100 protein-coding genes, 2 tRNA genes and 1 pseudogene (2 of these 103 running past the window's edge) are annotated in these 115,343 nt (G+C 67.8%); 39 read left to right on the plus strand and 64 right to left on the minus strand.

Annotation, left to right across the window (positions count from 1 at the left end; all coding sequences use genetic code 11):
* From ASE43_RS03205 to ASE43_RS03250, 10 genes are all read right to left on the minus strand, one after another.
* Positions 1-517: the start of a M23 family metallopeptidase gene (locus ASE43_RS03205; protein ID WP_057159450.1), read on the minus strand. The gene continues 626 nt to the left of window position 1, outside the view; only the first 517 of its 1,143 coding nucleotides appear in the window; it begins with the start codon at positions 515-517; its stop codon lies beyond the left edge, outside the window.
* Positions 518-580: 63 nt separating this feature from the next.
* A complete protein-coding gene (locus ASE43_RS03210) occupies positions 581-916 on the minus strand; it encodes an antibiotic biosynthesis monooxygenase (protein ID WP_057159451.1) in 336 nt (111 codons plus the stop codon).
* Positions 917-1,058: 142 nt separating this feature from the next.
* Positions 1,059-1,349, minus strand: a complete 291-nt coding sequence (locus tag ASE43_RS03215) for a glycine zipper 2TM domain-containing protein (protein ID WP_235567180.1) — start codon at positions 1,347-1,349, stop codon at positions 1,059-1,061.
* A 373-nt stretch (positions 1,350-1,722) separates the two neighbouring features.
* Positions 1,723-4,623 (minus strand): replicative DNA helicase, encoded by a 2,901-nt coding sequence (dnaB, locus tag ASE43_RS03220; protein WP_082607069.1) that lies wholly within the window; start codon positions 4,621-4,623, stop codon positions 1,723-1,725.
* Between the two features lie 331 nt (positions 4,624-4,954).
* Positions 4,955-5,407 carry a 50S ribosomal protein L9 gene (gene rplI, locus ASE43_RS03225; protein ID WP_056175089.1) on the minus strand — a complete coding sequence of 151 codons (453 nt, stop codon included), beginning with the start codon at positions 5,405-5,407 and terminating at the stop codon, positions 4,955-4,957.
* 166 nt (positions 5,408-5,573) lie between these two features.
* Positions 5,574-5,804 (minus strand): 30S ribosomal protein S18, encoded by a 231-nt coding sequence (gene rpsR, locus ASE43_RS03230; RefSeq protein ID WP_055899483.1) that lies wholly within the window; start codon positions 5,802-5,804, stop codon positions 5,574-5,576.
* A 12-nt stretch (positions 5,805-5,816) separates the two neighbouring features.
* A complete protein-coding gene (gene rpsF, locus ASE43_RS03235; protein ID WP_056175092.1) occupies positions 5,817-6,245 on the minus strand; it encodes a 30S ribosomal protein S6 in 429 nt (142 codons plus the stop codon).
* Positions 6,246-6,592: 347 nt separating this feature from the next.
* Positions 6,593-9,703, minus strand: coding sequence for an efflux RND transporter permease subunit (locus ASE43_RS03240; RefSeq protein ID WP_056175095.1), 3,111 nt, complete (start codon positions 9,701-9,703; stop codon positions 6,593-6,595).
* A gap of 10 nt (positions 9,704-9,713) precedes the next feature.
* On the minus strand, positions 9,714-13,217 hold the full coding sequence (locus tag ASE43_RS03245) for an efflux RND transporter permease subunit (RefSeq protein WP_057159452.1): 3,504 nt from the start codon (positions 13,215-13,217) through the stop codon (positions 9,714-9,716).
* Positions 13,218-13,232: 15 nt separating this feature from the next.
* Positions 13,233-14,360, minus strand: coding sequence for an efflux RND transporter periplasmic adaptor subunit (locus ASE43_RS03250; RefSeq protein ID WP_057159453.1), 1,128 nt, complete (start codon positions 14,358-14,360; stop codon positions 13,233-13,235).
* A 320-nt stretch (positions 14,361-14,680) separates the two neighbouring features.
* On the opposite strand from ASE43_RS03250, the gene ASE43_RS03255 reads away from it, so the two are divergent.
* Positions 14,681-15,085 carry a cytochrome c gene (locus ASE43_RS03255; RefSeq protein WP_056176647.1) on the plus strand — a complete coding sequence of 135 codons (405 nt, stop codon included), beginning with the start codon at positions 14,681-14,683 and terminating at the stop codon, positions 15,083-15,085.
* Positions 15,086-15,096: 11 nt separating this feature from the next.
* A complete protein-coding gene (locus ASE43_RS03260) occupies positions 15,097-15,531 on the plus strand; it encodes a c-type cytochrome (protein WP_056175104.1) in 435 nt (144 codons plus the stop codon).
* Between the two features lie 142 nt (positions 15,532-15,673).
* On the opposite strand, the gene ASE43_RS03265 is transcribed toward ASE43_RS03260, so the two are convergent.
* Together ASE43_RS03265 and ASE43_RS03270 are read right to left on the minus strand one after the other, a co-directional pair.
* Complete coding sequence (locus tag ASE43_RS03265; RefSeq protein WP_057159454.1) at positions 15,674-17,368, minus strand: hypothetical protein; 1,695 nt, start codon at positions 17,366-17,368, stop codon at positions 15,674-15,676.
* Between the two features lie 19 nt (positions 17,369-17,387).
* Positions 17,388-17,984: an NfuA family Fe-S biogenesis protein gene (locus tag ASE43_RS03270; RefSeq protein WP_056175108.1), complete on the minus strand. Its 597-nt coding sequence runs from the start codon at positions 17,982-17,984 to the stop codon at positions 17,388-17,390.
* A gap of 129 nt (positions 17,985-18,113) precedes the next feature.
* On the opposite strand from ASE43_RS03270, the gene ASE43_RS03275 reads away from it, so the two are divergent.
* The 4 genes from ASE43_RS03275 to ASE43_RS03290 all read left to right on the plus strand — a co-directional run bounded on the left by ASE43_RS03275 (position 18,114) and on the right by ASE43_RS03290 (position 20,688).
* Positions 18,114-18,455 (plus strand): 4a-hydroxytetrahydrobiopterin dehydratase, encoded by a 342-nt coding sequence (locus tag ASE43_RS03275; RefSeq protein WP_056175111.1) that lies wholly within the window; start codon positions 18,114-18,116, stop codon positions 18,453-18,455.
* An 8-nt stretch (positions 18,456-18,463) separates the two neighbouring features.
* Positions 18,464-18,895 (plus strand): energy transducer TonB, encoded by a 432-nt coding sequence (locus ASE43_RS03280; protein WP_057159856.1) that lies wholly within the window; start codon positions 18,464-18,466, stop codon positions 18,893-18,895.
* A gap of 106 nt (positions 18,896-19,001) precedes the next feature.
* Positions 19,002-19,742 carry an energy transducer TonB gene (locus tag ASE43_RS03285; RefSeq protein WP_057159455.1) on the plus strand — a complete coding sequence of 247 codons (741 nt, stop codon included), beginning with the start codon at positions 19,002-19,004 and terminating at the stop codon, positions 19,740-19,742.
* Between the two features lie 166 nt (positions 19,743-19,908).
* Positions 19,909-20,688 (plus strand): energy transducer TonB, encoded by a 780-nt coding sequence (locus tag ASE43_RS03290; protein WP_057159456.1) that lies wholly within the window; start codon positions 19,909-19,911, stop codon positions 20,686-20,688.
* Between the two features lie 620 nt (positions 20,689-21,308).
* On the opposite strand, the gene ASE43_RS03295 is transcribed toward ASE43_RS03290, so the two are convergent.
* Positions 21,309-22,268 (minus strand): RluA family pseudouridine synthase, encoded by a 960-nt coding sequence (locus ASE43_RS03295; RefSeq protein ID WP_056175124.1) that lies wholly within the window; start codon positions 22,266-22,268, stop codon positions 21,309-21,311.
* 518 nt (positions 22,269-22,786) lie between these two features.
* On the opposite strand from ASE43_RS03295, the gene ASE43_RS03300 reads away from it, so the two are divergent.
* The gene (locus tag ASE43_RS03300) at positions 22,787-26,104 is read left to right on the plus strand and encodes an Rne/Rng family ribonuclease (RefSeq protein ID WP_057159457.1); all 3,318 of its coding nucleotides are present in this window, start codon (positions 22,787-22,789) and stop codon (positions 26,102-26,104) included.
* A 272-nt stretch (positions 26,105-26,376) separates the two neighbouring features.
* On the opposite strand, the gene ASE43_RS03305 is transcribed toward ASE43_RS03300, so the two are convergent.
* Positions 26,377-27,024 carry a response regulator gene (locus ASE43_RS03305; protein ID WP_056175131.1) on the minus strand — a complete coding sequence of 216 codons (648 nt, stop codon included), beginning with the start codon at positions 27,022-27,024 and terminating at the stop codon, positions 26,377-26,379.
* Positions 27,025-27,166: 142 nt separating this feature from the next.
* Here ASE43_RS03305 and ASE43_RS03310 point away from each other — a divergent pair, with 142 nt between their 5' ends.
* From ASE43_RS03310 to ASE43_RS03330, 5 genes are all read left to right on the plus strand, one after another.
* Entirely contained in the window at positions 27,167-28,075 is a 909-nt protein-coding gene (locus ASE43_RS03310; RefSeq protein ID WP_057159458.1) for a M20/M25/M40 family metallo-hydrolase, read from the plus strand.
* A 223-nt stretch (positions 28,076-28,298) separates the two neighbouring features.
* Entirely contained in the window at positions 28,299-29,102 is an 804-nt protein-coding gene (locus ASE43_RS03315) for an isocitrate lyase/phosphoenolpyruvate mutase family protein (RefSeq protein ID WP_057159459.1), read from the plus strand.
* A gap of 86 nt (positions 29,103-29,188) precedes the next feature.
* Positions 29,189-30,556, plus strand: coding sequence for a phospholipase D-like domain-containing protein (locus ASE43_RS03320; RefSeq protein WP_057159460.1), 1,368 nt, complete (start codon positions 29,189-29,191; stop codon positions 30,554-30,556).
* A 191-nt stretch (positions 30,557-30,747) separates the two neighbouring features.
* Complete coding sequence (locus ASE43_RS03325) at positions 30,748-30,990, plus strand: hypothetical protein (RefSeq protein WP_056175144.1); 243 nt, start codon at positions 30,748-30,750, stop codon at positions 30,988-30,990.
* A 210-nt stretch (positions 30,991-31,200) separates the two neighbouring features.
* Positions 31,201-32,031: an aminotransferase class IV family protein gene (locus tag ASE43_RS03330; protein WP_235568637.1), complete on the plus strand. Its 831-nt coding sequence runs from the start codon at positions 31,201-31,203 to the stop codon at positions 32,029-32,031.
* Between the two features lie 48 nt (positions 32,032-32,079).
* Here the strand turns inward: ASE43_RS03330 and ASE43_RS03335 are convergent.
* Both ASE43_RS03335 and ASE43_RS03340 read right to left on the minus strand, forming a co-directional pair.
* Positions 32,080-32,169, minus strand: a tRNA-Ser gene (locus ASE43_RS03335).
* 49 nt (positions 32,170-32,218) lie between these two features.
* Positions 32,219-33,214 carry a LysR family transcriptional regulator gene (locus ASE43_RS03340; protein ID WP_057159462.1) on the minus strand — a complete coding sequence of 332 codons (996 nt, stop codon included), beginning with the start codon at positions 33,212-33,214 and terminating at the stop codon, positions 32,219-32,221.
* A gap of 117 nt (positions 33,215-33,331) precedes the next feature.
* Between ASE43_RS03340 and ASE43_RS03345 the strand changes: the two genes are divergently transcribed.
* Positions 33,332-33,910 carry an NAD(P)H-dependent oxidoreductase gene (locus ASE43_RS03345; protein ID WP_057159463.1) on the plus strand — a complete coding sequence of 193 codons (579 nt, stop codon included), beginning with the start codon at positions 33,332-33,334 and terminating at the stop codon, positions 33,908-33,910.
* Between the two features lie 280 nt (positions 33,911-34,190).
* Here the strand turns inward: ASE43_RS03345 and ASE43_RS03350 are convergent, their stop codons facing one another.
* From ASE43_RS03350 to ASE43_RS03395, 10 genes are all read right to left on the minus strand, one after another.
* Complete coding sequence (locus ASE43_RS03350; protein ID WP_157499680.1) at positions 34,191-37,376, minus strand: discoidin domain-containing protein; 3,186 nt, start codon at positions 37,374-37,376, stop codon at positions 34,191-34,193.
* Between the two features lie 153 nt (positions 37,377-37,529).
* On the minus strand, positions 37,530-38,351 hold the full coding sequence (locus ASE43_RS03355; protein WP_057159464.1) for a carbohydrate ABC transporter permease: 822 nt from the start codon (positions 38,349-38,351) through the stop codon (positions 37,530-37,532).
* Entirely contained in the window at positions 38,351-39,229 is an 879-nt protein-coding gene (locus tag ASE43_RS03360; RefSeq protein ID WP_056175162.1) for a sugar ABC transporter permease, read from the minus strand. Before ASE43_RS03360 ends, ASE43_RS03355 begins: the two co-directional genes overlap by 1 nt.
* Positions 39,226-40,572, minus strand: coding sequence for a sugar ABC transporter substrate-binding protein (locus ASE43_RS03365; protein ID WP_082607072.1), 1,347 nt, complete (start codon positions 40,570-40,572; stop codon positions 39,226-39,228). Before ASE43_RS03365 ends, ASE43_RS03360 begins: the two co-directional genes overlap by 4 nt.
* Before the next feature lie 10 nt (positions 40,573-40,582).
* Positions 40,583-42,229, minus strand: a complete 1,647-nt coding sequence (locus tag ASE43_RS03370; protein WP_057159466.1) for a glucoamylase family protein — start codon at positions 42,227-42,229, stop codon at positions 40,583-40,585.
* A 112-nt stretch (positions 42,230-42,341) separates the two neighbouring features.
* Positions 42,342-45,335, minus strand: a complete 2,994-nt coding sequence (locus ASE43_RS03375) for a TonB-dependent receptor (protein ID WP_235568638.1) — start codon at positions 45,333-45,335, stop codon at positions 42,342-42,344.
* 302 nt (positions 45,336-45,637) lie between these two features.
* Positions 45,638-48,664, minus strand: a complete 3,027-nt coding sequence (locus ASE43_RS03380; protein WP_057159467.1) for a TonB-dependent receptor — start codon at positions 48,662-48,664, stop codon at positions 45,638-45,640.
* An 81-nt stretch (positions 48,665-48,745) separates the two neighbouring features.
* Positions 48,746-49,765 carry a LacI family DNA-binding transcriptional regulator gene (locus tag ASE43_RS03385; RefSeq protein ID WP_056175181.1) on the minus strand — a complete coding sequence of 340 codons (1,020 nt, stop codon included), beginning with the start codon at positions 49,763-49,765 and terminating at the stop codon, positions 48,746-48,748.
* Between the two features lie 163 nt (positions 49,766-49,928).
* Positions 49,929-50,204 (minus strand): BolA family protein, encoded by a 276-nt coding sequence (locus ASE43_RS03390; RefSeq protein ID WP_057159858.1) that lies wholly within the window; start codon positions 50,202-50,204, stop codon positions 49,929-49,931.
* Positions 50,205-50,215: 11 nt separating this feature from the next.
* Positions 50,216-50,515: a YciI family protein gene (locus ASE43_RS03395; RefSeq protein WP_057159468.1), complete on the minus strand. Its 300-nt coding sequence runs from the start codon at positions 50,513-50,515 to the stop codon at positions 50,216-50,218.
* Between the two features lie 180 nt (positions 50,516-50,695).
* Between ASE43_RS03395 and ASE43_RS03400 the strand changes: the two genes are divergently transcribed.
* From ASE43_RS03400 to ASE43_RS03425, 6 genes are all read left to right on the plus strand, one after another.
* Complete coding sequence (locus ASE43_RS03400) at positions 50,696-51,946, plus strand: zinc-dependent metalloprotease (protein WP_057159469.1); 1,251 nt, start codon at positions 50,696-50,698, stop codon at positions 51,944-51,946.
* 569 nt (positions 51,947-52,515) lie between these two features.
* A complete protein-coding gene (locus ASE43_RS03405) occupies positions 52,516-53,529 on the plus strand; it encodes a ScpA family protein (RefSeq protein ID WP_082607074.1) in 1,014 nt (337 codons plus the stop codon).
* Positions 53,530-53,621: 92 nt separating this feature from the next.
* Positions 53,622-54,593: an SMC-Scp complex subunit ScpB gene (gene scpB / locus ASE43_RS03410; protein WP_057159470.1), complete on the plus strand. Its 972-nt coding sequence runs from the start codon at positions 53,622-53,624 to the stop codon at positions 54,591-54,593.
* Positions 54,590-56,296 (plus strand): pseudouridine synthase, encoded by a 1,707-nt coding sequence (locus ASE43_RS03415; RefSeq protein ID WP_057159471.1) that lies wholly within the window; start codon positions 54,590-54,592, stop codon positions 56,294-56,296. The genes scpB and ASE43_RS03415 overlap by 4 nt, the downstream gene beginning before the upstream one ends.
* A 130-nt stretch (positions 56,297-56,426) precedes the next feature.
* Entirely contained in the window at positions 56,427-57,098 is a 672-nt protein-coding gene (locus tag ASE43_RS03420; protein ID WP_057159472.1) for an SMI1/KNR4 family protein, read from the plus strand.
* A 101-nt stretch (positions 57,099-57,199) separates the two neighbouring features.
* A complete protein-coding gene (locus ASE43_RS03425) occupies positions 57,200-58,351 on the plus strand; it encodes an NAD(P)/FAD-dependent oxidoreductase (protein ID WP_057159473.1) in 1,152 nt (383 codons plus the stop codon).
* A 355-nt stretch (positions 58,352-58,706) separates the two neighbouring features.
* On the opposite strand, the gene ASE43_RS03430 is transcribed toward ASE43_RS03425, so the two are convergent.
* The 24 genes from ASE43_RS03430 to ASE43_RS03545 form a co-directional block, all read right to left on the minus strand.
* Positions 58,707-59,927, minus strand: a complete 1,221-nt coding sequence (locus tag ASE43_RS03430) for a lipase family protein (RefSeq protein WP_057159474.1) — start codon at positions 59,925-59,927, stop codon at positions 58,707-58,709.
* A gap of 446 nt (positions 59,928-60,373) precedes the next feature.
* Positions 60,374-61,171: an amidohydrolase gene (locus ASE43_RS03435; RefSeq protein ID WP_056175204.1), complete on the minus strand. Its 798-nt coding sequence runs from the start codon at positions 61,169-61,171 to the stop codon at positions 60,374-60,376.
* A gap of 117 nt (positions 61,172-61,288) precedes the next feature.
* On the minus strand, positions 61,289-62,953 hold the full coding sequence (locus ASE43_RS03440) for a type IV secretory system conjugative DNA transfer family protein (protein WP_157499105.1): 1,665 nt from the start codon (positions 62,951-62,953) through the stop codon (positions 61,289-61,291).
* A 53-nt stretch (positions 62,954-63,006) separates the two neighbouring features.
* On the minus strand, positions 63,007-63,303 hold the full coding sequence (locus tag ASE43_RS03445; RefSeq protein ID WP_056175208.1) for a hypothetical protein: 297 nt from the start codon (positions 63,301-63,303) through the stop codon (positions 63,007-63,009).
* A 55-nt stretch (positions 63,304-63,358) separates the two neighbouring features.
* On the minus strand, positions 63,359-63,856 hold the full coding sequence (locus ASE43_RS03450) for an XVIPCD domain-containing protein (RefSeq protein WP_056175211.1): 498 nt from the start codon (positions 63,854-63,856) through the stop codon (positions 63,359-63,361).
* A gap of 224 nt (positions 63,857-64,080) precedes the next feature.
* Positions 64,081-65,409 (minus strand): XVIPCD domain-containing protein, encoded by a 1,329-nt coding sequence (locus tag ASE43_RS03455; RefSeq protein ID WP_057159475.1) that lies wholly within the window; start codon positions 65,407-65,409, stop codon positions 64,081-64,083.
* 55 nt (positions 65,410-65,464) lie between these two features.
* Positions 65,465-66,133, minus strand: a complete 669-nt coding sequence (locus tag ASE43_RS03460; protein WP_157489295.1) for a hypothetical protein — start codon at positions 66,131-66,133, stop codon at positions 65,465-65,467.
* Between the two features lie 154 nt (positions 66,134-66,287).
* Entirely contained in the window at positions 66,288-67,571 is a 1,284-nt protein-coding gene (locus ASE43_RS03465; protein WP_082607075.1) for an XVIPCD domain-containing protein, read from the minus strand.
* Between the two features lie 88 nt (positions 67,572-67,659).
* A complete protein-coding gene (locus ASE43_RS22455) occupies positions 67,660-68,439 on the minus strand; it encodes a hypothetical protein (protein ID WP_235568639.1) in 780 nt (259 codons plus the stop codon).
* A 2-nt stretch (positions 68,440-68,441) separates the two neighbouring features.
* The gene (locus tag ASE43_RS03475) at positions 68,442-69,668 is read right to left on the minus strand and encodes a peptidoglycan-binding protein (protein ID WP_056175223.1); all 1,227 of its coding nucleotides are present in this window, start codon (positions 69,666-69,668) and stop codon (positions 68,442-68,444) included.
* Positions 69,669-69,767: 99 nt separating this feature from the next.
* Positions 69,768-70,382, minus strand: coding sequence for a hypothetical protein (locus tag ASE43_RS03480; protein WP_157499648.1), 615 nt, complete (start codon positions 70,380-70,382; stop codon positions 69,768-69,770).
* 307 nt (positions 70,383-70,689) lie between these two features.
* Positions 70,690-71,181: a DUF4189 domain-containing protein gene (locus ASE43_RS03485; protein WP_162250617.1), complete on the minus strand. Its 492-nt coding sequence runs from the start codon at positions 71,179-71,181 to the stop codon at positions 70,690-70,692.
* A gap of 39 nt (positions 71,182-71,220) precedes the next feature.
* Complete coding sequence (locus tag ASE43_RS03490) at positions 71,221-72,444, minus strand: type IV secretion system protein (protein ID WP_082576300.1); 1,224 nt, start codon at positions 72,442-72,444, stop codon at positions 71,221-71,223.
* A 143-nt stretch (positions 72,445-72,587) separates the two neighbouring features.
* Positions 72,588-73,385, minus strand: coding sequence for a hypothetical protein (locus ASE43_RS03495; protein WP_056175236.1), 798 nt, complete (start codon positions 73,383-73,385; stop codon positions 72,588-72,590).
* Between the two features lie 75 nt (positions 73,386-73,460).
* Entirely contained in the window at positions 73,461-75,920 is a 2,460-nt protein-coding gene (locus ASE43_RS03500; RefSeq protein WP_056175239.1) for a VirB4 family type IV secretion/conjugal transfer ATPase, read from the minus strand.
* Positions 75,921-76,061: 141 nt separating this feature from the next.
* Positions 76,062-76,370 carry a VirB3 family type IV secretion system protein gene (locus ASE43_RS03505; RefSeq protein WP_082576301.1) on the minus strand — a complete coding sequence of 103 codons (309 nt, stop codon included), beginning with the start codon at positions 76,368-76,370 and terminating at the stop codon, positions 76,062-76,064.
* Complete coding sequence (locus ASE43_RS03510) at positions 76,363-76,734, minus strand: TrbC/VirB2 family protein (RefSeq protein ID WP_056175246.1); 372 nt, start codon at positions 76,732-76,734, stop codon at positions 76,363-76,365. Before ASE43_RS03510 ends, ASE43_RS03505 begins: the two co-directional genes overlap by 8 nt.
* 73 nt (positions 76,735-76,807) lie before the next feature.
* Positions 76,808-77,644, minus strand: coding sequence for a lytic transglycosylase domain-containing protein (locus tag ASE43_RS22890; protein ID WP_082576302.1), 837 nt, complete (start codon positions 77,642-77,644; stop codon positions 76,808-76,810).
* A 176-nt stretch (positions 77,645-77,820) separates the two neighbouring features.
* Entirely contained in the window at positions 77,821-78,858 is a 1,038-nt protein-coding gene (gene virB11, locus ASE43_RS03520; protein WP_056175255.1) for a P-type DNA transfer ATPase VirB11, read from the minus strand.
* A 23-nt stretch (positions 78,859-78,881) separates the two neighbouring features.
* Positions 78,882-80,144 carry a TrbI/VirB10 family protein gene (locus ASE43_RS03525; RefSeq protein WP_056175260.1) on the minus strand — a complete coding sequence of 421 codons (1,263 nt, stop codon included), beginning with the start codon at positions 80,142-80,144 and terminating at the stop codon, positions 78,882-78,884.
* Positions 80,141-80,920, minus strand: coding sequence for a TrbG/VirB9 family P-type conjugative transfer protein (locus ASE43_RS03530; protein WP_056175263.1), 780 nt, complete (start codon positions 80,918-80,920; stop codon positions 80,141-80,143). The genes ASE43_RS03525 and ASE43_RS03530 overlap by 4 nt, the downstream gene beginning before the upstream one ends.
* On the minus strand, positions 80,917-81,891 hold the full coding sequence (locus ASE43_RS03535; protein ID WP_056175266.1) for a type IV secretion system protein: 975 nt from the start codon (positions 81,889-81,891) through the stop codon (positions 80,917-80,919). Before ASE43_RS03535 ends, ASE43_RS03530 begins: the two co-directional genes overlap by 4 nt.
* A 95-nt stretch (positions 81,892-81,986) precedes the next feature.
* Positions 81,987-82,478: a hypothetical protein gene (locus ASE43_RS03540; RefSeq protein WP_056176666.1), complete on the minus strand. Its 492-nt coding sequence runs from the start codon at positions 82,476-82,478 to the stop codon at positions 81,987-81,989.
* Between the two features lie 387 nt (positions 82,479-82,865).
* Complete coding sequence (locus ASE43_RS03545) at positions 82,866-84,014, minus strand: pyridoxal phosphate-dependent aminotransferase (protein WP_057159478.1); 1,149 nt, start codon at positions 84,012-84,014, stop codon at positions 82,866-82,868.
* A gap of 206 nt (positions 84,015-84,220) precedes the next feature.
* On the opposite strand from ASE43_RS03545, the gene ASE43_RS03550 reads away from it, so the two are divergent.
* The 14 genes and pseudogenes from ASE43_RS03550 to ASE43_RS03615 all read left to right on the plus strand — a co-directional run bounded on the left by ASE43_RS03550 (position 84,221) and on the right by ASE43_RS03615 (position 94,906).
* Entirely contained in the window at positions 84,221-84,694 is a 474-nt protein-coding gene (locus tag ASE43_RS03550) for a DUF3293 domain-containing protein (protein ID WP_057159479.1), read from the plus strand.
* An 82-nt stretch (positions 84,695-84,776) separates the two neighbouring features.
* On the plus strand, positions 84,777-85,421 hold the full coding sequence (ccmA, locus tag ASE43_RS03555; RefSeq protein ID WP_056175277.1) for a heme ABC exporter ATP-binding protein CcmA: 645 nt from the start codon (positions 84,777-84,779) through the stop codon (positions 85,419-85,421).
* The gene (gene ccmB, locus ASE43_RS03560; protein WP_057159480.1) at positions 85,418-86,143 is read left to right on the plus strand and encodes a heme exporter protein CcmB; all 726 of its coding nucleotides are present in this window, start codon (positions 85,418-85,420) and stop codon (positions 86,141-86,143) included. Before ccmA ends, ccmB begins: the two co-directional genes overlap by 4 nt.
* 118 nt (positions 86,144-86,261) lie before the next feature.
* A complete protein-coding gene (gene ccmC, locus ASE43_RS03565; protein ID WP_057159481.1) occupies positions 86,262-87,029 on the plus strand; it encodes a heme ABC transporter permease CcmC in 768 nt (255 codons plus the stop codon).
* Positions 87,026-87,199, plus strand: a complete 174-nt coding sequence (gene ccmD / locus ASE43_RS03570) for a heme exporter protein CcmD (RefSeq protein WP_056175286.1) — start codon at positions 87,026-87,028, stop codon at positions 87,197-87,199. The genes ccmC and ccmD overlap by 4 nt, the downstream gene beginning before the upstream one ends.
* The gene (gene ccmE, locus ASE43_RS03575; protein WP_056175289.1) at positions 87,196-87,663 is read left to right on the plus strand and encodes a cytochrome c maturation protein CcmE; all 468 of its coding nucleotides are present in this window, start codon (positions 87,196-87,198) and stop codon (positions 87,661-87,663) included. The genes ccmD and ccmE overlap by 4 nt, the downstream gene beginning before the upstream one ends.
* Positions 87,664-87,798: 135 nt before the next feature.
* A pseudogene (locus tag ASE43_RS03580) lies at positions 87,799-89,712 on the plus strand (heme lyase CcmF/NrfE family subunit); the annotation flags it as partial.
* 128 nt (positions 89,713-89,840) lie between these two features.
* A complete protein-coding gene (locus tag ASE43_RS03585; protein ID WP_056175291.1) occupies positions 89,841-90,386 on the plus strand; it encodes a DsbE family thiol:disulfide interchange protein in 546 nt (181 codons plus the stop codon).
* 134 nt (positions 90,387-90,520) lie between these two features.
* The gene (locus tag ASE43_RS03590) at positions 90,521-90,970 is read left to right on the plus strand and encodes a cytochrome c-type biogenesis protein (protein WP_235568657.1); all 450 of its coding nucleotides are present in this window, start codon (positions 90,521-90,523) and stop codon (positions 90,968-90,970) included.
* On the plus strand, positions 90,970-91,971 hold the full coding sequence (locus ASE43_RS03595) for a tetratricopeptide repeat protein (protein ID WP_235568640.1): 1,002 nt from the start codon (positions 90,970-90,972) through the stop codon (positions 91,969-91,971). The genes ASE43_RS03590 and ASE43_RS03595 overlap by 1 nt, the downstream gene beginning before the upstream one ends.
* 291 nt (positions 91,972-92,262) lie before the next feature.
* On the plus strand, positions 92,263-93,396 hold the full coding sequence (locus ASE43_RS03600) for a homoserine O-acetyltransferase (RefSeq protein WP_057159484.1): 1,134 nt from the start codon (positions 92,263-92,265) through the stop codon (positions 93,394-93,396).
* Positions 93,397-93,460: 64 nt separating this feature from the next.
* A complete protein-coding gene (locus tag ASE43_RS03605) occupies positions 93,461-94,072 on the plus strand; it encodes a cysteine dioxygenase family protein (RefSeq protein WP_057159485.1) in 612 nt (203 codons plus the stop codon).
* 232 nt (positions 94,073-94,304) lie between these two features.
* Positions 94,305-94,757: a DUF2214 family protein gene (locus tag ASE43_RS03610; protein ID WP_056175310.1), complete on the plus strand. Its 453-nt coding sequence runs from the start codon at positions 94,305-94,307 to the stop codon at positions 94,755-94,757.
* 62 nt (positions 94,758-94,819) lie between these two features.
* Positions 94,820-94,906 (plus strand) — tRNA-Leu (locus ASE43_RS03615).
* A gap of 65 nt (positions 94,907-94,971) precedes the next feature.
* Here ASE43_RS03615 and ASE43_RS21570 read toward each other — a convergent pair.
* The 3 genes from ASE43_RS21570 to ASE43_RS03625 all read right to left on the minus strand — a co-directional run bounded on the left by ASE43_RS21570 (position 94,972) and on the right by ASE43_RS03625 (position 96,077).
* Positions 94,972-95,130, minus strand: a complete 159-nt coding sequence (locus ASE43_RS21570; RefSeq protein ID WP_157499649.1) for a hypothetical protein — start codon at positions 95,128-95,130, stop codon at positions 94,972-94,974.
* Positions 95,131-95,173: 43 nt separating this feature from the next.
* Positions 95,174-95,518, minus strand: coding sequence for a 5-carboxymethyl-2-hydroxymuconate Delta-isomerase (locus tag ASE43_RS03620; RefSeq protein WP_057159486.1), 345 nt, complete (start codon positions 95,516-95,518; stop codon positions 95,174-95,176).
* 64 nt (positions 95,519-95,582) lie between these two features.
* Positions 95,583-96,077: a lipocalin-like domain-containing protein gene (locus ASE43_RS03625; RefSeq protein WP_057159487.1), complete on the minus strand. Its 495-nt coding sequence runs from the start codon at positions 96,075-96,077 to the stop codon at positions 95,583-95,585.
* A gap of 106 nt (positions 96,078-96,183) precedes the next feature.
* Between ASE43_RS03625 and ASE43_RS03630 the strand changes: the two genes are divergently transcribed.
* From ASE43_RS03630 to ASE43_RS03650, 5 genes are all read left to right on the plus strand, one after another.
* The gene (locus ASE43_RS03630; protein WP_057159488.1) at positions 96,184-97,023 is read left to right on the plus strand and encodes a LysR family transcriptional regulator; all 840 of its coding nucleotides are present in this window, start codon (positions 96,184-96,186) and stop codon (positions 97,021-97,023) included.
* Positions 97,024-97,275: 252 nt separating this feature from the next.
* A complete protein-coding gene (locus ASE43_RS03635; protein WP_057159489.1) occupies positions 97,276-98,040 on the plus strand; it encodes a class I SAM-dependent methyltransferase in 765 nt (254 codons plus the stop codon).
* A gap of 105 nt (positions 98,041-98,145) precedes the next feature.
* Positions 98,146-99,963 carry a DUF1800 domain-containing protein gene (locus ASE43_RS03640; protein ID WP_057159490.1) on the plus strand — a complete coding sequence of 606 codons (1,818 nt, stop codon included), beginning with the start codon at positions 98,146-98,148 and terminating at the stop codon, positions 99,961-99,963.
* 10 nt (positions 99,964-99,973) lie between these two features.
* Complete coding sequence (locus ASE43_RS03645) at positions 99,974-101,437, plus strand: DUF1501 domain-containing protein (RefSeq protein ID WP_057159491.1); 1,464 nt, start codon at positions 99,974-99,976, stop codon at positions 101,435-101,437.
* 45 nt (positions 101,438-101,482) lie between these two features.
* A complete protein-coding gene (locus tag ASE43_RS03650) occupies positions 101,483-102,274 on the plus strand; it encodes an NRDE family protein (protein ID WP_057159492.1) in 792 nt (263 codons plus the stop codon).
* Between the two features lie 309 nt (positions 102,275-102,583).
* On the opposite strand, the gene ASE43_RS03655 is transcribed toward ASE43_RS03650, so the two are convergent.
* The 8 genes from ASE43_RS03655 to ASE43_RS03690 all read right to left on the minus strand — a co-directional run bounded on the left by ASE43_RS03655 (position 102,584) and on the right by ASE43_RS03690 (position 109,780).
* On the minus strand, positions 102,584-103,057 hold the full coding sequence (locus ASE43_RS03655) for a hypothetical protein (protein ID WP_056175342.1): 474 nt from the start codon (positions 103,055-103,057) through the stop codon (positions 102,584-102,586).
* On the minus strand, positions 103,024-103,230 hold the full coding sequence (locus tag ASE43_RS03660) for a PspC domain-containing protein (protein ID WP_056175347.1): 207 nt from the start codon (positions 103,228-103,230) through the stop codon (positions 103,024-103,026). The genes ASE43_RS03655 and ASE43_RS03660 overlap by 34 nt, the downstream gene beginning before the upstream one ends.
* 38 nt (positions 103,231-103,268) lie before the next feature.
* Entirely contained in the window at positions 103,269-103,658 is a 390-nt protein-coding gene (locus tag ASE43_RS03665) for a DUF5329 domain-containing protein (protein ID WP_057159493.1), read from the minus strand.
* A 7-nt stretch (positions 103,659-103,665) separates the two neighbouring features.
* Positions 103,666-104,385 carry an SGNH/GDSL hydrolase family protein gene (locus ASE43_RS03670; protein WP_057159494.1) on the minus strand — a complete coding sequence of 240 codons (720 nt, stop codon included), beginning with the start codon at positions 104,383-104,385 and terminating at the stop codon, positions 103,666-103,668.
* A gap of 288 nt (positions 104,386-104,673) precedes the next feature.
* Complete coding sequence (locus ASE43_RS03675) at positions 104,674-105,744, minus strand: class III poly(R)-hydroxyalkanoic acid synthase subunit PhaC (protein ID WP_057159495.1); 1,071 nt, start codon at positions 105,742-105,744, stop codon at positions 104,674-104,676.
* A 1-nt stretch (position 105,745) separates the two neighbouring features.
* Positions 105,746-106,915 (minus strand): class III poly(R)-hydroxyalkanoic acid synthase subunit PhaE, encoded by a 1,170-nt coding sequence (phaE, locus tag ASE43_RS03680; RefSeq protein WP_082607078.1) that lies wholly within the window; start codon positions 106,913-106,915, stop codon positions 105,746-105,748.
* 127 nt (positions 106,916-107,042) lie between these two features.
* Entirely contained in the window at positions 107,043-107,657 is a 615-nt protein-coding gene (locus ASE43_RS03685; protein WP_056175358.1) for a CDP-alcohol phosphatidyltransferase family protein, read from the minus strand.
* 284 nt (positions 107,658-107,941) lie between these two features.
* A complete protein-coding gene (locus tag ASE43_RS03690; protein WP_082607079.1) occupies positions 107,942-109,780 on the minus strand; it encodes a 3-hydroxybutyrate oligomer hydrolase family protein in 1,839 nt (612 codons plus the stop codon).
* 91 nt (positions 109,781-109,871) lie between these two features.
* Between ASE43_RS03690 and ASE43_RS03695 the strand changes: the two genes are divergently transcribed.
* A complete protein-coding gene (locus tag ASE43_RS03695) occupies positions 109,872-110,537 on the plus strand; it encodes a response regulator transcription factor (protein ID WP_056175361.1) in 666 nt (221 codons plus the stop codon).
* Between the two features lie 261 nt (positions 110,538-110,798).
* Here the strand turns inward: ASE43_RS03695 and ASE43_RS03700 are convergent, their stop codons facing one another.
* The 3 genes from ASE43_RS03700 to ASE43_RS03710 all read right to left on the minus strand — a co-directional run.
* Complete coding sequence (locus ASE43_RS03700) at positions 110,799-111,098, minus strand: hypothetical protein (RefSeq protein WP_056175364.1); 300 nt, start codon at positions 111,096-111,098, stop codon at positions 110,799-110,801.
* 167 nt (positions 111,099-111,265) lie between these two features.
* A complete protein-coding gene (locus tag ASE43_RS03705) occupies positions 111,266-114,625 on the minus strand; it encodes a PAS-domain containing protein (RefSeq protein WP_057159496.1) in 3,360 nt (1,119 codons plus the stop codon).
* A 366-nt stretch (positions 114,626-114,991) separates the two neighbouring features.
* Positions 114,992-115,343, minus strand: the 3' end of a protein-coding gene (locus ASE43_RS03710; RefSeq protein ID WP_056175369.1) for a TonB-dependent receptor. 1,850 nt of this gene lie beyond the right edge of the window; only the last 352 of its 2,202 coding nucleotides appear in the window; the start codon falls outside the window, past its right edge; it ends in the stop codon at positions 114,992-114,994.

A 115,343-nucleotide genomic window follows, 5' to 3' on the forward strand; every position in this document is an offset into this window, starting at 1 on the left:
GGATCGCGATCCAGGGGCCGCCGCGCACCGGCGCGCCCAGGATCAGGCGCGGTGCCGCGGCTACCGCGACTTCGCCGCCGTCGACCGACTGCGGCGTGTCGTTGCCGGCCACCGAGTAGCGCAGGCGGTGGTCGAGCCGCTGCGGCGCCGGCACGTTCGCTGGCAGCGTCAGTTCCAGGTACAGCACGCCGCGCTGACCGGGTGCCAGGGTCAGCGCGTCGCTGTCCTTGACCGCCGCGATGCGATCGAAGCGGCGCGTCAGCGCTTCGCCTTCGTAGCTCGCCAACGCCTGCCCGCGCCCGGCGTCGCGCGCTTCCACGCCCAGCAGGCGCAACGGCTCGTTGCTGAAGTTGGTCGCATGCAGCTCGTAGACCAGCACCGACGCGCCGTCCATATGCACCGGCGCGGGCGCAGCCGGCACCTGCAGATCGAAGGACTGGCGCAGGGGCGCGGCGCGATCGGCCGCGTGGAGGAAACCGGCGAAGGAAAGCAAGGCGGCGAACGCGATGGCGCGCATGCGGAGGGGTCGTCCTGGCAACGAGGGGAAGTCGCCCGGCGCGAGGCGCCGGGACCGATGAATTCAAATCGCCGTGCGCAGCTCGTCGATGGCCGCGTCCGACAACCACAGCAAGGTATTGAGGTAGTCCTCGATGCAGCCGACGACGTCGGCGCGCGGGCCTTCGCGCCAGATCGCGGAGGAGTAGAAGGCGTCTTGCTGCGCGACCAGGTCGGCCTGGTCGCGGTAGGCGCGGATCAGGTACCAGCTTTCGTGCTCGTGCCGGCTGCGCCCGAACGCGACCACGTCCATGCCGCGTTCGCGCAACAGCGGCAGCGCGTGCCGGGTCATGACCTGTTCGAACCGGGTGCCCGATTCGGGCTTGAGCCGGTAGGTACGCACTTCGATCAGTCGCTGCATGTACGCGCTCGAGGGGACCGCTAGCGGATGCTGTTCGAGCGAGTCGGCCGGCGCAAGTTACGTTTGTCATGCCTGGCGCGCGGCGACGCAAAAAAAACGGGCCGGCTAAGCCGGCCCGTCCTTCGAGACAGCGATCGCGCGATCAGTCGCAGCGACGCTCGATCACGGTCTCGGTCTTGTTCTGCTGATTTTCCTGGATCTTGCGCCCGACCAGGGCACCGCCGACGGCGCCGGCCGCGGTCGCGACCTTCTTGCCGTTGCCGCCGCCGACCTGATTGCCGAGCAGGCCGCCCGCGACCGCGCCCAGGGCGGTGCCGGTGATCTTGTGCTTGTCCTTCACTTCCTTCGGACGCTGCACCTCGACGTCGTAGCAATGCGGCTGCTTGGCCTTGGTCTTGGACTTGGTCTGGGCGCCGGCGGCGCCAGTGACCATGACGCAGGACATCAGGGCGACGGCGATCGTGGATTTGAGTTTGGCGTTCATGCGAATTCACCGGTAGGAGTGGGGGCCACGGCCAACATGCGCCGCGCGTCGTCACGGCCGCGTCAAGCGCGGCATCGTGTCTGCGCGACAGTCTGGTCCTTTCAGTCTGAACCGTCGCCGGCGCGCGCGCTGCCACGTCGATCACATCCGCCGCTAGCACGACGAACGGCGGCGCGCATGGCCGCCCACGTCGAGCGCCTCGCTCCGGGCCGGGCTAGGCGCGACGACCTTGCCGCCCCCTGCCCTGCCCTCATGGACCGCGACCGACGCGGCCGCGCTGGGGCGCGAGGCCGGGCTGCCTTGCGCGCCCCGGCCAGGTCGCTTACTCGAACGACCCCACCGAGTCGTGCGCGAGGTTGTCGAAACGGGTGTACTCGCCGAAGAACTTGAGCTTGAGCGAGCCGGTCGGGCCGGAACGCTGCTTGCCGATGATGACCTCGGCCAGGCCCTTGTCCGGCGAGGTTTCCTTGTTGTAGTAATCGTCGCGGTAGATGAAGACGATCACGTCGGCGTCCTGCTCGATGGCGCCGGACTCGCGCAGGTCGGCCATCACTGGGCGCTTGTCGGCGCGCTGTTCCAGCGAGCGGTTGAGCTGCGACAGCGCGATCACCGGCAGGTTGAGTTCCTTGGCCAGGTGCTTGAGCGAGCGCGAGATCTCGGAGATTTCGGTGGCGCGGTTCTCGCTGTTGCCGGGCACCGACATCAGCTGCAGGTAGTCGATCACGATCAGGCCCAGGTCGTGCTCGCGCTTGAGGCGGCGCGACTTGGCGCGCAGCACGTCCGGCGACAGGCCCGGGGTGTCGTCGATGAAGATCTTGGCCTCGCGCAGCTGACGGATCGCGCTGGTCACGCGGCTCCAGTCCTCGTCCTCGAGCTGGCCCGAGCGCAGGCGCTGGGCGTTGACGCGACCCACCGAGGAGATCAGGCGCAAAGCGAGCTGGCTGGCCGACATTTCCATCGAGAACACCGCCACCGCCTTCTTGCTGCGGAAGGCGGCGTACTCGGCCATGTTCAGGGCCAGGGTGGTGTTGTGCACGCACACATCGTTGGCGATGAAGTTATGCGTATCGGGAATGGTGAGGTCGTAGACCTGCTTCTCGCCCAGAGGGACGATCGACACGATCCGGTCCCAGTAGACGTCGCTCGACGCCAGCGCGCGCAATGTCGGGTCGCCCAGCGCGAGGGCGAACTTCGCCAGGTGGGCGCGGCTCATCGCGCGCTTGCCTGGATGCGGGTTCGAATCCGCCACGCCGGCACGCCGCGCCAGTTCGGCCCAACTCAGCTCGCCCTTGCAGTCTTCGATCCGCTGCCACACGGCCGCCGGCACCAGATCGCGATTGACCTTGGGCGGATGCGCGTCCAGCGCCGCTAGCACGCGCGCTATGGCCGGTTCCTTGCCGAACATGCCGATACGCTCGCAGAACAGGCGCAACGATGCGTTATGCGTGATATCCAGTTGCCAGCTCGAGCGCCGGGTGTCGCGGTAGCGCACCCAGCGATGACGAATCGCCGCGATCACGCCGAAGCGCAGCAACACATGCTGCAACTGCCGAACCAGGCGTTCGCTGACGCTCGCATAGCCGATCTGGGCCTGCCCCGCGCGGGTAACCGTGGCCCAGCCGTCGGTAGCGAACAGGCGATTCACGAAAGTCGCCAAGGATTCGGCGTCCAGTCTGAACACCGCCTCGGGAATGAACTTTCCGGCGGAGCCCTGGCCGAGCAGCCCCAACCCGGACAGCCACTGCGCGAGCGGATTACGCTGGTTGTGCCTGGCCGAGGCGATCCCTTCGGGCGCGAGCGTCTCGGGACGCAGCTCGAGCACTTGGCACAGCCGCTCGAAAACCGCTGCGGCAGGCACGGTACGCCCATGCCGCCAATGGCTCAGCGACGCGGGCGAGACGCCGAGCTGTCTGGCGACCGCGTTCTGGCTCAAACCGCGACCGGCGAGCGCGTGCTGCAGTGCGGCCGAGAAACCGCGGCGCTGCGCCGCGACCTCGCCCGCGTCGGCGATCACCGCCATGCTCGGGGCGAAGCCGGCGCGTTTTTCGGTCTGCCTGACCACGACCCCGCCGAACTCCCGCGAGGCCGCGGTGAAGTCCTCGACGATGCGGGGGTTCGAGTTGGTGAAACGCGGCGTGGCGCCGGTGAGCCCACCGTCGCCGATCAGATACCCCAATAGCCTGAGTTCGCAATCGCGCCAGCGCTCGCTGCCGAACACCGGCAGGCTGCGAGGCACCGCGATGCTGTCGCCCTCGGCCAGCTCGTGCAGCGGCTTCCAGCCTTCCACCGTCAGATAGGGGTGGCTCAAGGTGGTTTCGATGCGTCGACCCAGCGCAGTCGTGACCTCGAACACCGGTTTGAGGCCATCGTCGACGTAGTCGCTGGGCACCTGCCGCGACAAGCGAAAATCGTCGCCCAAGGTAGCGACCGCTGCGCCGCGGTGGCCGTCGAACAAGCGCTCGATGCTGACCACGCTGCCGTCGTCGAGCACGATTTCGGAATCGTGGGCGACGCACTTACCCATGGCCGGACGCGCGGCGATGATCAGCAGGTCGGTGTTCTGCAGGCCCGCGGTCATCTCGTCGAATTCGGTGTAGCCGGTCGGCAGGCCGGTCACGCTGCCGCCGTTGGCGTAGCGCGTCTGCAGCACGTCGAAGGCTTCCGACAGCGCCTTGTTGACCGGGGTGAAATCGGTGCGGCCGCGCGCGCCGGCTTCGGCGATCGCGAACACCTCTTGCTCGGCCTTGGCCAGGATCTCGCCGCTGTCGCGGCCGTCGGGCTGGAAGCCGTCGTTGACGATGCCGGTACCGACCTCGATCAGCTGGCGCAGCACCGCCTTATCGCGCACGATCTCGGCGTAGGCGGCGATGTTGGCCGCCGAGGGCGTGGTGCTGGCCAGTTCGATCAGATAGGCGCCGCCGGCGACCTGCTCGGACAGGCCCATCGAGTCGAACCATTCGCCCAGGGTCACGGCGTCGAAGGGACGGTTCTTCTCGGCCAGCTCGCGGATCGCGCGGTAGATCAGCTGGTGGTCGCGGCGGTAGAAGTCTTCCTCGACCAGTTGGTCGGCGACGCGGTCGTAGGCGTCGGGCGCCAGCATCAGGCCGCCCAGCACGGCCTGTTCGGCCTCGACCGACTGCGGCGGCACGCGCAACTGATCGATGCGCTGCTCGGCGCGCGTTTCGTAACGTTTCTCGCCGCGGGACCCCGGACGTAGGCTCATGGATGTGCTGGTCCCCTGGGACGTGCGGTCTTGCTGAGGGAGGTGGCCGCGACCTGGGTCTCGCCGTCACGCCCGACTGGCGCGAGGCGTGGGTCGGTACGGTCGGACGAAAGCTGGCCGGGCTGCTGAGGCATCGTAGTCGCCGCCGTAGGTCGGGGCCACGGATAAGTCTGTGGATATCACGTGGATAGCGCACAGGCTTCAGCATCCGGGGCGCGGTCTCACGGGCTGAGACTGCGGCCTACCTTCCATCGGCGGGCGGCGACGGCGGCGCAAAAACGAAAGGCGCCTCGCGGCGCCTTTCGTCGTCATCGCCTACGCGACGATCGGATCAGGCGGCTTCGCCTTCGATCACGACCTTGACGGTGACTTCGACGTCCGCGTGCAGGTGCAGCAGGATGTCGTATTCGCCGGTGCGACGCAGCGGGCCTTCGCCCATGATCACTTCCGACTTCTCGACCGGGTGGCCGTGCTTGGTCAGGGCCTCGGCGATATCGCGCGGGGTGACCGAACCGTACAGCTTGCCTTCGGTGGAGGCGTTGGCGTGGATCGTCACCGAGACGTCCTCGAGCTTGGCCTTGCGGCCTTCGGCGCCGTCGAGCAGCGACTTGGCCTTGGCCTCGTAGTCGGCGCGCTTGGCTTCGAACTCGGCCAGGTTGGCGGCGGTGGCCGGCACGGCCTTGCCCTGCGGGACCAGGAAGTTGCGGCCGTAGCCCGGCTTCACGTTGACCTTGTCGCCGAGGTTGCCCAGGTTGGTGACTTTCTGCAGAAGGATCAGTTGCATGGTGGTGCTCCGTATTCGTTAGCGGGCCTGTAGGTCCGCAGCAGAGGACGCTGTCCGAAAAGGCTTTGTGTGGGTTCGGGCGCTGTCGCGGCCCTCACCCCTGCCCTCTCCCGCCAGCGGGAGAGGGGGACAAAGGGTTCGCCCGCAAGCGGGCGAACGTCTTTACTTACGCGTTGTGATTGTCGGTGTACGGGATCAGCGCGAGGAAACGGGCGCGCTTGACGGCCGTCGACAGCTGGCGCTGGTACTTCGACTTGGTACCGGTCACGCGGCTCGGCACGATCTTGCCGGTCTCGGTGAGGTACTGACGCAGGGTGTTGAGATCCTTGTAGTCGATCTCTTTTACGCCTTCGGCGGTGAACTTGCAGAACTTGCGGCGGCGGAAGAACTTGGACATGAGTGCGATCCCTTAGGCGGCTTCGGCGTTGTCTTCGGCGCTGTCGGCGGTGCCGACTGCGTTGTCGCTGTCGTCGTCACGACGACGGCGCTCGCCGCGCTCGGGCTTGTCGCCCTTCTCGTCCTTGAACTTCATGATCAGGGACTGTTCGGTGTCGGCCTCGTCGCGCTTCATGACCAGGTGACGCAGCACCGCGTCGTTGAAACGGAAGCCGTCGACCAGCTCGTTGAGCACGGTCTGGGTGACTTCGATGTTGAGCAGGACGTAGTGGGCCTTGACCAGGTTCTCGATCGGGTAGGCCAGCTGACGGCGGCCCCAATCCTCGAGACGGTGGATCTTGCCTTCGCCGGCTTCGATCAGCGACTTGTAGCGCTCGATCATGGCCGGGACCTGCTCGCTCTGGTCCGGGTGGACCAGGAACACGACTTCGTAATGACGCATCGTTGTTTCCTTGTGGGTGTCGGCCCGAAAACCGGGCCGGTGTAGCCCCCCGCCACCGGGCGAGGAATCGCCGGGCGCGGTAGGGCAAGGGTCCTGCGACGGCACGGGGCCTCGCGGGAGCCGGAAATTATGGCAGGGTCAAGGGCTTAGGTGCAAATCGGGGGTTGGGGAGGCGCCGGTTGGGGCCGAATTCGGGCGGGGGCGTCGGTTTGGGTCCGGATCCGGCTGGGGGCAGCCTGCGCGGGCCCTCGCGGGGGCGCGGTCGCGGCTTGCGCCGCTCCTACCCCGGGGGCGGCAGGCGCCACCCTGCCCCGGGTCCGCCGTTGGGGCGGACCCGGGATCGGGGCTCACTCGGCGTGCAGGGCCGCGACTGACGCGGCCGGCAGCGCCGGGTCGCCCGATTTGCCGCGCGCGCGGCGGACCGCGCGGGCGCTGCCGTTACGCAGGTCGTCGAGGATGGCGTAGATGGTCGGCAGGAACAGCAGGCTGACCAGGGTCGAGAACGCCAGGCCGCCGGCGATCGCGCGCGCCATCGGGTAGTAGGCCGGCATGTCGTTGCTGCCGCTGGTCGACAGCGCGATCGGCACCATCGCCAGGATCGCCGTGCCCATGGTCATCAGGATCGGCCGCAGGCGTTCGCGGCTGCCCTCGACCAGGGCCTCGGTGCGCGACAGGCCGCGCCGGCGCAGGTTGTTGATGTGCTCGATCATGACGATGCCGTTGTTCACCACCACGCCCATCAGCACCAGGATGCCGATGAAGGACATGATGCCGAAGGTGGTGCCGGTGAGCCAGAACAGCCAGAACACGCCGAACACCGAGAACAGCACGCCGCTCATGATCGCCGCCGGGAACAGCAGGGATTCGAACACCGCCGCCATCACCACGTAGATCATGATCAGGGCCAGGACCAGGTTGAACACCATCTGCCCCATCGCGTCGTCCTCGTCCTCGAACGCGCCGCCCTCGAAGGAGTAGCTGTAGCCGGCCGGGAACGACACCGACTTGAGGGTGTCCTCCATCGCCTTGCGCGCATCCGGCATGGTGGCCTTGTCGGCCAGGTTGGCCTGGATGGTCAGGGTGGTCTGGCGGTTGGCGCGGCGGATCTCGGTCGCGGCCGGACGCACGCTGACGTCGACCATGCTCAGCAGCGGCACGGTGCGGCCGTCAGGCGCGCGCACGGTGAACGAGGCGATGTCCTCGACGCCGTAGTTCTCGGCGCCGGCGAAACGCACCCACACCGGCACTTCGGTCTCGCCGCGACGGAACTCGCGCAGCGGCGCGCCGCGCAGGGCCAGGCCGACGAAGCGCGAGACTTCCTGGGCGCTGAAGCCGAACGAGGCAGCGCGCTCGCGGTCCACCCGCACCGCCAGCTCGCTGTTCTGATCGCCGGCATCGACACGCACGTCGCGCAGTTCCTTGCGCTTGGCCAGGATCGGCACGATGTCCTTGGCCACCTCGGCCAGGGTCTGGGTCGAATCGCCGACCAGTTGCACCTGCACGTTCTTACCGGGCTGGCCGCCACCGCCACCGGGACCGCCCTGGTCGCCGATGCCGATGTCGGCGCGCGCCGACTTCGGCAGCGCCTTGCTGATCGCGTCCACCAGCGGCTTGGTCGCGCTGGCCTCCTTGGTGTCGAAGGTGATGCGGGTGCCCGCGCCGCCGACTTCGCTGTAGTAGGAGTAGACCTGGGTGATGTGGTAACGCTTGCGGTTGGCGTCGAGGAATTTCTCGACCCGCAGCACTTCCTCCGACATCTGTTCCTTGGTGTAGCTGCCCTTCCATTGGTAGAAGACGTTGACTTCGCCGCCTTCGTCGCCGCCGAACATGTCGAACTTGGTCATCTTCATCGGGATCACGCTGACCGCGACGATCAGCACGATGCCCAGCACGCTCCAGCCGCGATGGGCCAGGGTCCAGCGCAGGAAACGCGCGTAGCGGGTCTGCAGACGCGGGATCAGGCCGGTGGTGTTGTTGACCGTGGGCGGGGTCTTCAGACGCGCCGAGATCATCGGGATCAGGCTGACCGCGACCAGCCACGACGCCAGCAGCGACACCGAGATCGTGATCGCGATCTGGGCCATGTAGATGCTGAGGAAGTTGCGCTCGCCGAACAGGTTGGGCAGGAACACGATGCAATGGCACAGGGTGCCCGCCGTCAGCGCGATGGCGACGTGGCGGGTGCCCAGGATCGAGGCCAGCCGCGGCTGCCCGGGCATCTTCTCGCGTTCCTGGTAGATGCTCTCCACCACCACCACGGCGTTGTCGACCAGCATGCCGACCGCCAGCAGCAGGCCCATCATCGACAAAATGTTGAGGGTGACTCCGGCGAAGTACATGAAGCCCAAGGTCATCACGAAACAGATCGGGATGGCCAGGGTCACCATCAGCGTCGACGGCCAGTGGCGCAGGAAGAAGAACAGCACCGCGATCGACAGCACCAGGCCGATGCCGCCGGCCTCGGCCAGGTCCAGCAGCGAGGTGGTGACGTTTTCGCCCTGGTTCTCGATGATCTTGATCTGCACGCCGCGCAGCGAGGGCTCCTTGCGGATGTCCTCGACCTCCTGCAGCGCCAGCCGCGATACCTCGACCAGGTTGGCGTTGCGCTCTTTGAAGACGTCCAGGCCGACCGCCGGGCGGCCGTCGAGGCGACGGCCATAGTCCATGCGCGCCGGCTTCATGCGCACGTCGGCGATATCGCCCAGGCGAGTGCCGTTGCCGCCGATCACCAGGTCGCGCAGCTGTTGCAGGTCGGTGACCTCGCCCACCGGCTGCACGCGCAGGCGCTGGCCGCCGTCGTCGATCTGCCCGGCCGAGACCGAGAAGTTCACCGCCTGCAGGCGCGTGGTCAGGTCGTTGAGGCTGAGGTTGTGCGCGTTCAGGCGGTCGGGCTGGATCGCGATCTCGACTTCGTTCGGCGGCGCGCCGGAGACCTCGACCCGGGCAACGCCGGGCAGACGCTCGATGCGGCGTTTGAACTCGCGATCGATCAGGTCGTAGGCGCCGGTCAGGTCGATGTCGCCGGCCAGACGCACGCGCAGCACCGGCTGGTCGGTGGTCGAGAACTTGAGCACGAAGTAGCGCTGCAAGTCGTCCGGCAGATCGGAGCGGATCGCGTCGATGCGCTCGCGCGCCTCCGACGCGGCGATCGCGACATCGCGGTCCCAGTTGGAGAACTGGATGAAGATGTTGGCGCCGTCCGAACGCGCGCTGGCATCCATGCGCTTGATGCCCGTCATGGTCGACAGCGATTCCTCGACCGGACGCAACACCGTGCGCTCGACCTCTTCCGGGGTCGAGCCGGTGTACGGCATCTGCACGAAGATGAAGGGCGGCGAGACCTCCGGGAACGCTTCCAGGGGCAGCCTGATCGCGGCGATCAGGCCGATCACGAACAGCGACACGAACAGCATGACCGTGGTGACGGGACGCTTGATGCTGAGCTCGGCGATGCTCATCGTGCGCTCCTCAAGCCTGGCCCGGACCGGTCGGATCGACCAGCGGCGTTTGATCGTCCTCGATCAGCTCGGCCGCGGCGCGCTCCTCGCGACGGGCGCGGCGCGCGCGTTCGCGGTAGTGCTCGTCGGAGCGGCGGTCGAGCAGGTCGTACACCACCGGGATCACTATCAGGGTCAGAAGGGTCGACACCAGCAGGCCGCCGATCACCGTGATCGCCATCGGCGAACGCACTTCGGCGCCCTGCCCCGTGGCGAGCGCCAGCGGCAGAAAGCCGAACAAGGTGCACAGCGTGGTCATGATGATCGGGCGCAGACGCGAACGCGCGCCTTCGACCAGGGCATCGCGCTTGGCCACGCCCTGCTCGCGCAGCTGGTTGACCTTGTCGATCAGGATGATGGCGTTCTTCACCACCAGGCCGACCAGCAGGATCAGGCCGATGAACACCACCACCGACACCGCCGAGTTGCTGATCAGCAGCGCCAGCACCGCGCCGACCAGGGCCAGCGGGATGGTGAACAGGATCACGAACGGATGCAGCAGCGACTCGAACTGCGAGGCCATCACCAGGTAGACCAGGAAGATCGCCAGGCCGAACGCGAACAGCAGCGAGTTGATCGATTGCTGCAGTTCCTCGCCCTGACCGCCGATGTGCATGCGCACGTCCGGCAGCGGATTGTCGGCGACCATCTTCTGCACCTCGGCCACGGCGCCGCCGAGGTCGATATCGCGCAGGTTGGCCGAAACGATCGCCACGCGCACCTGATCGGCGCGGTGGATTTCGCTGGGACCGGTGGTGGAGATCACGTCGGCGACCGAGTCCAGGGTCACGGGGCGGTTGCTGCCCGGATTGACGATCAGACGGCGGATGCTTTCGACCGAGGCGCGGTCGGCTTCGCGCGCCCGCACCAGCACGTCGATCTTGCGATCGCGGAAGCTGTAGCGGGTGGCGACGTCGCCGCGCACCTTCTTGACCACCACGTCGGCGATCTGGCGCGTGGTCAGGCCGAGCGCACCGGCGCGTTCCTGATCGAAGCGGATCTGGATCTCGGGGAAGCCCTGCTCCACCGTCGATTTGACGTCGGCGTAGTGCGGGTTCTCGCGCAGCATCGCGGCCACGCGCTGACCGGCGCGCTGGATGGTCGCCATGTCCTGCCCGCGCAACTCGATTTCCAAGGGCGTGGAGAACGAGAACAGCGCCGGACGGCTGAAATTGACCTGGGCGCTGGGATGGGCACGCATGGTCTGGCGCAGACGTTCGGTCTCGGCGGCTTCGATCTGCTTGCTGCCGCCGTCGGTCATGACGATGCTGAGCTTGCCGATGTTCTCGCCGCTCTCGGTCGGGTTGGCGTCCAGACGCGTACCGGCGCCGCTGACGCCGAACACGGTGGCGATGCCCGGGTCCTTGGCATGCTTGCCCTGCAGCTCGCGCACCAAGGCGTCGGTGTCGCGCAGCGGCGTGCCTGGCGGCAGCTTGACCGTCATTTCGAAACGGTCCTGGGCCAGCTGCGGGATCAGGTCGGCGCCCAGCATCGGCACCGCCAGCAGGGTCAGCGCGAACGCGGCGGCGGCCGCGCCCAGCACCAGCCAGGGCCGGCGCATCGCGCTGGGCAGCAGACGCATATAGCCAGCCTCGGCGCGACTGTACGGCCACATCGCGAGGTCGCTGGCCTTGCGCATGATCGGGCCGACCACGGCGACGATGCCGCGCCAGAGCCGCACGAAGAACCAGGCGATGCCGAAGAACACGCCGCGGCCGGCCACGCCCAGGCCGTGGCTGGTGGCGGCCAGCGGCTTCTGGAACTTGGAATCGGGCGTCCAGCGCGGATGCGGCGCCTCCTCCGGGAACGCCATCGGCGAGCGGCCCTTGAGCGCGCTCAGCATCGGGATCAGGGTCATCGACACGATCAGCGAGATGCCGATCGCCAGGGCCACGGTCAGGGCCTGGTCGCGGAACAGCTGGCCGGCGATGCCTTCGACGAACACCAGCGGCAGGAACACCGCGATGGTGGTCAGGGTCGAGGCGACCACGGCCATGCTGACTTCGCGGGTGCCGGTAACGGCGGCGTCGAGGATGCCCAGCCCGCGTTCTCGCGCCTTGGCGATGCTTTCCAGCACCACGATCGAGTCGTCCACCACCAGGCCGGTGGCCAGCGCCAGGCCGCCCAGCGACATCACGTTGAGGCTCAGCCCCAGGCGGTCCATGAAGAAGAAAGTGGTGACGATCGAGACCGGCAGCGACAGGCCGACCACGAAGGTGCTCCAGCCGTCGCGCAGGAACAGGAAGATGATCAGGATCGCCAGCGCCGCGCCGATGATGCCGTCCTTCTTCACCTCGTAGATCGACTCGCGAATGAACTTCGACTGGTCGTCGATGGTGGTCAGTTCGACGTCGGGCGGGATCTGCGCCTTGAGCTGCTCCAGGCGGGCCTGGATCGCGTCGGCGGTGGCGACGGTGTTGGCGTCGCCTTCCTTATAGATGGCCAGCTCGACCGCTTCCTTGCCGCCCATGCGGATGATCGCTTCGCGCTCCTTGTAGCCCTGACGGACCTCGGCGATGTCCTTCAGGCGCACCGGCATGCCGCCGGCCACGGAGGAGCCGGAACCGGAGTTGGCGCTCTGCACCGAAGCCGCCGCGGCCATCGCCGCCGCATCGCCGCTGGAGGCCGCGATCGCCGCCATCTGCGCGGCCGCGTCGGCGGCCGCGTTGCCGCCGCCGCTCTGGGTGGTGACCAGCATCTCGCGCATTTCCGGCACGCTGGCGAACTGGTTGACGGTACGCACCAGATAACGCTGCGAACCCTCTTCCAGACGGCCGCCGGAGATATTGATGTTCTCCTGCTGCAGGCGCTGGATCACGGTGTCGATCGGCAGGTTCAGCTGGGCCAGCTTCTGCTGGTCGATATCGACCTGGATCTCGTCCTCCAGACCACCGCCGACCTTGACCGCGGCGACGCCGTCGACCGGTTCCAACTTCTTCTTGAGGTCGTCGTCGGCGTAGCGGCGCAGCGCGGTGAGCTGGCGGGTCGAATCGCCGTCGGTCTTGGCCGACAGGGCGAGGCGCAATATCGGCTCGGTCGAGGGATTGAAGCGCAGCAGCACCGGGGCCTTGGCCTCCAGCGGCAGCTGCAGCACTTCCATCTTGTCGCGCACCTCCAGGCTGGCCTGGTCCATGTCGGTGCCCCAGGCGAACTCGAGCACGACGTCGCTCTGGCCGGTACGCGAGACCGACTTGAGCTTGCGCAGGCCCTTAACCACGCCCACGGCCTCTTCGACCGGCTCGGAGATCAGGGTTTCGATTTCCGATGGCGCCGCACCGGTGTACTCGGTGCGCACGGTCAGGGTCGGATAGCTCAGGTCGGGCAGCAGGTTGACCTTGAGGGCGCGCAGCGCGATCACGCCGAACAGCAGGAAGGTGATGGTCACCATCGCCACGGTGACCCGGCGGCGTGTGGAGAATTCGACCAAATTGAAGGAGCCGCCCTCGTGGGCGTGGTTCTTGGAAGCCGGGGTCACGGTGCGTCTCCGCCCTTACTGCTTCGGCTTATCGGATTTCTCGGCGGACGCGACCTGCTTGGGCGCGTTCTTGCCGATCAACTGCACCAGGGTGCCGTCGCGCAGCGCGGTCTTGCCCGCCACCACGACCTGATCGCCCTGCTTGATGCCGGCGCGCACCTCGGCCCATTCGCCGTCCAGGTAGCCCAGCTTGATCGGTACGCGCGCGGCCCTGGCGTTGCGGATCACGAACACCGCCGGATCGCCCTCGTCTTCGAGCAATGCGATGCGCGGCACCACCAGGGCGTCGGCGCGGTTGTCGTAGTCGATGCGGACGCGGCCGAACATGCCCGGCTGCAGGGTGTCGCCGCCGGCGAAGGTGCAGACCACGCGGAAGGTGCCGCTGCCCGAGTCCACCACCGGGGCGACGCGATCGACCGTGCCCTGGAAGATCTTGCCCGGCAGCGCGTCGACCGCCAGCTGTACCGGCAGGCCGGCCTTGAGGGTGGCCAGCTCGCGCTCGGGGACATTGAGCGTGGCTTCCAGGCGCGAGGTGTCGACGATGCGGAAGATCGGAGTGTTGATCTGGACGAAGTTGCCGGTCTTGATCGAACGCGAGGCGATCACGCCCGAGATAGGCGCCTGCACGTTGGCGTAGGACAGTTCGAGATTGGCCAGACGGTTGGCGGCGCGCGCGTTTTCCAGGTCGTAGCGCAGTTGGTCGTTGTCGTTGGCGCTGAGCAGGCGCTGCTCGGCCAATTGCTTGGAACGGGCGAAGTTGGCCTCCAGCTTGCGCATCTGCGCCGAGGTCTGGGCGGCCTGCAGTTCCGAACGCGCCGAGTCCAGGCGCACCAGGGTCTGGCCGGCGTGCACGATCTGGCCTTCCTCGGCCATCACGTTCAAGGCCACGCCCGAGGTCTTGGCGACCACCTGGGATTCGGCGCGCGCCTCCAGGGGGGCGGTGCCGGTGTAGCTGGCCGCGATCGCCCGGCGCGAGGCCAGGGCGACTTCGACCGGGACGGCGTCGGGCGCCTTCTGTTCCTTGGCCTGGGCCTCGCCGGCCCCGCCGCCGCCCTTGCAGGCCGTCAGGGCCAGGGCGCAGGACAGCGCCAGGAGAGCGACACGGGCGGCCCCGGCCTTACGGAATGTGGTGTTTTGACGCATTTCAGACGACCCCGATGGCTGAACTTGCTAGCTGGAACCGGCGCTTGTGCCGGTGTTGTATATAGGTATATCACCCACCTCCGAAACCGCATCCGCCGAAGGTCATGGTGACTGCCGCCATGCCCAGGGCGCGGCGACCGGCAAACAGGACAACGGGCGACGCGCGCCTCATCGGCACACCCTGTCTATGCGATGCATCGAGGGACGACTTCGTTGCATCCGCATCGCGGGCTATACTTGCGGACTTATGCGCGGTCGTGACCGTGCACAGCCAGCTACAACTCTTTCGCTAGCCATTCGAGATTGCGGATTACGACATGATGCGACCGCTGACGATCGCCGCCTGCTTTGCCCTGACCATCGCCGCCGCATTGGCCGCGAACGCCGAGGACAAGGCTCCGGCCGCCACTCCCGCCGCTCCGGCCGCGGCCACCGCCGCTCCGGCTCCCGCCGCCAAGGCGCCGGCCATCAAGGGCAACGCCGACACGGGTCGCCAGCTCACCTACACCTGCCAGGGCTGCCACGGCGTCACCGGCTACAAGAACGCCTATCCGAACTATCACGTGCCGAAGATCGTCGGCCAGTCGGAGGTGTACCTGACCACCGCGTTGACCGAATACAAGAAGGGCACCCGCAAGCATCCGACGATGCAGGCGCAGGCGCAGAGCTTCTCGGATCAGGACATCGCCGATATCGCCGCCTTCCTTTCGACCGCGAAGCAGTGAGCAGCCGCCCCATGACGACCAAGCACCTCGCCATCGCCCTGTTCGCCGCCCTCGCCGTGTCCGCCTGCTCGCAGGGCGACACCCCGGCCGAGCATTCCTCCGCCGACCGCGCCGAAGGCCACACCTCCTCCTCGTCCGGCCTGCCGGCCGGCCACATCGCCGCCGGCGAGAAGTTGGCCAGCACCAAGAGCGCGGCCACCGGCCAGTCCTGCGTGGACTGCCACGGCGCCGAAGGCAATGCCCCGATCGACGCCACCTACCCCATGCTCGGCGGCCAGTACCACGACTACATCGCGCACTCGCTGCAGATGTACCGCGATGGCGACCGCGAGAATTCGACGATGGCGAGCCAGGCCAAGCCCTTGACCGACCAGCAGATCGCCGACCTCGCCGCCTACTTCGGTTCGCGCGAAAGCAAGCTGCACGATCTGCATAACGTGCATTGATTCAGGCGCACGCGATAGCAAAAAGGCCCGCTTCGGCGGGCCTTTTTTTTGGAAATGAGAAGTGCGCAGTGAGCGACCAGCGCTCCTCGTTACTCACTTCTCACTTCTCACTCCTCACTACTCACTTCTCGCTCCTAAGCCCCTAGCCCCCAGGCTTCACGCTGCCATTGTCCTCCTGCAGGCCGGGCTTGAACGGAATGTCCGGCGGTGGGCGCGCGATCGCGGGCTGCTCGTTGAGGTTGGGGTCGTTGATGCTGCAGGCGCCGCCCAGGGCCAGCAGCGAGACGCCGCAGACGATGCTCTTGGTGGTGCCCGGGATCGGGATCGCGACTTCCTTGAAGCCCTTGCGCACCCACTCCTGCAACAGGGTCTCGTTGGGCCGCCAGTACTTGTCGAACGCGGTCGGCTCGTAATCGTTGGGCTTGCGCCGCAGCCAGGTGCCGGCGCGGTCGATGTTCTTGATTTCCTGAGTGATCGTGCCCGGCGGGAAGCCCGGCGAGGCCGAGCCCGGCTGCTCGCCCAGGCGCACGCTGCCGTCGCTGTTGAACAAGCCCGGCTTCTCGCCGCGCTGGCCGCCGGGGACGTTGCGCGTGGACTGGCCCCAGTCGTCGCCGCGCCGCGGCGTGGCGATGCCGCCCGGCGCCGGCGTCGGCTTGGGACCGGCGCCGCCGGCACTCGCGGCCGGACGCGTGCCGCTGGGGCTCGGCGTGCCGGCGGTGCTGGGCGCGGCGGTCGGCGCCGAACGCGTCGCCGCCGTCGAAGCGGGCGCGCTGGACGACGCCGACGACGACGCAGGCGCCGTCGCGGCCGCGCTCGCGGCGGCAGCGGCCGGCGCCGGAACATCGCGGGTGCGCACGTTCGGAGTGGCCGCGCGCAGCTGCGGCGCGGTCGCGGTCGGAGTCGGCAGTTCGCGTACCGGCGCGCGCTGCAGCGGCGCCGGCACTTCGCGCGCGGCGACCTCGGGCAGGCGCGCGCTCAGAGACGGCGCGGCGAGTTCGCGCTGCGGCAGGTCGCGCCGGATCGGCTGCACCGGCTCGGAGACGTCGGCCTGGCGTACTTGCTGGGTCGGCGACGACAGCTCCGGCACGACGATCGCGGTCTCGGTGCGGCGCTTGGTCGGCGGCAGGGTGAAGACGGTGGTTTCCGGCGGGCTGGGCACCGGCTCGCTCACCGCCACCGGCTGCTCCACCGTCGGCGGCGGCAACTGCGGCTCGGGCACGTCGCGCTGCGGGATATCGGGCGCGGCCGCTTCCAGGGTCGGCGTGGGCAGCGCCGGCGAGGCGATGCTGGCGGTCGCCGACGCGGCCGCATCGGCCGGCGCCGGCGCGGCCTGGGCCGCGGATTCCTGCGGTTGCTGGCTGGGCTGGTCGGGGCCGCCTCCGGGTTCCTCCGGCGTGCCCACGCCGATGTACTCGACCTGGACCACGGTCTCGCCCTCGGGCGGCGGCGCCGGCGTGCCCAGGAACTGCAGGTACATCAGCCACAGCAGCAGGCCGCCGAAGAACAAATGCCACAACAGCGTGACCACGACCGCGAACCAGTGCACGCCGCGGGTCTCGCGCTCCGGCGGCTGCCATTGCTGGCGCCACAGCGTCGCGAAGGCCTGCCAACGGTTGAGATCGCCGACCCGGCGCGGCGGCTGGGTCAGCGGCCGTTCCAGCAGTTGATCGACGATGGCGGCGGCGGGCGCGCCGGTCACCCGGCCGACGCGTTCGCCCATGGCGGCGAACCAGGTCGCCCAGCCGGGCGGAAACTCGCCGGGCTTGAGCGAATCGCGACGCACATTCAGACGCAGCCTGCGCTGCAGGGCTTCGATGAGTGCGGCGGCGGAATACATCTACGGCGCCGCGCCGGGCTCAGGCCGCGGATTCACGGCGGATATACGGAGCCTCGCCGGTCTCGTGGTCGGTGGCGTCGCGCACCGCGGTCACGCCGGGCACCTTGCTCATCAGGGTCTTCTCGATGCCCTGCTTGAGGGTGACGTCGGCCATACCGCAGCCGTGGCAACCGCCGCCGAAGCGCAGCAGCACCACGCCCTCGGCGGTCACTTCCTGCACCGACACGTGGCCGCGATGTTCGGCCAGCTGCGGATTGATCTCGTGCTCGACCAGCCAATGCACGCGCTCGACCAGCGAGGCCGAGTCGGTCGGCGCCTCGCCCTTGATCTTGGGCGCGCGGATCTGCAGCTGGCCGCCGGTGGCCATGGTTTCGTAGTCGATCTCGGCGCCGTCCAGGTACTTCACGCTGACCGCTTCCAGCCACAGGGTGAAGCCGTCGCAGTCGATCGCCCATTCGTCGCCGGCCAGGTCGCCGGGCTCGGCGAACTCCAGGCGCACGTCCGCGCGCGGCGTACCGGCATGCACCGCCGACAGCTTCACGCCCAGGCCAGGCAGCGCCTCGCGCTCGATCAGCTTGCGGAAATGGGTCTGCGCGGATTCGGAAATGTTGATCATGGGGCTATTCTAGCGGGGTCCGTGTCACGTGAAGACACACCCCGACGGCCGCGGCGGCCGCTGTTGCGAGTTCCATTCAGGCAAGCCCGAACGGACCCGCAGCCCAGCCCCGCAAGGAGCGCAAGTCCGATGAACGATCTGATCCCCCTCGCCCAGGCGCATTGCCTGGCCCGCCGCGGCAGCGAACACCGCCTCAGCGAGGCGCGCGTGCGCGAACTGCTGCCGGAAGTGCCGGGCTGGGAACTGGCCGAAGACGGTCACGCGCTGGTGCGCACCTTCCGCTTCGACGACTACTACCGCACCATGGCCTTCGTGAACGCGCTGGCCTTCATGGCCCATCGCGAGGACCACCACCCCGACCTGGGCGTGCATTACGACCGTTGCGTGGTGCGTTATTCCACTCACGACGTCGGCGGGCTCAGCGAGAACGATTTCATCTGCGCCGCCAAAGCCGACGCCCTCACCGGTTGACCGCCGCCATGACCAGCCCCGTTTCGTTCCCTTCCCTGCGCATCGTGGCCGCGACCTTGGCCCTGTGCGCGTCGCTCGCGGCCTGCAAGAAGCCGGCCGAGGAACCCATCATCCGCTCCACCGAGCCTCTCGCGGTGAGCACGCCGCCCCCCACCTACCCGATGGAACTAGGCTGCGAGGACATCGGCGGCACGGCCGTGCTCAAGGTCGTCATCGGGGTCGAGGGCAAGCCCACCGATATCCGCATCGTCCAGACCAGCAAGACCAAGCAGCTCGACGACGCCGCGGTCGCGGCGGTGCGCGGCTGGACCTTCCGCGCCGCCACCCGCGCCGGCAAGCCCACGCCGGTCTCGATCCAGGTGCCGGTGACCTTCGCCCCGCCGGCGGTGCGTCCGGAGTCGTGCTTCGTGTACGACGAGGAAAAGAAAAACAAGCTCTGAGCGAGGATTGCGCTGGGGTCTGAGGCCGTGCGGTTCGCGCGCGGCCTTTGTCTTGGCTCGTCTATTCGCATTCGCAGCATCACGAGCTCCGGGGAGCCGCGCCACCATGTCCGTTCGTCCGAATCGCCGCAGGCTGTGGCCACTCGCGCTGATCCTGTTGGCCGGCAGTGCGACCGCGCAAACCCCGGCCACATCCGCGTCACCTGCCCCGCCGGCATCGGTCGCGATCGATCCGAGCAAGCCGCAGCGCCCGCTCGCCGCGCGCTCGGCAGTGCAACCGCGCTATCCGCGCGATCAGGCCTGTTTGCGCATAGAGGGCACCGTCGGCTTGATCGTCACCGTCGGCGCCGACGACAGTGTGTCGGCGGTCGAGATCGAACGCAGCTCGGGCAGCGCCGAACTAGACCGCGCGGCGGTCGAGGGCGCGCGTCGCACGCGCTGGCAGGCCGAAATCGTGAACGGCGAAGCGGTCGCCTCCAGCCTGCCCCTGGCGGTGAAGTTCGTGTCGGACGATGAGCCGCGCGAGTACTGTCGGCGCGTCGAGATCACCCTGTTCGGCGACGACGGCGAGGACGTTATTCCCGCATCCGCGGAGCCGATCGAGATGCGGGTGGAATTGTTCGTGCCGGCCGCACTGGAAGCGCGGTTGCAATTGCGCCGCATCGGCGCGCCGTCGCAGAGCGAATCCCCGATCCACGAACAGCGCCGCAAGCTGGAGCGACCGGACAACGAGCGTCGCAGCTCGTTCGACGCAAGCGTGCCGCGGCCGCCCAGCCCGGGGCGCTACGCGCTGGACGTGTTGGTCGACGGCGAGCCGCGCGCGCACCACGAATTCGAAGTGCGCTGAGGCGTTCCGTGCGCGCGCCGGTGGCGCTGCCGCAAGCCGCGCACGGCCTGCCGCAAGACATCGGACGAGCGCGCGGCGAGCGCACGCGAATCGGCGATGATGGCGTCCGCGTCCGTCATGGCGGCGGCAGCGCATCCCACCGAGACCTGGGGAGGCCTCGTTTTACATGATCCGTACCCTTGCAAGCCGCGCCGCACCCCTATTCGCGCTGATCCTGTTGTCGTCGTATGCCGCGGTTCACGCGCAAACGCCGCCTCCGCCGCCTCCCTCGCCGCCGCCGGGCGGCTGGGACACACCGCCACGCGTGGTCGATCCGCGCCTGCGCCAGCGCGACGCCAAGATGAAGACCCCGATGCGGGTGCGCTACCCCGACGCCGAAGCCTGCATGCGCATCTCCGGCACTACCACTTTGGTCGTGACGATCGGGGCCGAAGGCGACGTGCTCGACGTCGGGATCGAACACAGCTCGCGCAACCGCAACCTCGACCGCGCCGCGTTTGCGGCCGCCCGCGAGACGCGCTGGACCCCGGAGATCTTCAACGGCCAGGCCACGCCGTCGCGGGCGCGCATTCCGGTCGATTTCGTGCTGCCCGAGGTCTCGTCCGAAAGCTGCCGGCGCGTGAGCGTGGCCCTGGTCGACGCGCAAGGCGCCGCGCAGCTCACCCCACCCCCGGTCGGCCAACCGCTGCGCGCGAAGATCGGCCTGTACGTACCCGCCAAGCTCGAGCTCAGGCTGGCGCTGCGCCGCGCCGACCCCAAGGCCAGCGACAACCCCGACCTGTATCCGGTGGTGCACGAAGAAAGCCGCAGCCTGGACCCCCCGGCGCGCGCCGAACTCAGCAACCTCGACTACGCCACGCCGCAGCCGCTGAGCGCGGGCCCCTACCTGTTCGAAGTCCGCGTCGACGGCGAACTGCGCAGCAGCACGGCGATCGAGGTGCGTTGAGGCGCGCGGCTATAGCCGACGCGAGCTTCGGCTCAGTCGCTTGGCTCTCGTAGGGTGCGGTGACAACCGCACCAGCTCGAACGGTCCAATCGCGACCCAGCCGCTAGATCGCGCAACCCTGCTTCGCTTGCAGCCCCTATTGCCGCCCTCGACGCCCCCAGCCTTCGCATCGGCTTACTTCCGACAGTGCGCCGGACCACAGATCCAAGTGCCCCCTGTCCTGGCTGGAGAACGTCGCCTCGACAAGAACATTGGTGTCGTTCAATGGTCCCGCTGAGCGTGGCCCACAACTCTCAAGATCGATCCAAACACCGTTCTTGTATAGCGCTAGCTCGAAGTCTTCACGGTGTGGGTAAAGCGCGTTGCCTTCGAACTCAAGGTGCAAGTAACCCTTGACGCGGACGCGCTTGCCATCGAATCGCTCCGGCGTGGCCACGAGTTGGTAGAGCGACACACCCATCGGCTCTCGCTGCATCGACAACGGTTCCGCCGGCGCCACCGGAGCGGCCACAGCGGACGAACCGGGCTTAGCGACTACGGCAGGCGCCGGCGCCTCGCAAGCCGACACAAGCAAACAAAACGTCGCTATGAAAATACGTGTGCGCATCCCCAGCCCCCGATCAAGCCAACCGATCCAGCACCTCGATCAACTCCGGCGCCAGCGGCGCGTTCAATAGATAAGGTTCGCGGCCGCCGTCCAGCGCGAACTCCAGGGTCGAGGCATGCAGGAACAGCCGGCGCAGGCCGGCCTGGTCGCGCAGGCGCTTGTTGGCCTCCGGGTCGCCGTACTTGTCGTCGCCGGCCACCGCGTGGCCGATGTGCTGGGCGTGCACGCGGATCTGGTGGGTGCGGCCGGTCTCGATCCGGACCTCGCAATAGGACTGCCCGCCGCGCCGCTCCAGCACCTTGAAATGGCTGAGCGAGGCCTTGCCGTCGCGGTGGACCTGAACGTGGCGCTCGCCGCCCTGGCGCAGGCCGATGTGCAACGGCGCATCCACGCTCATCACCCCGTCGGGCACGCGCCCGGTCAGCAGGGCCAGGTAGCGTTTTGCGATACCGCCATCCTCGCGCATCAGGGCCTGCATCTCGGTCAGGGCCGAACGCTTCTTGGCCACGATCAGCAGCCCCGAGGTGTCGCGGTCCAGGCGATGGACCAGCTCCAGGGTCTGGCCGGGGCGCAGCGCGCGCAGGGTCTCGATGGCGCCGAAACTGATGCCGCTACCGCCGTGGCTGGCCACCCCGGAGGGCTTGTTCAGGGCCAGCAGGCGCGCGTCCTCGAACACGATCGCGGCGTCCAGGGCGTCCATGAAGCCCTTGGGCGGGGCCGCTTTTTCTCCGACCTCGCTGAGACGGACCGGCGGAATGCGCACCTCGTCGCCGGCCTCTAGCTTGCGCTCGGCCTTGGCGCGGCCGCCGTTGACCCGGACCTGGCCCGAACGGACCAGCTTATAAATCAATGAACGCGGCGCGCCTTTGAGCTGGCCGAGCAGGAAGTTGTCGAGCCGCTGACCTTCACGGTCGTCCGGCACACGAATAGTGCGGGCCCCGGGGCCCGTGGCGGTGTTGGCTGGAGAGGTCATCCGGAAAGCGTTATCTGTTACACTCGCGACGCGAGATAAGGTTTTGATTTCGCTGGGAGTTGTCCTGCAGGTCGCGCCAGATGGGCATGACCGCAGGATGTGGGCCGAAAGCCCCTCCTCGCGATTCCGGTCCGCGTCTAACCACTGCCCACGGGGTAGCCATGTTAGCAGCGACGGTCCGGCGGAACCCGCCCTCGCCCGGTGGTTCTCCCGCAGGGGCGACACCATCGCGATGAACACGACCCGCGCGGCGCCCCGGTTCGAACCGAAGGCTGCCGCCGGGCCCCCGCCCCGAGCGACGTTCGCGTCGCCGGTCCGAAAGTCAGGCAATAAAGAAACAAGCGCTCCCGCGGCGTGCCGTGGTGTAGAAGCGCTGGTAGTGGAAGTTTCGCCGGCGCGCGCCGGGCGCAGAGCGGTTTACCGCCCTGCAGCGTACAGGCCGCGACGGCGGGGCTTCGGTTCCCAGATAGCGAAACGCCATGGCGTTCCGCGCGGTAGAGCGCGCGAGGAACGCAACAATGAAGCGCATGCTGATCAATGCGACGCAGGCGGAAGAACTGCGCGTCGCGATCGTCGACGGCCAGAACCTGTACGACATCGACATCGAACAACCGGCCAAGGAACAGAAGAAGTCCAACATCTACAAGGGTCGCATCACCCGCCTCGAGCCCTCGCTCGAAGCGGCGTTCGTGGAATACGGCGCCGAGCGCCACGGCTTTCTGCCGCTGAAGGAAATCTCCCGCGACTATTTCCAGGCCGGCGTCGACCACAACAAGGCCGGCCTGCGCGAGCTCCTGCGCGAAGGCCAGGAAGTGGTGGTTCAGGTCGATAAGGAAGAGCGCGGCAACAAGGGCGCCGCCCTGACCACGTTCATCTCCCTGGCCGGCCGCTACATGGTGCTGATGCCGAACTCGCCCACCGCCGGCGGCGTCTCGCGCCGCATCGAGGGCGACGACCGCGCCGCCCTCAAGGAGGCGATGGACAAGCTGGCCATCCCCGACGACATGGGCGTGATCATCCGCACCGCCGGCGTCGGCCGCGATGCCGAAGAGCTGCAATGGGACCTGGACTACCTGCTCCAGGTCTGGAAGTCGATCGCCGAGGGCGCCCTGAGCAAGCCCTCGCCGTTCCTGATCTACCAGGAATCGCGCCTGATCATCCGCGCCCTGCGCGACTACATGCGCCCGGACATCGGCGAGATCCTGGTCGACACCGACGAGATGTACGCCGAGGCGCGCGACTTCGTCGAACAAGTCATGCCGCACAACCTGCGCAAGCTGAAGAAGTACAGCGACGATACCCCGCTGTTCAACCGCTTCCAGATCGAGTCGCAGATCGAGAACGCCTACGAGCGCACCGTACGCCTGCCCTCCGGCGGCGCCCTGGTGATCGACCAGACCGAGGCCCTGACCGCGGTCGACGTGAACTCGGCGCGCGCCACCAAGGGCGGCGACATCGAGGAAACCGCGTTCAACACCAACCTGGAAGCAGCCGAGGAAGTCGCCCGCCAGATGCGCCTGCGCGACCTCGGCGGCCTGGTGGTGATCGACTTCATCGACATGTCGTCCAACCGCCACCAGCGCGAGGTCGAGAACAAGCTGCAAAATGCCCTCAAGCAGGACCGCGCGCGCGTCCAGATCGGCCGCATCTCGCGCTTCGGCCTGCTCGAGCTGAGCCGCCAGCGCCTGCGCCCGTCGCTGGGCGAGTCCAGCCAGCTGGTCTGCCCGCGTTGCGACGGCCACGGCCGCATGCGCAGCGTCGAATCGCTGTCGCTGTCGATCCTGCGCGTGGCCGAAGAGCACGCGATGAAGGAGAACACCGGCCAGGTGCTGGTGCAGGCCCCGACCGAGATCGCCAACTACCTGCTCAACGAAAAGCGCCGCGCGCTCAGCGAGATCGAACAGCGCCACGACTCGCCGATCGTGATCGTCGCCGACGAGCAGTTGGAGACCCCGCACTACGAGGTCACCCGCATCCGCGAGAACGAGCTGGGCGAAGAATCCAGCAAGCCCAGCTACCAGCGCGGCACCCCGCGCAAGCTGCCGACCCACGCCCTGACCAAGGCCCATCTGAACATTCCGGATGCGCCGATGGTGACCAACGTCAAGCCCGCACAGCCCGCGCCGATGCGCGAGCCGCGCGAAGAGCCGGCCGCCGTGGCCGCTTTCGCGGTGCCGGCGCCGGTGGTGGTCGCGGCGCCGCAGGTCGGTTTGTTCGGACGCCTCATCAACCTGTTCCGCGGCGGCGCCGCCGCTGCCCCCGCCGCGCCGGCTCCGGCCGCGCGCGCGCAGGACGGCCGCGGCCGTAACGAACGCGGCGACCGCAACGGCGGTCAGCGCCGCGACGGCCGCAACGAAGGCCGCAACGGCAAGGGCGGCCGCGATGGCGGTCGCCGCGACGAGCAGCGCCGCGACAAGCCGCAGGCCCAGCAGCAGGCCCCGGGCGGCCAGCAGCAGCCGCGCGTCAAGCAGGAGCAGCCGGCCAAGCAAGCGCAGCCGCAGAACCCGCCCAAGCAGCAGCAGGCGCAGCAGCCCAAGCAACCCAAGCCCCAGCAGCAACCGCAGGGCGAAGAGCAGCGCACGGGCAACGCTCCGCAGCAGGCGCAGGCCAACAACGCCCCGCGTCCGCCGCGCGAGCCCAAGCCGGCCGCAGCGCAGCCCAAGCCCGACACCGAAGCGCTGAACGCACCCGCGATCGCCGCCGCCGCTGCCCTGCCCGCCGTCGCCGCCGCGACCGGCGAAGCCGTGGCCGCTGAGGAAGCGATCAAGCGCGAAGACGCCGTCAATGCCAGCAACGAGAACGGCGCCGCAGCCGATGACGCCGCCGGCGAAAGCGGCGGCCGTCGCCGCCGTGGCCGTCGCGGCGGTCGCCGCCGTCGTCGCGGTGCGGGCGAAGCCGGCGCCGCCGGCGAATCGCAGCTGCACGACGATGTCTTGAACGACGACGACGACGAAGCCGGCGACGAGCCGGGCGCGACGCCGGTCGCGGCCGCGAACCGCTCGCAGCCCGAGTTCGATTTCGACGACGACGCCTCGGCACCGGCCAAGCCGGCTCCGGCTTCGGCGCCCGCTCCGGCCGCGCCCAGCGCGGTCGCGACCGCGGCACCGGTCGCCGCCGCCGTGGCCGCCACGCCGTCCTTCGACACCCAGCCGGTGTTCGAACCGCACGAGCCCACGCGCAGCTACAACGCCGCCGAACAGGTCGTGCCTGCGGCCGCGACCGCCGTCCAGGCGGTCGAGACCGCGCCGGCCGTGGAGCCGACGCCCGCCGCCGCCGCGGCGGCCGCGATCGCGCCGGTCGCGACCGCTCCGGTGGAAGCAGCGCCAGTCGCCGCCGCAGCCAAGACGGAAGCGCCCACTAGCGCCTACGTGGCGCCGAAGGCGTACGAAGCCCCGAAGGCCTATGAGGCTCCGAAGGCCGAAGCGCCCAAGGCCTACGAAGCACCGCAGGCTTACGAGGCACCGAAGCCCGTCGAAGCGCCGGTCGTGATCGCGCCGCAGTACGCCCAGCCCGCCGCGCCCAAGGCCGACGAACCGGCCGTCGTGACGCCCACCGCGGTCGTGGTCGAGCCTGAAGTCGTCGCCCCGCTGGTGGTCGAAGCCGAAGTCGTGCCGGCACCGGTCGCGATCGAAGAGACCGTGGTCGAAACGCCGGCCGTGGTGCCGGCGGTCGAAGCGAAGGCGGAAGCCGTCGCGCCGTCGATGCCGCACACCGCCAGCCTGTTCGATCCGGTCCCGCAGCCGCCGCGTCCCGCGACGCCGGCACCTGCCGATGCCGCGGTCGAAGGCCAGGCCGATGCGGACGACGAGCCCAAGGAAGGCGACCGTCACGCCTGATCGGGTGAGGTCGTAGTGCGACAGGAAACGGGCCGCTAGCTGCGGCCCGTTTCTATTTGGGGGCTAGGAACGGAGGCGTTCGTGACGAGCCGCTCGTGGTGAGCTTGTCGAACCATGAGCGGTGGGCCCGCGCCAAAGCAAAAGCAAATCCCCCTCAATCCCCCTTTTGCAAAGGGGGAAGACAAGCAAAGGCGAAGAAACCCCACGAGCCGTTCGTGGTGAGCGTGTCGAACCATGAGCGGCGAAGCGTGCCGCGTAACCTGTGGCGCCGCTTACAACGCGTGCGCCGGATCCGCCAAACCGTACTGCCCGGCCAAGCGCGCCAGCGCGATGGTGTCGACCACGCCCAGCTTCGCGAACAAGCGCGTCTTGTGGGTGTTGACGGTCTTGGCGCTAAGGCTCAGACGCTTGGCGATCTCTTCCTGGCGCAGCCCCTGCACCAGCAACAGCGCGATTTCGATTTCGCGCGGCGACAATTCGTCGAACGGCGACGCGCCGCCGTCGACCTTGGCCAAAGCCATGTTCTGGGCGATCGCGACGGCCAGGTAACGCTTGCCGCGCGCGACGTCGCGCACCGCGCGCAACAGCTCGGCGGCGTCGCCACCCTTGTTGACGTAGCCCGAGGCGCCGGCCGCGAGCAGGCGCTGCGGCATCGGCCCGTCCTCCAGCACCGACACGATGATCACCCGCGTGCCGTGGTCGCCCTTGATCACGCGCTCGGTCACTTCCAGCCCGCTGTAGCCGGGCAGATGCAGATCGCACAGCACCACGTCGGGACGCAGCTTGCGGATTTCCGGCAAGGCGAGCTCGCCGCTTTCGGCGTCGCCCACCACTTCGATGTCGGTTTCCGCCGACAAGATCATGCGCATGCCGGTTCGCACCAGCGCGTGATCGTCGACAAGGTAAACGCGTATCGTCATGCTGTCCCCGGCCGCTGCGGCCTGCCGCAAACGAGGCTACGCGGCGCCCGCGGGGCACGCAAGCAGTCGCGAACCTTTGGCACATTCGATCCATTGCCGCGCTGTGCAAACTCCAGCTAATTCGTTAGGCGAAGGAACCCAAATGCCGCACAAAAGCCGTCTTGTCGTCCTCGCGCTCAGCCTCGCGATCGCCGCCTGCGCGCAAACCGCGCCGGTTGCGCCGGCCGCACCGCCGGCGAGCGTCGACGCCACCAGCCAACCCGCCGCCGCCGGCTGGCTGGCCGACGTGGTCGCGATGTCCGACAGCCAGGCCGCCGGCGACCGTCGCGCGGTGATCCAGCGCCGCCTGCAGGGCCTGGGCATCCAGTGGAGCGCCGTACCGTTCAGCGTCGGCGAACACAGCGGCGAAAACCTGCTGGCCGACGTCTCCGGCTCGGCCGATGCGCCGCTGCTGCTGCTGGGCGCGCATTCGGACAAGGTAGACGTCGGCCGCGGCGCCACCGACAACGCCTCCGGCAGCGCGGCCGTGCTGGCCCTGGCCGAACGCTTCAAGCGCGAACCGCTGCGGCACCATCGCGTCGCGGTCGCGTTCTGGGACCTGGAGGAACGCGGCCTGCTCGGCGCCAAGGCCTACGTCGCCGACGGCAAGGTCAAGCCCGCGCTGTACGTCAATTTCGACGTGTTCGGCTGGGGCGACACGCTGTGGATGATGACGCCCGATGCCAATCAGCCGCTGGTCGCCGCATCGCGCGCCGCCACCGACGAAACCGGTATCAGCCTGTCCGCCGGCGACAAGTATCCGCCGTCCGATCACCTGGCCTTCCTTAAAGCCGGCTGGCCGGCGGTGTCGTACTCGCTGCTCGGCGCGGCGGAGATTCCGCTGACGTTGGAAGCGTTCGCCGGCAAGAAGCCCAAGCCGGTGCCGAAGGTGATGCAGGTGATCCATAGCGATGCCGACACCGTCAGCCAGGTCGACGCGGTCGCGGCCGCGCGCGGCGTGGATGCGGTGGAACGCGCACTGCGTCGTTGGGACGCGCAGTCCGCGCCGTAACGCGATCGGCGCTCGCGGCGCCTGCCGCCGCGAGCGCGTAGCACCCGTTTTGCGGCGAATTCGCAAGCGCCGCACAGGTTGCCAACGGCACGCAGGCTATCGTGATCGATGCCCGCCGACGCGACCCCGAGCACAGCGCCACGGCGCTGTCCGAATCCGGCGAGTCGGCATCGCGCCCAGCGGTCATCATGACCGCACCCAGCCCTCTCCCCCGGAGCACCGCATGACCGACCACGCCACCACGTTCCGCCGTCTGCATCAGGACGGCCTGCTCCTGCTCGCCAACGCCTGGGACGCGGGCAGCGCGCGCTTGATCGAAAGCCTGGGCGCGAAAGCCGTCGCCACCACCAGCGCCGGCCTGGCCTGGTCGAACGGTTACGCCGACGGCGACGCGCTGCCGGTCGAACGCCTGTACGCCGCGGTGGAAAGCATCGCGCGCGCGATCCGCGTGCCGCTGACGGTCGACGCCGAAGGCGGCTATTCCGACGATCCGGCCACGGTCGGCGCGACGATCGCGCGGCTGGGCGCGCTGGGCGCGGTCGGCATCAATCTCGAAGACGGCGACGGCACGCCCGAGGCGCTGTGCGCCAAGCTCGACGCGATCAAGCGCGCCTGCGCCCAGGCCGGCGTCGACCTCTTCGTCAACGTGCGCACCGACATCTACCTGCGCGGCCTCGCCCCCGAAGGCGAGCGCGTCGGCGCCACCCTGGCGCGCGCGCGGCTGTACCGCGACGCCGGCGCCGACGGCCTGTTCGTGCCCGGCATCGTCGAGCGCAGCGATATCGCCGACGTCGTCGCCGGCACGCCCCTGCCGGTGAACGTGCTCGCACGCCCGGGCCTGCCCGCCGCGGCGGAGCTGGCGCAGTTGGGCGTGCGCCGCCTCAGCGCGGGCTCCGGCCTGTCGCAGACCCTGTTCGCGCGCGCCGCCGAGCTCGCCAGCGGCTTCTTCCGCGACGGCGACTCCGCGCCGCTGTCCGCCGGCGCCATGCCCTACGCCGACATCAACGCGCTGTTCGCCGCACGCTGACGCGGCGGCGCGCGGCGCCGGTGTACATTGCCTGCAACGCGCACGCGCCGGCTCCACCGGCGCGGCGCTAGCGCCGAGGCAGACGCATGTTCCATTGGCTGACGGGCACCTTCGCGCACCTGGCCGCCGCCGCGCTGGCGGTGCTGATCTATGTCCTGACCACGCGCGTCGCCCAGGAACGCCGCGCGCCCGCGGCCGCGATCGCCTGGGTGATCGCGCTGGCCCTGCTGCCCTACCTCGCGCTGCCGCTGTATCTCGCCTTCGGCCGGCGCAAGCTCACGCGCGAGCGCGTGCACCTGCGCGCGCACACGCAAGCGCAGACGCATTGGGCCGCCGAACTGCTGGTCTCGCTGGGCCTGCCCACGCCGGCCAGCGCGAACACGCAGTTCGACGCCGACGGCACGGCCGCGCTCGCATCGATGCTGGCGCTGATCGACGGCGCTCGCCAGCGCTTGGACGTGTGCAGCTTCATCCTCGGCAGCGACCAGGTCGGCGCACGCGTACTGCAGGCGCTGGCCGCGGCCCAGCAACGCGGCGTGCGCGTGCGGCTGTTGCTGGACGGCGTCGGCTCGCTGCGCACCGATCGCGCCGCCCTGCGCGCCTTGCGCCGCAGCGGCGCCGAGGTCGCGTTCTTCCGTGGTCTGCTCGGCCGCCCCGATGGAGCGCCGCGCAATCTGCGCAATCATCGCAAGCTCGCGATCGCCGACGGCCAGCGCCTGTGGAGCGGCGGCCGCAATCTCGCCATCGAATACTTCCTCGACCGGCCCGAGCGCCCGGCCTGGCTGGACCTGTCGTTCACCATCGACGGCGCCGTCGCCGCCGACGCCGCCGACCGCTTCGAACGCGACTGGTGCAAGGCCGTGCACCGGCCGCTGCCCGCATTGGCCGCGTCCGTGCCCCAGCCCGCGCAACCGTTGGTCGCGGCCGCCCAATTCCTGCCCAGCGGCCCCGAGTTGCCCGAGGACAGCGCCCAGGCCCTGCTGGTCGCCGGCGGCTACCGCGTGCGCCGCCGCCTGCTCGCGGTCACGCCTTATTTCGTGCCCGACGACAGCCTGCAACAGACATTAAAACTGGCAGCGCTGCGCGGCATCCAAGTCGACCTGGTCCTGCCCGCGCAATCCAACCACCGCCTCGCCGACCTCGCCCGCCGCCGCTCCATGCGCGACCTGGCCGCGGCCGGCGCGCGCTTCTGGCTGCACCCGCGCATGCTGCACGCCAAGGCGGTGGTGTTCGACGACGACCTGGCGATGTGCGGCTCGATCAACCTCGACCTGCGCAGTCTGTTCCTTAACCACGAGGCCTCAGTGCTGTTCTACGGCCGCCACGAAATCGACTGGCTTGCCCAATGGATCGACGCCCGACGCGGCGAATCCCAGGCCTACCAGCCCCGCCCGGCCGGCATGGGCGCCGACCTGCTGGAAGGCGCGGTGCGCGCGATCGCCTTCCAGCTCTAAGCACGTCCGCTGGCACCATCGGCCACGCCGATTGGGGATTCAGATCACAACTTTTACGCGCGCTCAAAGTCTGCCGGCCGATTCCGTGCTTCCATGCCGCGAAAGACCGCGCCACCGGCACGCTCACGCCTTATTCTCTGCCGGGACACCAGACTGTCAGCCACGCCAGGCATTACACGGGGCCGCACCACATGCCGGACAAGGAACGCCGACGCACCGCCGAACCGACCGATGCGCAACTGCGCGCCGGCCTGACGCCCGAACAGCTGTCCGCCCTGGAGACGCTGGAACACTTTCGCTGGACCCTGCGCTTCGTGCGTCGCCCGCTGTTCAAAGAACCGATACCGGTGGTCTTCCACGCCGACGGCCGCTACGCCGTGCTGGAACCGGACGGCTCGATCAACGACAACCCCGGCTTCGATATCCGCAAATAGCCGCACCCGCGTCCCAACGCCAACCCCGCTTTGGGGTAGGAGCGGCGTAAGCCGCGACCACGTAACCCCATCTACGACGCGTCCCAGACTTCAAACCAAACTTGAAGCCCCAACAAGAAACATTCGTTTCTCCGCATCGAAACCGCGGCGGATAGTCGCACCCATCGAACCGCTGCACTGCGCTTCTACGGGCAATGCAGCGCCTAATCCTTGGAGTGCCCCGCCATGCTCACTGCCTCGCCCACCTACGTCACCCAACGCAACGGCCAAGACGCCAACGCCGAAACCCTCGCCCCACTCGCCTTCGCCGGCCACGCCCACTTCACCGCCATGCAAGTCCGCGACCGCAAAATCCGCGGCCTCGACCTACACCTGGACCGCCTGCGTTCCGCCTCGATGCAGATGTACGGCCGCGCCCTGCCCGACGAACGCATCCGCGCCTACCTGCACAGCGCCATCGCAGCCGGCCCCGCCGACCTCTCGCTGACCGCCACGGTCTACTCGCCCGCCGGCGAATTCGTCGTCGCCGGCCCCGGCATCGAACCCGAAATCCTGATCCGCACCAGCCCCGCCGCTACCGGCCCCACAGGCCCGCTATCCCTGGCCACGTTCGACTACGAACGCCCGCTCGCCAGCGTGAAGCACGTAGGCGAAGTCGCCAAAACCCACTACCTGCGCGCAGCCGTCGCGCAAGGTTTCGACGACGCCGCCTTCGTGGACCGCCACGGCCGCCTTAGCGAAGCCTCGATCTGGAACCTGGTGTTCTGGGATGGCGAAGCCGTGGTGTGGCCAATCGCCGACATGCTGATCGGCACGACGATGGGAATCGTGCAGCGGCAGTTGGATCGACTGAGTGTGACGCAGCGTTCTCAGGAAGTGCAGCTCGCCGATCTATCCGGCATGACGGGCGCTGCGGTCATGAACTCGTGGACACCCGGAGTCGCGGTGAGCGATATCGGACCGATCGCGTTGCCGCAGGCGCCGATTTTTATGCAGGCGCTACATAGCGCTCACAAGGCCGAGCTGCAGCACACGCCATAACGACGAACAGCGAACAAAACGATGCTGTTCGCGATGTTCCCCAAATGTTGGCGGAGAGAGTGGGATTCGAACCCACGGAAGGTTTAACCCTTCGGCGGTTTTCAAGACCGCTGCCTTAAACCACTCGGCCATCTCTCCGTAGCGGGGTCGCGGCGCCGGGCGTGGCCGGCGGCGCCGCGGGATTCTCTCATGCCGGGGTCTTGCTGCGCGCCTTGGCGTCGTTCTTGGCGACGCCGTCGGGGCACGGGGCGCCCTTGATGTCGCTGCATTGCAGGCGCGCGGACTCGACCAGGGACGGGGCCTTTTCGGCCAGGAAGTCGATGAACACGCGCACCGCCGGCAGCAGGCCGCGGCGGGAGGCGAACACGGCGTGGAAGATGCCTTGCGGCAGGCGCCAGTTCGGCAGCACTACTTCCAGTTCGCCGCGGCGCACGGCTTCGGCGCAGACGGTTTCCGGCAGCAGGGTGATGCCCACGCCCTGTTCGGCCAGCGCCATCAGCATCGGGAAATCGAAGCCCATCACGCGCGGCTTGAGTTCGACCCGGCGCACTTCGCCGTCGGGGCCGTGCAGCTCCCAGCGCTGGCGGGCGTCGTCCTCGCTGATGCTGAGGGTGACATGGTCGGACAGTTCGTCGGGGTTCTTGGGACGGCCCATGCGGGTGAGGTACTTCGGGCTGGCGACCAGCAGTTCCTGGATCTGGCCGAAGCTGCGCATCACCAGGCTGCCGTCGTCGTCGAGCTTGGAACGCACGCGCAAGGCGACGTCGATGCCTTCGTTGATGATGTCGACGCGGCGGTTGCTGACGTGCAGTTGGACGCGCACCTGCGGGTACTTGGCCAGGAATTCGGGCAACAGCTTGGGCAACTGCTGCTGGGCCAGGCCGACCGGCACGCTGACGCGGATCACGCCGCGCGGCTCGGCGCTGAGGCGATCCACCACTTCGCGCGCGGCCTGGGCTTCGGCCAGCATCGACTGGGCATGGCGATAGACGCTGTTGCCGACGTCGGTGACGGCGAAGCGACGCGTGGAACGCTGCAGCAGGCGCACGCCCAGATCGGTCTCGAGCTGGCTGATGCGCCGGCTCAGACGCGACTTCGGTATGCCCAGCGCGCGCTCGGCGGCGGCGAAACCGGCGTGGTCTACGACCATCGCGAAGTAGTAGAGGTCGTTGAGATCGTGCATGGCTATAGTTCCGAATTCAGAACAGTAAGTGATATTAAACCAGCTTTATCCTATTTTTGCAACGAACTACAGTTTGCCTCAACGCGGCGCCGCCGCAACCGCCCACCGAGGCCAGCCATGAAACTCCTGCACATCGATTCCAGCGCCCTGGGCGCCAATTCCGTGACCCGCGAGCTTAGCGCGGCCGTGGTGGCACGCTGGCAGGACGCTCTGCCGGCGCTCAAGGTCGAGTACCGCGACCTGGACGCCGAGCCGATCCCGCATCTTACCGGTCGCACCCTGGCCAAGGCCGATCCGGCCGAGGCCGACGAGGGCGAGCGCGTGATCCAGCAGTTCCTGGACGCCGACGTGATCGTGATCGGCTCGCCCATGTACAACTTCGGCGTGAGCTCGACCCTGAAGGCCTGGATCGACCGTGTCGCCGTCGCCGGCCGCACCTTCCGCTATACCGAGAACGGGCCGGAAGGCCTGGCCAAGGGCAAGCGCGTGATCGTCGCCACGGGTCGCGGCGGCTTCCACGCCGGCGCGCCCACCGACTTCCAGGAGCCCTACCTCCGCCAGGTGTTCGCCTTCCTGGGTATCGACCAGGTCGAGTTCGTACGCGCCGAGGGCGTGGCCTATTCGCCGCAGCACCGCAGCGACGCCCTCGCCCAGGCGCATGCGTCGATTCCGACCCCGCTGCGTCTGGCCGCCTGATTCCCTCCCCGAGCCGGCGCCCTCCCCTCGCCGGCACCGCGCCGGGCCTGCACGCAGGCCCGGCGTTCTTGTTTGGTGGCGGCGCTACACCAGGAGCGGCCGCGGCTTTGGGGTAGGAGCGACGCGAGTCGCGACCACGAAACTTCGGTCACCTGCGCGACCCGCCTTCTGTGGGAGCGACGTGAGTCGCGATTGCGCAGCTTCGGCGACCTGCGCGGGTCGCGACTTGCGTCGCTCCTACAGGACGGTGGCGCAAGTTCGCCGGCAACCTCGCCTACGACTACTGCGCCAACTCGACCGTCACCTTCGCCGGCACCCGCTCGATCCGCAGCTCGCCGTTGCGCCATTGCGCGGGCTGGCCGTCGATGCGGGTGGCGCCCGGCGCCTGCGGGTAAGGCCAGCTCAGCACCACGCCGCCGGCGGGCGGCGTCAGGCCTGCCTCCAGGCTCAGCTGCAGTTGCTTGCGCTGGCTGCGCAAACGATAGGACAGCGGGCCATAAGGCGTGCGCAGCTCGGTCACCGACACGCCCTCGCCGTCCAGCCAGTCCGCCGGAAGACCGGCGCCGATCACCAGCGCCTCGTCCAGGTCGCGGGTATAGGCGAACAAGTCCAGCGCCGAGCGCACGTAGTCGGACTCGACCCAGGCATGCGGCAAGTCGCCGACGAAGAACGGCTTGCGCGGCGTACGCGAGACCACCTCGGCCCATTGGTTCCAGCCGCGCGGCTGCTGGTCCTTGAAGAAGAAATCCAGAGCCTGGTGCGCGCGCTCGCGCCAGCCCAGGCGCACGAAGCTGCCGATGGTGCGCAGCTCGTAGGGCGTGTAGTCCTTCCACTCGCGGCGGCCGTCGCGGCGGTCCACGAATTCCTTCCAGTAGCGCTCGAAGGTATTGCGCAGCAGCGTCTCGGGCAGGCGCCCCTGCTCGCCGCCGGGCGCCAGCGCGATCGTGGTCGAGGTGGCGTCGAAATCGCCGAGCTCGGCGGCGCCCGGAATGAAATCGATGCCGCGGTCGCGGGTGGCGGCGGCGATGGAGGCGTAGAGATCGTCGCGGAATTGGTCGCGCGAGGCTTTGATGCGCCGGGCCTCGTCGTCCTTGCCCAGCCATTGCGCGATCTCGACCGCGTCCTTGTAGCCGCGCAGCGCCCAGAAATTATCCCAGTACGAGTGCATCGGCTTGGCCGAATAGCCCTCGTGGCTGATCGACGCCGGCATCATGCCGTAGAAGGCCGGGTTCTTCGCGCGGTTGGCCTCGGTGCGCTCGCTCAGGCGCAGCTCGTCCATGTACTTCACCGCGCCCACCACGTGCGGCCACATCGCGTCTAGCAACGCGCGGTCGCGGCGGTAACGGTAGACCTCGGCGACGGTGAAGATCAGCTCGCCGTGGCTGTCGTTCTCCGGCACCGGGTCGCTGCCGCGGTCGTCCACGCAGCACGGCACCTTGCCGTTGTCGAACTGATACGGCGCGTACCAGCGCAGGAACTCCTCTGCCACGTCCTCGCGCCCCATGCGCAGCAGGCCCTCGCCTATCATCGCGCCGTCACGGATCCAGGCGCGCGAATACGAGCGCGTGCCCGGCTGCAAACGCGGGCCGACGCGGCTGATCAGCATGTGGGCCAGGCCCGTGCGCAAGGTGTCGACGATAGGCTGGCCTTGCTTCGGCACCGCAATGCGCACGCGGTCGAGTTTGTCGCGCCATTGCCGGGCCACATCATCCTGCACCTGCTGCGGCGACCGCGGCGGTGGCGGCGGCCCGGCGGGATTGGCACCGCTCAAACGCGAGTCCCAACTGAAGTCCTGGCTGGCGCCCGGAGCCAGCTCGACGGCGTAGAGCAAAGCACCGGAAGCCAGGCCGCTGGCGTCGCTGACTTCAGCGGCGCTGCTGCCGACCAGGGTGAACGGCCGCTCGTTGTCGGCGCAAGCTTGCTTGCAGAAACCCGACCAGTCCGCGTTCGCGAGGCGTTCTACCACATCGCCCTGATCGTAGGCGCTGGCGAAAGCCGCCGCGGACTTGCTGGCGCGAACACGCTCGCGGCCGGCCACCGTGAAAATCCCTTCGCTGGCGGAGATCTTGTAAATCGGGCTGACGCCGCCGACGGTATTGAGGAACTGGCTGGGCGGATTGACCTGCAAGGGGCGCGCGGCCAACACGAACACATAACGACGCGGTGAAGCGCCGGTGTTTGTGAGCCGGTAGCGCGCGTACAGCGTCGAGTCTTCGCGCACGCCCTGCGCGAACGCCGTGATATCCAGCGCGAACTCAGGGTGCGCCCATTTCACCGACGGGATCGGTAGATAGCCGTCCTGCAAGGATTGAGAGGTTTGCGCATCGGCCCAGGTGACTAGCCGATCGCCACTGACCACGAACGGCTCGATGCTGAAACCGCCCTTGCCCACCTCGATCGCGCCATCCTCGCCGATCAGGCCCTGATCTTCACCGCCATCGACGCCGACGATGGTCCAGTACGGCTGCTCGCCGCTGAAACCGCGCGGATAACGGCCGCGCGGCGCCTCCTTGGCGATCGCGGCGACGAAGTCGTTGGGCGTGGCGGCGAAAGCCAAGGGCTGCACACTGAATTCGGCCAATCCAAAACCGAGCCCCGCGCCGTTCTCCGGTAGCAGCCGCAGATAGCGCGCTTCGGCTTCGGGCAGCGGAAGATGGTCGGTGCCGCCGTTGCCACCCCGCACGCCGATCGCTGGCTGCCATTGCTTGCCGTCATCGGACAGCTGCAGGCGGTAATCGGAGGCGTATTCGTCATCCGCCCAGCGCAGCACCACGCCGCCGAACTCGCGCTTGCGGCCCAGGTCGAGGGTGAGGGCCGGGTCGGGATCGGTCGCGAAGCCGGCGTGCCAGGCGGTCTTGGGATCGCCGTCGACGGCGAACTCGGCGCGGCTGCCCTGGGCCGCGGTAGTCGCGACGACACGGCCGGTCAACGGCGCGTCGTCGTCCTTCGGCAGCGGCTCGAAGGTCAGCTGGTCGAAGCACACCGAGCCCTTGCCGCCGCTGCTGTTGTAGATAGTGAATTCCAGCTTGGCGCTGCGTCGCAGGGTCGGGTCCGGCGCCGGGCCCCAGGCGCGGCTGATGTGGCGCTGTTTATAGACCACCGGCGTCCACTGCTTCGGGAACGCGTACTTGGGCCGGTTGACCCACCACACGTTGTCGCCGCTGTCGTCGACCAACTTGAACTGCAGGTCGTTGACCGGCGAGTCGCCGCGCAGTTGGAACGAGAAGGCGTAGTTGTCCGGGTACTGCATCGGCAAGGCGCGCTGCAGGCCGACATAGCCGGAGACGTCGTTGAAGTCGTAGTCCAGGCAGATCGCCTTGCCTTGCGCGCCGTCGGCGAGGCGCAACTGGCCGCTGACCTGGTTGGAGGTGACGACGGTCCAGGGGGCGGTGGATTCGAAGGTATCGAGGGTGCGGGGTTTGGCGCTGGCTGGGAGACTGGTCAGGAGCAGGAGCGCAAAGCAAATCCCCCCTAGCCCCCCTTTTGCAAAGGGGGGGCCCGGTGTCGGAGCAGGCGACGCGCTTGTCTTCCCCCTTTGAGAAAGGGGGATTGAGGGGGATTTGCTCTTAGACCACCACGCCACACTCGCCAACATGCCGCTCCTCATCCGATCCACCGCTCAGCCCTTGACGCTGCCCACCAACAGGCCCTGCAGGTAATAGCGCTGCAGTACCAGGAACAGCAGCAGCACCGGCAGCACGGTGACCACCGAGCCGGCCATCATCAGTTCGTTGTCCTGCACGTGCTCGCGCGACAGCGAGGCCAGCGCCACCGGCAGGGTCTGCAGGCCGCTGTCGCTGAGCACGATCAGCGGCCACATGAAATCGTTCCAGGCGCCGAGGAAACTGAAGATCGCCAGGGTCACCAGGATCGGCTTCAGCGCCGGCAGCACGATCTGGAAGAAGATGCGGAACTCGCCGGCGCCGTCGATGCGCGCCGCTTCCAGCAGTTCGTCCGGGATCGAGCGCGCGTACTGCCGCACCAGGAAGATACCGAAGATGCCGGCCATGCCCGGCACCACGGCGCCGGCGTAGGTGTTGATCAGCCCGATCTGCTTGAGCATCAGGAACAGTGGCATCATCGTGACCTGGGCCGGGATCACCAGCGCCGCCAGCAAGGTGCGGAACACGCGATCGCGGCCGGCGAAGCGCAGCTTGGCGAAGGCGTAGCCGGCCATGGTGTTGAGCAGCAGCGCGACCAGGGTGGTCATCGTCGCGATCAGAAAGCTGTTGAACAGGTAGCGCCCCATGCCGATGCGCTCGAACAGCTCGTGGTAGTTGGCCAGGGTCGGATGCGCGGGCAGCAGCGGCGGCGGGAAGCTCGCCGCCTCGCCGGGCTGCATCAGCGACACCGACAGCATCCACAACAGCGGCGCCAGGCTCAGCACCGCCAGGCCCAGCAGCAGGCCGTTGACGATGGCGCGCGCCAGACGCGGGCTCATCACTCCACCCCCTTGCGGCGCGCGAACCACAGCAGGCCGCTGGTGACCGCGGTCATCAGCACGAACAACAGGAACGCGACCGCCGAGGCGTTGCCCAGGTTCCACCACTTGAAGCCTTCTTCGTACATCAGGTACAGCACGCTGACCGTACTCTGCAGCGGACCGCCCTGGGTGATCACGTAGGGCTCGGCAAACAGTTGGAAGTAGCCGGCAAGCGTGAGGATGCCGACCAGCACCAGCACCGGCCCCAGCATCGGCAGGGTCACGTGGCGGAACTGACGCCAGGGCGAGGCGCCGTCGATGCGCGCGGCTTCGTACAGGTCTTCCGGGATCGCCTGCAGCCCTGCGAGGAAGATGATCATGTTGTAGCCGAAGTTCTTCCACACCGCGAACAGGATGATGGTGGGCATGGCCCAGGTCGGATCGCCCAGCCAGTCGATCGGATCGATGCCCAGGCCCGACAGCGCCCAGTTCACCAGGCCGTAGCGGGTGTGGAACAGATAGCGCCAGATCACCGCCACCGCCACCACCGTGGTCACCACCGGCGCGAAATAGGCGGTGCGAAAGAACGGCTTGAGGTAACCCAGCTTGGAATGCAGCAGCAGCGCCGCGCCCAGCGAGACCGCGATCGACAGCGGCACGCCGACGATCACGAAGTACATCGTGTTGCCCAGCGCGCGCCAGAACAGCGGGTTCTGCAGCAGGTTGAGGTAGTTGTCGAGCCCGACGAAGCGCAGGTTGCCGATGTCCGACAGCGCGTAGATGTCGAAGTCGGTCAGGCTGAGCGCCAGCGCGGCCAGCACCGGCAAGCCGAAGAACACGCCGATCACCGTCAGCGCAGGCCCGGCGAACACCCAGCCGGCGGTGGAGGCCTTCATCGCCCTGCCCCCGCCTGCGCCGCGGCCTGGTGATCCAGCATCCAGCGCCGCTTCTCCAGAATCTTGTCGGTGCGGCGGTCGAGCTCGGCCGCGGCCTCGTCCACGCTGAGACGGCGATTGGCCAGTTGCTCGCCGACCAGCTTGATCTCCATGGCGATGCGCTCCCACTCCGGCACCTTCGGCGTGGGCCGCGCGCGTTCGAGCTGGTCGCGATAGGCGCGCGCATACGGGTCGGCCGTCAGCGCCGGCGCGTTCCAGGCGCTGCGACGCGGCGGCAGGTTGCCGGTCAGGCCGTGGAAGCGGATCTGGGTTTCGGTGCGCGACAGGTACTCGACCAGTTTCCAGGCCGCGTCTTGGCGTTTGGAACCGCGGAACACCACGAAGCTGGCGCCGCCGGCGATCGAGGCGCCGGGGCCGTGCTCGCCCGGCAGCGGCATGGTCATCCAATCGCCCTGCACGTCCGCCGGCAGGCGCTTGCGGAACTCGGCGATGTTCCAGGGGCCGTTGATGTAGTAGCTGAAGTAGCCGCGGCCGAATTCGTTCCAGACGTTGGCGACCTGGGTGTTGCTGAGCAGCGGCGCCCAGCGTTGGTCGAACATCTCGCGATAGAACGTCAACGCACGCTTGAAGCCCGGGCTACGGAAATTGCCGTAGCGCCCGTCTTCGCGCAGCAGCGGATCGGGCGACTGGATGCCCAGGTTGAGCAGCGGCTCGGGCTCGTTGAGCGGCAGCAGGATCGCATAGCGGTCCGGCCCGACGTCGCGCTTGATCGCCGCCATCGCCTGGCGCCATTCGTCCCAGGTCTGCGGCGGGGTCTTGATGCCGGCGCGCTCGGCGATGTCGCGACGGTAGAACGGCAGCCGCGTCTCCACATACCACGGCACCGCATAGGCCTGGCCGCCGATCACGCCGCTGTCCCAGGCACCGCTGAAATAGTCTTGCACCGCCAGCGACGGCGTCGCCGCAATGCGCGCATCCAGCGGCTGCAAGGCGTTCAACAACGCGAACTCGGGAATCCAGGTGTTACCGATCGCGCACACGTCGGGCAGCGAATCGCCGGCGAACGCGGTCAGCAGCTTCTCGTGCGCGGAGGTGATCGGCAGTTGCTGGATCTCGACCCGGATGCCCGGGTTGAGGCGCTCGAACTCCGGGATCAACTGGGCCACGACCTCGCCTTCGTAACCCATGGCCCAGAACCGCACCACCTGGCGGCGGTCGTCCTGGCGGCTGCAGGCTGCCGCGAGCACGCAGACGAGCAGCACCAACAGCGCCGCGAAGGCGCTACGCACGCGCGGCGCGCGCGAGGCGCGCCGGCGATCGGGGAATGCGAATGAAATAGGCATACGCCGCAGCTTAGTCCGGCTGCTGCTTGGGCGCCTGGGCCTCGTTGGCGCGGCCCGCGCGCGACTCCGCCTCGCCCAACGCACGCGCGGTTGCGGCCTCCTTCTCGGCCTTGGTCTGCGGCTTGGGCGTGGTCTCGGGCAGCGCTTCCTTGCCGTCGGCCTGGACCTTCGGCGGTTCCAGCCAGCCGCCCTTGAAGCCCGCGCGTTCCAGGCCGGAGCGGATGTAGGGATTGCGCTTCATCACGTTCCAGACGAAGTCGTTGCGGTAGTTGGCGATCATCGCCAGGATCGGACCCTGATCGATGCCGATGTAATCGCTGGCCACCCAGCCCTGGTTGGGCACCACCCGCCCGGTCTTGAGCGGAATGTCGTACTTGAAGCTGGGATTGAACGAATCCAGGAAGCCGTAGCTGGAATACAGGAACTCGCCGTAGCGCTCGTGCATGGCCACGGTGCTGGGGATCACGATCTCCGGCGCGAACGGCAGCGAGGCGATCGCCGCGGTCGGGGCGATGGTGCCGTCGTCGAAGTTCTCGCGCAGGCCGGCGCCGCGCGCCGAGTAGTGGCGGAACTGGCGCTGCTCGCCGCGGTATTCCTGCAGGGTCTGCTGCGGGCCGTCGCTGGCGGTCAGGCCCCAGACTTCCGGGCCGTAGTCTTCCCACTTCATCGGGTTGGCGATGGCGTAGGCGCGCTGGGCGTAGGCGGCGCGGCGGCTGTTCTCGAAATAATCGATGCCGCGCTCGCGCATGTAGTCGTCCTGGATCCCGCGGAAATCGATCCAGACATGGCTGTACTGGTGGCCGAACAAGGGGCCGAACGCGAGGAACTCCTCGCCCTGGTACACGCCCCAGACGTCGTTGTAGGTGCGCGTCCACACCGTCCACGCATCCGGACTGACCGGGTGGCTGGGCGAACCCAAGGCCAGTACGTACAACAGCATGGCCTCGTTGTAGCCGGTCCAGTCGTGCTTGATGAAGCCGCTCTCGGGGAACCAGCCCATCGACACCAGCGGCTTGTTCTTCTGCAGCCAGGTCCAGTCGACGCGACGGTACAGCGTGTCGGCGATCTCGCGGATCTCCTTTTCGCGCGCGTCGTCGCGGTCGTAGTAGGACTGCGCGAACAGCACGCCCATCATCAGCAGGGCGGTGTCCACGCTGGACAGCTCGACCCAGCTGTCGTAACGCTGGCCCTTCTGCATGTCGAGGAAGTGGTAGTAGAAGCCGTTGTAACTGCCCTTGCCGGTCTTCTGCGGGCCCGAGGGCAAGTCGCGGAAGAACTTCAGCGTCAGCAAGGTGCGGTCCACCGCCTGGCTGCGGCTGACCCAGCCGTTCTCTACGCCGATCGGGTACGCGGTCAGCGCATAGCCCACCGAGGCGATGCTGGCGAACGGCCGCGAGGGAAACCGGTCGGGCGTCAGCCCGTTCTGCTCGTTGGTGGTGTCCCAGAAGAACTGGAAGGTGCGCTTTTCGATGTCGCGGAACAGCGGCGGCAGCTCCATCTTGGTCGCCTTGAGCGGCTCGACCTCGATATCGGCGGCGGGCGCTATCGGATACGTCTGCGACGTGGGCGTATTGCGCTGGCAACCGATGAACGACAACGGCGCCGCGATCAGCAGCGCGATCAGGACCTGACGGGAGCGAGATACAGCATGCAACATGAAGAGAGCAGACCTTTCGATCGTGGGGGATCGCTTGGACTTCGAGGTGGAGGCCGGATCTATCGATCGAACCGTCGCCCGCTTCCGGCCGGAAAGCGGGCGACCGGGCCGGCTACCAATCTACGCCGAACGTGAGCTTGAACGTACGCGTCGGCTGGTCGATACCGTCGCCGTTGCGCCGCCCGAAATTGGGGTTGGGTCGCGCCGGTACGTTCGGGTTGGCCGGGTTGAAACCGTTACCGCGACCGCTGTCGAAATTGTTCCAATTGCGCCAATTGAACACGTTGAGCACGTCGCCGCGCACCCGCAACTTCAGATCGGTGCCGGTGTCCCACACCTTCTGCAAGCCTACGTCCAACTGCTTGAAGGCGATGTCCTCGCCCGGAAAGTACGGGTCGAAGTAACCGTTATTGACGTCGACGGCCATGAAGTTGAGGGACTCGCGCGCGATCGGGCTGGTCAACTTGAGCTTGGCCGAGAACGTCATGTCCCACGGCAAGTCGAAGATACCGGTGGCCACGAGGCGGTGCTTGGCGATGCCCAGCGCCTCCGTGAAGGCGACGTTATCGAGATCGGGATAGTCGAACGAGAACGTATCGGAGTTGTTGCGGTTTTCCTTGGCGTCGCTGTAGGTGTAGGCCAAGCTGACGCCCCAACCCGACTCCTGCGTGTACGGCTTCTCCAGCGACAGCAGCAACGAGGTCAAGCGCGTTTCCACGGCGTTGCGGCCGATCAGCAGCTGACCGAAGCCAGGCAGATTGGCCGGCGTGGTGTTGCCGAATGTGCGGCCCGGCGGGAAGAAGCTGCCGTCCGGGCGGCGATTGCCGACCGAGAACAGGATGCCGTCGTGGCTGAGCACGTGCATCACCGTCACCGACGAGTTCCAGTCGTGGCCGAACATTCCGAAGCTGTTGCGCATGCCCAGGCTGAACTGGTCCGAGTACGGCGTCTTCAGGTCGTTATCCAGCAGGACGACCTGGGTGCCGCGATTGGGATTGGCCGCGACCAGCGCGTCCAGCTCATTCTGATTGAGGTACTTGGGATCCCAGGTCAGGCAGCGGTCCGGGGTGCTGGCGGTGCACACATGTCCGGGACCGTTGAAGAAGTAGGTGTAGCTCTGGAAGGCCAGGTTGTAGCGTTCGCGCGCCAGGAAATCGAACTGGTTGCGATTGTACGAACGCCCGGCGCCGCCAAAGATCACGTGGCGCTGATCGCCGGCGAAATCGTAAGAGAAGCCCAATCGGGGCTGCCAGGCATCCTTGAACGCCTTGCGGTTGTTGCCGGTGCTGATGAAGTCGTTGTAGTCGTAATCGACGCGCGCGTTATTGATGTTGGGATAGTTGCGCAAGGCGGCAACCACCGCCGCCGGCGTGACGAAATCCTCATAGGCCGGAGAGGTCTCGTAATCCCAACGCAGGCCCAGGTTCAAGGTCAGGTGCTCGTTGACCTCCCAATCGTCCTGCAGGTAGATGCCGAACTGCTTGTTGTCCGTTTCCACCGGACCGGTCTGACCGATGCCCGTCGAGGAGAAGTTGACCTCGTAGGGCTGGGTCAGACTGCGATTGATGTCGTAACGGAACTGCGGATTGGCGGGCTGACGCTGGTAGGCGCTGATGTCGACCAGCTTGTACTTGAAGCCGGCCTTGATCGTATGCCCCTGCCAGCCGAAGAAGGTGAAGTCGTTCTGCAGCGCATAACCCTTCTGACCTTTGTTCTGCAGGTTGGCGCTACCGCCGGTGTTGAAGATGGTCTCCATCACCGGGTTGTTGAGGTTGACTTGGTCGGCGCGCGGCACGCGAAGGTTGTAGCCCGGCGCATCGGTGAGCGGCCGCGGGCCGAAACTCACGTCCTCGAAAGTCAGGTGGGCGTCGTTGAGCCAGTCGGCCGCGCTGTACTGGTAGCGCAGGTCCAGCCGGGTCTCCTCGCCCGCGTTGGAGGTACCGTAGGCGCCGGCATTGACGCCGCCGATGCTGCCCGCCGTCACCTCCTCCTCCTTGCGGTGCTTGGCGGTGAACTCGAGCAGGTTGGCCTCGTCGATCGCGAAATCGATCTTGCCGAAATACAGGTCCTCATGGAACGGCGCGGCCTTGGTGTCGCGGGCCGCATCCTGCAGAAAGCCGGGCAACTGATCGATGCGGAAGTTGCGCCCCGGTGCGACCTCCTTCGGCGTCAAGTAATCCTTGCCCTCGTAGGTCAGGAAGAAATGCATGCGGTCCTGCAGGATGGGGCCGCCGAAGGCAACGCCGTACTGCTCTTCCTTGGAGCGGATCTTGTTGCCGCTCTTATCCTCGATCACCGTCGGCGCGCGCCAACCGGTGAAGGTGCCGTCCCAGAACAGGCTGCCCGAGAACTCGTTGGTGCCCGAACGGGTCACCGCGCTGACCGCCGCACTGCTGAGCTGGTCGTACTCGGCCTTGTAATTGGAGGTGATGACCTTGTATTCGGCGATGCCGAGCTGCGGGAACGGGTTGCCGCGGGTCGAGTCCTGGCCCGAGATGCCGCCCTTGAGCACGTAGTCCTTCTGGCCTACACCGTCGATGAAGACGTTGATGCCGTTGGCCAACTGGGCGCCGCTACGCAGCGAAATGGAGCCGTCGGTACCGGTACGCGTCTCCACGCCCGGCACGATGTCGGCAAAAGCGAGGAAGTTGCGCGAGGCCTGCGGCAGCGCTTCGATCTGCTTGCTAGAGACGTAGGTCGCCACCTCTGAGGTCTTGGTCTCGAACACCGGCGCCGCGGTCACCGTCACCTTGTCGATGTCGGTCGCATCGGCTGTCGGCGCGGTTTCGGCCACGCCTCCAGTCGACAAGTTGAGGGTCGCCGTCTGGCCGACCTGCACGGCGATGGTCTTGGAGTTGGTCTGCCCGCCCGCGCTCACGTCGATGCGATAGGTACCCGGCGGCAGGCCGGCCACCGAATAGCTACCGTTGGCGCCGGACTGCACCGACCGGCTCAGGCCTGTGGCCACGTTGGTGGCGGTGATCTTGGCGTCTGTTGCCGGCGCCGAATCCACAGTCACCTGACCGCGGATGGTGGCGGCAGTGGACTGCGCCAACGCGGCCGGGGCGGCCAGCGCCAGGCAACTGGCCAGAGCGCAGGCCAGCAATCTCGGCCTGGGCCGACGCACACAAATTCGATAAGACTTCATCGGGTTTCCCTCTCCCCAAAAGGGTCGGCTGCAGCGTTCGGCCAGATCCTTGGCGTGGATGGTGCGCACCGACATTCATCGGCCCCAAACCACGACGCCGGTGATAGCGTCGTGGTCGGGAAACGCAGGGCGGCGGCGGCTGTCGGCATCAAGCTGTGGTTTTTTGTTGACTGGAGCGGCCGAAGCGCGGTCGCGAATGTGGGTGCGGGGTGCCACGATGCATCGCCTGCCGCCCGTTGAGGGGCGGCAGACGGATGGGGTTACCAGTTGAAACCGAGCGAGAGCTTGAAGGTACGGGTCGGTAAGGCGATGTTGTCGTTGCTCCGCTCGCCGAAATTGGTACTTTCGACACCATTGACGCCACGGAAGGTATTGAAATCGACCCAATTGCGTTCGTTGGTAACGTTGAAGATATCGGCGCGGACCCGAAGCTTCAGGTCTGTACCGGTATCCCATTCCTTTTGCACGGCAATATCCCATTGGCGGTACGTGGCGTCATCGAAATAACCAGCCTCGAACGTGCCATTGGCGCATCCATCCTGACCTGGGTTGGTCGGAGCAAGGCAGTTGAGCACGTCCTTGGCTATGGGGCTGGCGATCGTCACCTTCGTGGAGAACGTCAGACCCCAGCGCGTAAACATGCCGGTACCCACGAAGCGGTGCTTGGAGATGCCGATCGAACGCACCCAGGGAGCATCGTTCAGGTTCGGGTAGTCGAATACATAGTGCTCGTCGTTGTTTGCCGCGTTGCTGCGGTTTTCTTCCGCATCGGTGAAGGTGTAAGCCAGGGTCACGCCCCAAGGCGACTCGTTGGTGTAAGGCTTCTCAGCCGACAACAACAGCTGGTTCATCCGAGTCTCGACGCCATTGTCCGCCTTGATCAAGGAACCGAAGCCGGGAATGCGCTCACCGAAAGGTGCACCGCCAAACGTACGACCTGGACCGTAGAAGGTGCCGTTCGGATAGCGGTTACCGAGGGAGAAAACGATGCCGTCGTGGCTACGGATGTGGACCACCGACACCGAAGTGTTCCAATCCTGGTTGAAAACGGCAATCGTGTTGCGCATGCCGAGACTGAACTGATCGGAGTACGGAACCTTGATGTCGTTTTTGATCAGATTGACTTCGGAACCTAGATTAGGATTAGCCGCAACCAAGGCATAGAGTTCTTGCGGGTTGTAGTACTTCGGGTCCCAGTTAAAACAGGTCGTGTTGTTGACCGCGCAGGGATCGCCGGCAACATTGAATTGAAGGTTGTACGACGGGAACGTGCTCTTGGACTGCTCCAGAGCGATGTAGTCGAACAGGTTGCGATCGTAGGCGCGGCCCGCGCCGCCGAAGATCACATGGCGCTGATCGGCGAACAGATCGTAAGAGAAGCCAAGACGCGGCTGCCAGGCATCCTTGAATGCCTTGCGATTGCGTCCGTTGCTGATGTAGTCCTCAATGTTGTAGTCGACATTGGCGTTATGAATGTTCGACCAAGAACGCAGAGCGGCGACCAGATTGGCCGGCGTCACATAGTCTTCGTAACCCGGCGTGACTTCATAGTCGTAACGCAAGCCGAGATTGAGCGTGAGCTTGTCGTTGACGGCCCAATCGTCTTGAAAATAGATGCCGTATTGCTTGTTGGTCGACTGGATATCGCGATTCCCAGTGCCGGGGAGCGGTGCACCGAAGCGGACCTGAAACGGCTGAAAGGTCGACAACGAGGTGCGGCCTGCGTCGATGTTGGCTGGCAAATTGACGCCGAACTGCGGGTTGTAGGGCTGTTGCTCGAAGGAATTGACCTCAATCGACTTGTATTTCACGCCCATCTTCATGGTGTGGCCTTCCAAGCCACTGAAAGTCAGGTCGTCCTGGAATCCCCAGCCTTTCTGCCCCTTATCCTGATAGTCCTGACCACCGCCGACATTAAGCACGGTGCCGCGATTCCTATTCAGAATATTGAAGCCGTTGGCCAGCGTAAGAATGCGCGGACTGAAGGCGTCGTCCTCAAAGGTGACGTGCGCATCGTTGAGCCAATTGATACCGCTCCACTGATAACGCAAGTCGATGCGGGTACTGTCGTTATTCTTGTTCTTGCCGTAGGTCCGAGTGTTGCGGTCGCCGATGTCCTGAATATCGGACTCATCACGGACCTTGCCGGAAAGCTCGACCAGATGCGCGTCGCCAGGCTGCCAAGTCAATTTGCCGAACCATAGATCCTCGTTGAACGGCGTCGAGGTCGGGCCAGTCAATGCCGCCAAATCCGGCGTCAGCGAATAACCTGGTTCAAGTCCGGTCGCCGAAATCGTACGCGGGATCTTGAACTCCTTCGCCTCATAGGTCACAAAGAAGAACAACCGGTCCTGGATGATCGGCCCACCGAATGCGGCCCCGTACTGGGTTTCGCCGGACGGGGCTTTAAGGCCCGTCTTTTCCTCTGCGGGGGTCGGCGCACGCCAATCGCGCGTACCGTTTTGATCCCAAAAGAAATCGCCATGAAATTCGTTGGTGCCGGACTTCGTCACCGCGGTCACCGCGGCGCTGCTGATCTGGTCGTACTCGGCCTTGTAGTTGGAGGTGATGACCTTGTATTCGCCGATCGCGAGCTGCGGGAACGGATTGCCGCGACTGCCCTGCTGGCCGCCCACGCCTCCTCCAAGCACGTAGCCCTTCTGGCCGACGCCGTCGATAAAGACGTTGATGCCGTTGGAGCTCTGAGCGCCGCTGCGCAGCGAGGTCGAACCGTCCGACTTGGTGTCGAAGATCATGCCAGGCACGATGTCGGCGAACGCCAGAAAGTTGCGCGAGCCTTGCGGCAGTGCTTCGATTTGACGCTGACTGATGTAAGTCGCGACCTCCGACGTCTTGGTCTCAAACACCGGCGCAGCGGTCACGGTCACCGCGTCGATGTTGGTCGCCTCGCCTGCGGGCGCGGTCTCGGCCACGCCTCCGGTCGACAGGTTCACGGTAGCTGTCTGACCGACCTGGACGGTGATGGTCTTGGAATTGGTCTGCCCGCCCGCGCTTACGTCGATTCGGTAGGTACCCGGCGGCAGGCCGGCCACGGCATAACCGCCGTTGGCGGTGGACTGCACGCTGCGGGTCAAACCGGTAGCGACATTGGTGGCGGTGACCTTCGCATCGGTCGCTGGCGCCGAATCCACGGTCACCTGACCTCGGATGGTGGCGGCGGTGGACTGAGCGAAGGCGGCGGGGGCGGCCATCGCCAAGCAGCTGGCCAGGGCGCAGGCTAACAATCTCGGCGTGGGCCGACGGGTCGAGCGGTGATACGGCTTCATATGCTTTCCCTCTCTCCAAGAAGCATTCGAGCTGAGTTGTAAACGGTTACATCGCAACGCAAAAAAAGGTCGATCAGGCGCTTAGTTGCGCTTGCTCTCCACGGATGCACTGGAGGCGCGCACGATCAGTTCCGGGCGCAAGGCCGCGCGGCCTTCGTCCGGCAAGGCTTCGCCGGCGATCTGGATCAACAGCAGCCGCGCGGCGCGGGCGCCGAGTTCGGCGATATTGACCCGCATGGTGGTCAAGGTCGGGTGCACGTAACGCGCCAGCGGGATGTCGTCGAAGCCGGCCAGCGCGATCTCGCCCGGCACGTCCACCCCACCCTGCGCGAATACGAACAGACAGCCCAGGGCCATCATGTCGTTGGCCGCGAACACCGCATCCGGGCGCTGTTTGGCACCGAGGATCTCCAGCCCGGCCTGATGGCCCGAGGCCTCATCGAAGTCGCCCGGCAGCACCCATTCCTCGGCATCGGGCAGCAGGCGATTGAGCGCGTCGCGGTAACCGCGCAGGCGCTCGTGGGCGTCGAAGTTGTCGCTGGGGCCGGCGATGAAGGCGATGCGGCGGTGCCCGGAGGCGACCAGGTGCTCGACCATCGCCACGGCGCCGCCGTAGTTGTCCACGCCCAGCGAGATCACGCCCGCGGTCGCGTGTTGGGTATTGATCAGCACCGTCGGCAGAGTCGGCGCGAGTTCCTCGGCCAGCGGGCCGGGCGCGGCCACGAACGGCGACATCACCAGCAGGCCGTCGACGCGGCCGCGCATGGCGCGCAGCGCGGCGCCCTGCTCTTCGGGATGGCCGTGGTAGCTGGAGACCAGCAGGTGCAGACGGTGCTCGCGCGCGACCTGGTCGATGCCGCGCACCAGTTCGGAGAAGAATTCGCCGTGCAGGTCCGGCAGCACCACGCCCAGGGTCTGGGTGCGGCGGCTGCTGAGGCTGCGCGCGGCGGCGTGCGGGGTGTAACGCAGTTCGTTGGCGGCGGCCAGCACGCGGCGACGCACTTCCTCGGCCACGTTGCCGTGTCCGTTGAGCGCACGCGATACGGTGGCCACGGAAACCTGGGCCACTCTCGCTACATCTTTGATGGTTACGCTGGTCACGCCCTGAACCGCCCCTCCGCGGTTGGGATGCGGGGCCGACTGTAAACGTTTTCAAACACGAGTGTAAAGTTCGTGTTATCCAAACCGGCCTCGGCGATAAATCCTTGCGGGAACAACAGGCTTGGCCTGCCGCACATGCTGCACTGCGGCATCATGCGGCGCCCTAGCCCTCCCCAGGCGCCCTCGCCTTGATCGCCAGCGCATGGATATCGGTGGTCATCATCTCCCCCAACGCCGCGTACACCGCCCGGTGACGCGCGATCGGGTTGAGGCCGGCGAAAGCCGCGCTGACGATCTCGACGTTGTAATGCCCTCGCCCGTCCTGCGCGCCGGCGTGGCCGGCGTGGCGGTGGCTGTCGTCGACCACGCTGAGCGATTCGGGCGACAGCGCGGCTTCGAGGGCGGCGCGGATCGCGTCGACGCGCTGTTCGCGCGGCAGCCGGCCGGCGCTCACGGCAACACCCGCTTGAACGGGCGCACGTCGACGCGGGTGTAGACGCCGGCGGCGACGTAGGGGTCGGCGTCGGCCCAGGCGCGCGCGTCTTCCAATGAATCGAACTCGGCCACGATCAGGCTGCCGCTGAAACCGGCCGGGCCGGGGTCTTCGGCATCGATCGCCGGGCACGGGCCGGCCAGCATCAGACGGCCTTCGTCGCGCAAGGCGATCAGGCGAGCGAGGTGTTGCGGACGCGCCGCAAGACGTTGCGGCAGCACGTCGCTGCCGTCATACCCTTCGATGAGATACCACATGTGATTCCGATCAACCTCCAAGCGTGATGCGGGGTTCTGGGTTCAGCAAATTGGGGGAAATCCCGATTGCATGAACACAGGGCGAGCGCGTCCTAATCGCTGTGTCCCGCACAGGGGAACGTGACAACCGGGACATCTTCATTCGGGCGGCAGCGCCGCCATCTACTCAGGAGGAGTGACATGAAGTCGAATTCCGTGAAGGCCACGGCCGCGATCGTGAGCATGATACTCGCAGGTTCCGCGGTTGCCGCCGGCAAGCCGCTGGTCAGCAGCACCGCCACGCTGGCCAGGGCCGGCAACGACGCCGCATTGGAGAGCCTGCTGTCCAGCGCCTCGACCGCCAACGTGCGCCTGGTCCAGGTCGACGCCACCGCGGTGGACGAGCCGCGAATCGAAATCGAACTGGACGGTCGCACGCTCACCGCCAACCGCAACAAGGTCGAGCGCACCGAGACCGGCGACACCGTGTGGTACGGCAACTTCGGCCCGCGCGTCAGCGCCAAGACCCTGTCGGGCGTGGATCCGCTGAATTCGGCGATCCTGGTGCGCAGCGGCGACACCGTCACCGGCACCCTGCGCAGCAACGGCAAGCTCTATCGGGTGCGCCCGCTGCCCGGCGGCGAACACGCGATCGTCGAGGTCGACGAGAGCCGCCTGCCGGCCGAGCATCCGCACGATTACAACCGCCTGCCGACCATCCGCATGGCCGCGCCCGCGGACGACGGCCGCGTCGGCGCGCTCGGCATTCCGCCGGGACCGACGGCGACCATCCGGGTGATGGTGGTGGCGACCAACCAGGCGGTGGCGGCCTACGGTGGCAACATGCAGTCGCTGATCCAGCTGGCGGTGGCCGAGTCCAACCAGGGCTACGTCAACAGCAACGTCGGCATCAATCTGGTGCTGGCCAGCTACACCACCACCAGCTACACCGAGTCGGGCAACTTCAGCACCGACCTGGCCCGCTTCCGCGGCACCAGCGACGGCTACATGGACAACATCCACACCACCCGCAACAGCAGCGCGGCCGACGTCGGCGTGATCGTCCTCAACAACAGCTCGTACTGCGGGCTGGCCTCGGGCATCGGTTCGACCGCGGCCACCGCTTTCGCGTCGGTGTACTGGGATTGCGCGACCGGCTACTACAGCTTCGCCCACGAGATCGGCCATCTGCAGAGCGCGCGCCACGACCCGGCCACCGATCCGTCCACCAGCCCCTACGCCTACGGCCACGGCTATCGCTATCAGCCGGCCACGGGCACCCGCTGGCGCACGATCATGGCCTACAACTGCAGCCCCAGCTGCACGCGTCTGAACTACTGGTCCAACCCCAGCATCAGCTATGGCGGTGTGCCGATGGGCACCGCGACCCAGAGCGACAACCAGCGCGTGCTGGTCAACACCAAGGCCACGGTCGCCGCCTTCCGGCCCTGAACGGCCTCGCCCCGAACGGCCATGCCCCTGCCGGCGTGGCCGTTCATCGGCGCAGGCGCGCGATCCAAACCCGGGCCGGGCCCCGCGAGTCGTCCGGCCCCTCCAGCACGCCCCGCTGAACGCCGGGATACTCCGGCGTGCACCTCCAGCGCCGGCCCCCCGGCCGGCGCTGGACACTGCGCGCGCCAGCGCTTACCCTAAGTCTCAACGCCCGAGGCCGGACGCAGCGGCCCGTCGCGACAGGTTCCCCACACCGTCGCCACGACTCAGCACCGCTGCAGACCACCGGCCCGCGCCCGCAACCCTCTCGAACGTCGTCGCCACGCGGTATGCGCGGCACGGGCCGAGCCGTTCGGGCCCAGCTCCGACTTTATTGAGTTACGCCTCGCCTTCGTCCAGGCCGGACCGCGCCCGTTGCCGGTTGGCTACAGGCACCGCCCGCGGTGCCGGATCGTCGTGCACGGATGTGGTTGCCGAGGTCTGTCTTCACCCGGCGCCGCCGAGTCGCGAACACCGCGCTCGTCGCGTCGCCATCAGCAGTACCCACGGCCCGGAGGGACCGGCCCAGCATGACCAACGAAAACGTGTCCGACGAAGCGCAGCCCGACGAGAGCGCGCCCGACGCCTCCGCAGCGGAGCCCTCCGCCGCCGGCGCCGAGCCCGCGTCGCCCGCGCCCGACGACACCACCCCGGCGGCCGATGGCGCGGCGACGACCGCCGCCAACCGTCCGCAGCAGCAGGAAATGCCGCTGGCGATGATCCACGGCCAGCCGGTGCTGCAGATCCCGCAGGACCTGTACATCCCGCCGGACGCGCTGGAAGTGATCCTGGAGGCGTTCGAAGGCCCGCTGGACCTGTTGCTGTACCTAATCCGGCGCCAGAACCTGGACATCCTGGACATCCCGGTGGCGGACATCACCCGCCAGTACGTGCAGTACATCCAGGCCATGCACGAGATGCGCTTCGAGCTGGCCGCCGACTACCTGGTCATGGCCGCGATGCTGGCCGAGATCAAATCGCGCATGCTGCTGCCGCGCGCGCCCAACGAGGAAGGCATCGAGGAAGACCCGCGCGCCGACCTGGTGCGCCGCCTGCAGGAGTACGAGCGTTTCAAGAAGGCGGCCGAGGACATCGACGCCCTGCCCCGTCAGGACCGCGACACGGTGCCGGTGCAGGCCTTCGTCCCGGACCGCGCCTCGATCCGCCTGCCGCCGCCGGTGGACCTTAAGGAAATGCTGCTGGCCCTGCACGACGTGTTCAAGCGCGCCGAGCTGTACACCCAGCACGCGATCAAGCGCGACGCGCTGAGCGTGCGCCAGCGCATGGGCGAGTTGCTCACGCGCATGGCCGACGGCGTGTTCCACCGCTTCGAGTCGCTGTTCACGGTCGAGGAAGGCCGGCTCGGCGTGGTGGTGACCTTCCTGGGCCTGCTGACGCTGGCCAAGGAACAACTGATCGAGATCGTCCAGGAAGGCCCGCTGGAGCCGATCTACGTCAAGTCGCTGGCGCTGATGAAGGACCCCGACGAGATCGAACTCAGCAGCGAGTTCGACCACGCCGCCAACGACGATCCCAACGCATGAGCCTGACCCTGCGCGCTTCCGCCGGCCTTGGCCGCGCATCGAACGCCGCAGCGCCGCCGCAAGGCACCTAACGGTAAGAACACGCACGCCCCATGGATCAACATTTCATCACCCGCATCGTCGAGGCCGCCCTGCTCGCGGCCAACCAGCCGCTGACCCTGGCGCAGCTGCACTCGCTGTTCCCGGAAGACCAGCCGGCGCCCGCCGACAGCGTCGAGCAGGCGCTGGAAACCCTGCGCGAAGGCTGCGCGGAACGCGGCGTGGAACTGGTGGAGCTGGCCTCTGGCTTCCGCTACCAGGTCCAGTCCGACGTGCACCCCTGGGTCGCGCGCCTGTGGACCGAGCGCCAGACCCGCTACACCCGCGCCACCCTGGAAACCCTGGCCCTGATCGCCTACCGCCAGCCGATCACGCGCGGCGAGATCGAGCAGGTCCGCGGCGTCGCGGTCAACAGCAACATCATCAAGGCCCTGGAAGAGCGCGAGTGGATCCGTGTGGTCGGCCACCGCGACGTGCCCGGCAAGCCGGCCCTGTTCGGCACCACCAAGACCTTCCTGGACTACTTCGGCCTCAAGCGCCTGGACGAGCTGCCGCCGCTGTCGGAGCTCAAGGACATCGGCGAGCTGGAGCCGCAGCTGCAGTTCGACGGCCCGCCCGCGCCCAGCCAGATCGAGGCCGGCGGCATCGGCAACGCGGGCGATGAGGACGGCGCGGCCGGCAACGATGAAGCCGATGGCGAAGACGCCGGCAATGACGAGACCGCCGGCGACGACAGCGACACCGCAACGAATGCCAGCGACGACGAGGCCGTGGATCTCGACGATGGCGACGCCGAGCCCGAAGCCGGCGACGAAACCCAAGACAACGAAGACGCCGCCGGCGAAGCCGCCGACGACGATCGGCAAGACTCCGAATCCGTCCCCATGGACGACCCCGATGCCGCGCCGGGCGAGCGCGCGGCAGACGCGAACGATCACGAGCAAGACCCTCACGCCGTCGAGACGACGACCGTTCCGAACACAGAGGCCGAGTCCGAAGACGACCGGCCGGAGCAACAGAAATGAGCGAACAAAAACCCCGCAAGCTTTCCCTGAAGCGCAGCGGTGACGCCGCCTCCACCGAGGCGCCGCGTCTGGAAGAGCGTCTGCACAAAGTGCTGGCGCAGGCCGGACTGGGCTCGCGCCGTGCGCTGGAACAGCGCATCGCCGACGGCCTGGTCAAGGTCAACGGCGAGACCGCGCAAATCGGCATGAGCATCAAGGGCGGCGACAAGATCGAGCTCGACGGCCGCAGCTTCGTCGCCAGCGCGCTGACCGAGCCGGCCCGCGTGCTGATGTACAACAAGCCCGAAGGCGAAGTCACCACCCGCGAAGACCCCGAAGGCCGCCCGACCATCTTCGAATCCCTGCCGGCGCTCAAGGGCGCGCGCTGGATCGCGATCGGCCGCCTCGACATCAACACCACCGGTCTGCTCCTGCTGACCACCGACGGTGAGCTCGCCAACGCGCTGATGCACCCGTCGTTCGAGGTCGAACGCGAGTACGTGTGCCGCGTGCGCGCGCCGGAAGGCCAGGACAAGGTCGCCGACAACATCGTCGACCGCCTCGCCCGCGGCGTCTCGCTCGAGGACGGCCCGGCCAAGTTCGACGAGATCGAGCGCGTCGGCGGCAGCGATTCGCACGACTGGTTCCGCGTCGTGGTGAAGGAAGGCCGTAACCGCGAAGTGCGTCGCCTGTGGGAGTCGCAGGGCTGCCAGGTCAGCCGCCTCAAGCGCATCCGCTACGGCAGCGTCTCGCTGCCGCGCGAACTGCTGCGCGGCCAGTCGCAGGAGCTCGCCTCCGACAAGGTCGAAGCGCTGCGCGGCGAACTGGGTCTGGAAGACGGCACGCCGTCGGCGTTGACCCTGCAGCCGGTGATCGGCCAGCGCAAGGCGGCCAAGTCCACCGTGCACCTGTCCGGCGGCGAGCGTTCGCAGGGCTACGTGGGCGGCCACAACACCGCCGACGAAGGTCGCGAACTGCGCCGCTTCGATCACGTACGCGAAGATCGCGGCGGCCGCGGCCGCGGCGGCCCGCGCAAGCACGGCGGTCTCACGGTCAGCGGCGAAGCCGCGGCCAATCAATCGCAGAAGCCGTTCAAGCAGCGCAAGGACAAGGGTCCCAAGCCGCTGCCGGACGGCAATCCGGCCGCGTTCCGCACCTGGTACGTGCCCGACGGTGTCGACACCGGCCCCAGCGGTCATCGCAATCCCGACGCTCGCGGCCCGAAGAAGCCTTACGGCGGCAAGCCGGGCGGCGGCGGCGGCGGCGGTCGTGCCGGCGCGGGTGCTGGCGGCGGCGCGCGCAGCGGCGGCGGTTACGGCGGTGGCGGCCAGGGCCGCTCCGAGCGCGGCCCGGGCGGCGGTGGCGGCTATGGCGGCGAACGCAGCGGCGGCGGCAACAGCCCCTACGGCGAACGTCGTGGCGGCGGTGGCGGCGGTCAGGGACAAGGCCAGGGTCAGGGCCAGCGCTCGCGTCCCTACGGCCACCCGGGCAACGCGCCCAGCTTCCCGTCCGATCACGCCAATCCCGGCGGCTTCAACCCCTACGGCGACCGTCCGCGCAGCCCGCGTCCGGCCGGCGGCCCGGGTGGCCCCGGCGGCAAGCCCGGCGGTCGTCCCGGCGGCGCTCCGCGCCCCGGCGGCGCGCGCCCGAACGCCAACGGCCCGCGTCCCGGCGGCCCGCGCGGCGGCGGCCGTCCCGGCGGCGGTCGCGGCCCGCGCGGTTAAGCGCTGGCGAGCGGTAACGAAGAAAAGGCGCTGCGGCGCCTTTTCTTTTGCGTGTAGCCTTCCCTTCCGGTGAGATCGGCCTGCCCCGCCCCTACGCGGCAACAGCGCACGCGGTGCGACAATTCGACCCATGCACTTCGAAATGCTCGCCGCGCGCACCGGCATCGCCCTGCCCTCGTCCTTCATCAGGCTGCAGGCGGATGGCCGGACGCGCTACGGCGACAACCTGGAAGATTGGAAATCCAACTGGCTTGAGTACAGCCTGAAGGCGCAGCCGCTGCTGTCGTGCGCCTACGACCTGGAATGGATAGATCCAGCGCAGGCCGATGAGATCGTAGAGGGCTGGCTCAACCCCCGCTTTCAGGACGGTCGCAGGTTTCTGCCTTTCGCCATCTCCGGCGCCGGCGACGCCTACTGCCTGATGCCCAGCGCCGACAGTGGGGTCGGCGTCGGCATGATCTGGCACGACCGCGACGACAGCGCGATCGAGTCGGCGACCTTCGAGCACTTCCTGTTCGCCGCGCTGGTCGAAAGCGCTGCCGATTTCGACCACCTGCTAGCGGATTTCTCGCCCGCTCAGGCGCGCGAGTGCGTGCTGTCCAACATACGCGTGGCCGCCGCTTATCTGCCCATGGAACTGAATCTGGCGTTGGCGGAATCGATTCCGCAGGACCCGCCGGGCGACGAAGGCGCGACCGGCATGATTTCGCGGGCGCTGGTCGATGCGACCTTGAGCGTGTTGCCGGCGTTCGAACCGACGCGCTTCCCCGTGCTGCCGCGCTGGCGCTGCGGCGAGGGCTGACGCGGCAGGCGCCGCGCCGGCGCCCGGACTTCACATTCGCCCCATCCAGGCTTCATCGCCAGGCGCGACAGTGGCCGCGCCCTTCGATCAGGACGCCCGCCATGCCCCTACACGACACCTCCTACGATTGCGACGTGCTGGTGGTCGGCGCCAGCTTCGCCGGCGCCGCCTGCGCGCTCGCGGCGGCGCGCGCGGGTCTGCGCGTGACCGTGCTGGAGCGCAAGACCGATCCTGGCGAGCGCCTGCATACCACCGGCATCGTGGTCAAGGAAGCCGCGGAACAAACCTGGCTGAGCCGCGCGCCCAGCGACTGCCTGCATCGCGTCGAGCGCGTGCGCCTGTACTCGCCGCGCCTGCAAAGCCTGGCTCTGAACGCGCCCGGCTACTACTTCCTCACCACCGACACGCCGCGGCTGATGCGCTGGCTGGCCGACGAACTGCGCCGCAACGGCGTCGATCTGCGCCTGGGCGCTTCGTTCACCCAAGCCCAGCGCGACGGCGACGGTTGGCGCATCGAGGGCATGTCGCAGGGGTTGCTGCCGATCCAGTGTCGCGCGCGCTGTCTGGTCGGCGCCGACGGCGCCAAGTCGCGCGTGGCCGAGCGCACCGGTTTGGGCCGGGTCAACGAATTCCTGTACGGCATCGAGTACGAGTTCGCCGGGGCGCAACTGCCCGAGCCCGATGCCCTGCACTGTTTCGTCAGCAAGCGCTACGCGCCGGGCTACATCGGCTGGATCGCGCAGAATCCGACCGGCGTGCAGGCCGGCCTGGCCCTGCGCCACGATCCCGAGCGCGCGCGCGTGCCCGATATCGACGGATTCCTGGCCCGCGTGGGCGCCTTGGTCGGCCTGCCCACCGCCGCGCCCGACGCAACCCGGGCCGGGCTGATTCCCTGCAGCGGCCCGGTGTTCCCGCTGGCGCGCGACGGCGCGCTGTTGACCGGCGACGCCGCCGGCATCGTCTCGCCGGTGACCGCCGGCGGCATCCACTCGGCCTGGGCGCACGGCTGGACCCTGGGCCAGGCTTTGGCCGCGCACGTGCGCAGCGGCGGCCCCGCACCGGAGCAGGTCGCGATCGACAGCGCGCCGCGCTTCCGCACCAAGCGCGCCCTGCGCTGGGCCTTCGACCGCTTCCAGTTCGACTGGCCCTTCGATCTGCTGCTGCACTCCGCGCCGCTGCGCTGGGCCGCCGAGCAGGTCTACTTCCACAAGCGCGGCGACAGCCCGGCGCGGGCGCTGCGGCGGGCGGAGTGATTAATCCTTATCGCGAGCTCCGTTTCGCACGGCGGTGCGGTCATCGCCGCAGCCTACGAGCTCGCCTTCCCCCTTCGGAAAAGGCGAAGTCGTAGGTTCGTAGGGTGCGGTGAGCGTATGCGAACCGCACCATCGCACACTCCGGCGCCCGCGACGGTGCGCTTATCACCGCACCCTACGAGCTCACATCCCCTTATTGAAAAAAAGGGAATGAGGGGAGATTTTCCGTGTGATGTCCGCGCACGCGATCCGACACACTCACCACAAATGTAGGGTGTGGTGAGCGTATGCGAACCGCACCATCGCACCCTCCAACGCCCGCGACGATGCGGTTATCGCTGCACCCTGCGGTGCGCTACTTCACAGCGCTCAATGCATCGAACCAGGCAAGCGCCGGCGCATAGGTCAGCGCGGCGCTGTTCCAGTGATCCACCGCGCCCAAAGCGTCCAGCGACACGTTGCCGCCATGCGCTTTCGCGTACGCATAAAAGGTTTTCGCCGATTGCGGCAATACATCGCTGTCGTCGTCGCCGTAGTAGATCCGGAACGGCGCGACCGGCGCCCAGTGGTCGGTGCGGTTTTCGTCCAGCGCGCGCGTGAGCCAGTTGTCCTGATCGGCCTGCAGCGCATGCAGGAACTCGGGCCGGAACAATCGACGGGCGTCCTCGGGCAGCACCGGCGCGAGCTGCTCCGGGGTCTTGCTGCCGTCGAACAGCGCGGGCACGGCGGCTGCGTACTCGGCCGTCAGCGTTTCGTCCAGGGCATGCCCGTAGTGGCCCGAATAAGCGTTGGCGATGAAAGCGAAATAGCCCGCGTTGTTGGGCGCCGCGGCGTGCGCGGGCGTCAGCTTGTTCACCACCAGCGCGCGCAGGTCGTAGGGACCGGCGATGCCGATCGAACCGCGCAAGCGATAGCCGGCCAGCGGCTCGCGCTCCAGAGCGCGATGCACGGCGGCCGCACTCTGCCCGCCTTGCGAGAACCCCATCAGGTACAGCGATGGCGCAGCGTCGCGGCCCAGACCTATCGAGGCCGAGCGCACCGCCCGCAGCAGATCGAGGGTGGCGTCGACCTGGGCCGCGGCGATCAGATAGGCCTGCGGTTCGGTGGATACGCCCAAGCCGATGTAGTCCGGCAAGACTACCTCGTAGCCGTTGCCGGCGAACACCGCGGTTTCTTCGTTGCCGTCCACGCGCTGCGGCTGCGAAGGCGACGCGGCGCGCGTGATCTGAGTGCCGTGCAGATAGACCACCGTGCCCTTCGCGGCCGCCGCGCCAGTGGGCACGGCGTACAGGCCGGAGGCCGCGACCAGCCGGCCGCGGTACGGCGTCCAATAGACGACGCGATAAAGCGAGGCGCCGCCGGCGACCGCGATCTTGCCCGGGAATTCGGACGCGATCTGCTGCAGGCGGGCGCGCTCTAACGGCCCCAACGCCTCCAATTGGATCAGCTCGCCGCGGGCATGCGCACGCGCCAGGCCGTCGGCCTGGCGCACGTCCGGGGGGCGTACGGCGCCGCAGCCAGTCAGCGCGATCGCGGCGGCGGCAAGGAAGCACAGGAGGATTTTGCTGAGCGGCATGGCGCGACTCCCGCTCCCGACGAACGCCGCGGGATGGCGGGCTACGTTTGGGCATAGCCCACCGGCACGCACAGTGCCATCGGTCACACGGGGCCGGGTGCGTCCGCTTCGGGGCAGGAGCGGCGTGAGCCGCGACCGTGATCCGTCCGATCTCGGCGTAAATCGTGGCCGACGCTGTTACGGCGGCAGTGGAACCTGCGCGGGTGCTCGGAGTTGCGAGTCGCGGCTTGCGCCGCTCCTACAGGAAGCCATGCGGGCCGCTTTGGGGTAGGAGCGGCGTGAGCCGCGACCGTGATCCGTCCAATCTCGGCGTAAATCGTGGCCGACGCTGTTACGGCGGCAGTGGAACCTGCGCGGGTGCTCGGAGCTGCGGGTCGCGGCTTGCGCCGCTCCTACAGGGGACCGGCGCGGCTGCTCTGGGGCGGATGTAGGCGGTTACCCTGCCCTCACTTCAGGGCGAAGGCATCCCCATCCAGCATCGCCGGGAAGCGGGCGCGGTGCGCGGCCAGTTCGTCGGCCAGCAGGGTCGTGGTCGACACCACCTCCTCGTCGGTGCACTCGCTGAGCGGGTGGCCGAGGAAATCGATCACTGCGCTGTCGCCGGAGTAATGCAGACCGTTGCCGTCGTCGCCGACGCGGTTGAGGCCGGCGACGTAGCACAGGTTCTCGATCGCGCGCGCGCGCAGCAGGGTCTTCCAGGGATAAGCGCGTGCCGAGGGCCAGTTGGCCACGTACAGCAGCAGGTCGTAGTCCAGCGCGCCGGGGCGTTCGACGTCGTAGCGGTTGCGCGAGAACACCGGGAAACGCAGGTCGTAGCAAACCTGCGGGCAGATCCGCCAGCCCTTCCACTCCACCGTGAGGCGATCACGGCCGGCGGCGTAGCGCTCGTGCTCGTTGGCGTAGCGGAACAGGTGGCGCTTGTCGTAGGTCTGCAGCTCACCGTCGGGCGTGGCGAACAGCAGGCGGTTGAACACGCCCTCGTCGGTGCGCAGTTGGACGCTGCCGGTGACGGCCGCGCCCAGCTTGGCCGCCTGCTCGCGGACCCAGGCCACGGTCGGGCCGTCCATGGTCTCGGCGTTGCCGATGGCTTCGTTGCTGAAACCGCTGGTGAAGGTTTCCGGCAGCAGCACCAGATCGGTGTTGCCTCGCAACCCGGAGATCAGGTGGCCGTAGTAGTCGCGATTGCCGGCCGGGTCGTGCCAACGGGTGGCGCCTTGGACCAGGGAGATGCGCAGGTTCTGCATGGGATGAGGTTCGGTCGCATGGGGCCGCGGGGGCGGCCGATGAGGCACATCGTATCGCCGCGGCTGCGATCGTGCAGCCGCCGCGCCGGTGCGCGGCGACGGCGGCTCAGCCGGGGCTCAGACCCGGATGGTCAGGGTCGGCACTTCCACCTTGGGCAGCAGGCGCGAGGTGAAGTACTTGTCCTGGTAGTACTTGATCTTGTCGCACTTCACCGGGTGCGGGATGCCTTCGTACAGGAACACTTCGGTGTCGAAGCCCATCGCCTTGAGCTCCTGCGGCAGCATCAGCGCGCGGCGCTCCTCGGATTCGCTGCGCGAGAACTCGCGGCCGCGGGTCACGTTCTGCTTGCGCACCGTGGTGTAGCCCAGCATGTCGGAGTAGTCGTTGGCGTCCTGCTGCTCGCGCGGCGCGTAGATGATCTGCAGCGCGTGGTTGGTGATGATGGTGCGCGAGATGTCCTTGCCGTAGGTCGCGTCCAGCTGCGACATGCTCTGGATGATCGGCAGCAGGCGGATGTTGTAGCCGGCCATGTACGACACCGCCGAGGCGATGATGTCGACCTTGCCGATCGAGGTGAATTCGTCCATCAGCAGCAGGCACTGGTGCTTGAGCGCCTTGTTGTTCTGCGGCAGTTCGCGGGTATTGAGGTTGATGATCTGGCTGAAGAACAGGTTCACGATCAGGCGGCTTTCGGCCAGCTTGTTGGGCTGGATGCCGACGTAGATGGTCATCCGCTTCTTGCGCAGATCGGTGAGCAGGAAGTCGTCGGCGCTGGTGGCCGCATCTAGCACCGGATTGATCCAGGGGTTCAGCGGTTCCTTGAACGTGCCCAGGATCGAGGCGAAGGTCTCGTCGGCCTGCGACAGCATGTTGGCGAACGCCGAGCGTGCGTTGTCGCTCAGGAACGGACGCTGCGACAGTCCCTGCAGGTAGGGCTTGAGCTCGCTCTTGCCATCGCCCGAGGACAGCCGATAGATCGCGCCGATGGTGGGCGCGCTGGCGAACGGGAAACCGATCTTGTTCTCTTCCTCGAAGGCCTCGAACAGGTACAGCGAGAACGCCATGAAGGCGTTGCGGGCCTGGCTGACCCAGAATTTCTGGTCGTCGGAGCCGTCCGGGTACAGCATCGCCGCGATGCTCATCAGGTCCGAGACCCGGAACGCCGGGTCGTTGGACACGTAGGTCAGCGGATTCCAGCGGTGGGTGCGGCGGTCTTCGGCGAAGGGATTGAACAGGAAGATCTCCTGACCCTGCTGGGCGCGCCAGCCGCTGGTCAGGTCGAAGTTCTCCTGCTTGATGTCCAGCACCACCATCGATTCCTGATACTCGAGCAGGTTCGGGATGACGATGCCCACGCCCTTGCCCGAGCGCGTCGGCGCGGCCAGGATCACGAACTGCTGGCCGCCCAGGCGCACCAGCTTGCCGTTGTACTTGCCGACCACGATGCCGTTGGGCGAGGCCTTGAACATGCCCTTGGCCTGCAGGTCCATGCCGTTGGCGAAGCGCGCGTCGCCGTGCATGGAGCGCGCCTTGGGCTTGAGGATCAGCACCGCCATGGCCAGGTAAGCCACCACCGGCAGGCCGAAGCCGATGTAGCCCGAGGCCTTGATCTTGCCCGCATACGGCTTGTATTGCGGCAGGTCGAGCACCCTCACGTAGTCCGTGTAGGTGTTCCACTTGAGCAGACCGGTGTCCAGTTTCAGCAGCAGCAGCGTCAAGTAGCCCGACAGGTACAGGCCGGCGACCAGGGCGACGAGGCCCAGGCCGAGGGCGAAGATCAGCTTCCCTTTCACGTGTTATTCCCTAATGAAGTTCCCCAAGACCCGCCCCGCCATCATCGCCGCTTCCGGCCGGGCCGGGTCAACGTGGATCGCGTGCGGGTCGCTTCTACCGGATCGCGTTCGCGTGCGCGTGCTGGTTCGGGGCTGCTGGGGCTGCCCCGGTCCTGCTCTATCCTATCGTCTATCCAGTTCCTGGCGTCGCTGAGCGAGAGCTCCTGACGCAGTTTGACGCCGGAAGACGACATCACCGCGTAAGCGTAGATGTCGTCGTTCTCGAACTCCTGGTCGCGGGTCAAGGCGACGATGTGATAGTGGCCGCGCGTCAGTACGTGATGTTGGTATTCGCTCACAATCTAGCCTCCAATGCCTGTGCGACCCCGCGGACCGGCCGCGTCTGCACCGCCCTCACAGAGAACGCGGCCCCAGCCCCAGCAGCGGTGCTTCGCGCTGCGGCTCGGCCTGCTTCTCCTGCTGCTGACGGCGGTCGCGCTGTTCCTGCTCGCGCGACAGCTGCGCCAACTGCTCGCCGCTGCGCTCGATCGGTTGCGCGGCGGCTTGTGCGGTTTCGACGTAAGTGACCCGGCGCCCCGGCGAGTTGAGGTCGCCCTCGACCGCGAATGCGCGCTCGCCGTCCTTGCTCAGGACGACGTGGTTGACGCGCATTTCGTTGCGCCGGGCCTCGACCGCGAGTGCGGCCGCGAGGTTGTCGTTCTGTTCGGGGGAACGCGAGGTCACGGTGTCCTGGCGATCCAGGCACACCCGCACCTGCTTGAACAGGTCGTGGTTGGGATGGCTGGGACTGCTCAACAGCGCGCGTTGTTCGGCCTGTCGCAGGTCGTCCAAGGTCTTCACCGACGCGTCGCTGTCGACCTTGCGTTCCTGTCCCTGGGGGAGTCCGTTCATGGCGCCTCCGCTGCTGCAGCCTGGCCCGTATGCTCGCGCAATCGCGAGGGTGCTTCAAGGCTAGGCGGATGCGGAACCGCAGAACGGTCCCGCATCCGACTGGCCGCCACAACCGCGTCCCGGGGGGGCTGCACGGCTGAGGTCCGGTCGCGGGCGCGCCAAACGCGCGCCCGCAGGTAGGTGCATGGCCGCGCGCCGCCGACGGCGGCGCACGACCGCTGCGATCACGCGCGCGCCTGCTGGCGCTCCTGCTGGGGCTGCGGCAACGCCTGGACCGGCTGCTGCGCCACGTCCTGCTGCAGGCGCTGGCTGGTCTGCTCCACGCTCTGCCCCACCGCCTGGCCGCGATCGGCGAAGGCACGGTGGTGGGCCGGGTCGTTGAGGCCGCCCTGGACCGCGAACAGGCCGGTACCGGTGGTGTTGGGCACCACGTGGTCGATGCGGTTCAAGCCGCTGACCCGCGCTTCGTAGGTCAGGGTGGCGGCGGCGCGCTCCATGTCCTCGCGGCTGTTGAAGCCGCCGTTCGGGCCCAGGCGCTCCAGCCCGGCGACCGCCTGGCGGTAGACCGCGTTGTCGCGATTGCCCGGATCCGACAGCGCGCTGCTGCGGGCCGGGTCGGCGGCAACCGGCTGGGCCGGCTGATCGCGGCCGCGCTCGTTCGCCGGCAGCTGGCTTTGCGCGTTGCGCAGCGCGTTCAAGGTATCGCGGCCGGCGATGCCGTCGTCGGTCAGGCCCTGATCGCGCTGGAACGCTTTCAGCGCTTCCTGGCTGCGGCGGCCGAAATGGCCGTCGGGGTTGAGTTCGTTGCCCTGGGCGTCGCGATAGCCCAGACGCTTGAGCGCTTCCTGCATGTCCTCGACGGCCTGGCCGCGCTCGTTGAGCTTGAGCACGCCGTCGGCCATGGGATCGCGACCGCCACGGCCCTGCGCGGGCAGCACCACTTCGCCGCGCGCCAGGCCCTGCATCACTTCCGGGGTCAGCATGCGCTCCCACTCGGCCACCGCCGCGCGGCGCTCCGGCAGGTGCTTGTAGCCGCCGTTGATGTCGTGGGTGGCTTCGCGCACATCGAACTGATGGCCGTGCGGCACCACTCGGCTCTGCCAGTAATGCACGGCGATGCTGGCCGCATTGCTGCGGTCCGCGCCCAGATCGGGATTGCCGGTCAGGTCCAGGCCGAGTTCGCGCCCGGCGCGTTCGTAGTTGTCGCGGCCGGTCAGCTGCACGTAGCCGCGGCCGTGGAAACGCCAGCCGTCGCCCGGCTCGGTGTTGCCCAGGTTGTCGCGGCCCCAGCTGCCGCCGTAGATGGTCTCGGCGATCTGCTCGCGGCCGCCGCGCACGACCTCGCGCGCTTCGGCCAGGGTGTTCATGCCGTTACGGTCGGGGAACACCTCATGCAGGCGCTCGGCGCTGTAGCCCAGGTTCTCGTGCATGCTGGCGAAGGATCGGGATTCGACCTGCATCTGGCCCATGAAGGCGGCCAGTTCGCGCGGGTCGTGGATGCCCGCCTCGTAGGCGCGTTGCAGCAGGTAGTCGCGGTTGCTAGGTGTAGACATAGGATTTCCTCTTTGATGCGATCGCTATTCGTGGTGGTGGCTGCGGCCGTGCGGATCAGGGCTTGGCCGGAAGTCCGCCACGATCGATCGCAGCGTCGCGGTCCCAACCGCGGGTGAACTTGAACAAGGTGTCGTCGATATCGTCAACGACGCTGCCGGGCTCGCACGCGGCCACGCTGTCGGCCTTGGCCGCATCGCCGTTGGCGATCAGCAGGCCACGCTCTTCCAGGCCGTTCTCGCCGGAGATCGCGTAGAAGATGCGCTTGCGGCCGCCGTCCTCGAACGAATAGGCGTAACCGCCGGTGTTGCCGGCGAAACCCAGCTGGGTGCGCTTGAAGCGCTTGGCGTGCACGCCCTTGTCGGCCGGAAAGACGTAGTCGGGCTGGCCCGCCGCGCCCTGGGCGAAGTAGACGTAGCCGGCCTGATCGCTCACGCCCTTGGACGCGCACAGCGAGGCCAATTGACCGCCGGCCAGCTTGCACGACAGCACGATGTCTTCGCCGGCCGCGCACAGCGAGCGCGCGTCGCCGGTGGCGGGCGCGGCGCCGGGCGCAGTGGCGGGCGCGACTTCGGCGGGCACCGCAGGCACCGCGGCGGCCATCGGCGCCGGCGGCGCAGCTTCGGTTTCGCTGGCGCTCGCGCCGGCATCGGCCGGCGCGGTCGCCGCGTTGCAGCCCGCCAACACGGTCAGCAGCGCGACGCACAACAGATTTGCAGATTTCATGAGGATTCCTGAAGCGAATTCGGGAGTGACGAAATCGACCGACTCGATCCGGTGCGCCCTGCTACGGGACGCACCGGATCGGGCCGACGGCCGCGTCGCCCCCTAGCGGACGCGGCCGTACCTGCGCCGCGCCTACGCGCGGCGGCGGGTCGACTCAACCCATCGCGCGCGTCGGCGGCGGCTGGGTCTGGTTCGGATTGGCCTGAGCTTCGAGCTTCTGGCGCTGCTGCGTGTCCTGCTGCAGTTGGAACGTCGACTGTTCCAGGGGCTGCTCGCCGGCCTGCTGCTTGTTCACGTGCGCACGGTGATGGCCAGGATCGTTGAGGTTGCCCTGCACCGCGAACAGGCCGGTGCCGTTGGTGCTCAACGCGACGTGATCGATGCGCTCGAGGCCGCCGACCTTGGCTTCGAAGGTCAGCGTGGCCGCCGCGCGTTCGAGCTCGGCGTGGTTCTTGAAGCCGGCCTGCGGGCCCAGCTTCTCCAGTCCGCCCACCGCCTGCTTGAACATGGCGTGGTCCGGGTGCGCGGGATTGGACAGCAGCGGGGTCTGCTCGGCCTTCTTGAGCGCGTCCAGGGTCTTGGGACCGGCGACGCCGTCGTCCTTGAGACCGTGGGCGCGCTGGAACGCCTGCACCGCTTCCTTGGTGCTGGCGCCGAAGTGGCCGTCGGGATTCAGCGCGCGATCCTTGCCGTCGGTATAGCCCAGCGCGTGCAGGGATTTCTGCAGGGTTTCGATCGCCGGCCCCTTCTCGCCCGCCTTCAGCACGCCGTCGGCGGCCGCGTTCGGCGCGGTGCGCGCGGGCGTGGCCGGCGCAGGGGGTTCCACCGCGCGGCCGATGCGGCCGGCGGCGAGCTGTTCCATCAGCTCCGGGGTCAGGGTCTGCAGCCAGCGCTCGTTGCGCGACTCGCGATCGGCCAGGCCGTTGGTGCCGCCGTTGACCGCGCGGGTGGCCTTGGTCACGTCTTCGCGCGCGTTCTGTGGCACGTTGTGCTGCCAGTACCAGGTCGCGATGCGGGCCGCGTTCTCGGGCTTGGCGGCCAGATCCGGGTGGTGGACCAGATCCAGGCCCAGCGCTTCGCCGGCGGAGCGGTAGTTGTCCTTGCCGGTCAGCTGCATGTAGCCGCGACCGCGGTATTTGTAGCCGTCGCCGGGCTCGTCGTTGCCCATGCGGCCGCCGTACATCAGGTCGGCCAACGCTTCCGGACGCCCGCGCAGGGCCTCCAGGCGCGCCGATTCCAGCGCCTGCGCGCCTTCGCGCATCGCCGATTTCACCGGGATCTGCGAGATGCCCTTGGTGTAGCGGAAGCCCTCTTCGAGCTTGGTCAGGCCGTGCGATTCGTGGCCGACCTGGGCCATGAAATTCGCCAGCTCGCGACGCGAGGAGATCCCCGATGCCGTCGCGGCCTGCAACAGTTGCGTTTCCCTATCCGTCGTCATGTGTAGCTCCTGGTTGACTTAGCCATATCGCCTAAACCCAAGCCCTGCGCGAACCGTCCTGGTCCGTGCTGGCGCCGATGCTGCGTACTCAGGTCCCTTCCACGGACGGCAGCTTGTCCCGGTCGAATTCCTCGAGCCTGATCGCGCCGAAATCCTTGCGCTGCAGATCCAAACGCTTGTCTTCGCCGGTGTCGGTGTCGACCACGCTGCGTACCGCCTTCTCCAACAACCAATCCTGCTGCTCGGCCGAATAGGCGAAGCCGAACTCGTCCGACCAGCGCTCGCGCGAACCGCCCTCGATCAGCACCGTGAACCCACCCGCGTAGGCGCGCACGTAGCCGAACGGGTCGCCGGCGATGCCACCGCACTTCGCGCATGGCACCAGCCGCTCACTGCGCTTGACCTCCTGCAGCTTGCCGGCGGCGTCGCGGATCAGCACCACCACGGTGCGCGGCGCGCCCTCGCCCAACTTGGCGCCGGGCTGGGCTGGCGGATCGATCACCAGCACCGCGTCCTCGCGGCCGTCGCCGTCCAGATCGGCGCGTTGCACCGCCAACTGCTTGCTGCCGGCGGGAATGAATCGGCTCAGGTCGTCTTGCTGCGGCGTCACGGACAGATTGTTCACGGGCACTTCCTGTTGCGGGTTTGGCTGCGTCTGCGCGGCCGGCGCGGACGCAGCTGCCTGCGGTTCCGCGTCGCCGGGCGCCGCCGCCTGGCATGCCGCCAGCGACGTCATCAGCACTAACAAGGTCAACGACTTGCGCATGTTCTCGCTCGGCACTCCATTCGGCTTTGCCGGTTGCGGCGGTAACCCGACCCGCGACCGGCTGAGCGCCGACCGACGCCCCGCGTCGATCGGCGTTCGCATCCTCAGGCCATGACCCGCGCTTCGCGCTGCTGCTGCGCGACCGCGGGCGCCTGTTCCAGCTTCTGGCGCTGCTGTGCGTCCTGCTGCATCTGGAACGTCGACTGCTCCAGCGGTTGCGCGCCGGCCTGAGCCTTGTCCACATGCGCACGGTGATGGCCCGGATCGGTCAGCCCGCCCTGCACTGCGAACAAGCCGGTGCCGTTGGTGCTCAGCGCGACGTGGTCGATGCGGTTGAGGCCGCCGACCTTGGCTTCGAAGGTCAGCGTGGCCGCGGCGCGCTCGAGTTCGGCATGGCTCTTGAAGCCGGCCTGCGGGCCCAGCTTCTCCAGCCCGCCCACCGCCTGCTTGAACATGGCGTGGTCCGGGTGCGCGGGATTGGACAGCAACGGCGTCTGCTCGGCCTTCTTCAACGCGCCCAGGGTCTTGGGACCGGCGATGCCGTCGTCGGTCAGACCGTGCGCGCGCTGGAACGCCTGCAGCGCTTGCTTGGTGCTGGCGCCGAAGTCGGCGTCGGGCTTCAGCGCATGGCCCTTGCCGTCGTGGTAGCCCAGCTTGTTCAGCGATTCCTGCAACGCGCGGATCTCGGCGCCCTGCTCGCCCGAACGCAGCACGCCGTCGGCCGACGCGCGCGGCGGCGCGTGCTTGACCGGCTCGGCGGCGGGACGCTCGTGCGAGGTCACCGGCGCCGCGACCGGCGTCGGCGTGGCCTGGCCCTTGGTCGGATAACGATCGGCGGTGATCACGCCGGTGTCGATATCGCGGATGTACTGCTTGAGCTTGTCTAGATGATTGGCGTTGAAGTCGATATGGGTGTGGGTCGGATAGGCGTCGAGCTTGCCGCCGCCCATGCCGGACTGGATGCCCATCGGCTGACCGTACTTGATGTGGTCGCCGTCCTTGAGGCCGGAGCCGCGCAGATCCATGTGGCGGACCTGGGCGATCATCTCGCCGTCGGGCAGCTTGTCGTAGATCTTCACCAGACCGCTGTTCTTCTCGATCTTGATGTAACCCTCGGCCGGAGCCGGCGTGCGCAGGCCTTCCTTGCTGCCCTTGTCGTCGAGCAGGATGAAGTCCTTGGACACGAACACGTGCCCTTCCTTGGAATGCGCGACCTTGCCGTTCGAGGACAGCACTTCCTGATTGTGGCCGTCCACCACCTGGTAGTGGCGCCCCGGCTCCTTGCCCTTCTTGCTGGGATGATGGATTTCGAGATCTTCGTACGAATGCACAGCTTCACGACCCTTCGGGCCGCTCTCAACGATCGTGTACTTACCGCCCACGAGACACCTCCGTATTTTCTCGGAACAAAGAAGAAAACCCGCGCTGGATCAGCGCAGGTCCTGCGTCAGGTACCAGCACTTGTCGCGCAACTCGAAGACGTAGGCGCCACGGTCGCCGACCGTTCGCACCAGGTTGTCTTCGGCATCGAATTCGGCCTTCACGTACTCGACCTGAGCGGTCTTGTCCTTGGGCTTGATATCGATATCGAGTCGCGGATAGTCGCCCGGCTCCTTGATGGCCGGGTCCAGGTACACCCACCGGTAATCGACGGCACCGATCCTGAAGTCGCGATAGCCGGCCTTGGCGACGCTGCGGGCGTCTTGCTTGGGCGCGGCGTAACGGCCGATCCGCACGTCCGCCCAGGTATAGGCGTTGCGTACGGAAGCGGAGTCGACGTAAGCCTCGAAGAACTCGCGGAACCCATCGGGCGTACAGGCCGATTCGGGCAACGAAGGATCGGGCAGGACCGTAGCAGCCGGTGCGGCGCTGTCGGTGACGGGCGGGGTTTGAGCAGGCGGAGCGACCGTGTCGGAGGCGCCAGGCGCAGCGGCGGTGGCTGCGGTGACGGGATCGTCCTTGGGTGCGCCCGGCGCATGTGACGCCGAATCGCAGGCGCTGAGCATGCATAGCAACAGCGCAAAGGGAACGAGTTGTAGCTTCATGCAAACCTCTACGCCACGTCGAAAACTCCGACGCGGCGTCTCCTGGTGCCTTCGGCCGCGCGGCCTGAGGGCACGTTGTCCGTCGGCGGATGCCGGCGGTGTAACTCCTCGGAGCATCGATTGCAGGATCGCCGCGACATCCTAGTCACGACTGTGCGATCGCGCCCCTTGATCTAGCGCTGCGGGCGGTGTGGACCGAAGTCCGCCAACGCGCCGCCTACGACTACTTTACCGCATCCGGCGGCGAATCCGTCGCCACCGGTTTGAGCCTATGCTCGCCTCAATACCGCCAAATCGCAAGCGCCGCTCAGTACTGCACCGGGTAGCTGCAGCCCGAATAGTAGATCTGGCAGTCGCCGGTGTTCTGACCGCAGACCTGCAGCGCCTCGCCGGCCGCCGCGTCCACCGAAGCGCCGCTGCGCATGGCCGCGAAGCTGGCGCCCCAGGCGACCACGCCACAGCCGTTGCCCCAGGAAAGCAGATTTTTCTTACAACTGCTGTCGTCGCCGCCGTTGGCGCGGCATTGCGCGATCGCGGCCTTCTCCGCCTTGCGGGTGTTGGCCATGTTCGACGCCGTGCCGAGCTTGCCACGGGTGTAGTCGATCGACATCGCGCCGAAACGCGACTGCCATTGCGGGCCGCGCGGTTGCGACGGCTGGCCCGCGCTGGGCGCGCCCAAACCGTAACCGGGCTGCGGTACGCAGATCGGTCCCGGCGCCTGGCCGATGGGGGCCAGGCCGGCGGGACAACCCTGCTCCGCGCGCGCCCAGCCGGAACTCGCGAGTCCAAGCAGGAGCACACAACACCAAGCTTTCATCCTTAACCACCTCCCTATGAATTAGCGCGTGCCTGGGGTGACGTTCGGAGTAGGTTTAATGGTGTCGGTATGAGTGGGAGATGAACCTGGCCGCCCGGTCGCCGCGCCCTGTTGCAGCGATGGGTTCGGCGCGCCACCGCCCTGCCCACCTTGGGCGCCCGGCACGTAACCCGGCTGACCGCCGCCGCCACCGCCGCCGTAGGTCGGCGTGGTCGGACGATAGCCCGCGCTGCCGGCGTAGCCCGGGGGCATGCCGGCGCCTGGCGCGGCCGAACCGGCGCCGCCCATGCTGTTGTAGGCGCTGGGCGTACCGAGCAGGCCCTGGAAGAACATCGCGGCCATCGGCGGTGCGCTGACGATCAGGATGGTGAGGATCAGGCCCATGCCGCCTTGCTGCATGGCCTGGCTGGTCATACCGTCGCTGAAGTCGCTGCCCATCAACCTGCCCGCCAAGGCGGTTGTCCAGAAGGCTGCCGATACGCGCGTAACCATCTCCAGGGCTATCGACACCATCGCGCTTAGGACCGCCATCGAGAATAGCGTTCCTATGCCGTAGTAAAGCCATTTAGTGAATAGCTGTTTTGTCTGGTCGAACAGCAAACACAATATGAATATCGGCCCGAAGCCGACGAACATCGCCATCGCGATCTCGTAGAGCAGCAGCATGGTGCCGCTGACGATCGCGGGCCCGCCCGTACCCATGCCGACGAACCACATGGCGCGGTTCTTGTCGTCGTCCAGGGTCGGGTCCCGGACCACGTCGATCATGTCGATACTCGTCAAGGCCACCTGCATCCAGGCCAGGCTCTTGTCGATCTGGTCCTCGATCTTGGTGTCCTTGCCGGTGACGATCCAATGGATTTCCTTGTTCAGGTCCTCCGTGAAGAACGTATGCATGTTGGTGCCGAACGCGGCCATCGAGGTGGCCACGCCGATGATGAAGGCGGCGCGCAACGAATTGCTCACCAAGGCCATCATCGGTTCGCGCGAGATGCCGGTCACGATGCGATAGCCCTGCACCAGGATCCACAGCGTCATCGCGGTGAGGGCGATAGCGCCCACCCACGTCATGGCGTTGGTCATCATGCCGACGCCGAACTTTTGGATCTCCTCGCGCAGATAGGCCAGGATCAGGCGGAAGAAGACGAAATCCCCCACCGACTGTACCTGCGGATTGAGCCAATCCAGCCAGTTGCCGATGCTGCCCTTCAGCCAATCACCCACGATTTCGATTCCCCTGCTCATCTGCGCGCCTATCTGCCTGTCGGGTCATTGCCGCTGGCCTGCCCCTGTTCACCCACCGCACCGAACCCATCGGCGCAGACTCACTACCGGCCGACGAAGCAGCGGGCCGCTAAGGGCCCGGCCGCTCCAGCCGTTCCCCTAACTCAGTTGCCGACCTTCAGCGCCGTCGCCAGCGCGCCGGTCTTGACCAGCGAACCCAGGATGGTCTGCTGACCCTTCATCGCCTTGTAGGCCAGCGTGCGCTGGTTCTCTTCCATGGTGGCGATGTAGACGTCGTAGGTCTGCATCTGGCCCTGCCAGATCTGGAACTTCAGCGCCAGGTCGTTGGAGATTTCGTTGGACGAGCTGTCCACCGCCGCCACGTTGCCCTGGGTGTTGCTGGAGTTGCGACGGGTGTTGACCGTCTTCAGCATGTTCTGCATCTGCGGCGCGACGTTCATGACGAACTCGACCGTGTAGTTGTACTTCTCGTTGCGAGCGCGACGGATGTTGACGCAGATTTCCTTCTGCTTGGCCACCCAGTCGCCGGCCGGATCCAGGCCGATCATGCTCAGCAGGCCGCTGACGCTGAGGCCGCCGCCGCCGCGGTTGCAGGATTCCTCGACCAGGTAGGTGTTGGCGTTGACCTTGGTCCAGGTGGTGCCGTTGGGCATGGAGACGGAGCTGAGCAGGCTCTGCATGTTGATCAGCTGCTGCTTCATGTGGTTGAGCTGATCGAGCCAGCTCTTGGCGTCGTTCGCGTAAGCCGCGGTATCGGCGAAGCGCTGCGAGTAGGTGTTGATCTGATTCAGGATGCTCTGGATCAGGTTCGGACCGACCTCGACCACCGGCCCCATGGCGCTGCCGTTGCCGGCGGCCAGCGAGCAGGTCAGGAGGATGCTGGCGAGCGCCAGCTTCTTGGACTTGCGGCCGTTGGCCTGGTTATTGCGCTTGATGATCATGGTGAAGTTCCTCTTCGATGGCAGGTAGCGGTGCGTCGTTGTCGTTCGCGTGCTGCGTGAATCCGTGTGGGGGGATCAGGCCGTGGCCTGTTGCGGTCGGTCGGTACTGGTCGCCTTGCCTTTGCCCGAGCCCTTGCGATTGGCGTAGAACGAGGCCAGCCACTGTTCCGGACGCAGTTCGTCGACCGTGATTCCGGCGCGACCGGCTTCGGTCTGAAGCACGTTGTGCATGATTTCGATGTTGTCGGTGGAGGCAGAGATCACCGCCAGCGAGTCGTCCAGGCCGCGCAGGTTGAGCTGGCAGACCGTGGCCGCGTGGCCTTGCTTGACCAGGAAGCAGCGCGAACGCTCGTCCAGGCTCTTGACCACCTGGTACTCCGAGTCGGTCAGCTTGAGGCCTTCCATGTAGTCCTCGCGGCTGGCGTTCGGGTTCGGCAGCAGGATCAGGGTCGCGGTCTGCTCGATCAGCGAGGCCGAGATGTCGCTGGCCAGCGCGTCTTCCGGGCTCTGGGTGGCGAAGATGCCCAGGCCGTTCTGCTTACGGATGGTCTTCTGCTTGTTCTTGGCGAATTCCTTGAGGCCACCGGAGCCATCCAGGATCTTCCAGAACTCGTCCATCACGTAGATCAGCGGGCGGCCGTCGATCAGCTCCTCGAGGCGGTGCAGCAGGTAATTGATCACCGGCACGCGCACTTCGGGGTTGTCGATCACATCGGTGTAGTCGAAACCGATGATGTTGGCCTTCTCGAGATTGATGGTGTCGACCGGGTTGTCGAACACCCAGCCCAGCGAATTGCCCGCGGTCCACTTGCGCATGCGCGCGAACAGACCGTCGTCGCCCATGTTGGGCAAGCTCTTCTGCAGGTTGGTCATGCTGCGCAGGTGCTTGGGCGTGTCGAGCATGTTCTCGACCGCGCGGAAGATGTCCTCGTCCTCGCGCGCCGAGTACTGGGTCTTGCCGCACAGCACCTTGATCAGGTCGGCCAGGAACTGGGTGTTGGCCTCGTTGCGCTCGCACTGCAACGGGTTGAAGCCGGTCGGCTGGCCGTTTTCCAGCGCCAGGTAGTTGCCGCCGCAGGCGCGCACGAAGATCTCGGCGCCGCGGTCCTTGTCGAAGAAGAAGATCGTCGGCGTCGGCTTGAGCTTCTGCACCTGGCTCAACAGGAAGTTGATCAACGCGGTCTTACCGGTACCGGACTTGCCGATCACCATGGTGTTGGCGATCGCCTTCTCGCCCAGCGAATTCTCGGCCGGGTGAGTGGCGTGGAAATTGAAGTAGTACGGCTGGCCGTTGGTGGTCTGCAGCGTGGTGACGCACTCGCCCCAGGGGTTGTTCTCCTTCTTGCCGGTCGCGAAGTTGTGCAGCGGCGACAGGCCGAGGAAATTCAGCGAGCTGACGTTGGCCAGACGCGTGCGGTACTGCCAGTTACCGGGGAACTGCGCGTAGAACGACGCGGTCACGGCCAGGTCTTCCTTGGCCGAGACGAAGCCGGCGTTGGACAGCTCGGCGCGCGCCATCGCGATGTTATTGGCCAGCTTCTCCTGGCTTTCGGCGAACAGGCAGATGGTGAAGTGGTACTCGCCGAGCACGAAGTTGCCCGAGGCCAGCTGGTCCATCGCCATGTCGAGCTCGACGATCTGGCTGACCGCCTTGTCGCCGGACGAAATCATCATGCCCTTGGTGCGGTCGAGCACCTTGAGCGCGTCCTGGCGGCCCATCGGACTGAACGAGTGCGTGATCACGTACTCGAAGTCCAGATACTTCATGCCGTTGAGGATGCCGGGATAGGTGCCGTCGGTGTACTCCTTGACGTTGAGCATCGCACCGAAGTGGTTGACGCCGGTCGGAGTGTTGACGACGAAATCGCCGGTCTTGGCCGAGAACATCAGCCGGCTGACTGGCAGATAGCTCGGGATCGGCGCCGGCAGCACCGGCACCGGCTCGTCGATGCGGTTGAGCAGATAACCGAAGAATTCCAGCGCCTCGGAGAACACGATGCCGTTCTTGGCCTCGTACATGCCCAGGCGGTACGGGGCGTAGTCCTTCAGCACGGCCTCGACGTTGCTGGCCAGCTCGAGGATCTTGGCCACGGCCTGATCCTGCTGGTCCTGCAACTGGGCGGCGCTGGTGGACTTCTCGACGAAGCGCTTACCGGACACGATCGGCCGGTACATCATCGTCATGTACAGCTCGTTCTGCATCAGCTTGGCGCCCGACAGCGTGGTGAAGTACGCGTCGGACATGTCCTGATTGAACTGCTGGTCGAACTTGGCGCCGCCCTGGACGCGGCGCTTGCGGCGCACGTCGTGGACCCAGAACGCGACGTTGGTGAAATCGGGCGCGCGCAGCGTCTGCAGCATGCGGTTGAACGTGTTGTGGCGGTGCTCGATCTCCCATTCCTCGCGACCGACGAAGGGCAGTCCGCCCAGGCTCCACACGAGCATGTAATCGCCGCCCGTGGTCTTGATGACGGTCGGGGACACATGCGTGGACAGCGGAATGAAATCGCTGATGGGCGTATCGGGAGTCAGCATGGCGTACTGGGTCTGCTCTGGAGTCGGACGGGCTGTGGATCGATCACCTGCCGCCGGCGCGATGCCTTGCGGCTACGCGACCGTCGGGACCTGCAAACCCGTGCGCCATCGCGGTCGGACCGCGATGGCGCCGGGGGCGTTTCACTTCCGCTTGTCGCCCGAGCCGCGGTAGGTGTTCTGCGTGAACACCCACATGCCCGAGTGGTGCTGCAGATTGCGCATGCGGAAGCGGAACTTCCAACGCAGGCTGAGCAAGCGGAAGATCATTTCGTCGCGTCGTGTCATTTGCCGCATCACGAAGATGACGAACGGCAACAACGCGATGCAAAACATGTTGACGTACATCGTCAACACGATGACCGCGCCCGCACCGATGGCGAAGGGGATGTAGGGCACCCCCAGGAACATCGCCGGCCGCGTGCAGCCGCGGAATAACACGTTCTTATGCATAGGACGCGCTGAGAATGGTCAGCATCACGCCCGAACCGACGTCTTCCGGGATGATCATCTTGGCGATCTGAGCGGCCGCACCGATCACGAACGCGCCGACCAGGATCGGCAGCATGTCCATGATGCGCTTGTTGGCGAACGCGATCTGATAGCCGGTGTAGATCAGAGCCATGGTGACGACGGCGACGGAAGCGATGTTCAGGAGACCGTTGATGTTGTTGATGAAGCCCTTCACGCGGCCCGTAGCGTCGGCGCCGCCGCCGCTCTGAGCGAACGCGATGTCCGGCACGAGCAGCATGCCGACGAACAGGGCCGCCATGACGAAGGACGTGAAGATGGTCTTGAGGTGCGCGTTGGAGTTCATGGATAGATCCCTCTTTCGATTGACAACGATTTGAATGGTGAAACTAGCTTCGGTTCAAACTACAAGCGGCACGCTAAAAAACGAATGCCTGATCCCCCTGGGATTGCTCCGTGGCGGCCGCGGGGGCACCCGCCATGGGTTGCACTTTCACCGGCTGCGGCGCCTGCGCGGCGACCACCGCGCCCATCGCCGCGACCGGCATGGGAGCGACGGGCTGCGGAGCGAACGCGGCCGGGGCCGGATTCGCGGACGCGACCGGAATCTGAACGGGATTGGGCGCCATCGGCATGGCCGGCGGCGCGGCTACCGCCATGCTGACGCGGCTGATGACCTGGGCCGGCGCCGCACCGGCGGCCGGCAGGCGCGTGGCGCCGCTCTGGCGGGTGTTGGCGAACAGCGGCATGCGGCTGACCGGCACCGAGCGGCGCGAGGGCTTGCTGATCACGGCGATGGCCTGGCCGTCGGACGCGGTGGTCTTGGCGCCCATCGAGGCGTAGACCTTCTGCACGTAGCCGTGGCGGTAGCCGGTGACGAAGTTGCCGGAGTAGTAACAGCTGAAGGACTTGCCCCAATCGCCGCTGGAGCGACCGTAGCACTCGGCCAGGATCTTCGAGCCGGCCTGCAGGTTCGGGCAGGCCTCGAAGGCCTTTTCGTAAGAATCCAGACCGTACTTGGCCAGGTTGTAACGATTGACCTGGGCCAGGCCCAAGGAGAAGTTGTAGCCCTTGCCTTCGAGCATGCGCACGGTGGCTAGGGCTTCGGGCAGGCTGCGCGGCTGGCGCACGAGGCGGCCGCCGACGACGCCGATGGCGTACGGATTGTAGGACGACTCAACGCGCACGACGTGGTGCATTACTTCGTGCGGAACCGCCAGACTGGGGCAGCTCATCAATTCGATACCGGGCAACATCCGTATTTCCCCCTGTGCCGACCTTGGCGTCGACCTAACAAAACCGTCTTATAAACAGCCTGTTATGCGCCTGATCGACACACTTATCATTCATCTACAGACGAATGATGTCAATAAGCGCTCCCCTACCCTGCCCCGGCAAGGTCGCGCCCCCAATAATGAGACAGACCTCGCGTTTATTCGCTGTGCGCACGTTCCGGGTTGAAATCGATGCCCGTAATGTGACGCTGCCCGGCGTGGGCCTTGATATGGACCACGATATCGATGGTCATCATCAACAACCGCTTGATGACCGCGAACTCGAGGCCCGAGCCCTCCGCCGAAGCCTTCACCATCAGCGCCAACTGGTCCCAGGTCTGGGTCGTGCTGCCGGCGTGGCAGCTGGTGATCGACCCGGGGTGGCCGGAGGCGCAATTTCGGATGAAGTAGAACGATTCGTCGCCGCGCAACTCCGCCAGGATGATCCGGTCCGGCTTCATGCGCAGACAAGCTTCCATGCAACTCTTTGCAGTGACGTTGCTAGTGCTTTGTCCACCTTTCGAATAGAGCAAGTGCACTACGTTCGGCTGCTGGATGAAAAGCTCGCGCGCGTCCTCGATGGTGACCAGGCGCTCGACGTCGGGGATATGCCCCACCAGCGACTTCATGAATGTGGTCTTGCCGCTGCCGGTGGCGCCGGCGACGACGATGTTCTTCTTGTACTGGACGGCCTTTTTGAAGAACTCCGAGTAGTTGCGCGAGGCGCGCAGCTCCAGCAGTTCGCGGTCGTGCTCGCTCAGGACATGCGTGCTTTCCAGGATCTGGGCGAAGAAGCCGTCGTCCTGGTACTGCTGCAAGGTCTTGTTGTGCTTGGACGGCAGGCGGATGGTGATCGAGACCTTGCCGGCGTCGCAGGCCGGCGGGATCACGAACTGCGCGCGCTGCCCGGTCGGGAAGGTCAACGAGACCACCGGGTCGGCATCGGTGATGCGCTGCCCCGTGTTGCTCTCGTTGACCACCGCCGTACAGAACTGCCGCGCCCGCTCGAAGGTCAGCGTCGGCACCTCGATGAACTTCCAGCCCTCACGGGTTTCCAGGTACAACTCGCCCGGCTTGTTGATGCAGATTTCGGTGACGTCGGGCGAGCTCATGTATTCGTGGATGCCCAGCACTTCGTACTGGTACTCCAGGAACCCGCTCGACACCTTCGCGATCGGCGAATCGTCCATACCCATTCAGACCGTCTCCCCGTCCATCATCAGCGGATGATGGACGAGAAGTCGACGTCCTTGGCCACGTAAACGTTGACCACGGTGCCCTGGTTGATCGTCACCGTCGGCGGACGGTTCACGCTCTTGTCCAGGGCCTGGTTGGCCAGACGCTCGACCGAACGCGCGGTCACGCTCTCGTAGGGGCTCTGCACCACCACGCCGCCCGGGGCGATCGTGTTGGTTTCCGGACCGTTCTCTGCCGCGGCGTACTTAAACGCGTCGGCGATCAGGCTGATCATCAGCGCCGAGGCGATGCGGCTGCCCCAATGCGCGTTGTAATCGCCCGGATGGCCGGCGCCGCCGAGGTTGTCCACGCCCGGGCTGGCCATGTTCACGTCGATGCCGGTCGGGGTGGTGATGCGGTCCCAGATCACCGACACGCGCGGGCCGTTGATGTTCTCGTTCTGGTAGCGGCCGGAGATCTTGGAGCCCTTGGGCAGCAAGAGGCGGCGGCCGTTGATCGAGTAGGTCGGCTCGGTGACGATGCAGGAGGTGAAGCCCGACACGTCGGTGACGATGCGGGTCTCCATCACGCAGCGGATGTAGGTACCGCGCACCAGCAGGGTGTCCGGGTTGTAGATCGGCTTGGCGCTGGCCACGGCCGCCGCCTCGCGCTGCGGACCCTGCTGCGGCATCTGGCCGTTGGCGTTGGGCACCATCGCCATCATCTGCTTGGCGTACTCGTCCGGCGGGGTCATGCCGGCGGTCGCGGCCTGACCCGGGGTCATGCCGCCCGCGCCGGAACCGTCGGCGCTGTTCATCATCCGGCGCTCCATCAGCGTCGGACCGCGCGGACCGGTGTCCTCGACCACCATCTGCGGCGCGTCGTTCTGCTGCGGCGGCGGCATTTCCGGGGCCAGCGGCACCGGCGGCAGATCCGAGACCTGCTCCGGCGGCAGCGGCGGCGCCACATCCGAAGCGGCCTTGGGCAGCTCGGGAATGTTGACCACCTCTTCCTCGACCTTGGCCTTGTCGTCTTCGCTGGAGGTCGCGCGGGTGAACATCCACACCGCCGCGAACACCAGCAGCACCACGATGCCGGCCAGGAACAGCAGGGCCTTGCGGTTGAGCTTCTGGACGTCGCTGGATTTGAGCAGCGGCGCGCCCGCGTCCAGGTCGGGCGCCTGCTGGGCGTTCGACTGCTGGCCGTAGTACGGATTGGCGCCGGTGTAGCCGTAGCTCTGCTGATCCTGCGGAGCGCCGGTGTTTTCGTCGGGCTGGCCCTGGTTGGGCGGCATGTGTTGGCTCATTTCTGCTTGTTCCTGCGCAGACCGACGACGTTCTTGCCGTGGCGGATGATCAAGTAGGGATAGGTGCCGTGGATGACGATGGTGTTGTCCTCGACCGTGGTGTTGACCACGAAGTCCTCGCCGCTCTCACGTTCGCGCGCGAACACCGCCGGGAAGTTGCCGGTCGGCAGGTCCTTCAGGCCACTCATCTTGACGTAGGTGAACTGGCCGTCGTCGTAGACGTTGACCGGAATCAGCCAGGCCTTCTTCTTGGCGCTGCGCGTCGAATACTGGTAGTCGAAGTGGTACAGCCGGTTCTTGTCCAGCGCGGTGCTGATCTCCGGCACCGGGGCCTCGGCTTCCTTGGCCTTGGCGGCGGCGAACTCGGTGTCCTTCGGATACACGAACTTGATCTTGTATTGCACGCCGGCCTGCTTGGCCTGCTCCAGCACGCGCCAGTCGGTGGCGACGACCTTGAGCTCCAGGATGTAGGAGTGGGTCGCGGTGCGGATCATCATGTTGGTGTCGACGTCGACGTTCTTCGGCTTCAAATAGAAGACGTTGTCGCGACGGCTCAGGTCCCAACCCGCGCTGAAGCCGGTGCTGTAATCGAGGATGACCTCGTTCGGGTCCAGCTCGACCTGCGTGGTGATGCCCAGACCGGTACGCACCTGGTAGATGCGGCTGGGTTCGTATTCGTATTCCTGGACCACTTGGGCCGCGGCGGGTAGCGCCGAGCCGGCGAGCGCCAGAAGCAACAGGGCGGCGGCGAGGCGATGTTTACGCAGGCAATTCATCGGGTGCTGACTCCATTCGCATTACCGGTCGGTGCGGGTGCGGCCGGCGGCGTCGCCGGGTTGACGGTGTTGGGGGCGGGCGCGCCGGGTTGCGGCACGGCGCCGGCGGGTGCCGGCATGCCAGGCTGCGGCGCGGCCGGAACCAGGTTGGGATCGACCGGCTGGCCGGGCACGGCGGCGGGCGCCGCGGCCGGAGCTGCCTGGGTCGGCACCGGGAATTCGCTGCCGGTATTGACCGGCGGCGACGCGGCGTAGTCGTTGTCGACGCGATAGCCGGTGACCTGGAAGCCGAGCGGATTGAGGACGCGGTTGTTCTCGTCCATCTTCAGGTTCGACTTGTACAGGAACTCGATCGTCGCGATCTTGCTGTCCAGCGGCTCCGAAGCGCCGCTTTCCTTGTTGTACAGCGTGCGCTGGAAGCGCGCGGTCGCCGTCTTGGTCTTGTCGTCGGTATTGGACGCGCCGTGCAGCTGCATGCTGAGGATCTTCACGCGCACGGTCTTGGTCTTGCCGAACAACGTGATCGGGTTGTTGCGATTGGTGCTGTCGTACAGCTGCTTGTAGCCGCTGGTGACCTGCGGGGTGCCCATCGCGAACACCGTGGACCAGTCGCGCTCGCCGATCTGCGAGAAGTCGTAGGACTCGCGCGCCATGATGAAGTGCGAGATGTTGCTCTTGTTGAGCGCCTCGCTGGCGGCGATGGTCGGGTTGGCGAAGTCGTCGCGCAGACGCGCGATGGTGACCGTGCCGGTGTAGGCGTCGGCCATCACCAGGTAAGGCACCTTTTCCTTCAGCGGCAGGAAGTAGAAATAGCCGCCGGCCAGGATCAGGGCCATCAGGATCGCCGCCCACGCCACGATCCACGCGCGCTTTTCGCTGCGGCGTGCGATATCGGCGACGGTGACTTCGTAGTTCACGGCCTTGGCGACCGCGTTCTCCACTTGAGGAGTGACTGCTTTCTTTCCGAACATCTAGGCTGCATCCAGTACGAGCATGGAAAGTGCGTCGCCTGTCGCGCGCGCGGGCCGACAGGCCACGACCGCGCGCGACGACGACGTGCGCGCGTTTACGGCGCGACCCCGGCCACGTGCGCCGCCTCGGCCTGGGCGGCCTCGGACGACGGTGCGGTTTCGCCCGACATCGACGCGGAGCTCGCCGCCGGCGTCGCCGCGCGGACCACGATCTGGCCGTTCTCGACCGTCACCGACACGCCCTGGGCGGAATACGCCGAGCTCAGCTGGGCGACCGCGTCCTGGACGCTGGTGGTGTGGATCTGGGCCACGGCCTGATGCAGGGTGAAATCGGACGGATGCAGGTAGGACAGCGGCATCTGCGAATCCTGCGACCAGCGCTCGAGCATCGTCTTCAGCGTGCCGTCCATCGGCGACGGGTAGTAGACGTAGGTCTTTTGCAGGGGGATTTCGTCAGGAACCGCGGCGAAATGGTTGACCGGCTTCCAGCGACCGCCGAAATCCGGAGCCGGGCGCGACGCGCAGCCGACCAAAGCGACGGCCAACAACGCCGCGACCCAAACACGATGACTGGTTGCAGTAGAGATACTCACGCTTTCCCCAATAGTCTTGAATTGACGCGCGCACCGATCGTTGAAGGTGGCGGACGCGGCCGGCATCGCCGGTGCGCTCGCGCCACCATCGTCTAGATCAGTGAAATTGAGATGACCGGACGCAGCTCGGTCGGTATGCGGTTCCGGGCGCCGTCTCCCCGACGGCGCGGGCCGCGCGTGCTCTCGTCGCACCGGACGGCGACGACGTCGCATCCGATGAACGACTAGAGAAAATCGTTCTGTCCATGAACTCCCCCCTTACACCACGGCCACATTGTTAACGAGCTATGCGACGCTCGTCACTGAAGGTTAGCCCGAACTTAAACCGATGAGCAATAGGTTGGCGCAACTTAAGTGTGCATTTGTGCCGCACGGCGTCTGTTACAAGCCAATTAGACGCTCGATCGCCGCATCCAAGGTCGTTTCGTTCTTGGCGAAACAGAGCCGAGCTAGGCGTTGATTGGCCGGTGCGGACTCGTAAAACGGCGACAATGGGATCGCGGTCACACCTTTTTCTATCGTCAGCCAACGACAGAACGCGACGTCGTCGAGATCGCTGATCGCCGAATAATCGACCAGTTGGAAGTAGCCGCCGGCCACCGGCAGCGCCTGCAGACGCGTCGCGGATAGTTGCGCGCGAAACCGATCGCGCTTGGCCTCGTAGAAGGCGCCGAGCTGCTCGTAGTGCTCCGGCTCGGCCTCGATCATCTCGGCGAACGCCCACTGGGCCGGGGCGAAACTGCAGAAGCTGTTGTACTGGTGGACCTTGCGGAATTCGGCCGACAGCGCCGGCGGGGCGATGCAGTAGCCGATCTTCCAACCCGTGCAGTGGTAGGTCTTGCCGAAGCTGGAGACCACGAACGCGCGCTCGCGCAGTTCCGGGTAGCGCAGCACCGACTCGTGGCGCACGCCGTCGAAGACGATGTGTTCGTAGACTTCGTCCGACAGCAGATAGATACCGGTCTGGCGCAGCAGCGCGCTCAAGTGGGCGATATCGTCGGGCGTGAACATGGCGCCGGACGGGTTGTGCGGCGAATTGATCATCAGCATGCGGGTCTTGGGCGTCACCGCCGCGCGTACCCGATCCCAATCCACCGCGAAGGTACGCGGGTCCAGCGGCACGTGCACCGCGCGGCCGCCGGCCAGATCGATCGAAGGCTCGTAGCTGTCGTAGCAAGGGTCGAGCACGATCACTTCCTCGCCCGGCCGGACCACGGCGTGGATGGCGTCGAAGATCGCCTCGCTGGCGCCGGAGACCACGGTGACCTCGCTGTCGGCGTCGGGGCGGTGGCCGTAGCAGCGCTCGGTCTTGGCCGCGATCGCCTGGCGCAGGGCCGGGATGCCGGTCATCGGCGCGTACTGGTTCTTGCCCTCGCGCATCGCCCGCGTCAGCGCGTCGACCAGGCGCGCGGGCACCTCGAAGTCGGGGAAGCCCTGGCCCAGGTTGACAGCGCCGTGCTCGGCGGCGAGCTGCGACATCACGGTGAAGATGGTGGTGCCGACCTTCGGCAGCTTGGTCTCGGGGCTCATGGATCCGGAACGTGGCGAGGGGGATGCCGAGTGTACGGAATCGTCGTTGCAACATATAAGGAAGGCGGCATGACGATGCGGAACCGGCTCATGCGGCTGCGCCATGCCCGCCTCGCATAGGGGTTTTCTCTCAGCGTCAGCGCGACGGCGCCGCCGTCCGTCGGCCTGCGTTTGCGCGCCGGTGCGAGCGGCACCAGACTGGACGCATGCGCGAAATCCAGATCGTCGACGCCGCCGAGCTGGCCGCCCTGTACGCCGCGGCGAGCTACGCCGTGGTCGTCGACGGCGATGCGATCGCGCTGCGGGTCGGCGAGCCCGCGCCGGACCTGGAGGCCTACCTGCCGGCCGAGGCCTACGTACTGGTCAGCGCCTGGAACCCGGCCTCGGAGCCGCGCTCGGACGCAGCCAACGAGGCCGCCGACGCGGCTCTGGTCGCGCGCCTGGACGCGGCCGGCATCGCCCGCCAGGCGGCCTGGGCCAGCGCGCCCGACGGCCAATGGCGCGAACCGGGCTGGCTGCTGAGCGGGATCGAACAGTCGGCCGCCGACCGCCTGGCCGCCGACTTCGGCCAAGCCGCGGTGCTGGCCTGGCGGCGCGGCCAGCCGGTGCGCCTGCGCATGCTGCTGGCGACGCCGGCCGCGGTCGCGACGCAGGCCCATACCGACTGGGTCGCGCCCTAAGCGCCGTCCCGGGCAAGGGTGCGGCGCGCGACTGGCGCTAAACTAGCCGGCTACGCGGCCCACCGCCGCCCGCGCCCGACCGATGACCCCACTCGACCGCCCCGCCCCTGCGTTGCTGGAAGCCCGCGGCCTGCGTTTCGCGCGCAACGACGAACCCGTGTTCGGGCCCTTGGATTTCTCCGTCGATGCCGGCGAAGCGCTGCTGGTCCAGGGCGGCAACGGCGCCGGCAAGACCACGCTGTTGCGGGTGCTGGCCGGCCTGCTGCGCGCCGACGGCGGCGAGATCGACATCGACGGCGAACGCGCGCGCGCCGCGCGGCGGGCGCGCGCGATCGCCTACCTGGGCCACCTGCCCGGGCTGAAGGCCGATCTGAGCGCGCTGGAGAACCTCAATTTCCTGTGCGGTCTGCAGGGCCGCCGCCGCGCCCAGCTGCCCGAGAACGCCTTGGCGATCGTCGGCCTGGCCGGCTACGAGGACGCGCTGGCGCGCCAGCTCTCGGCCGGACAGAAGAAGCGCCTGTCGCTGGCGCGGCTGTGGATGTCGCCGGCGCCGCTGTGGCTGCTGGACGAGCCCTACGCCAACCTCGATCTGGACGGTATCGAACTGGTCAACCGCATGGTCCAGGCGCACCTGCGCGACGGTGGCGCGGCCCTAGTCACCACTCACGGCGCCTACGCGGCGCCGCCGGTGCGCACGCGCATGCTGATGCTCGAGAAACCCGCATGACCCCGAACCCGACCGTCCGCGCGCAGCGCCCCGGCAGCGCCGCCCTGCCCGGCCTGATCGGCGCCGCGCGCGCCCTGCTCGCGCGCGATCTGCGCCTGCTCTGGCGCCGCCGCGGCGATGCCCTGCAGCCGGCCCTGTTCGCCTTGCTGGTGGTGGTGCTGTTCGCGCTCGCCCTGGGCGGCGAGGCCCAGTCCTTATCCAAGGTCGCCGGCGCGGTGCTGTGGTTGTCGGTGCTGCTGGCCGGCCTGCTCGCCCTGGACACCCTGTTCCGCGGCGACGCCGAGGACGGCTCGCTGGAGCAGTGGATGCTGGCGCCGGTGCCGCTGGGCTGGCTGGTCGCGGCGCGCACCTTCATGCACTGGGCCACCACCGCCCTGCCGCTGCTGATCGCCACGCCGTTCCTGGCCGAGCTGCTGCACCTGCCGCGCGCGCAGCTGCCCGTGCTGCTGGCCTCGCTGGCGCTGGGCACGCCGCTGCTGAGTCTGCTCGGCGCCGTGGTCGCCGCGCTGACGGTCGGCATGCGGCGCTCTGGTATCCTGGTGGCCTTGTTGGCGCTGCCGCTGTACGTGCCCGTGCTGGTGTTCGGCGCCGGCAGCGTGGCCGCCTCGGCCCAGGGACTGGACGCCACCGGCGGGCTGCTGATGCTCGGCGCTGGCTTGGTGGTGGCGCTGGTGCTGGCACCGCTGGCCGCCGCCGCCGCGATCCGGATCGCCCTGAACTGACCGCTCGCCCGCGGCCGGTCCGGACCCCGAACCCGGCCGCGACGAACCGATCACCGCCCGCGCGGTCCAACCGCCGCGCCCCCAACACGCCCGTCGCCGGGACGGACCGAAACGCTGCATGAATCCACTCGTCCGCTGGTTCCACCAACTCGGTTCGCCGCCCACCTTCGACCGCTTCGCCGCGCGTTGGGCGCCGTGGGCTTACCTGTCCGGTCTGCTGGTCATGGCCTGGGGCCTGTACGGCGCCTTGTTCGTGGTGCCGGCCGATTACCAGCAGGGCGACAGCTTCCGCATTCTCTATATCCACGTGCCCAGCGCCTGGATGAGCATGGCGGTGTTCGCGCTGATGGCCATCTACGCCGCGATCGCGCTGATCTGGCGGATCAAGCTGTGCGAGATCCTGGCCATGGCCTGCGCGCCGATCGGCGCCGGCTTCACCCTGATCACCCTGGCTACCGGTTCGATCTGGGGCAAGCCGATGTGGGGCACCTGGTGGGACTGGGACCCGCGCCTGACCAGCGAGCTGATCCTGCTGTTCCTCTACCTGGGCGTGATCGGCCTGTACAACGCCATCGACGACCGCCGCGCAGCCGCGCGCGCGGCCGGCCTGCTGGCGATCGTGGGCGTGGTCCTGCTGCCGGTGATCCGCTATTCGGTGGAATGGTGGAACTCGCTGCACCAGGGCCAGACCATCCGCCTGCTGGGCGAATCGAGCATGGACGCGAGCATGATCGCGCCGCTGATCTGGATGATCGTGGGCACCAAGCTGTGGTTCGTCGGCGCCCTGCTGGCGCGCGCGCGCGCCGACAACCTGCGCCGCGAATCGGGCAAGGCCTGGGTCGCGCAACTGGCCGGTGTAGCGCGCGGCGAGGGCCCGCTGGCATGAATTACCTCAACTACGTCATCGCCGCCTACGCGGTGTTCGCCCTCGTGCTGATCTGGGACTTCGTCGCCACCCGCCTGCAGATCCGCCGCGAGCTGCGCAATGCGCGCGCACGCGCGGCGCGCCAGGCCAGCCAGACCGCACGCAGCCAAACGAGTGAATTGAGCCGATGAATCCGACCCGTCGCCGTCGTCTGTTGTGGGTACTGGCGCTGGTCGCCGCGTCCGCCATCGCCGTGACCCTGGTGGCGATGGCGCTGCAGCGCAACGTCGCCTATCTGTACACGCCCAGCGAAGTGCTGCGCGGCGAGGCCGGCGATCATGCCCGCTTCCGCCTCGGCGGCATGGTCGCGGCCAACTCCTTCAAGCGCGCGACCGGCTCGCTGGAGGCGCATTTCCGCGTCACCGACGGCGACGCCGAAATGCCCGTGGTCTATACCGGCATCCTGCCCGACCTGTTCCGCGAGAAGCAGGCCGTGGTCGCGACCGGACGCATGCAGGACGGCCGCTTCGTGGCCGAGGAAATCCTGGCCAAGCACGACGAAACCTATATGCCCAAGGAAGTCGCCGACAAGATGGGCATGGCGCACAAGAAGCACGACGTCGCCGCGCCGGGCGGCACGGAGCCGATGCGTTGATGCGGACCGGCATCGCTGCGCGCCGCGCTATCGCCAGCACGTCGTCCGCGCGCAAGTCCGTCGCAGGCGCTGCCGCGCATGCACTCCAGCGCCTGGCTCGCTTGAACGCCAGCCCACGCTTTTCGGAACCCAGACATGCTGCCTGAACTCGGCCAGATCGCCCTGATCCTGGCGCTGCTGATCGCCATTCTGCAGGCGCTGCTGCCGTTGCTGGGCGCGCACCGCGGCATCGGCCCTTGGATGGCGCTCGCGCGCCCGGCCGCGTATGCGCAACTGGCGCTGGTCGCCGGCGCGTTCGCGATCCTCACCCACGCCTTCGTGGTCCAGGACTTCTCGCTACGCTACGTGGCCGAGAACAGCAATTCGCTGCTGCCGATGGGTTATCGCTACTCGGCGGTATGGGGCGCCCACGAGGGTTCGCTGCTGCTATGGGCGCTGGTGCTGGCGCTGTGGACCGGCGCGGTCGCGCGCTACTCGCGCGCGCTGCCGCAGCCGGTGATCGCGCGCGTGCTCGGGGTGATGGGCATCGTCAGCGTCGGCTTCCTGTCGTTCCTGATCTTCACCAGCAATCCGTTCGCGCGCCTGCTGCCGGCGGTGGTCGAAGGCCGCGATCTCAATCCGCTGCTGCAGGACCCGGGCCTGATCATCCATCCGCCGATGCTCTACATCGGTTATGTCGGCTTCGCGGTGCCGTTCGCGTTCGCGATCGCGGCATTGCTGGACGGCAAGATCGATGCGCGCTGGCTGCGTTGGACGCGCCCCTGGACCAACATCGCCTGGGCCTTCCTCACCCTCGGCATCGCCCTGGGCTCGTGGTGGGCGTATTACGAACTGGGCTGGGGCGGCTGGTGGTTCTGGGATCCGGTCGAGAACGCCAGCTTCATGCCCTGGCTGGCCGGCGCCGCACTGCTGCATTCGCAGGCGGTGACCGAGAAGCGCGGCAGCTTCCGCGGCTGGACCCTGCTGCTGGCGATCGCCACCTTCTCGCTGTCGCTGCTGGGCACCTTCCTGGTCCGCTCCGGCGTGCTCACCAGCGTGCACGCCTTCGCCGCCGATCCTTCGCGCGGCCTGTTCGTGCTTATCTTTCTCGGCATCGTGATCGGCGGCTCGCTGCTGCTGTACGCGCTGCGCGCGCCCTCCGACGAGCCGGGCCAGCCCGATTCCGGAAAACCCTTCCAGGCCAGCTCGCGCGAGACCCTGCTGCTGGCCAACAACCTGCTGCTGACCACCGCCTGCGCGATGGTCCTGCTGGGCACCCTGTATCCGCTGCTGGCCGACGCGCTGGAGCTGGGCAAGCTGTCGGTGGGCCCGCCCTACTTCGCGCTGATGTTCGTGCTGCTGATGACGCCGTTGGTGTTGCTGCTGCCGTTCGGCCCGCTGTTCCGCTGGCAGCGCGAGCAGCTCTCGCGCCCGGCCGCGATGCTGCTGCCCTGGGCCGGTCTGGCCATCGGTGCGGCGATCGGCGCCTATTTCATGGCCCCGCAGGGCGCGTGGAAAGTCGCCGCCGGCATCGGCGGCGCGGTCTGGGTGGCGGCCGGTACGCTGCGTTTCGTGTGGACGCGCCTGCGCGGCGACGGCACCCGCTACACCGCCGAGATGCTGGGCATGACCCTGGCCCACGCCGGCGTCGCGGTGTTCCTGATCGGCGCCCTGCTGACCGAAGGTTTGAGCCAACAACGCGAGCTCGCGCTGTCGCCGGGCCAGACCGTCGAGGTCGGCCGCTACGCCTTCCGTTTCGACGGCGTCGCCCATCGCCAGGGCCCGAACTTCGAAGCCGACCGCGGCACCGTGACCGTGTTCGAGAACGACCGCCTGCTGCAGGTGATGCATCCGGAGAAGCGCGCCTACGCCAGCGGCGGCCAGGTCATGACCGAGGCCGCGATCGATCCCGGCCTGAGTCGCGATCTCTACGTCGCTCTCGGCGAACCGCTGGGCGACGGCGCCTGGGCCATGCGCGTGCATATCAAGCCCTTCGTGCGCTGGATCTGGGCCGGCGCGCTGCTGATGATGTTGGGCGGCTTCGTGGCCGCGGCCGACCGCCGCTTCCGCCCCAAGCTCGCCGTCGAGTCCGAACCCGGGCGCGACGCGACGCCGCCGCGAGACCCGATCCTCGCCCATAACCGCAGCGCGCTCGCCGACGGCGCGCGCGACGATGCCGCCCTGGGAGGCGACCGAGCATGAACAAGAGTCGCTGGTTGCCCCTGGCCGTGTTCGCCGCGCTCGCCGTGCTGCTCGCCGCCGGCGTGTGGCTGAGCCGCAATCCCAATCGCGAAGCCCTGCCATCGCCGCTGATCGGCAAGCCCGCGCCCGCGTTCTCGCTGCCGGTGCTGCACGAGGCCGGGCGATTGATGAGTTCCGAGCAGCTGCGCGGTTCGCCCTATCTGCTCAACGTCTGGGGCAGCTGGTGCCCGGCCTGCCGCGACGAGCATCCGGTGCTGACCCGCTTCGCCGAAACCAAGCGCGTGCGCGTGATCGGTTTCAACTGGAAGGACGAGCACGCCGACGCGATGCGTTGGCTGGAGCAGTACGGCAATCCCTATTGGATGGTGCTGGCCGACTACGACGGCAAGGTCGCGATCGACTGGGGCATCTACGGCGCGCCGGAGACCTTCCTGGTCGACGCCAAGGGCGTGGTGCGTTGGAAGCACGTCGGTCCGATGAGCGAAGCCACCATCCGCGACGAGCTGCTGCCGGCGCTGACGGAAGTCGAGAAGACGCGATGAGGCGCAAATCCCCCTCAATCCCCCTTTTGCGAAGGGGGATGACCAACGAAAAGCCCGCCTCCCTAGCCGACGCCACGGCTGCCCCCCCTTTTGAAAAAGGGAGGCTGCGGGCATTTACCGTTGCCTTGCGCAGCCTGTTGGTCGGCGCCGCGCTGACGCTGGCCATCGCCGCCCCGCTCGCCGCCCAGCCCGCCAACGATCCGGTCCCGCTGCAATTCAACGATGCCGCCGAGGAAGCCCGCTTCCATGCCCTGGCCGCCGAGCTGCGTTGCGTGATGTGCCAGAACCAGTCGCTGGCCGAATCCAACGCCCAGATCGCCCACGACCTGCGCCGCGAAGTGCTGGCGCTGATGCGCCAGGGCAAGGACGACCGCGCGATCAAGCAGTTCCTGGTCGCGCGCTACGGCGAGTTCGTGCTGTACCGCCCGCAGGTCGAATCCAAGACCTGGCTGCTGTGGTTCGGCCCGGCCCTGGTGCTGCTGGCCGGCGGCGCCGCGCTGGCGGTCATCGTGCGCGGCCGCGCGCGCGCCGCGTCGGCCGATCGCCCGCGCGCCGACGACCAAGACGACAACGAGGAATGGTGATGACCGCGTTCGTACTGGCCAGCGCCGCGCTGGTCCTGCTGGTGCTCGCCTATGTGCTGCGACCGCTGTGGCAGGCCAAACCGGTCGCCGCGGCCGGCGTGTTCGTCGGATTGGCCGCGATCACCGGCCTGACCTACGCTCTGATCGGCACGCCCGACGCGCTCAACCCGGCCCGCCGCGATCCGCCCGCGACCGCGCAGGATGCGATCGCCCAGCTCGAAGCGCAGTTGGAACGCGAACCCAATCGCATCGACGGCTGGCGCCTGCTCGCGCGTGCCTACGCCGAGGCCGGGCGCCTGGATAAGGCGCGCGCCGCGATCGCGCGCGCGCTCAAGCTGACGCCCGAGGATCCCGATCTGCTGGTGGAAAGCGCGGAGATCAGCGCGCTGGCCACCGACGGCCGCAAGTTCGATCCGGCCGCGGTCGCCTCGCTGCGGCGAGCGCTGGAGATCCAGCCCATGCACCAGCGCGCGCGCTGGTTCCTCGGCATCTCGCTGCGCCAATCCGACCAGCCGGCCGAGGCCGCACGCACCTGGGAGCCGCTGCTGGCCGTGGTCGATCCGCGCACCGCCGCCAGCCTGCGCGAGCAGATCGACGCCGCCCGCAAGGACGCCGGCCAGCCGCCGCTGCCCGCACCGCCCGCCGCGGCTTCCGCCGGCGGACTTAAAATCCGCGTCGCTTTGGCGCCCGCGCTGGCCGCGAAGCTGCCCGCCGACGCCAGCCTGTTCGTGCTCGCGCGCCAGCCCGACGGCCCGCCGATGCCCGTCGCGGTCGAAAAGCTGCGGGCCAAGGATTTCCCGGTCGAGGTGGTGCTGGACGACGGCGACAGCCCGATGCCGACCTTGAAGCTGTCGCAGTTGCAGCAAGTGGCCGTACTCGCGCGCGTGTCCGCTTCCGGCCAGGCGATCGCCCAGAGCGGCGACCTCGCCTCCAAGCCGCAGACCGTGCGCACCGACAGCAAGAACACGCTCGAGATCACCATCGACCAGGTCGTTCCATAAGGCCTGCCGCCAGCCCCTCTCCCGCGCGGACGCGCGCGCCTGCGAACGCCCGGACGCGGGCCGTTTGGGCCGGGACAGGGATTGGGGTGAGGCCGGCGCAAGCGAAGGGCGCGAACATCGCGCCGCCATTCCAGGCGACTCGCGCCCTCGCAGCGCGCGGTACGCGCTACGGCATGCCCCCATTCCCACCCGCGCCTTACCCCCGCCGCCCCACCCAGGCAAAATGGTCCCCCTAGCGCCGGCGCCGCACGCAGCGCGCCGCGCCCGCAACCAGGAAGGCAGCAACCCGGCATGACCGAATTCATTCCGCCCGGCACCCGCTATTTCGCCCTGCCCGACGGCTTCCCGATGAAGCGCGGCGGCCGCCTCGACGGCGCCCGCGTCGCCTACGAAACCTGGGGCGAACTCAACGCCGCGCGCGACAACGCGGTGCTGATCGTCACCGGCCTCTCGCCCGACGCCCACGCCGCGGCCAACGCCGGCAACCCCGAACCGGGCTGGTGGGAGGCCATGCTAGGCCCCGGCAAGCCGATCGACAGCGAGCGCTGGTTCGTGATCTGCGTGAACTCGCTGGGCAGTTGCAAGGGCTCGACCGGCCCGGCCTCGATCAACCCGGCCACCCGCGAACCCTACCGCCTGGACTTCCCCGAGCTGTCGGTCGAGGACGGCGCCGACGCCGCCGCCGTGGTGGTGCGCGGCTTGGGCATCGAGCGCCTGGCCTGCGTGATCGGCAACTCCATGGGCGGCATGACCGCGCTGGCGCTGCTGATCCGCCACCCCGGCATCGCCCGCAGCCACATCAACATCTCCGGCGCCGCGCGCGCGCTGCCGTTCTCGATCGCGATCCGCTCGCTGCAGCGCGAGGCGATCCGCCTGGATCCGCACTGGTACCAGGGCCGCTACGACGAACGCAGCTACCCCGAAGCCGGCATGCGCATGGCGCGCAAGCTGGGCGTGATCACCTACCGCTCGGCGCTGGAATGGGACGGCCGCTTCGGCCGCGTGCGCCTGGACTCCGACCGCGCCGACGACGAGCCCTTCGGCCTGGAGTTCGAGGTCGAAAGCTATCTCGAAGGCCACGCCCGCCGTTTCGTGCGTCGCTTCGACCCCAACTGCTATCTCTACCTCAGCCGCTCCATGGACTGGTTCGACCTGGGCGACTACGCGCGCGGCGCCGACGACGCCGGCCCGGCCGACACCCGCGCCGGCCTGGCCAAGATCCGCATCGAGCAGGCCCTGGCGATCGGCGTGCGCACCGACATCCTGTTCCCGCTGCAGCAGCAGGAGGAGATCGCCGACGGCCTGCGCGCCGGCGGCGCCGACGCGCGCTTCCTGCCACTGGAATCGCCGCAGGGCCACGACGCCTTCCTGGTCGATATCGGCCGCTTCGGACCGGCGGTGGCGGGCTTTCTCGCCCAGTTGTGACACCTACCGGTCCGGGGCCGCGCCGTCACGTGCCGGCGTGCCCGCGACCCGCTAGAATGGTTATATGGACATAACCCGATGTCATCAGGCCGAGGTCCTTCCGGATCTCGACTTCCCCGGCCACGACAAGCTGGTCGCGGCCATCGACGACGCCGTCAATGCCGGCGACGAACATGCGGTCACCTCGGCGCTGCGCAATACGCTGTGCCGGATGATCCGCGACCGCGACGTGCAGTTGCCCGATTGCGTGTTCGACGCCATCGACGACCACTACGCCCGCCGCGAGATCTACCGCAGCCCGCGCCTGGGTTACAGCGTGGTCGCCATGACCTGGGGCCCGGGCCAGGGCACGCCGGTGCACGACCACTGCGGCCTGTGGTGCGTGGAAGGCGTCTGGGACGGCGAACTGGAAATCACCCAGTTCGAACTGCTGGAGCGCAACGGCGACAACTTCCGCTTCCGCGCCGCCGGCGGCATGCACGCCGGCCCCGGCAGTGCCGGCAGCCTGATCCCGCCGCACGAGTACCACACCATCCGCAACGCCAGCGGCGATCATGTCGCCGTCTCGCTGCACATCTACAAGGCGCCGATGGAAGCCTGCTCGATGTTCGTGCCGCACGAAGGCGAATGGTTTACGCGCGTCGACAAGACCCTCAAGACCGACGAAGCGGCCTGATCGGCCGCACCGTAGCGCATGCCTCCTGTGGGAGCGACGTGAGTCGCGATTGAATCCCACACCACGCGCTGGCCCCATCGCAGCGACGTCGTTCCCACACGGACCACGTCGCTAGCTCATCGTACGCATTGATCGTTCCGAGGCCTACCTGCGGATTCGCGCGCGGCTACCCGTGCCGCAGTGCGGGCCCGCACCTACAATCCCCTCTCCCGCCACAACAGCCGAGCGCCCCATGCTGACCGACCTGTTGCTAGCCGCCCTGCACCACCTGCTGGTGTTCGCCCTGATCGCCATGCTGGTCGCCGAATCGACCCTGCTGCGCGGCCCGCTCGACGCCACCGCCCTCAATCGCGTGGCCCGCATCGACGCCGGCTACGGCGCCGCCGCCGGCCTGCTGCTGGTCGCGGGCCTGCTGCGCGTGTTCTACGGGGTCAAGGGCAGCGAGTTCTACCTGCACAACCCCTGGTTCCACGCCAAGCTCGGCGCCTACGTGCTGATCGGCCTGCTCTCGCTGCTGCCGACCCTGCGCTTCCTGCGCTGGCGCAAGGCCCTGAGCGCCAATCCGGCCTTCCTGCCCGACCCCGCCGACGTCGCCCGCCAGCGCGGCGTGATCCGCTTCGAGCTGATCCTGATCGCCGCGATCCTGGTCCTGGCCGCCGCGATGGCCCGCTACGGCGGCTTCTGAGCGCCACCGCCCCAGAACAGGCAGACCACGGGCGCCGACCTCGGCTATACTGCGCGCCCGCTGCCGGAGTGGCGGAATCGGTAGACGCAGCGGACTCAAAATCCGCCGCCCTTAAAAGCGTGTGGGTTCGAGTCCCACCTCCGGCACCAGAAAAAGCCCGCCGAAGCGGGCTTTTTCGCGTCTGCGGCCTGACTTGGCGCCGCGAGGCCCTCGATCACAGCAGCGCCGCAATCTCGCGCGTCATCGCTTCGAACAGGCCCAGGTTGCCCCAACGGTTGGCGACCACCGCGATGTGATTGCTCCCGATCACCGCTGCGCGGGGAGGCGACTCCGTCGCATGCCATGGCGATCCGCCAGCCAGGCCGAAGATCAATACGGCTTCGATGAGCGAACTCGCAAAGAGCGGCTCGTCAAGGTCACATCATCGCTCGATTGAAATACGTCGCCTGCTCGAACTCGGCGACGTTCACGGCGATGCGGGGGAGTAGCGGAAACAGCTGGGCCAGCTCGCTGACGATGGCCTTCGACAAGGCAGCGCGTTGCTCGACGCTGCGCCCCTGCATGATCCAGGCGAAGGTGTGGATGAAATCCTCACGTCCCCCGCCGACGGCGTAAGTCGCGAAGGGATGGACGCGGATCTTGATGTCCGATTCCTCGAACAGCCCCGATGCAGTCACCGCCCGGTGCAGGCGGGCGATGATCGACTCCTCATCGTGAATCCGAAGCAGCCCCTGAGAACAGTCGACTACGAAGTGCGGCATGCTGGCTCCATCGGTTGATGCGGGGATCGGGGATACGCTCCCTGGAACGGAAATGCGGGAGGCTTCAATCGAGCCTGCGCCACACGGAAATCGGGATGCTGCCGTCCGCCCGCGGCGGCACCTGGTAACGCAGCTCGGCGCCATCGAACCGGTACTGGCGCTTCTGGATCGTGCCTTCCCAGTTGGGAAAGGACGAACCCTCGATCGAGAACACCAGCACCCCTGCCCCGGGCTCGATCGTCATCGTCCCGTAGTGGGTACTGCTACCCATGACCGCGGACCGGAATTCATCGACGCTGCCATCGGCCTTGCTGTCGCTTGCGAAACTCAGGCGTTCGGACTTGAAGATCTGCAGCGAGTACCGCCCCTTGCCATCGACAACGAGTCGGCCCTTCGGGTTCTCGCCGTAGTCCCGTACGGTCTCGCCATCGGGCAGGACCTTGTCCGCGGCAACCAGGGTCCAGGTGCCCTGCAATGGGAACGCGCCGGTCGGCATTTGCGCGTCGCGCGCGGCCAGCCCCGTCAGCATTGCGACCAGTGCGCCGGTCAGTGTTTTCATCGCGGTGAGTCCTTAGGCGGGATCGAAGGCCCATCCTAGGCCGCTTGATAGATATGAAAAATACATCTAAAAATATATCTATCATTTCAAAAACGAATCTATCCAGATGAAGGCGATGGACGTGGACGCGGTCAGGGCTTTCCTGCTGGCGGCCGACCTGCAGAGTTTCACCCGCGCCGCCGAGGTGCTGGGCACCACCCAGTCCGCCGTCAGCATCAAGCTGCGGCGTCTGGAAGAGCAGCTCGGCCGCCGCTTGCTGGAACGCACGCCGCGGCTGGTGCGCCTGTCGGCCGAGGGGCTGGCGTTTCTGGGCGTGGCGCGCGAACTGGTGTCGTCGCACGACCGCGCGGCCACCGCCTTCGAGACCGAGCCGCGGCGATTGGCGATCGGCATCAACCAGCAACTGGTCGGCAGCCAACTCCCGTCTCTGTTGCGACAGATGCGCAATCACGATCCGCATCTGCTGGTGGAAATGCGCATCGCCGGCACAAACGAACTCATGCAGGGCCTGGACCAGGGGGAACTCGACGCCGTGCTGGTACTGCGCCCCGAAGATCGCGGCAAGCGGGGCAAGGCGGCGTTCGCGGAATCCTTCTCGTGGTTCGCGGCGGCCGGCTGGGAGCCGCATGCTGGACAGCCGTTGCCGCTGGCGACGCAAGGCGAATCCTGCCGGGTCCGCATCGAGGCGGTGCGCGCGCTCGACCGGGCCGGTATCGAATGGCGCGAAGTCTTCGTAGGCAGGGGCGCCGCCATCCTGGGAGCCGCAGCCGTCGCCGGCCTCGCGGTGGCGGTACTGGCACGGCGCGCGGCCCCGCCAGGCACGATCGACGTTGGTGCGCTGCTGTCGCTGCCGCCGATTCGCCCGCAAGACGTGATGCTCTACAGCAATCTCAGTGACCGCCGAACGCGAGACGCTTTGCGCATCCTCGCGCTGGCATTCCAGTGAAAGGCCTCGATCCATCGAGGAGCCGCCCATAGCGCAAGCATTCGCCGCTCTCGATCGGAGGATGGCCCCTGCTGAATCGGCCTGATCGGCCCCAACCCTCGCCCTCGCAGGCGGGTGGCCATGACCATGGCCCGAAAAAACCTCCGATTCCGTCAGCAAATATCAAGTAGCACAAATTGTGCACAAAAAAGATGCGTTGTTTCCACATAGGATGCCGTCCCGATCCGCGACTCGCAGGCAGCGTCCCATAGCATGGAAAAGAGCATCTACGACGCGTCCTCCTATCCGATCCAAGTGTCGAACGGCCGGGACATCGGCGCGGGGCACACCCGTGGCTGCTGGCTGGAGTTCTCCGATCTGGCGAACAAGGACCTGGGCAGCGATCCGATCTTCCAGCGCGCCTTGCGCGCCGCCACCGCGCGCGGGACCTTGGTGTCCACCAACAAGCTGGCCAATCTGTATCTGATCCTGCGCTACGCCATGCCCGATCCGCAGGCGCATGTCTTCGAGTTCGGCAGCTACATGGGCGGCTCGGCGGTGTTCATGGCCACCGCGTTGAAACTGCTAAAACGCGGCTCGCGGGTGTTCGCGTTCGACACCTTCGAAGGCATGCCGGAAACCGATCCGGTCCGCGACTTGCATCGTCAGGGCGATTTCGCCGACACCAAGTTCGACGGCCTGCTGAGCTACATCCGCGACAACGAGCTGCAGATGCACCTATCGCTGGTCAAGGGCCGCTTCGACGAAACCCTGCCGGGCGTGCTCGCCGAGCAAAGCCAGGGCCCGGGTCTGCTGCATGTGGACTGCGACATCTACGAACCGATCAAATACGTGATCCGCGCCTGCCTGCCACACTTGGGCCCGGGCAGTCACATCGTGTTCGACGATCCGCTGCACGGCTCCTGCCTGGGCGCGTTCGACGCCGTCCAGGAGCTGTTGATCCGCGAACTGAACCTGACCGCGGAACAGGCCTATCCGCATCTGGTGTTCCGCTACCCGAGCCTGCCGGACGCCTGAGCCGATCGCACGCGATTGGCATCATTTATGTGACCCCATTCGCGTTCCCCCGTCACTTCCAAACCGGATACTGCTGGACAAAGGGGACGTCCCAGGGAATCCGTCATGAATCGCAAAGCCAGGCGCGAACGGGCGTTGGCGCAGTCGCACCTGTTCCGTCGCTACGGAAAGGGGCGTTGGATCCGACCGCAGCGCTTCGAGAACTCGGCGCGCGCGCAAGAGCTGCAGGAGGCGGCGACCGCCGCGGCGCAACCGGTCGAGGCGAACTGGAATACGGACACGCCGCAGATGGCCGGCGGGCCGACCACATCGCGCGATTCCCAGGCGCAGTTGCTCACCCTCGCCCGCCCCAGTCTGGCGATCCGCGCGCTCAACAACCTGAGCTATGGCGTCACGCCGAGTTCGCTGGCGGAATTCAATGGCCTGGGCTCCAACGACGCCCAGCGCCTGCAGAATTACATCGACTGGCAGTTGGACTGGACCGCGATCGACGACAGCGTGATCGATACGCGCCTGAACGCGGCCGGCTACACCACGCTGGGCAAGTCGCTGACCCAGCTGTGGGCCGACCACGTAGTGCCTGACCCCGCCTACGACGTGCGCATGCGCCCGGCCTGGGAAATCCAGCGCGCGGCCTTCGTGCGCGCCACCTATTCGAAGCGGCAGCTGCGCGAGGTGATGGTCAACTTCTGGCACGACCACTTCAACGTCACCGCCAACGATTTCGCGTCCGGTCCGGTGTACGTGCACTACGACCGCGACGTGCTGCGCAAGTCGGCGTTCGGCAATTTCCGGGTCATGCTCGAAGACGTGGCCTGCAGTCCGTCGATGTTGTTCTACCTCGACAACGTGTCCAACAGCCGCTCCGGCCCGAACGAGAACTGGGCGCGCGAATTGCTGGAGCTGCACACCCTGGGCGCCGGCCGCTACCTGGGCTTCACCGATCCCTTCATGGTGCCGCCGGATCCGGAGGACGCCGCCTATCCGTCGGGCTACACCGACATCGACGTCTACGAGACCGCCTCGGCGTTCACCGGCTGGAGCCTGAAGAACGCGCACTGGCAGTACCCGACCGAAAACGACGGCACCTTCGTCTATCGCCAGGCCTGGCACGATGCGGGTCCGAAGTTCGTGCTCGGGCGCCTGCTCAACCCCGAACAACCAGCGATGAAGGACGGGCGCGACGTGCTGGATCGTCTGGCCAGCCATCCCGGCGTCGCACGCTTCGTCTGCGCCAAGCTGGTGCGCCGCTTCGTCAACGATACGCCGCCGCCGGCGCTGGTCGCATCGGCCGCGGCAGTGTTCCGTCAGCACTGGCAGAGCCCGAACCAGATCGAGCACGTGCTGCGCCACATCCTCAACTCCAGCGCGTTCAGCAGTGCCTGGGGCCAGAAGAACCGGCGCCCGTTCGAGGCCGTCGTCGCGGCGATGCGCGCGGCCGGCAGCGATTGGACCCTGCGGCCCGCGCATAGCAAGTCCGAAGACTTCCTGTACCGCTTCGGCTTCACCGGCCACGCGCCCTACGACTGGCCGGCGCCCAACGGTTATCCCGACACAGGCCTGGCCTGGTCGGGCGCGGGCAGCTACGCCACCACCTGGAAGATGCTCAACTGGCTGACCGAAACCAGCGAGGCCAGTGTGCCGTTGCTGCCGGTGCTGCAGCTCAGCCGCAGCGAGGTCGCCAGCTGGACCGCACCCAACCTGGTCGACTACTGGTGCCGGCGTCTGCTCGGCTATCTGCCCGACGCCGCGCGGCGCCAGACCCTGATCGCGTTCATGGCCCAGAACGGCGACCCCGCCAGCTACGTCATCACCGATACCGACACCTGGTCCGGCACCGACCTCAAGCGCCACTACAACCAGCAACGCCTGCGCAGCATGGTGTCGCTGGTGTTGATGACGCCCGAATTCCTGAGCCGCTGAGGAGCACGCCATGTCTTCGATCACCCTCAGCCGTCGTGGCTTCCTCAAGGCCTGCGCCGCCACCGCCGCGGTCGGCGCGGTCGGGCCCACCCTGCTGTTCTCCAGCCCCGCCGAAGCCGCCGCGAACGCGCACGACACCGTGGTGTTCCTGTTCCTGCGCGGCGGCATGGACGGTCTCAACCTGGTCGTGCCGGTCGACGGCAGCGATCGCGGTTTCTACGAGCAGGCGCGCCCGGCGCTGCAGATCGCTACCAGCGGCACCTACGGCGCCCTGCCCCTGACCCTGGCCGGCGGCGCGGGCACCGGCTTCGGCCTGCATCCGTCGGCGACCGGGCTGCGCGATATCTGGAACAGCGGCCAGCTCGCGATCGTGCACGCCTGCGGCTTGCTGACCTCGGTCACGCGCAGCCATTTCGACGCCCAGCTGTCGATCGACCTGGGCACGCCCGGCCAAGGCGGCGGCGTGGGCTGGCTGGCGCGCGCGATGAACAGCCAACCCGGCGTCAGCGGCGCCGAGGCCATGCCCGCGCTGGCGGTGAACAACCGCCAGCCGGCCAATCTCAACGGCACCACGCGCGCGCTGACCATGGGGCGGCCGTCGGATTTCGCGCTCGATGCCGGGGCCTGGCAGTGGCAGAAGACGCGCTCGGATTCGCCCGTGGGCCTGCGCGGCGTCAACGAAACCCTGGCCTCGCTGTGGAACGGCAACACCGGCTTGGAATACGGCGGCCAGCGCGCCGACGGTTCGCTGCGCGTGATCGCCCAGCAAAGCTACGCCGCATTGCCGGCGAATTGGCCGACCGGCAATTTCGCCGAGCAGCTGTGGACGATCGCGCAGTCGATCCGCTTCAACCTCGGCCTGCGCTACGCCACCCTCGACCTCGGCGGTTGGGATACGCACGACGGCCAAGGCAGCGCCGGCACCGGCTATCACTACTACCAGAACAAGATCGCCGAACTGTCGGCGGCGCTGGCCGCGTTCCACAACGAACTGGCCGCCAGCGGCCACCTGTCGCGCGTGACCACGGTGGTGCAATCCGAGTTCGGCCGACGCGTGCGCGAGAACGCCAACCGTGGCACCGACCATGGCTACGGCAACCCGGTGATGGTGTCGGGCGGCGCGGTCAACGGCCGTCGCTTCTACGGCCATTGGCCGAGCCTGAACCCGGAAACCCTGTCGGCCTATTACGGCGACGTGCCGGTGACCACCGATCACCGACGCGTGCTGTCGGAAATCCTGGTCCGGCGCATGGGCAACAATCAGCTCAGCACGGTGTTCCCGGGTTACAGCGGCTACACGCCCCTGGGCATCGTCCAGGGCAACGACCTGGCCGTGCAGGGCGCCGGCATGAGCAGGGTCGCGCAACCCGCGCTGGCGCGGCAGGAGGCGCCCGACGCGCTGCCGCAATCGAACCGCCGTCGCGATTATCTCGCGCGTCTGTTGAACGATCCGCGCATCGTGCGCCATCGCTGAGCGCGACCCGGGCGCGGCCCTGCCGCGTCCGGAGTAGCATGTCGCATGTGCCTGATCGCCCTGTCCTGGCGTAGCCATCCGCGCTACCCGCTCGCCCTGATCGCCAACCGCGACGAATCGCACGCGCGCGCTGCCGCCGCGGCCGGCCCCGATCCCGAAGCGCCCGACGTTTACGGCGGCCGCGACCTGGTCCAGGGCGGCGGCTGGCTGATGGTGTCCACGCGCGGCCGCCTGGCCGCGGTCACCAACGTACGCGCCGGTCTCGCCGCCGATGCCGCGCCGCGTTCGCGCGGCGCCCTGGTGCGCGGCTTCGTGCGCGGCAGCGTATCGGCGCAAGCCACGCTGGCGACGGTGCGCGAACAGGCGCCCGACTACGGCCGTTTCAATCTGGTGCTATGGGACGGCGAATCGCTGGCCTTCGCCAGCAATTATCCGCAGTACGCCGAGCACCCGATCGCGCCCGGCATGCACGCCATGTCGAACGGCGCCTTCGACGCGCAATGGCCCAAGAGCGGCCACACCACGCGCGCCTTGTCGAATTGGTTGGCCTCGCCCGCCTCCGAACGCGACAGCCCCGACACGGAGGCCTTGCGGCCCTTGTTCGCCGCCCTCGCCGACACCACGCCCGCACCGGACGCCGAACTGCCGGATACCGGCGTCGGCCTGGAACTGGAACGCGTGCTGTCGCCACCGTTCGTACGCGGCGAACGCTACGGCACGCGCTGCAGCACCATCGTCCTGGTGGGCGCGGATTCGATCGTATTCGTCGAACGTCGCTACGGCCCCGACGCCGCACCCGGCGGCGAGACCGCGACGGTATTGCCGCTGCGCCGTTGAACGATCGCCTCCCCACTCGCTACCCGCTTCCTATGGGAGCGGCGTGAGCCGCGAGTACTTCACCGCATACGCTTTCGTTGCGATACGTCATCCCGCTATCGCGGCCGATGCCGATCCCACAGAAGCAGGCTGCGCCGTAGCCGTCGAGCCGCAAATGAGAAGGCCCAGGCTTCGAGGTTTCCCTCGGGTGGCTGGGCCTTCCGTGTCGGAGCGGTTGCATCGGACTCGCGTCCGTAGATTTTTCTCCGACGCTGCGATCCTAAACGCAGCGCCGTTAGGCCGCGGTCAAATTTCCGTGATGCGCGCGTGTTACGCGCCCCAGGGCCACCAGCCGCGCCCGGTCTGGGCGTAGCGGTCGGCCGCGCGCTCGAAGGGATTGCGCACGCTGACTCCGCCGCATAGCAGGTACAGCGGCAGAAACAGCGCGCCCAGCACCATGTACTGGTAGACATGCGCGCGCTCGTGGTCGGCGAGCTGGATCTCGGCCTCGTCGCCGTGGCCGGCGCGATGGGCGTAGGTCGCGCAGGGCGAATCTAGGCTGTCGCCGGTATGCAGGATCACATTGCCCAGGGTGATCGCGCCGCCCGGCCCCCAGGGCCAGCGGTGGAACACCAGCGCCAAATCGCGCCGGCGCAGATGCACGTGCGCGCCGCGCGCCATGCCGACCGCGCCGGCGATCAGGCCGAGCAGGCTCACCGGCGACGCCCAGACGATGCCGAGCGCGCGCCCGGCGCTGCGCAGCAACGGGCTCAGGCGCTGCCCTCTTCCGGCATCAGCAGCCATAGGATCAGGTAGACCAGGATGCCGGGGAATGCGACCGACGCGATCGACACGATCACGTAGATCGCGCGCAGCAGGGTCGCGTTCCAGCCGAAGCGCCGGGCGATGCCGCCGACCACGCCGGCGATCATGCGGTCGTGACGCGAACGGACGAAGGGTCGCGATGCTTGGCTCATGCGGCTGCTCCTGGCGGCGACGCCCGCAGTTTAGCGCCTCAGCGCGAAGGCGGCGTGGCGGCCGGTTTGGCGCGAATTTCGTTCAGGCGCGCGCGCAGCCAGGTCGCCGACGGCGTCGCCGCGGCGGTGCCGCAGCGGATCTGGTAGGCGCGGCCGCTCATGCTGCTTTCGCTGGCGGCGCGCTCGATGAACTGCTCGGCGCTGGCGACCAGGTCGCGCTTGCGCAGGTAGGCGTACTTCTTGCGCAGGTGGGCTTGGGCCTGGGCGGCGTCGTACCAGCTGCCGTTGCGCTGGAACTGGCAGCCCGAACGCGCCAGGGTCGCGATCAGCTGTTCGATCTCGCGTTCGGCCTGGGGCGGCGGTGCGGCGTGAGCGGTCGAGGCGACGGCCAGCAACGGCAACAATAAGGCGGCGAGGCGTGAGTTCATGCGGGTATTACAACCCACGCACCCAGGGACCGATCACGTTCGCCCAGATCGCATAGCCCTTTTCGTTCATGTGCAGGCGGTCGGCCACGAACAAGTCCTCGCGCGGCTGGGCCTTGGCATCGAGCATGGGGGTGTAGACGTCCAGATAGGCGACTTGGTCGCGGGCGGCGTAGTCGCGGATCAGCAGGTTGGCGGTGCGCACCTGCGGCAGCAGATGCGCGCGCACCGGACTGGGTTTGATCGAGACGAAGGCGATCGGCAGGCCAGGCTGGGCCGCGCGCACGCGCTGGACGAAGGCCGCGAAATCCTGGGCGACCTCTTGCGGCGTGCGCCCTTCCTGCAGGTCGTTGTCGCCGGCGTAGAACACCACCGCGCGAGGCTGGTACGGGGTCACGATGCGGTCGGCGTAGTGGACCGAGTCGTACACGCGCGAACCGCCGTAACCGCGGTTGATCGCGACGATGCCGGGCAGGTCCTCGTGCAGCGTGGTCCACAGGCGGAACGAGGAACTGCCGACGAACACCACCGCGCCCGGCATGCGGCGCACGCGGCTGTCCTCGGCTTCGAAAGCGGCGATGTCGGGTTCGAAACGGGCCCAATCGTTGGGCGCGGCAGGTGTCGCGGGTGCGGGCGTTGCCGGCGCGGGTGCGCTCGCGGCGGCGGCCGGAGCGGTAGCGCGGCAGGCGGCGAGCAGGATCAGCAGCAGCGGGACTAGCAGACGGCGCATACGCGGGCGGCTCTCGACGGACCAGGGCCTAGCCTAGCGTGCCGCGGCGATGATGTGGCGCGCGTAGGCGGGGCGCGGCTGCGGCGGGGGTTAAAAGCAAATCCCCCTCAATCCCCCTTTTTCAAAGGGGGAGGAGCAGCGGCTGTTGGGATGGTGCGGCGCTCCTAAGCGGTGCGCCGCTTCGTCAACGTTGCTGGTGGGGTTGGCGAGCTATCGGTGGCGCGGCTGCGGCGGGGCTAAAGCAAATTCCCCTCAATCCCCCTTTTTCAAAGGGGGAGGCAAGGTGGGTCAGCGCGAGCGCTGCTCCAGCCAATCGTGGATCGCGCTGGGCACTTCGCGCTGGGCGCGGCTGGAGACGTAGATGCCGATGTGGCCGCCCTTGAACGAGAGCTCGGTGTAGTCGGTGGTGCCGACCAACCCGCGCAGCGCCCGCGAGGCGTCCGGCGGGACCAGGTGGTCCTGCTCGGCGTAGATGTTCAGCACCGGCATGTCCAGATAGCCCAGGTCGACCGCGCGTCCGCCGATGTCGATGCCGCCCTTGACGAAGCCGTTGCCCTGGTAGAACTGCTTGATGAATTGGCGGAAGGCTTCGCCGGCCTGGTCCGGCGAGTCGAAGATCCACTTCTCCATGCGCAGGAAATCCTCCAGCGCCCTCTTGTCGTCGAGGATATCGACCAGCCCCACGTACTTCTGCACGAACAGCCGCCAGGGCTTGAGCGTGAGGTAGCACCAGTTCATCAAGTCGGCCGGCACATTGCCCAGGGTGTCGACGAACTGATCGACGTCGAGATTGCGGGTCCAGTTCGACAGCATGTTGTCGCTGGTGTGGAAATCCACCGGCGTGACCATGGCGATGAAGTTGCGGACCTTATTCGGATTCAGCGCCGCGTAACACAGCGAGAATGCGCCGCCCTGGCAGATGCCGAGCAGGTTGATCGACTCCATGCGGTAGGCGCCGCGCAGGTAGTCCACCGCGCCGCCGAGGAAGCGCTGGATGTAGTCCTCGAGCTCGAGGTAGCGGTCGGAACGGTCCGGATAGCCCCAGTCGAGGATGTACACGTCCTCGCCGCGTTCCAGCAGGCCGCGCACGATCGATTTGTCCGACTGCAGATCGACCATGTAAGGCCGATTGACCAGAGCGTAGGCGATCAGCAGCGGCACCTTGGCGGTGGGCGCGGTCTCGCCGCGGTAGCGGTACAGCGCGACCTTGCCGTCGCGCCAGACTTCTTCCTTGCGGGTCGCGCCGTATTCGACGTCGTCGAGTTCGCGCAGCGTGTCCAGGCCCGCGCGTAGCTTGGCCTGGGTGCGCATCGCTTCCTGCGCCAGCGATTCGGGAGTGAACTGGATGGGGCCGGTCATGTCAGCGCGCTCCCTTGCCTGGCTTGCTCAATTTGGTCGGCTTGCTGGCCTGCTTGGCGGCGGCCTTGGTCGCGACCGGGCGCGTCGGCGGTTGCGGGCGCGCGATCGCGGATTTCTTGGCGGCCGCCTTCTTGGCACTGGCCGGTTTCGCGGCGGCCGGCTTCCGCGCAGGCGCGGGCTTCGCCGGCGTGGCGTCGTTGGCCGCCGGCTCGCTCGTGCGCGGGACCGCGCGCGCGGGCGCGGCCTGGATGGCGTCGCGCAGGCGGCGCACTTCGCGTTCCAACTGCACGATTTTGCGGTGCGCGGCGTCGATCTCGGTGCGGGTGGGAATGCCGAAGCTGCCGGTCGCGTGCTCGACTTCGGTCTGGATCGCGCCGCGCAGCTTCATCTGCGAATTGACCAAGGCCGCGTAGGCATCGCGGAAACGCGGCGACAGCGCGATCTCGGCGTAGGCGTCTTCGGCCGCGTCGATCCACAGATCGAATAAGGCACGCGCCGACTGCAACTGCCGGCCGGGCTCGCTGCGCTCGGCCAGCTTGTCCTCGAAGCGCGCGAACGCGTTCTGCCCGGCTTCGGCCATCAGCGCGTTGTAAGCCTGGCTTTGCTGCTGGTAATTCGAATGCGCCAGCGCCAGCGCCTGCAAGCGCTCCTGATGCTCGCGCGCGAAACCGAACGCGGGCATGCCCAGCCAGGACTGGCCGTCGCGCTGCCACTGCTGCAGATAGGGCGCGGCCTGTTCCAGCCACTGCGAAAGATCGTTCTGGCCGGGGCCGCGCATGCTGCCGAACACGTCGGCGAAGGGATTGGCGCCGCTGCCGCCCAGCGCCTGCTTCCAGGCCTGGGCGACGTCGCCGGCCGAGGCGTCGCGGCCGGCGAACTGCGCGGCCAGTTGCTGCATCTGCCCGAACCAGCCGCGCGCCTGCGAATTGAAGCGCTCCAGCGCCTCGTTGGCCTCGCTGCGGCCGCCCTGGGCCAACTGCGACCACCACTGCACGGCCTCGTTCCAGCCCGGCGCGGTGGTCGCCGCCGGCGCCTGCGCGCCGCGCATCATTTCGCCCCAGGCGTTCCAGTACTGGCGCGCGATGGCGTCGAAGTCGCCTTGCCCGAAACCGTCCTGTCCAAAGCCGCCCGGCTTGAAACCGCCGCCGGAGCCGAATCCGTGATTGGCCATCGCATCCTCCAAGTTTGGTCCGATCATAACAACGCGATGTTGCGTCGCGTCAGCCTGTGCCGGGCGGCACAGGATCGGGCCGTTCCGTACCCGTCCGTGTGGCAGCTCGGGCGACGGAATCGCGCGCTCAGGGCTTGGGGATGCGCAGGGTCTTGCTGATCATCAGCGAACCCGACAGCGCGAACATCAGCACCAGCGGATGGAACTGCCACGGCCCCAGCTGGACCACGCCGAACCACAAGTCGTGGCCGATCGCGCCCTGCCAGGCCGCAACCGCCAGCACCACCACCAGCAGCAGGCTGGTCGGGATCGGCGTGCCTTCGAAATACTTGACCTTATCGTCGTCGCCCGCGAGCGCCTCGGCGGTGACGTTGTAGCGCGCCAGGCGGCTCACGCCGCAGCCGACGAAGTAGCTCAGCACCGCCCAGTCCCAGCCGCCCTGCAGGCCGCAGGCGTAGGCCAGCGCGGCCGGCGCGACGCCGAAGGAAATCACGTCGGCCAGCGAATCCAGTTCGCGGCCCAGCGTGGACGAGGATTTGCGCCAACGCGCGACCCGGCCGTCCAGGGCGTCGAAGATGAAGGCCAGCGGGATCAAGGCCATGCCGATCATCAGGTCGCGCACGCCGCCCTCCTGCAGGAAGCGCATCGCGGCGAAGATCGCGCCGGTGCCGCAGAAGGCGTTGGCGAGGGTGAACCAGTCCGCGAGATGAAAATCGCGGAGCATCGAAAAATGGCGCTTCATGCGGCGCTCCTGAGCCGGGCGCCGCGTGCGGCGATCGGTGATGGAAAGTCACAGCCTGCCAAGCCGGAGCTGCGCAGGCAAGCGCTTGACGGATGGCCGCCATCGGTTCAAGGCGCACCGCTACCGCGCGCGCGTCCCCGCCGGCGCGTGTGTCGGACGCCGATCGTCGCGACGGTCCAACGCCCTAGCTTGCAGCGGCGCTTGCAGCGACGAGGTGATGGCGCGCGCGGGCGATCGCGCCCCGGATCGCCCTTGCCCGCGCGGCCTCGCCCCGACCTCGGCCGTCAGCGCGGTATCGCCAGATGGGCTGCCGATACCGGCTTGCCGGCGCCACGCGGCGTGGTGTCGATGATCGCGTCGGCCGGCAGCGGCGTGCCCGCGTCCAGGCGCGCGGACACACGGTCCAGCGCCTCGTACACGTAAGGCAGCAGCGGCAGATAACGCGCGCCGTAGTCGGGCAAGCCGAGGAAGGCGTCGAAGTGCTGTGCGTTGCGCACCTGCCAGTAACGCACCTCGCGCCCGGCCGCCTGGGCCTGGCGCACATAGGGCGCGCTGGTGAACGCCGGCGGGATCAGGCCGTCGTCGCGGCCGTGGATCACCAGCACCGGCAGGCCGGCGCGCGGCAACCCGGCACGGGTTTCGGCCACGCCCTTGCGCACGCGCTCGGCGTCGGCGCCCTGCCCCTGCCACAGGCCGCGCAGGCACTGCAGGCCGGCGAAACTCGGATCGGGCAACTGCATGCGGCTGTCGACGATGGCCACGCCCGCGCCCGGCGGAATGCCGCTGGCGTCGGACCACCAGGCCGCGCGTTCGACCGCGGTGGCGGCACGCGCGCTGAAATCCGGATTCAGCGCAGCGTAGGAATAACCGCAGGGATGCTCGCCGACCCGATAGCGCCCGTAGGCCGAAGCGTAGGCGACCGCGACCGCGCGCCACAGGTCGAAGCCCACCGACAGCGCGCCCGCGCGCAAGGCCTCGTCGGTCCAACCCTGGGCCTTGAGTTGCGCGTGCGCCGAGCGCGCCTGCGCGGCGGTATCGTTGCCCTCGACCAGACCGGCGGCCTTGAGCGAAGCGCAGCGCTGGGTCCACAGCGGTGCGACCTGCGCGGCCAGCGGCGGCTGCGGCAGCGGTCCCAGCGCGGGATCCAGCAGCGCGCAGGGCATCAGCAGCGCGGCCTCGGTGGTGTAGTCGTAAAGCGCGCGGCCGCCTTCGGCGAGCACGCTGGGTTCGCCGGCGACCACCGCATCCAACCAGTCGCCTTCCAGCTCGGCCGCGCGCAGCACCGCACCGCCGCCGTTGGAGACGCCGACCGCGATCACCCGCGTATTGGCGAAAGTGAACGGCGCCGATTGCGGCAGGGCCTCGTCCAGCGCCTGCAGCGCGAACTGCGCGGCCTGTTTGACGTGACGGCCCCAGTCGGCCTCGGGATTGTCGGTGGAATGCGCATGCTTGAAGGCGATGCCGGTGGCGCCGACCGGCGCATCGGCCGGGAACGCCAGACCTGCGTCGCGCGCACCGACCGTACCGTCGGCGCGCACGCCCTCGCCCGCATCCAGATCGAAGTAGTCGGTGCCGGTGCCCTTGTCGGTGTAGGCGATCGCGCAGCCCTTGGGCAGGCCCCAGGCCGCGGCGACCGAGATCGCGCCGTAGATGCCGCGCGAACCCGAGGACGCCGCCACCACCACGCAGCGCTTGCCGGCGTCGAACGCATCCGGCACCTGCACCAGCACGCGATGCGGCTTGCTCGCGCCGGGCACGGTCGCCAACGCGCTGAACTCGCGGCCGGGCACGGTCGCGGTGCTGCCGTAGAGCTCGCCGTAGCCGCCGCCGGGCGCGAGATCGGCGATACCGCGCCAGTTGGCCCAGATCGCGCGACGGCGCAGTTCGGCCACGCTGGGGGCTTCCGGACGGGCGAAGGCCGGCGGCGTCAGCGCGCGCAGACCAGCCAGGCCGAGGCCAGCGGTGAGCAGGTCGTCGTCGCCGCGGTGCTCGCTGACGCGTTGCGCGGTGAACATCGGCGCGGACTCCTTGGACAGGCGCGCGCCGCCGGCACAGGCGGCGAGCACGAAGGGAACGACGAGCGCGGCGCAGGCCGCGGCGATACGCAGGGTGGGCGGATTCATCCCGCGAGCGTAGCAAGCCGCCGCCTCGCCCTCATCGTACTTTCGTACAGGCCCGCCCGTGTCCGCGCCTGGGTGCGCTAGGCTAGCGACGATGCCCACTTTGCTGATCGCCGACGACCACCCGCTGTTCCGCGCCGCCCTGCGCCAGGCCGCCGCCGATGCGGTGGCCGACACCCAGGTGCGCGAAACCGACACCCTGGACGGCGTGCTGGCCGCGCTGGACGCCGAGCCCGGCATCGACCTGGTCCTGCTGGACCTGCACATGCCCGGCAATCACGGCCTGGCCGGGCTGGCCGCGATCCGCGCCCAATACCCCGGCGTGGCGGTGGTGGTGGTGTCGGCCAACGACGATCCGCGCGTGGTGCGGCGCGCGCTCGACCATGGCGCGGCCGGCTATCTGCCAAAGAGCGCGGGCCTGGACGAATTGCGCGATGCGATCCGCGCCGTGCTGGCCTGCGAGCAATGGCTGCCGGCCTCGCTGCGCGCGGCGGTCGCGCGCACCGACAGCGCCAGCGCCGACGCCGACCTGGCCGCGCGCCTGGCCAGCCTGTCGCCGCAGCAGTTCCGCGTGCTCACTCTGGTCGCCGATGGCCTGCTCAACAAACAGATCGCCGATCGCCTGGATGTGCAGGAGCGCACGGTCAAGGCCCACCTGTCGGCGATCTTCGACCGCCTGGGCGTGCGCAACCGCACTCAGGCCGGCGTGGTGCTGCGCGAGCTAGAACTCAGCGACCCGGCGCGACAGATCGCGGATTGAGCGTCAATCGTCTACGTTTTCCGCCGATGCCTGTGGGATCGGCGTAAGCCGCGATAGCGCTACCCCCTGAGGCCGCGACCACGCACGCTCGACGTCGCATCTGCGCGCTCTACGCCAATGCGGGCGAATGCGATCTTCCATCCTCGTCGAGGCTTCGCGATCGCGGCTTACGCCGCTCCCACAGAAAGCGGAGCGGTGCCCGCGATGGGAGCGACGCCGATGGACGTCGCCCCCGGTGCACAGCCTGTGCTCGCGCCTGGATCAGCTAGCGCTCAGCCGCAAGCGCTGCGGCGCGCGGTACTCGCACTGAGTCCGTTTCGCCGTCTCGCAGCTGTGCTTATGCGTCTGCAAGCTCAGCGCCTTGGCGCCGCCGCCGGATCCGCAATCGGCGAAACACGCCGCGCGTTCGGCCTCGCACGCGGCCGGCGATTCGCCGCTGGCCAGGCAGATGTTGTACAGGCGCACACAGATGCTCTGACACGACGCCTGCGCGGGCAAGGCCGAAAACAAGCCGACACCCAACGCCAGCGCAAGCGAACACACGGAAGCCGTGGTCTTCATCGTTCCTCTCCTTTGAAACGCGAACCCCCTGCCTCTCGCACCCTACCCCGTGGCGCGCCGCAGGCAAAGCCGCTGCGCGCGCCGCACGCGATTCCTCGACGCAGCGCAAGGAAACCCGCGCATTCACGCTGGCGCCGTTGCGCAGCGCATCATCGCGCCTGGCGCGGCTAGCCGATCTCCAACTCCCGCGCGGCCAGCATGCGGTCCAGCACCGATTTCAGCGCCAGCGGCTTGAGCGGCTTGGTCAGCAGCGACAGGCCGGCCTCGTGCACCGCGCGACGCACCGACTCGCCGCTGTCGGCGCTGAGGATCAGGCTCGGCCGCGGCCCGAACGCGGCGCCCAGGCGCTCGGCCAGGGCGACGCCGGTGTCGCCCTCGTCGAGGTGGTAGTCGAACAGCCACAGCGAGGCCGGATCGTCGTTCATCGCGCGCTGCGCCTGCGCGCCATCGGATGCGGTCGCGACCTCGAAGCCCCAGCGCCGCAGCAGATCGGCCAGGGCCGCCAGCGCCTGCGCGTCGTTGTCGACCGCGAGCACGCGCAAGCCGGCGCGGCCGCCGCGTGCGCGGTGCGCGCCCGCATGCGCGCCGCGCGCGGGCACGCGCGCCACCCGTACCGCGAACGCCGTGCCGCGGCCGAGGTGGCTGCGCAAGCTCAGCGGCGCGTCCAGCAGCTGGGCGATGCGGTCGGCGATCGACAGGCCCAACCCTAGGCCCTGGCCGGGCGCGTCTTCGCCGCGCCGGAACTCCTCGAAGATCGCGGTCTGGTGTTCCAGGGCGATGCCCGGGCCGGTGTCGTGGACTTCGATGCGCAGATGCGCGCCGTCGCGGCGCACGCCCAGCAGCACGCTGCCCTGGATGGCGTAGCGCACCGCGTTGGCTAGGAAGTTCTGCAGCACGCGTCGCAGCAGCTGCGGGTCGCTGTGGATCCAGGCGTCGCTGGCGACGAAACGGAAGCGCAGCCCGCGCGCGGCCGCGATCGCGCCGAACTCGGAGGCCAGCGGTTCCAGCACCTCGGCCAGCGGAAATTCGCGCGGCTGCGGCACCAGGCCACCGGCTTGCAGGCGCGACATGTCGAGCAGGCCGGTGAGCAGATCGCCGGTGGAATCCAGCGCGCCGCTGATCTGGGCCACGGTCTCGCGCTGTTGCGCACCCTGCACCTGCTGCGACAGGGCGTCGGCGAACAGTTGCGCGGCATGCAGCGGCTGCATCAGGTCGTGGCCGATCGCGGCCAGGAAGCGACTCTTGGCCTCGTTGGCGCGCTCGGCCTCGCCCTTGGCGATCTCCAGGTCGGCGGTGCGCTCGATCACGCGCTGCTCCAGGGTTTCGTTGGCCTGGATCAGCCCGGCCTCGGCGCGGCGGAACGCGGTGACGTCGGTGAAGGTGGCGACGAAGCCGCCGCCCGGCATGGGATTGCCGCGGATCTCGACGATGCTGCCGTCGGGCAGCACGCGCTCGGACAGATGCGGCGTGCCCGCGCGCATGAACGCCAGCCGCCGCTCCAGGGCGCGCTCCAACTGGCCCTGCAAGGGCCGTCCCGATGGTGGCATGCGCTGCAGGGCCCAGCGCGACAGCTCGGCGATCGGGCGCCCGACCTGCAGCAGTTCGGGCGGGAAATCGAACAGCTCGGCGTAGCGCCGGTTCCAGGCCACCAGGCGCAGTTGCGCATCGACCACGCTGATGCCCTGGCTCATGTTCTGCAACGCCGCTTCCAGCACGCGCTGATTGAAACGCAGGTCGGCCGAAGCCTCGCCGACGATGGCCGCGACCGTATCCAGGTCGCGGCCGGTATCGCGACGCGCGGCATCCAGCAAGACCCGCGCCGAGGCCGAACCCAGCACCGCGGCCAGTTCGCGTTCGACCCGGTCCTCGATCTGCGCGGCCACCGCCTCGCCCGTGGGCACGCCCTGCAGCAATTGCGCGACGCGCTCGCGCGGCAGGAAACGCAGGCCGGTGTCGCGCAGGGTCTGCACGTCCAGGCCGCGCTGCGCGCGTCGCGGCGCCTCGCGCCGCCACACCGCCGCGATCACCGTCGCCAGCGTGCCCACGAACAGGCTGGCGCCGACCGCGCGCCCCAGCCGGCTCCAGCCGGTGAGCCCGAACAGGCCGTCCGGCGACAACCAGGCGATTCCGAACGGCCCGGTGTCCAGCCAACCGGGGTTCGCGCCGCGCGCCGCCAGCATCATCGGCAGCAACAACACCCAGGCCCAGGCCGCGAAACCCAGCAGCACACCGATCACCGCCGCGCGCGGCGGCGTCTGCGGGCGCCAGACCGCGAAGCCCAAGGCCGGCGCCAGCGTCGCCAGCGCCGAGAACGAGACCGCACCGACGTCGGCCAGCGCCTCGCTGCCGGCGATCAGGCGGCTATACGCCCAGGCCAGCAGCATGATCGCCACGATGCCGCTGCGGCGCAGGGCCAGCACATGGCCGCGCAGATCGCTGCCGTCGTTGCGCGACCACAGGCCGCGCAGCAGGCCCGGCGCGAACCAGTGGTTGCCGATCATCAGGCTCAGGGTCAGCGTGCTGACCACGACCATGCCGGTGGCCGCGCTGAGTCCGCCGAGGAAGGCGAACAAGGCCAGGCCCTCGTGCCCTTGCGACAAGGGCAGCGCCAGCACGTACAGATCCGAGGGCACGCCGCTACCGCCCAGCAGCGCCTGGCCCGCCTTGGCCAGCGGCAGCACCGGCAGCGCGATCAGCACCAGGTACAGCGGGAACTGCCAGCGCGCGGTGCGCACGTCGCGCTCGTCGCGGCATTCGACCACGCCGACGTGGAACTGGTGCGGCAGGATGAACATCGCCAGGGCGCCCAGCAGCACCAGCGGCGCGAACCCGCCGGCCGGATCCGCCGGCGGCGGCGGCGCGGCCGCGGCGGTGGGCGCGTCCAGGCCGAACCAGACGAACAGGCCCAGCGACAGCATCGCCGCGAGCTTGAACACCGATTCGAACGCCATCGCCAGCACCAGGCCGCGGTTGTGTTCGGCGGCGCTGGCGCGGCGGGTGCCGAACAGCATCGCGAACAAGGCCATCGCCAATGCGACGTAGAGCGCGCTGTCCTGCCAGGCCGGCGACGCCGCCGCGTCGGGCGAGCGCGTGGTCAGCATAGCGAAGCTCATCGCCACGGCCTTGAGCTGCAGCGCGATGTAGGGAATCAGGCCCAGCGCGGCGATCAATGTCACCGTCGCGGCCAGCCACGCGTCCTTGCCCAGGCGGGTGGCGATCAGGTCGGCCAGCGAGGTCGCGTTGGTTTCGCGCGCCAGCCGCACCAGCTTCATCATGAAGCCGACCGCGAGCGCGTACAGCAGGATCGATCCCAGGAAGGTCGGCGGCAGCGGCCAGCCGTAGCGCGCGGCCTGGGTCACGGTGCCGTAGAAGGTCCAGGAGGTGCAGTGCACCGCCAGCGACAGCGAATAGATATGCCGCCAGTGTCGCGCCAGCACCGTCGGCCGGCGCTCGGCGTAGAGCGCGGTACCGAACATCAGCGCCAGCCAGGCCACGCTGGCCAGGGCGACGGCGGTGAGGCTCAGCATGGGTGGGCGCGGGACGGCATCGGGCGAGGATAACGTAGGCCGCGACCGGGACCGGAACGCGGCACGACGGCGACGCCACTTCTCTGGGGATGAGGATCGCGGCTTACGCCGCTCCCACAGAAAGCTGCGTGAACGCGGCTTGCGCTGTTTCCACAGTAGGCTGCATGAACGCGGCTTGCGCTGTTTCCACAGAAAGCTGCACGGAGCGCGACTGCCGGACGAAGCCGGAGGCTCGCTTCATGTGGGAGCGGCGTGAGCCGCGATCGGGCGCCCGGTCTCCCCAGACGGGCGCCCGACCGCGAACCACGGCCCTCCCCTTGGCCTGCGACGGCGGCGCGGACGCATCCGCTCCGCCGTCGCCGCCGATCAGAAGTCGTAGCGCACCGACAGCGTGTACTGACGCGGCGCGCCGTAGAAGCCGGTGAACACGCCCAGCGCCGAGTTCAGGCTGTAACCGGTGGTGCGGTATTCCTTGTCGGCCAGGTTGGTGCCCTGCAGCGACACCGTCCACGGACCGCCGCTCTTCCAGGTCACGCCGGCGTTGATCAGGCCGTAACCGTCCTGGGTGATCGGCACCGCACCGGTGCGCACGATCTCGGTGGTTGCGACCACGTCGCTCTGGTAGCTGTAGCCCACGCGCGCGGCGAGGTTGCCGCCACTGGACAGATCGGTGCGGTACTCGACGTTGAGCGCACCGGAGAACTCCGGCGCATTGGTG

The sequence above is a fragment of the Lysobacter sp. Root983 genome (assembly GCF_001429345.1).
Classification (GTDB): domain Bacteria; phylum Pseudomonadota; class Gammaproteobacteria; order Xanthomonadales; family Xanthomonadaceae; genus Lysobacter.

Coding starts and splice junctions, on each gene's coding strand:
- ccmB (WP_057159480.1), top strand. CDS start 85,418: ATGACCCCGAACCCGACCGTCCGCGCGCAGCGCCCCGGCAGCGCCGCC.
- ASE43_RS03505 (WP_082576301.1), bottom strand. CDS start 76,370: ATGCATAAGAACGTGTTATTCCGCGGCTGCACGCGGCCGGCGATGTTC.
- ASE43_RS03650 (WP_057159492.1), top strand. CDS start 101,483: ATGTGCCTGATCGCCCTGTCCTGGCGTAGCCATCCGCGCTACCCGCTC.
- ASE43_RS03405 (WP_082607074.1), top strand. CDS start 52,516: ATGACCAACGAAAACGTGTCCGACGAAGCGCAGCCCGACGAGAGCGCG.
- dnaB (WP_082607069.1), bottom strand. CDS start 4,623: ATGAGCCTACGTCCGGGGTCCCGCGGCGAGAAACGTTACGAAACGCGC.
- ASE43_RS03270 (WP_056175108.1), bottom strand. CDS start 17,984: ATGATCAACATTTCCGAATCCGCGCAGACCCATTTCCGCAAGCTGATC.
- ASE43_RS03280 (WP_057159856.1), top strand. CDS start 18,464: ATGACCAGCCCCGTTTCGTTCCCTTCCCTGCGCATCGTGGCCGCGACC.
- ASE43_RS03640 (WP_057159490.1), top strand. CDS start 98,146: ATGAATCGCAAAGCCAGGCGCGAACGGGCGTTGGCGCAGTCGCACCTG.
- ASE43_RS03310 (WP_057159458.1), top strand. CDS start 27,167: ATGCCGCACAAAAGCCGTCTTGTCGTCCTCGCGCTCAGCCTCGCGATC.
- rpsF (WP_056175092.1), bottom strand. CDS start 6,245: ATGCGTCATTACGAAGTCGTGTTCCTGGTCCACCCGGACCAGAGCGAG.
- ASE43_RS03490 (WP_082576300.1), bottom strand. CDS start 72,444: ATGAGCAGGGGAATCGAAATCGTGGGTGATTGGCTGAAGGGCAGCATC.
- ASE43_RS03635 (WP_057159489.1), top strand. CDS start 97,276: ATGGAAAAGAGCATCTACGACGCGTCCTCCTATCCGATCCAAGTGTCG.
- ASE43_RS03705 (WP_057159496.1), bottom strand. CDS start 114,625: ATGCTGAGCCTCACCGCCGTCGCCCTGGCCAGCGTGGCCTGGCTGGCG.
- ASE43_RS22890 (WP_082576302.1), bottom strand. CDS start 77,644: ATGTTGCCCGGTATCGAATTGATGAGCTGCCCCAGTCTGGCGGTTCCG.
- ASE43_RS03260 (WP_056175104.1), top strand. CDS start 15,097: ATGACGACCAAGCACCTCGCCATCGCCCTGTTCGCCGCCCTCGCCGTG.
- ASE43_RS03325 (WP_056175144.1), top strand. CDS start 30,748: ATGCCGGACAAGGAACGCCGACGCACCGCCGAACCGACCGATGCGCAA.
- ASE43_RS03315 (WP_057159459.1), top strand. CDS start 28,299: ATGACCGACCACGCCACCACGTTCCGCCGTCTGCATCAGGACGGCCTG.
- ASE43_RS03670 (WP_057159494.1), bottom strand. CDS start 104,385: ATGCGCCGTCTGCTAGTCCCGCTGCTGCTGATCCTGCTCGCCGCCTGC.
- ASE43_RS22455 (WP_235568639.1), bottom strand. CDS start 68,439: ATGCGAACGCCGATCGACGCGGGGCGTCGGTCGGCGCTCAGCCGGTCG.
- ASE43_RS03450 (WP_056175211.1), bottom strand. CDS start 63,856: ATGAACGGACTCCCCCAGGGACAGGAACGCAAGGTCGACAGCGACGCG.
- rplI (WP_056175089.1), bottom strand. CDS start 5,407: ATGCAACTGATCCTTCTGCAGAAAGTCACCAACCTGGGCAACCTCGGC.
- ASE43_RS03455 (WP_057159475.1), bottom strand. CDS start 65,409: ATGTCTACACCTAGCAACCGCGACTACCTGCTGCAACGCGCCTACGAG.
- ASE43_RS03530 (WP_056175263.1), bottom strand. CDS start 80,920: ATGAATTGCCTGCGTAAACATCGCCTCGCCGCCGCCCTGTTGCTTCTG.
- ASE43_RS03365 (WP_082607072.1), bottom strand. CDS start 40,572: ATGCCTATTTCATTCGCATTCCCCGATCGCCGGCGCGCCTCGCGCGCG.
- ccmE (WP_056175289.1), top strand. CDS start 87,196: ATGAATCCGACCCGTCGCCGTCGTCTGTTGTGGGTACTGGCGCTGGTC.
- ASE43_RS03690 (WP_082607079.1), bottom strand. CDS start 109,780: ATGAATCCGCCCACCCTGCGTATCGCCGCGGCCTGCGCCGCGCTCGTC.
- ASE43_RS03285 (WP_057159455.1), top strand. CDS start 19,002: ATGTCCGTTCGTCCGAATCGCCGCAGGCTGTGGCCACTCGCGCTGATC.
- ASE43_RS03535 (WP_056175266.1), bottom strand. CDS start 81,891: ATGTTCGGAAAGAAAGCAGTCACTCCTCAAGTGGAGAACGCGGTCGCC.
- ccmD (WP_056175286.1), top strand. CDS start 87,026: ATGAATTACCTCAACTACGTCATCGCCGCCTACGCGGTGTTCGCCCTC.
- ASE43_RS03300 (WP_057159457.1), top strand. CDS start 22,787: ATGAAGCGCATGCTGATCAATGCGACGCAGGCGGAAGAACTGCGCGTC.
- ASE43_RS03275 (WP_056175111.1), top strand. CDS start 18,114: ATGAACGATCTGATCCCCCTCGCCCAGGCGCATTGCCTGGCCCGCCGC.
- phaE (WP_082607078.1), bottom strand. CDS start 106,915: ATGGCCAATCACGGATTCGGCTCCGGCGGCGGTTTCAAGCCGGGCGGC.
- ASE43_RS03210 (WP_057159451.1), bottom strand. CDS start 916: ATGCAGCGACTGATCGAAGTGCGTACCTACCGGCTCAAGCCCGAATCG.
- ASE43_RS03320 (WP_057159460.1), top strand. CDS start 29,189: ATGTTCCATTGGCTGACGGGCACCTTCGCGCACCTGGCCGCCGCCGCG.
- ASE43_RS03500 (WP_056175239.1), bottom strand. CDS start 75,920: ATGCTGACTCCCGATACGCCCATCAGCGATTTCATTCCGCTGTCCACG.
- ASE43_RS03395 (WP_057159468.1), bottom strand. CDS start 50,515: ATGTGGTATCTCATCGAAGGGTATGACGGCAGCGACGTGCTGCCGCAA.
- ASE43_RS03420 (WP_057159472.1), top strand. CDS start 56,427: ATGCACTTCGAAATGCTCGCCGCGCGCACCGGCATCGCCCTGCCCTCG.
- ASE43_RS03465 (WP_082607075.1), bottom strand. CDS start 67,571: ATGACGACGGATAGGGAAACGCAACTGTTGCAGGCCGCGACGGCATCG.
- ASE43_RS03655 (WP_056175342.1), bottom strand. CDS start 103,057: ATGGCTGCTGATGCCGGAAGAGGGCAGCGCCTGAGCCCGTTGCTGCGC.
- ASE43_RS03305 (WP_056175131.1), bottom strand. CDS start 27,024: ATGACGATACGCGTTTACCTTGTCGACGATCACGCGCTGGTGCGAACC.
- virB11 (WP_056175255.1), bottom strand. CDS start 78,858: ATGGGTATGGACGATTCGCCGATCGCGAAGGTGTCGAGCGGGTTCCTG.
- ASE43_RS03700 (WP_056175364.1), bottom strand. CDS start 111,098: ATGAAGACCACGGCTTCCGTGTGTTCGCTTGCGCTGGCGTTGGGTGTC.
- ASE43_RS03250 (WP_057159453.1), bottom strand. CDS start 14,360: ATGCGTCAAAACACCACATTCCGTAAGGCCGGGGCCGCCCGTGTCGCT.
- ccmC (WP_057159481.1), top strand. CDS start 86,262: ATGAATCCACTCGTCCGCTGGTTCCACCAACTCGGTTCGCCGCCCACC.
- ASE43_RS03525 (WP_056175260.1), bottom strand. CDS start 80,144: ATGAGCCAACACATGCCGCCCAACCAGGGCCAGCCCGACGAAAACACC.
- rpsR (WP_055899483.1), bottom strand. CDS start 5,804: ATGTCCAAGTTCTTCCGCCGCCGCAAGTTCTGCAAGTTCACCGCCGAA.
- ASE43_RS03340 (WP_057159462.1), bottom strand. CDS start 33,214: ATGCACGATCTCAACGACCTCTACTACTTCGCGATGGTCGTAGACCAC.
- ASE43_RS03435 (WP_056175204.1), bottom strand. CDS start 61,171: ATGCAGAACCTGCGCATCTCCCTGGTCCAAGGCGCCACCCGTTGGCAC.
- ASE43_RS03550 (WP_057159479.1), top strand. CDS start 84,221: ATGCGCGAAATCCAGATCGTCGACGCCGCCGAGCTGGCCGCCCTGTAC.
- ASE43_RS03610 (WP_056175310.1), top strand. CDS start 94,305: ATGCTGACCGACCTGTTGCTAGCCGCCCTGCACCACCTGCTGGTGTTC.
- ASE43_RS03415 (WP_057159471.1), top strand. CDS start 54,590: ATGAGCGAACAAAAACCCCGCAAGCTTTCCCTGAAGCGCAGCGGTGAC.
- ASE43_RS03495 (WP_056175236.1), bottom strand. CDS start 73,385: ATGATCATCAAGCGCAATAACCAGGCCAACGGCCGCAAGTCCAAGAAG.
- ASE43_RS03645 (WP_057159491.1), top strand. CDS start 99,974: ATGTCTTCGATCACCCTCAGCCGTCGTGGCTTCCTCAAGGCCTGCGCC.
- ASE43_RS03630 (WP_057159488.1), top strand. CDS start 96,184: ATGAAGGCGATGGACGTGGACGCGGTCAGGGCTTTCCTGCTGGCGGCC.
- ASE43_RS03695 (WP_056175361.1), top strand. CDS start 109,872: ATGCCCACTTTGCTGATCGCCGACGACCACCCGCTGTTCCGCGCCGCC.
- ASE43_RS03265 (WP_057159454.1), bottom strand. CDS start 17,368: ATGTATTCCGCCGCCGCACTCATCGAAGCCCTGCAGCGCAGGCTGCGT.
- ASE43_RS03480 (WP_157499648.1), bottom strand. CDS start 70,382: ATGAAGCTACAACTCGTTCCCTTTGCGCTGTTGCTATGCATGCTCAGC.
- ASE43_RS03430 (WP_057159474.1), bottom strand. CDS start 59,927: ATGCCGCTCAGCAAAATCCTCCTGTGCTTCCTTGCCGCCGCCGCGATC.
- ASE43_RS03625 (WP_057159487.1), bottom strand. CDS start 96,077: ATGAAAACACTGACCGGCGCACTGGTCGCAATGCTGACGGGGCTGGCC.
- ccmA (WP_056175277.1), top strand. CDS start 84,777: ATGACCCCACTCGACCGCCCCGCCCCTGCGTTGCTGGAAGCCCGCGGC.
- ASE43_RS03240 (WP_056175095.1), bottom strand. CDS start 9,703: ATGAGCATCGCCGAGCTCAGCATCAAGCGTCCCGTCACCACGGTCATG.
- ASE43_RS03685 (WP_056175358.1), bottom strand. CDS start 107,657: ATGAAGCGCCATTTTTCGATGCTCCGCGATTTTCATCTCGCGGACTGG.
- ASE43_RS03355 (WP_057159464.1), bottom strand. CDS start 38,351: ATGAGCCCGCGTCTGGCGCGCGCCATCGTCAACGGCCTGCTGCTGGGC.
- ASE43_RS03510 (WP_056175246.1), bottom strand. CDS start 76,734: ATGAACTCCAACGCGCACCTCAAGACCATCTTCACGTCCTTCGTCATG.
- ASE43_RS03290 (WP_057159456.1), top strand. CDS start 19,909: ATGATCCGTACCCTTGCAAGCCGCGCCGCACCCCTATTCGCGCTGATC.
- ASE43_RS03665 (WP_057159493.1), bottom strand. CDS start 103,658: ATGAACTCACGCCTCGCCGCCTTATTGTTGCCGTTGCTGGCCGTCGCC.
- scpB (WP_057159470.1), top strand. CDS start 53,622: ATGGATCAACATTTCATCACCCGCATCGTCGAGGCCGCCCTGCTCGCG.
- ASE43_RS03295 (WP_056175124.1), bottom strand. CDS start 22,268: ATGACCTCTCCAGCCAACACCGCCACGGGCCCCGGGGCCCGCACTATT.
- ASE43_RS03660 (WP_056175347.1), bottom strand. CDS start 103,230: ATGAGCCAAGCATCGCGACCCTTCGTCCGTTCGCGTCACGACCGCATG.
- ASE43_RS03460 (WP_157489295.1), bottom strand. CDS start 66,133: ATGAAATCTGCAAATCTGTTGTGCGTCGCGCTGCTGACCGTGTTGGCG.
- ASE43_RS03360 (WP_056175162.1), bottom strand. CDS start 39,229: ATGAAGGCCTCCACCGCCGGCTGGGTGTTCGCCGGGCCTGCGCTGACG.
- ASE43_RS03595 (WP_235568640.1), top strand. CDS start 90,970: ATGACCGCGTTCGTACTGGCCAGCGCCGCGCTGGTCCTGCTGGTGCTC.
- ASE43_RS03215 (WP_235567180.1), bottom strand. CDS start 1,349: ATGGTCACTGGCGCCGCCGGCGCCCAGACCAAGTCCAAGACCAAGGCC.
- ASE43_RS03255 (WP_056176647.1), top strand. CDS start 14,681: ATGCGACCGCTGACGATCGCCGCCTGCTTTGCCCTGACCATCGCCGCC.
- ASE43_RS03675 (WP_057159495.1), bottom strand. CDS start 105,744: ATGACCGGCCCCATCCAGTTCACTCCCGAATCGCTGGCGCAGGAAGCG.
- ASE43_RS03380 (WP_057159467.1), bottom strand. CDS start 48,664: ATGAAGCCGTATCACCGCTCGACCCGTCGGCCCACGCCGAGATTGTTA.
- ASE43_RS03370 (WP_057159466.1), bottom strand. CDS start 42,229: ATGTTGCATGCTGTATCTCGCTCCCGTCAGGTCCTGATCGCGCTGCTG.
- ASE43_RS03400 (WP_057159469.1), top strand. CDS start 50,696: ATGAAGTCGAATTCCGTGAAGGCCACGGCCGCGATCGTGAGCATGATA.
- ASE43_RS03605 (WP_057159485.1), top strand. CDS start 93,461: ATGGACATAACCCGATGTCATCAGGCCGAGGTCCTTCCGGATCTCGAC.
- ASE43_RS03345 (WP_057159463.1), top strand. CDS start 33,332: ATGAAACTCCTGCACATCGATTCCAGCGCCCTGGGCGCCAATTCCGTG.
- ASE43_RS03425 (WP_057159473.1), top strand. CDS start 57,200: ATGCCCCTACACGACACCTCCTACGATTGCGACGTGCTGGTGGTCGGC.
- ASE43_RS03620 (WP_057159486.1), bottom strand. CDS start 95,518: ATGCCGCACTTCGTAGTCGACTGTTCTCAGGGGCTGCTTCGGATTCAC.
- ASE43_RS03545 (WP_057159478.1), bottom strand. CDS start 84,014: ATGAGCCCCGAGACCAAGCTGCCGAAGGTCGGCACCACCATCTTCACC.
- ASE43_RS03585 (WP_056175291.1), top strand. CDS start 89,841: ATGAACAAGAGTCGCTGGTTGCCCCTGGCCGTGTTCGCCGCGCTCGCC.
- ASE43_RS03600 (WP_057159484.1), top strand. CDS start 92,263: ATGACCGAATTCATTCCGCCCGGCACCCGCTATTTCGCCCTGCCCGAC.